The organism is Streptomyces sp. NBC_01571 (assembly GCF_026339875.1).
Classification (GTDB): Bacteria; Actinomycetota; Actinomycetes; order Streptomycetales; family Streptomycetaceae; genus Streptomyces.
Window position 1 is genome coordinate 1,080,111 of record NZ_JAPEPZ010000001.1, and the last position, 115,343, is coordinate 1,195,453.

General features: G+C 71.2%; 91 protein-coding genes and 6 pseudogenes (2 of these 97 cut by a window edge). 45 read left to right on the top strand and 52 right to left on the bottom strand.

Features of this window, described 5'->3' with window-relative positions; translation table 11 throughout:
* The 5 genes from OHB41_RS04995 to OHB41_RS05015 form a co-directional block, all read left to right on the top strand.
* On the top strand, positions 1-1,740 hold the 3' portion of the coding sequence (locus OHB41_RS04995) for an RNA ligase family protein (protein ID WP_266696728.1). Its footprint begins 168 nt before the window's first position; only the last 1,740 of its 1,908 coding nucleotides appear in the window; the start codon falls outside the window, past its left edge; it ends in the stop codon at positions 1,738-1,740.
* Positions 1,740-4,856 carry a poly(A) polymerase gene (locus OHB41_RS05000; protein WP_266696729.1) on the top strand — a complete coding sequence of 1,039 codons (3,117 nt, stop codon included), beginning with the start codon at positions 1,740-1,742 and terminating at the stop codon, positions 4,854-4,856. The genes OHB41_RS04995 and OHB41_RS05000 overlap by 1 nt, the downstream gene beginning before the upstream one ends.
* A gap of 116 nt (positions 4,857-4,972) precedes the next feature.
* Positions 4,973-5,146, top strand: a complete 174-nt coding sequence (locus OHB41_RS05005; RefSeq protein ID WP_153292281.1) for a CsbD family protein — start codon at positions 4,973-4,975, stop codon at positions 5,144-5,146.
* A gap of 75 nt (positions 5,147-5,221) precedes the next feature.
* On the top strand, positions 5,222-5,677 hold the full coding sequence (locus tag OHB41_RS05010) for an ATP-binding protein (protein WP_266696730.1): 456 nt from the start codon (positions 5,222-5,224) through the stop codon (positions 5,675-5,677).
* Between the two features lie 133 nt (positions 5,678-5,810).
* Positions 5,811-6,332, top strand: coding sequence for a DUF6328 family protein (locus tag OHB41_RS05015; protein ID WP_266696731.1), 522 nt, complete (start codon positions 5,811-5,813; stop codon positions 6,330-6,332).
* 16 nt (positions 6,333-6,348) lie between these two features.
* On the opposite strand, the gene OHB41_RS05020 is transcribed toward OHB41_RS05015, so the two are convergent.
* The 4 genes from OHB41_RS05020 to OHB41_RS05035 all read right to left on the bottom strand — a co-directional run bounded on the left by OHB41_RS05020 (position 6,349) and on the right by OHB41_RS05035 (position 8,236).
* Positions 6,349-6,684 carry a hypothetical protein gene (locus OHB41_RS05020; protein ID WP_266696732.1) on the bottom strand — a complete coding sequence of 112 codons (336 nt, stop codon included), beginning with the start codon at positions 6,682-6,684 and terminating at the stop codon, positions 6,349-6,351.
* Between the two features lie 189 nt (positions 6,685-6,873).
* Positions 6,874-7,272 carry a hypothetical protein gene (locus OHB41_RS05025; protein WP_266696733.1) on the bottom strand — a complete coding sequence of 133 codons (399 nt, stop codon included), beginning with the start codon at positions 7,270-7,272 and terminating at the stop codon, positions 6,874-6,876.
* A gap of 168 nt (positions 7,273-7,440) precedes the next feature.
* Positions 7,441-7,875, bottom strand: a complete 435-nt coding sequence (locus tag OHB41_RS05030) for an ATP-binding protein (RefSeq protein WP_266705672.1) — start codon at positions 7,873-7,875, stop codon at positions 7,441-7,443.
* A gap of 100 nt (positions 7,876-7,975) precedes the next feature.
* Entirely contained in the window at positions 7,976-8,236 is a 261-nt protein-coding gene (locus OHB41_RS05035; protein WP_266696734.1) for a WhiB family transcriptional regulator, read from the bottom strand.
* 243 nt (positions 8,237-8,479) lie between these two features.
* Between OHB41_RS05035 and OHB41_RS05040 the strand changes: the two genes are divergently transcribed.
* Positions 8,480-9,184, top strand: a complete 705-nt coding sequence (locus OHB41_RS05040; protein ID WP_266696735.1) for a GAF and ANTAR domain-containing protein — start codon at positions 8,480-8,482, stop codon at positions 9,182-9,184.
* A gap of 705 nt (positions 9,185-9,889) precedes the next feature.
* On the opposite strand, the gene sbnA is transcribed toward OHB41_RS05040, so the two are convergent.
* The 5 genes from sbnA to OHB41_RS05065 are packed head-to-tail and all read right to left on the bottom strand — an operon-like array spanning position 9,890 to position 19,035.
* Positions 9,890-10,951, bottom strand: coding sequence for a 2,3-diaminopropionate biosynthesis protein SbnA (gene sbnA / locus OHB41_RS05045; protein WP_266696736.1), 1,062 nt, complete (start codon positions 10,949-10,951; stop codon positions 9,890-9,892).
* 38 nt (positions 10,952-10,989) lie between these two features.
* Complete coding sequence (sbnB, locus tag OHB41_RS05050; RefSeq protein WP_266696737.1) at positions 10,990-12,081, bottom strand: 2,3-diaminopropionate biosynthesis protein SbnB; 1,092 nt, start codon at positions 12,079-12,081, stop codon at positions 10,990-10,992.
* Positions 12,078-13,082, bottom strand: coding sequence for a TauD/TfdA family dioxygenase (locus OHB41_RS05055; protein WP_266696738.1), 1,005 nt, complete (start codon positions 13,080-13,082; stop codon positions 12,078-12,080). Before OHB41_RS05055 ends, sbnB begins: the two co-directional genes overlap by 4 nt.
* Before the next feature lie 57 nt (positions 13,083-13,139).
* A complete protein-coding gene (locus OHB41_RS05060; protein WP_266696739.1) occupies positions 13,140-16,418 on the bottom strand; it encodes a non-ribosomal peptide synthetase in 3,279 nt (1,092 codons plus the stop codon).
* A 13-nt stretch (positions 16,419-16,431) separates the two neighbouring features.
* A complete protein-coding gene (locus tag OHB41_RS05065) occupies positions 16,432-19,035 on the bottom strand; it encodes a Pls/PosA family non-ribosomal peptide synthetase (protein ID WP_266696740.1) in 2,604 nt (867 codons plus the stop codon).
* A 399-nt stretch (positions 19,036-19,434) separates the two neighbouring features.
* On the opposite strand from OHB41_RS05065, the gene OHB41_RS05070 reads away from it, so the two are divergent.
* Together OHB41_RS05070 and OHB41_RS05075 are read left to right on the top strand one after the other, a co-directional pair.
* Positions 19,435-19,788, top strand: a complete 354-nt coding sequence (locus tag OHB41_RS05070; protein ID WP_266696741.1) for a VOC family protein — start codon at positions 19,435-19,437, stop codon at positions 19,786-19,788.
* Between the two features lie 188 nt (positions 19,789-19,976).
* Positions 19,977-21,083, top strand: a complete 1,107-nt coding sequence (locus OHB41_RS05075; protein ID WP_266696742.1) for a DNA alkylation repair protein — start codon at positions 19,977-19,979, stop codon at positions 21,081-21,083.
* Between the two features lie 42 nt (positions 21,084-21,125).
* Here the strand turns inward: OHB41_RS05075 and OHB41_RS05080 are convergent, their stop codons facing one another.
* Entirely contained in the window at positions 21,126-21,620 is a 495-nt protein-coding gene (locus OHB41_RS05080; RefSeq protein ID WP_266696743.1) for a winged helix-turn-helix transcriptional regulator, read from the bottom strand.
* Between the two features lie 157 nt (positions 21,621-21,777).
* On the opposite strand from OHB41_RS05080, the gene OHB41_RS05085 reads away from it, so the two are divergent.
* Together OHB41_RS05085 and OHB41_RS05090 are read left to right on the top strand one after the other, a co-directional pair.
* Positions 21,778-22,122 (top strand): nuclear transport factor 2 family protein, encoded by a 345-nt coding sequence (locus OHB41_RS05085; RefSeq protein ID WP_266696744.1) that lies wholly within the window; start codon positions 21,778-21,780, stop codon positions 22,120-22,122.
* 228 nt (positions 22,123-22,350) lie between these two features.
* Positions 22,351-23,082 carry an SDR family NAD(P)-dependent oxidoreductase gene (locus OHB41_RS05090; protein ID WP_266705674.1) on the top strand — a complete coding sequence of 244 codons (732 nt, stop codon included), beginning with the start codon at positions 22,351-22,353 and terminating at the stop codon, positions 23,080-23,082.
* A gap of 93 nt (positions 23,083-23,175) precedes the next feature.
* On the opposite strand, the gene OHB41_RS05095 is transcribed toward OHB41_RS05090, so the two are convergent.
* Complete coding sequence (locus OHB41_RS05095; protein WP_168526471.1) at positions 23,176-23,433, bottom strand: hypothetical protein; 258 nt, start codon at positions 23,431-23,433, stop codon at positions 23,176-23,178.
* 282 nt (positions 23,434-23,715) lie between these two features.
* Here OHB41_RS05095 and OHB41_RS05100 point away from each other — a divergent pair, with 282 nt between their 5' ends.
* On the top strand, positions 23,716-26,682 hold the full coding sequence (locus OHB41_RS05100) for a SpoIIE family protein phosphatase (protein ID WP_266696745.1): 2,967 nt from the start codon (positions 23,716-23,718) through the stop codon (positions 26,680-26,682).
* 167 nt (positions 26,683-26,849) lie between these two features.
* On the opposite strand, the gene OHB41_RS05105 is transcribed toward OHB41_RS05100, so the two are convergent.
* Entirely contained in the window at positions 26,850-27,878 is a 1,029-nt protein-coding gene (locus tag OHB41_RS05105; RefSeq protein WP_266696746.1) for a helix-turn-helix transcriptional regulator, read from the bottom strand.
* 101 nt (positions 27,879-27,979) lie between these two features.
* Between OHB41_RS05105 and OHB41_RS05110 the strand changes: the two genes are divergently transcribed.
* The 4 genes and pseudogenes from OHB41_RS05110 (at position 27,980) to OHB41_RS05125 (ending at position 31,964) form a co-directional block, all read left to right on the top strand.
* Positions 27,980-28,558, top strand: coding sequence for a DinB family protein (locus tag OHB41_RS05110; RefSeq protein ID WP_266705676.1), 579 nt, complete (start codon positions 27,980-27,982; stop codon positions 28,556-28,558).
* 271 nt (positions 28,559-28,829) lie between these two features.
* Positions 28,830-29,929 (top strand): annotated as a pseudogene (locus OHB41_RS05115) (DNA glycosylase AlkZ-like family protein).
* Positions 29,930-30,266: 337 nt separating this feature from the next.
* Positions 30,267-31,148, top strand: coding sequence for a glyoxalase III HchA (hchA, locus tag OHB41_RS05120; protein ID WP_266696747.1), 882 nt, complete (start codon positions 30,267-30,269; stop codon positions 31,146-31,148).
* A 130-nt stretch (positions 31,149-31,278) separates the two neighbouring features.
* Positions 31,279-31,964: pseudogene (locus OHB41_RS05125) on the top strand (SDR family oxidoreductase).
* 106 nt (positions 31,965-32,070) lie between these two features.
* On the opposite strand, the gene OHB41_RS05130 reads toward OHB41_RS05125, so the two are convergent.
* The 5 genes and pseudogenes from OHB41_RS05130 to lanKC all read right to left on the bottom strand — a co-directional run bounded on the left by OHB41_RS05130 (position 32,071) and on the right by lanKC (position 38,899).
* Complete coding sequence (locus OHB41_RS05130) at positions 32,071-32,271, bottom strand: hypothetical protein (RefSeq protein WP_266696748.1); 201 nt, start codon at positions 32,269-32,271, stop codon at positions 32,071-32,073.
* Between the two features lie 134 nt (positions 32,272-32,405).
* Positions 32,406-34,037 (bottom strand): annotated as a pseudogene (locus OHB41_RS51985) (ATP-binding cassette domain-containing protein); the annotation flags it as partial.
* 67 nt (positions 34,038-34,104) lie between these two features.
* Entirely contained in the window at positions 34,105-35,943 is a 1,839-nt protein-coding gene (locus OHB41_RS05145) for an ABC transporter transmembrane domain-containing protein (RefSeq protein ID WP_266696750.1), read from the bottom strand.
* 103 nt (positions 35,944-36,046) lie between these two features.
* Positions 36,047-36,172: a SapB/AmfS family lanthipeptide gene (locus tag OHB41_RS05150; RefSeq protein WP_148014162.1), complete on the bottom strand. Its 126-nt coding sequence runs from the start codon at positions 36,170-36,172 to the stop codon at positions 36,047-36,049.
* Positions 36,173-36,424: 252 nt separating this feature from the next.
* Entirely contained in the window at positions 36,425-38,899 is a 2,475-nt protein-coding gene (lanKC, locus tag OHB41_RS05155) for a class III lanthionine synthetase LanKC (protein ID WP_266696751.1), read from the bottom strand.
* A gap of 1,289 nt (positions 38,900-40,188) precedes the next feature.
* On the opposite strand from lanKC, the gene OHB41_RS05160 reads away from it, so the two are divergent.
* Entirely contained in the window at positions 40,189-42,657 is a 2,469-nt protein-coding gene (locus OHB41_RS05160) for a DUF8508 domain-containing protein (RefSeq protein ID WP_266696752.1), read from the top strand.
* 97 nt (positions 42,658-42,754) lie between these two features.
* On the opposite strand, the gene OHB41_RS05165 is transcribed toward OHB41_RS05160, so the two are convergent.
* Both OHB41_RS05165 and OHB41_RS05170 read right to left on the bottom strand, forming a co-directional pair.
* Positions 42,755-43,885, bottom strand: coding sequence for a metallophosphoesterase (locus OHB41_RS05165; protein WP_266705678.1), 1,131 nt, complete (start codon positions 43,883-43,885; stop codon positions 42,755-42,757).
* 306 nt (positions 43,886-44,191) lie between these two features.
* Positions 44,192-44,395, bottom strand: a pseudogene (locus OHB41_RS05170) (heme-binding protein); the annotation flags it as partial.
* A gap of 4 nt (positions 44,396-44,399) precedes the next feature.
* Here OHB41_RS05170 and OHB41_RS05175 point away from each other — a divergent pair.
* Positions 44,400-44,591, top strand: a pseudogene (locus tag OHB41_RS05175) (response regulator transcription factor); the annotation flags it as partial.
* 45 nt (positions 44,592-44,636) lie between these two features.
* Here OHB41_RS05175 and OHB41_RS05180 read toward each other — a convergent pair.
* The 3 genes from OHB41_RS05180 to OHB41_RS05190 all read right to left on the bottom strand — a co-directional run bounded on the left by OHB41_RS05180 (position 44,637) and on the right by OHB41_RS05190 (position 48,898).
* Entirely contained in the window at positions 44,637-45,374 is a 738-nt protein-coding gene (locus tag OHB41_RS05180) for a L,D-transpeptidase family protein (RefSeq protein ID WP_266696753.1), read from the bottom strand.
* A gap of 335 nt (positions 45,375-45,709) precedes the next feature.
* Positions 45,710-47,584: an FHA domain-containing protein gene (locus OHB41_RS05185; RefSeq protein ID WP_266696754.1), complete on the bottom strand. Its 1,875-nt coding sequence runs from the start codon at positions 47,582-47,584 to the stop codon at positions 45,710-45,712.
* Between the two features lie 501 nt (positions 47,585-48,085).
* Positions 48,086-48,898, bottom strand: a complete 813-nt coding sequence (locus OHB41_RS05190; RefSeq protein ID WP_266696755.1) for a TetR/AcrR family transcriptional regulator — start codon at positions 48,896-48,898, stop codon at positions 48,086-48,088.
* 275 nt (positions 48,899-49,173) lie between these two features.
* On the opposite strand from OHB41_RS05190, the gene OHB41_RS05195 reads away from it, so the two are divergent.
* The 10 genes from OHB41_RS05195 (at position 49,174) to OHB41_RS05240 (ending at position 61,526) form a co-directional block, all read left to right on the top strand.
* The gene (locus tag OHB41_RS05195; RefSeq protein ID WP_266696756.1) at positions 49,174-50,886 is read left to right on the top strand and encodes an MFS transporter; all 1,713 of its coding nucleotides are present in this window, start codon (positions 49,174-49,176) and stop codon (positions 50,884-50,886) included.
* Between the two features lie 428 nt (positions 50,887-51,314).
* A complete protein-coding gene (locus OHB41_RS05200; protein ID WP_266696757.1) occupies positions 51,315-52,427 on the top strand; it encodes an aminotransferase class V-fold PLP-dependent enzyme in 1,113 nt (370 codons plus the stop codon).
* A 280-nt stretch (positions 52,428-52,707) separates the two neighbouring features.
* Complete coding sequence (locus OHB41_RS05205) at positions 52,708-53,766, top strand: NAD(P)-dependent oxidoreductase (RefSeq protein ID WP_266696758.1); 1,059 nt, start codon at positions 52,708-52,710, stop codon at positions 53,764-53,766.
* A gap of 430 nt (positions 53,767-54,196) precedes the next feature.
* Positions 54,197-54,613, top strand: coding sequence for an SAV_915 family protein (locus OHB41_RS05210; protein ID WP_266696759.1), 417 nt, complete (start codon positions 54,197-54,199; stop codon positions 54,611-54,613).
* 9 nt (positions 54,614-54,622) lie between these two features.
* The gene (lysA, locus tag OHB41_RS05215; protein ID WP_266696760.1) at positions 54,623-56,026 is read left to right on the top strand and encodes a diaminopimelate decarboxylase; all 1,404 of its coding nucleotides are present in this window, start codon (positions 54,623-54,625) and stop codon (positions 56,024-56,026) included.
* Between the two features lie 181 nt (positions 56,027-56,207).
* Complete coding sequence (kdpF, locus tag OHB41_RS05220; protein WP_266696761.1) at positions 56,208-56,297, top strand: K(+)-transporting ATPase subunit F; 90 nt, start codon at positions 56,208-56,210, stop codon at positions 56,295-56,297.
* Positions 56,297-58,465 carry a potassium-transporting ATPase subunit KdpB gene (gene kdpB, locus OHB41_RS05225; protein WP_526025031.1) on the top strand — a complete coding sequence of 723 codons (2,169 nt, stop codon included), beginning with the start codon at positions 56,297-56,299 and terminating at the stop codon, positions 58,463-58,465. The genes kdpF and kdpB (OHB41_RS05225) overlap by 1 nt, the downstream gene beginning before the upstream one ends.
* Before the next feature lie 2 nt (positions 58,466-58,467).
* A complete protein-coding gene (locus OHB41_RS05230) occupies positions 58,468-59,328 on the top strand; it encodes a potassium-transporting ATPase subunit C (RefSeq protein ID WP_266696762.1) in 861 nt (286 codons plus the stop codon).
* Between the two features lie 2 nt (positions 59,329-59,330).
* Entirely contained in the window at positions 59,331-60,980 is a 1,650-nt protein-coding gene (gene kdpA / locus OHB41_RS05235) for a potassium-transporting ATPase subunit KdpA (RefSeq protein WP_266696763.1), read from the top strand.
* A gap of 267 nt (positions 60,981-61,247) precedes the next feature.
* Positions 61,248-61,526, top strand: a complete 279-nt coding sequence (locus OHB41_RS05240) for an Ig-like domain-containing protein (protein ID WP_266696764.1) — start codon at positions 61,248-61,250, stop codon at positions 61,524-61,526.
* Between the two features lie 20 nt (positions 61,527-61,546).
* Here OHB41_RS05240 and OHB41_RS05245 read toward each other — a convergent pair whose 3' ends face one another.
* Positions 61,547-61,891: a hypothetical protein gene (locus OHB41_RS05245; protein WP_266696765.1), complete on the bottom strand. Its 345-nt coding sequence runs from the start codon at positions 61,889-61,891 to the stop codon at positions 61,547-61,549.
* An 894-nt stretch (positions 61,892-62,785) separates the two neighbouring features.
* Between OHB41_RS05245 and kdpB (OHB41_RS05250) the strand changes: the two genes are divergently transcribed.
* The gene (gene kdpB / locus OHB41_RS05250; RefSeq protein WP_266696766.1) at positions 62,786-64,924 is read left to right on the top strand and encodes a potassium-transporting ATPase subunit KdpB; all 2,139 of its coding nucleotides are present in this window, start codon (positions 62,786-62,788) and stop codon (positions 64,922-64,924) included.
* 42 nt (positions 64,925-64,966) lie between these two features.
* Here the strand turns inward: kdpB (OHB41_RS05250) and OHB41_RS05255 are convergent, their stop codons facing one another.
* Positions 64,967-65,782 carry a DUF899 family protein gene (locus OHB41_RS05255; RefSeq protein ID WP_266696767.1) on the bottom strand — a complete coding sequence of 272 codons (816 nt, stop codon included), beginning with the start codon at positions 65,780-65,782 and terminating at the stop codon, positions 64,967-64,969.
* 355 nt (positions 65,783-66,137) lie between these two features.
* Here OHB41_RS05255 and OHB41_RS05260 point away from each other — a divergent pair, with 355 nt between their 5' ends.
* Positions 66,138-66,989 carry an oxidoreductase gene (locus tag OHB41_RS05260; RefSeq protein ID WP_266696768.1) on the top strand — a complete coding sequence of 284 codons (852 nt, stop codon included), beginning with the start codon at positions 66,138-66,140 and terminating at the stop codon, positions 66,987-66,989.
* A 49-nt stretch (positions 66,990-67,038) separates the two neighbouring features.
* Positions 67,039-68,490 (top strand): aldehyde dehydrogenase, encoded by a 1,452-nt coding sequence (locus tag OHB41_RS05265; RefSeq protein ID WP_266696769.1) that lies wholly within the window; start codon positions 67,039-67,041, stop codon positions 68,488-68,490.
* Positions 68,491-68,629: 139 nt separating this feature from the next.
* On the opposite strand, the gene OHB41_RS05270 is transcribed toward OHB41_RS05265, so the two are convergent.
* On the bottom strand, positions 68,630-71,008 hold the full coding sequence (locus tag OHB41_RS05270; protein WP_266696770.1) for an ATP-binding cassette domain-containing protein: 2,379 nt from the start codon (positions 71,006-71,008) through the stop codon (positions 68,630-68,632).
* Positions 71,009-71,162: 154 nt separating this feature from the next.
* Between OHB41_RS05270 and OHB41_RS05275 the strand changes: the two genes are divergently transcribed.
* Positions 71,163-71,939: a TioE family transcriptional regulator gene (locus tag OHB41_RS05275; protein ID WP_266696771.1), complete on the top strand. Its 777-nt coding sequence runs from the start codon at positions 71,163-71,165 to the stop codon at positions 71,937-71,939.
* A 215-nt stretch (positions 71,940-72,154) separates the two neighbouring features.
* Here OHB41_RS05275 and OHB41_RS05280 read toward each other — a convergent pair whose 3' ends face one another.
* The gene (locus tag OHB41_RS05280) at positions 72,155-72,973 is read right to left on the bottom strand and encodes a DUF2637 domain-containing protein (protein WP_266696772.1); all 819 of its coding nucleotides are present in this window, start codon (positions 72,971-72,973) and stop codon (positions 72,155-72,157) included.
* 457 nt (positions 72,974-73,430) lie between these two features.
* On the opposite strand from OHB41_RS05280, the gene OHB41_RS05285 reads away from it, so the two are divergent.
* Both OHB41_RS05285 and OHB41_RS05290 read left to right on the top strand, forming a co-directional pair.
* Positions 73,431-74,525, top strand: a complete 1,095-nt coding sequence (locus tag OHB41_RS05285; RefSeq protein ID WP_266696773.1) for an NADH:flavin oxidoreductase/NADH oxidase — start codon at positions 73,431-73,433, stop codon at positions 74,523-74,525.
* Positions 74,526-74,564: 39 nt separating this feature from the next.
* Positions 74,565-75,020, top strand: a pseudogene (locus OHB41_RS05290) (dihydroxyacetone kinase subunit DhaK); the annotation flags it as partial.
* Positions 75,021-75,139: 119 nt separating this feature from the next.
* On the opposite strand, the gene OHB41_RS05295 reads toward OHB41_RS05290, so the two are convergent.
* The 3 genes from OHB41_RS05295 to OHB41_RS05305 form a co-directional block, all read right to left on the bottom strand.
* Entirely contained in the window at positions 75,140-77,230 is a 2,091-nt protein-coding gene (locus OHB41_RS05295; protein ID WP_266696774.1) for a glycosyl hydrolase family 28-related protein, read from the bottom strand.
* A gap of 291 nt (positions 77,231-77,521) precedes the next feature.
* Positions 77,522-78,298, bottom strand: coding sequence for a DUF1963 domain-containing protein (locus OHB41_RS05300; protein WP_266696775.1), 777 nt, complete (start codon positions 78,296-78,298; stop codon positions 77,522-77,524).
* 113 nt (positions 78,299-78,411) lie between these two features.
* Complete coding sequence (locus OHB41_RS05305) at positions 78,412-78,687, bottom strand: hypothetical protein (protein WP_266696776.1); 276 nt, start codon at positions 78,685-78,687, stop codon at positions 78,412-78,414.
* Positions 78,688-78,921: 234 nt separating this feature from the next.
* On the opposite strand from OHB41_RS05305, the gene ppk2 reads away from it, so the two are divergent.
* Together ppk2 and OHB41_RS05315 are read left to right on the top strand one after the other, a co-directional pair.
* Positions 78,922-79,875 carry a polyphosphate kinase 2 gene (gene ppk2, locus OHB41_RS05310; protein WP_266696777.1) on the top strand — a complete coding sequence of 318 codons (954 nt, stop codon included), beginning with the start codon at positions 78,922-78,924 and terminating at the stop codon, positions 79,873-79,875.
* 103 nt (positions 79,876-79,978) lie between these two features.
* The gene (locus OHB41_RS05315; RefSeq protein ID WP_266696778.1) at positions 79,979-80,452 is read left to right on the top strand and encodes a BTAD domain-containing putative transcriptional regulator; all 474 of its coding nucleotides are present in this window, start codon (positions 79,979-79,981) and stop codon (positions 80,450-80,452) included.
* 379 nt (positions 80,453-80,831) lie between these two features.
* On the opposite strand, the gene OHB41_RS05325 is transcribed toward OHB41_RS05315, so the two are convergent.
* Entirely contained in the window at positions 80,832-81,041 is a 210-nt protein-coding gene (locus OHB41_RS05325) for a hypothetical protein (RefSeq protein WP_266696779.1), read from the bottom strand.
* Positions 81,042-81,106: 65 nt separating this feature from the next.
* Here OHB41_RS05325 and OHB41_RS05330 point away from each other — a divergent pair, with 65 nt between their 5' ends.
* The 3 genes from OHB41_RS05330 to OHB41_RS05340 all read left to right on the top strand — a co-directional run bounded on the left by OHB41_RS05330 (position 81,107) and on the right by OHB41_RS05340 (position 82,735).
* On the top strand, positions 81,107-81,259 hold the full coding sequence (locus tag OHB41_RS05330) for a hypothetical protein (protein ID WP_266696780.1): 153 nt from the start codon (positions 81,107-81,109) through the stop codon (positions 81,257-81,259).
* Positions 81,260-81,952: 693 nt separating this feature from the next.
* Positions 81,953-82,159, top strand: a complete 207-nt coding sequence (locus OHB41_RS05335) for a hypothetical protein (RefSeq protein WP_266696781.1) — start codon at positions 81,953-81,955, stop codon at positions 82,157-82,159.
* A gap of 138 nt (positions 82,160-82,297) precedes the next feature.
* A complete protein-coding gene (locus OHB41_RS05340) occupies positions 82,298-82,735 on the top strand; it encodes a VOC family protein (RefSeq protein ID WP_266696782.1) in 438 nt (145 codons plus the stop codon).
* A gap of 159 nt (positions 82,736-82,894) precedes the next feature.
* On the opposite strand, the gene OHB41_RS05345 is transcribed toward OHB41_RS05340, so the two are convergent.
* From OHB41_RS05345 to OHB41_RS05365, 5 genes are all read right to left on the bottom strand, one after another.
* Positions 82,895-83,788: an alpha/beta hydrolase gene (locus tag OHB41_RS05345; protein ID WP_266696783.1), complete on the bottom strand. Its 894-nt coding sequence runs from the start codon at positions 83,786-83,788 to the stop codon at positions 82,895-82,897.
* Positions 83,789-83,800: 12 nt separating this feature from the next.
* A complete protein-coding gene (locus OHB41_RS05350) occupies positions 83,801-84,613 on the bottom strand; it encodes an alpha/beta fold hydrolase (protein ID WP_266696784.1) in 813 nt (270 codons plus the stop codon).
* Between the two features lie 142 nt (positions 84,614-84,755).
* The gene (locus OHB41_RS05355; RefSeq protein WP_266696785.1) at positions 84,756-85,157 is read right to left on the bottom strand and encodes a tautomerase family protein; all 402 of its coding nucleotides are present in this window, start codon (positions 85,155-85,157) and stop codon (positions 84,756-84,758) included.
* A 175-nt stretch (positions 85,158-85,332) separates the two neighbouring features.
* Positions 85,333-86,043: a flavin reductase family protein gene (locus tag OHB41_RS05360; RefSeq protein ID WP_266696786.1), complete on the bottom strand. Its 711-nt coding sequence runs from the start codon at positions 86,041-86,043 to the stop codon at positions 85,333-85,335.
* A gap of 161 nt (positions 86,044-86,204) precedes the next feature.
* On the bottom strand, positions 86,205-86,630 hold the full coding sequence (locus OHB41_RS05365; protein ID WP_266696787.1) for a nuclear transport factor 2 family protein: 426 nt from the start codon (positions 86,628-86,630) through the stop codon (positions 86,205-86,207).
* A 288-nt stretch (positions 86,631-86,918) separates the two neighbouring features.
* Between OHB41_RS05365 and OHB41_RS05370 the strand changes: the two genes are divergently transcribed.
* From OHB41_RS05370 to OHB41_RS05380, 3 genes are read left to right on the top strand one after another with little or no spacing between them, the layout of a single operon-like run.
* Positions 86,919-87,386: a winged helix-turn-helix transcriptional regulator gene (locus tag OHB41_RS05370; protein ID WP_266696788.1), complete on the top strand. Its 468-nt coding sequence runs from the start codon at positions 86,919-86,921 to the stop codon at positions 87,384-87,386.
* A 52-nt stretch (positions 87,387-87,438) separates the two neighbouring features.
* Entirely contained in the window at positions 87,439-87,834 is a 396-nt protein-coding gene (locus OHB41_RS05375) for an MBL fold metallo-hydrolase (RefSeq protein ID WP_266696789.1), read from the top strand.
* Complete coding sequence (locus OHB41_RS05380; protein ID WP_266696790.1) at positions 87,774-88,295, top strand: MBL fold metallo-hydrolase; 522 nt, start codon at positions 87,774-87,776, stop codon at positions 88,293-88,295. The genes OHB41_RS05375 and OHB41_RS05380 overlap by 61 nt, the downstream gene beginning before the upstream one ends.
* A gap of 77 nt (positions 88,296-88,372) precedes the next feature.
* Here the strand turns inward: OHB41_RS05380 and OHB41_RS05385 are convergent, their stop codons facing one another.
* The gene (locus tag OHB41_RS05385; RefSeq protein WP_266696791.1) at positions 88,373-88,627 is read right to left on the bottom strand and encodes a hypothetical protein; all 255 of its coding nucleotides are present in this window, start codon (positions 88,625-88,627) and stop codon (positions 88,373-88,375) included.
* A gap of 300 nt (positions 88,628-88,927) precedes the next feature.
* On the opposite strand from OHB41_RS05385, the gene OHB41_RS05390 reads away from it, so the two are divergent.
* Entirely contained in the window at positions 88,928-89,599 is a 672-nt protein-coding gene (locus OHB41_RS05390) for a TMEM175 family protein (protein WP_266696792.1), read from the top strand.
* A 183-nt stretch (positions 89,600-89,782) separates the two neighbouring features.
* On the opposite strand, the gene OHB41_RS05395 is transcribed toward OHB41_RS05390, so the two are convergent.
* The 6 genes from OHB41_RS05395 to OHB41_RS05420 all read right to left on the bottom strand — a co-directional run bounded on the left by OHB41_RS05395 (position 89,783) and on the right by OHB41_RS05420 (position 98,553).
* Positions 89,783-91,309 (bottom strand): FGGY-family carbohydrate kinase, encoded by a 1,527-nt coding sequence (locus tag OHB41_RS05395; RefSeq protein ID WP_266696793.1) that lies wholly within the window; start codon positions 91,307-91,309, stop codon positions 89,783-89,785.
* Between the two features lie 300 nt (positions 91,310-91,609).
* A complete protein-coding gene (locus OHB41_RS05400; RefSeq protein WP_266696794.1) occupies positions 91,610-92,665 on the bottom strand; it encodes an NlpC/P60 family protein in 1,056 nt (351 codons plus the stop codon).
* Between the two features lie 37 nt (positions 92,666-92,702).
* Positions 92,703-93,185: a poly-gamma-glutamate biosynthesis protein PgsC/CapC gene (locus tag OHB41_RS05405; protein ID WP_266696795.1), complete on the bottom strand. Its 483-nt coding sequence runs from the start codon at positions 93,183-93,185 to the stop codon at positions 92,703-92,705.
* Positions 93,182-94,795: a poly-gamma-glutamate synthase PgsB gene (gene pgsB / locus OHB41_RS05410; RefSeq protein ID WP_266696796.1), complete on the bottom strand. Its 1,614-nt coding sequence runs from the start codon at positions 94,793-94,795 to the stop codon at positions 93,182-93,184. The genes OHB41_RS05405 and pgsB overlap by 4 nt, the downstream gene beginning before the upstream one ends.
* 6 nt (positions 94,796-94,801) lie before the next feature.
* Positions 94,802-97,060, bottom strand: coding sequence for a HAMP domain-containing protein (locus OHB41_RS05415; RefSeq protein ID WP_266696797.1), 2,259 nt, complete (start codon positions 97,058-97,060; stop codon positions 94,802-94,804).
* Positions 97,061-97,341: 281 nt separating this feature from the next.
* Positions 97,342-98,553 carry a CapA family protein gene (locus tag OHB41_RS05420; RefSeq protein ID WP_526025032.1) on the bottom strand — a complete coding sequence of 404 codons (1,212 nt, stop codon included), beginning with the start codon at positions 98,551-98,553 and terminating at the stop codon, positions 97,342-97,344.
* A gap of 26 nt (positions 98,554-98,579) precedes the next feature.
* Here OHB41_RS05420 and OHB41_RS05425 point away from each other — a divergent pair, with 26 nt between their 5' ends.
* Positions 98,580-99,557 carry a hypothetical protein gene (locus OHB41_RS05425; protein WP_266696799.1) on the top strand — a complete coding sequence of 326 codons (978 nt, stop codon included), beginning with the start codon at positions 98,580-98,582 and terminating at the stop codon, positions 99,555-99,557.
* 465 nt (positions 99,558-100,022) lie between these two features.
* On the opposite strand, the gene OHB41_RS05430 is transcribed toward OHB41_RS05425, so the two are convergent.
* The 3 genes from OHB41_RS05430 to OHB41_RS05440 all read right to left on the bottom strand — a co-directional run bounded on the left by OHB41_RS05430 (position 100,023) and on the right by OHB41_RS05440 (position 103,131).
* The gene (locus OHB41_RS05430) at positions 100,023-100,589 is read right to left on the bottom strand and encodes a GNAT family N-acetyltransferase (protein ID WP_266696800.1); all 567 of its coding nucleotides are present in this window, start codon (positions 100,587-100,589) and stop codon (positions 100,023-100,025) included.
* Positions 100,590-100,663: 74 nt separating this feature from the next.
* Entirely contained in the window at positions 100,664-101,602 is a 939-nt protein-coding gene (locus tag OHB41_RS05435; protein ID WP_266696801.1) for a MerR family transcriptional regulator, read from the bottom strand.
* Between the two features lie 980 nt (positions 101,603-102,582).
* Positions 102,583-103,131 carry a lamin tail domain-containing protein gene (locus OHB41_RS05440; protein ID WP_266696802.1) on the bottom strand — a complete coding sequence of 183 codons (549 nt, stop codon included), beginning with the start codon at positions 103,129-103,131 and terminating at the stop codon, positions 102,583-102,585.
* Positions 103,132-103,724: 593 nt separating this feature from the next.
* Here OHB41_RS05440 and OHB41_RS05445 point away from each other — a divergent pair.
* Positions 103,725-105,887, top strand: a complete 2,163-nt coding sequence (locus OHB41_RS05445; RefSeq protein WP_266696803.1) for an ATP-binding SpoIIE family protein phosphatase — start codon at positions 103,725-103,727, stop codon at positions 105,885-105,887.
* A gap of 285 nt (positions 105,888-106,172) precedes the next feature.
* Here OHB41_RS05445 and OHB41_RS05450 read toward each other — a convergent pair whose 3' ends face one another.
* The 7 genes from OHB41_RS05450 to OHB41_RS05480 all read right to left on the bottom strand — a co-directional run bounded on the left by OHB41_RS05450 (position 106,173) and on the right by OHB41_RS05480 (position 114,529).
* On the bottom strand, positions 106,173-106,715 hold the full coding sequence (locus tag OHB41_RS05450; RefSeq protein WP_266696804.1) for a GNAT family N-acetyltransferase: 543 nt from the start codon (positions 106,713-106,715) through the stop codon (positions 106,173-106,175).
* 450 nt (positions 106,716-107,165) lie between these two features.
* Positions 107,166-107,909 (bottom strand): SOS response-associated peptidase, encoded by a 744-nt coding sequence (locus OHB41_RS05455; RefSeq protein WP_266696805.1) that lies wholly within the window; start codon positions 107,907-107,909, stop codon positions 107,166-107,168.
* A gap of 425 nt (positions 107,910-108,334) precedes the next feature.
* Complete coding sequence (locus OHB41_RS05460) at positions 108,335-108,652, bottom strand: LysR substrate-binding domain-containing protein (RefSeq protein WP_526024891.1); 318 nt, start codon at positions 108,650-108,652, stop codon at positions 108,335-108,337.
* A gap of 206 nt (positions 108,653-108,858) precedes the next feature.
* Positions 108,859-109,137, bottom strand: a complete 279-nt coding sequence (locus OHB41_RS05465) for a hypothetical protein (protein WP_266696806.1) — start codon at positions 109,135-109,137, stop codon at positions 108,859-108,861.
* A gap of 559 nt (positions 109,138-109,696) precedes the next feature.
* On the bottom strand, positions 109,697-110,866 hold the full coding sequence (locus tag OHB41_RS05470) for a sensor histidine kinase (protein WP_266696807.1): 1,170 nt from the start codon (positions 110,864-110,866) through the stop codon (positions 109,697-109,699).
* Positions 110,867-111,777: 911 nt separating this feature from the next.
* Complete coding sequence (locus OHB41_RS05475) at positions 111,778-112,785, bottom strand: amidohydrolase family protein (RefSeq protein ID WP_266696808.1); 1,008 nt, start codon at positions 112,783-112,785, stop codon at positions 111,778-111,780.
* Between the two features lie 46 nt (positions 112,786-112,831).
* Entirely contained in the window at positions 112,832-114,529 is a 1,698-nt protein-coding gene (locus OHB41_RS05480; protein WP_266696809.1) for an FAD-dependent oxidoreductase, read from the bottom strand.
* 222 nt (positions 114,530-114,751) lie between these two features.
* Here OHB41_RS05480 and OHB41_RS05485 point away from each other — a divergent pair, with 222 nt between their 5' ends.
* Positions 114,752-115,343, top strand: partial view of a cytochrome P450 family protein gene (locus tag OHB41_RS05485; protein WP_266696810.1) — the start only. The gene runs 677 nt beyond the window's last position; the window shows 592 of its 1,269 coding nt (coding positions 1-592); the start codon lies at positions 114,752-114,754; the stop codon falls past the right edge of the window.

The following is a 115,343-nucleotide window of genomic DNA, read 5'->3' on the forward strand; positions in this document are numbered from 1 at the left end:
AACACCACCCTCTACGCCGACGGACTGCACGCCAGATCGCTCGACTCGGCGCACCATCCCTCGCGGGCGTGGGTGAAGGCTCTGCAGGGACGGATCGGCGCGGCCCTCCCGCCGGGGTGGCGGGTGTGCGGCGAGAACCTGTACGCGCGGCACTCGATCGCGTACACCGGACTCGACAGCTGGTTCTACGGGTTCTCCGTCTGGGACGGCGACCGGTGCCTGGACTGGGACCGGACGGTGCGGTTCCTGCGGCGGCTGGGCGTGCCGGTGCCGCGGGTGCTGTGGCGGGGGGTCCTCGACGAGCGGGCCGTACGGGCGCTGCGCGTCCTGCGGCTGGATCCCGCCCGGCAGGAGGGGTACGTCGTACGGACCGTCGAAGGGTTCGGACACGAGGAGTTCGGCCGCCGGGTGGCCAAGTGGGTGCGGCCAGGGCACGTGCGGACCGACACGCACTGGATGCACGCCGAAGTGGTGGCCAACGGGCGGGGCACGGCCGCCGCGCTGTGGGACGTGCGGTCGGGCGCGGCCCCCGACGCCCGGGCGCTCGCGGCGGCGACGGGAACGGGTTCCCATTCGGGGACGGCAACGGGCTCGGGCTCGGGAACGGCGACGGGTTCGGGTGCGGGGACGGGAGCGACGACGGGCTCGGCTTCGGGGACGGGAGCGGCAACGGCGGCCGCGGGCTCGGGAACGGCCGAGGAGGCACCCGTCGGTGAAGCCGTCGTCGCGGAGGTGTCCGCCAGGCTCGATGTGCTGGGGCGGACCGGGGACGCCCGGCTGACGGGGGTGCTCGCCGCCCTGCTGCACGGTCGGCGCCGTGCCCGGCTGGCTCCCCGGCTGGCCGGACCGCTCGGCATGCCGTCGGCACGGCGGGTCGCGGACCTGGTCGGACTCCAGTCCCTGCTGCACCGTCCGTACCCCGACGAGCAACGACGTGCCGGACTGGGACGCATGGCCGTCGCGGCCGACCTGGGTGTACTGCACGCGGTCGCCGCGGCCGTCGCCGTCACCGAGGGTGCCGCGGCGCGCGAACAGGTCGACTGGTCCGCGCTGCACGCGGAGGAGGCGGGCCTCCTCGGGGAGGAACCGTTCGAGCGTCTCCGCGCGAGCCTGCACGGTGCCCTCGACGGCCTCGGTGACGCCGATGTGGCCGACCGCTGCTGGGCGCAGGCGCGGGCGTCGTACGCCGCGGGCCACGTGGCCACCGCAGAGGCGGCCGTGGCGGCGACCTGGCGGCTGCGGAGCGGCGCGTTCCCCCGGCTGATCCATTTGGTGGGCCCGTCGGGCAGCGGCAAGAGCACGTTCGCCGCCGGCCTGCACGGGATCGACGGTCGGGTCTCCCTGGACGACCTGCGCTCGGCGCGCGGCTCACGCTCCGACCAGCGCGCCAACGCGGACGTCCTCCGCGAGGGCCTGCGACGGCTGGACTCCGCGCTCGCGGCCGGTCCCGCGACCGTGGTCTGGGACGCCACCTCGCTCGGCCGGCACCAGCGTTCCCTGGTGGACGCCGTGGCGCACCGTCGTGACGCGCTGATCACCCACGTGGTCGTGCTGGCCACGGACGACGAGCTGGCCGGGCGCAACGCCGAACGGGCGCACCCGGTGCCACCCGAGGTGCTCGAAGCACAGCTGCGCCGGTTCGACCCGCCCTACCCGGGCCAGGCGCACCGGACGTGGTACGTCGGCGCGGGCGGAACCGTGGACGACGTCGACGGCGCACTGGACGGGGGCGAGCGGTGATGCGTACCAGTGACGAGATCTACCACCGGGTCCGCTGGGACCCGCGCTTCGACCCGGCCCGTTTCGTGCTGGGCGTCAACCAGCGCGGGGCCGCCCCCAAGCGCGTCCCGCTGCCCGCCTTCGTGCCCGGGGGCGACATCCCCTGGCACCGGGTGCTGTTCGTCGAGGCGGACGGCGAGTTGGTGTGGGACCGGGCCACGGGCGTCGACCGTATCGACATGTCGTCCGCCGGCCGGGTGCGGGCCCCACGCCTTCTGCGGGCCCCGTTCTTCACGGCCGACACGCCGTACGGGTGGGACGACGCGGTGGCGCGGTGGCGAGCCCCCGAGGGACCGCCGGTCACGTCCGACGGTTCGCGGGTGTCGCCCCACCGTCTGCGGGTGCTGACCTGGAACACGCTGTGGGACCGCTACGACAGCGACCGCATCGACACCGACCGCCGCCGGCCCCTGCTGCTCGCGGCCCTGGAGGAAGCCGACGCCGACGTCATCGCGCTCCAGGAGGTCGAGGCCGGCCTGCTCGACCTGCTGCTGCGGGCTCCCTGGATCCGTGCCGCCTACACGGTGGGCTGCGACCCCCGCGGGAAACGGGTCGACGACACCGGGCTGCTGCTGCTCAGCCGGTTGCCCGTGCGGGAGGCCGGCCACCACGCGCTCGGGCCGCACAAGGCCGTCACCGCCCTCACGCTGGAGACGGCGTCCGGCCCGCTCGTCGTCGCCGCCACCCACCTCAGCAGCGACCACTCCGACAACGGCCCGGCCCGCCGCAAGGCCGAACTCGCGCGCGTCGCCGAGGGACTTGCCGACCTGGACGGTCCCCTGGTGCTGCTCGGCGACTTCAACGACGGCGGCGACGGCCCGGCCGGCCCCGCCGCCGCCCTCGGACTGCGGGACGCCTGGACCGAGGTGCGCGGGCCCGCCGACGGGAGCCCCACCTTCGACCCCGCCGTCAATCCGCTGGCCGCGATCTCCTCGCTGTCCGGCCGTTCCTCCCGGCTCGACCGGATCCTGCTGCGGGGCCGCGCGCTTCACCCGACGGACGCGGCCCTGCGGGGCGACTCCCCCGGCCCCGGCGGCCTGTACGTCTCCGACCACTTCGGCGTGGAGGCCGTGCTGAGCCTGGAGGGGGCGGGCGTCGTCGCGGCCCGCGACGGCGTCGGCTCCGCGGCGGATCCCGGCTCCGCGTACGACCCGGGGCCCGTCGGCGCCGACCACGCCGTCGACTCCATCGCCGCCCTCGACACCCTCGACCTCGCTCCGACCGCGCGGACGGCGGTGGCGTGGCTGCCGTCGGAGGATCTGTGGCCGGCGATCCAAGTACTCCGGCGGACGTACGACCCGCAGGCCCGGCGCTGGCCGCCGCACGTCAACCTGCTCTTCGGTTTCGTCCCTGAATCCGCGTTCGAGCGGGCCGTCCCGCTGCTGTCCCGGGCTGCGGCCACGACACCGCCGTTCGACATCCGGCTCGACGGCGTGCACACCTTCGGACACCGGGACGACGCCACGGTGTGGCTCGACCCGGCGGGAACCGACCCGGAGCCATGGGCGCGGCTGCGGGCCGCGCTGGAACGGCGGTTCCCGCGGTGCCGGGGCCGTGCCGAGGGATTCACCCCGCATCTGACCCTGGGTCGTGTCCAGGACCCGCGGCCGGTCGCCGCCGACTGCGTCGCGCGGCTCGGCTCCGCCGTGCCGGCCCGGGTCGGGCACCTCGTCCTGCTCTCCCGCCGGGGCGACGAACCGATGTGTCCGCGGGCGACGGTCGCGCTGGGCACCGGCGAGGTGCGGTGGCTGCCCGACCCGACCACCACGTCCACCACGTCCCCCATGGCCACGACGGCCGGCACGCTCGGCGCTGCTGCCGCGGCTGTGGCCGTGGACCCGGACGACCGTGGTGCCGAGCGCACCGCGCGGCGCCTCTCCGACGCCCTCGGCGAAGGCACCGTGCACGTCGTAGGGTCCCGGCGGATGGGCGGCGCGCTGCCCGGAGCGGATCTGGACCTGGTCGCGGCCCTGCCCGGCGTCGTCGGCATGACGGACGTCCTGGCTCGGGTGACCGGGGCTCTTCCGGACGCCGCCCGGGTACGGCAGGTGACCGGCGCCCGGGTGCCGGGGCTTCGGCTGAGCGTCGACGGACTCGGTGTCGACCTGAGCGTGGTCGCCACCGGTCCTCTCCCTCCCGCCGAAGCGGTGGACCACCGCGCCGAGCTGGGCGCGGCGGCCGCGACCGCGCTGAGCGCGGTCAGCGACGCGGACGCCGTACGGAGCGCCGTCGCCGGCCGGCACGCCGCGTTCGCCGGGCTGGCCGCGGAGGTCAAGGCCTGGGCGAAGGCACGCGGTCTCGACTCGGCGCCGTTCGGCGGGCTGCCGGGCCTCGCCTGGTCCGTCCTGGCGGCCCGTACGACCCGCGAGGCGGAGGTCCTGTCCCCGGCCGGACTGCTCCGGGACTTCTTCGGGACCTGGGCCGCATGGGACTGGCGCGAACCGGTCGGCCTCGATCCGGTCGGCCTGGAACCGACCGGGCCCGGTCCGACCGGCCTCGATCAGGCCGGCCACGAACCCTTCGGCCTCGTGGGTGCCGCGTTCGCACGGTCGCCCTCCGCGGTGTCGGTCATGACCCCGACCGACCCGGTCCGTCTCTGCACTTCACAGGTCGGTCCCGGCTTCCGCGACCTCCTGACGGACGAGCTGTACCGCGCCTGGGACATCCTGGAGACGGCCGCGCGGACCGGCGCGGATCCGCTGCCCGCACTGCTGTCTCCCCCGCCTCTGCACCGCCGGCACGCCGCGTGGCTGGTGGTGAGCGTACGTGCGGCCGGGACGGAGGAGTTCGAGCAGACCCGGGGTCGCGTGCGCGGGCGCGTAAGGGCGCTCCTCACTGCTCTGGAGGATGCCGGGACGCCCGACGCGCATGCCTGGCCCCACCCGTTCGGGGAGGGCACGGCGTCGGCGACGTACGCCATCGGCCTCGGCCGGAACCCGCTCGACGCGGCCCGGCTCGACGGGCTCACCCGGGGATGGGGCAGGGGGCTGCCCGGGGTCGTGACCGAGAGGGCGGAATGCGGTGACGTGCCCACCCTCCGCTGCCCCGCACACATTCTTCCTGCGCACCGGGAATGAGTCGGCTCTTCGAGGGAAACCCCCTTCATTTCTCGTCCGAGCGGGTTTGGGACGGTCCTCTCAGGTCAGCCGTAACAGTGGATCGCACAGTCAATGCGGTAAGGACGTGATCTGCAGTGACCAAGAACCAGAAGGCACAGGCGAAGACGGAGCAGGCCAAGGGCAAGGCCAAGGAAACCGTCGGCCGCACCGTGGGCAACGAGCGTATGACCGCCGAAGGCAGGGCGGAGAAGGCCAAGGGCGACACCCGCCAGGCCAAGGAGAAAATGAAGGACATTTTCCGGCACTGAGGGTCACGCGCTGCACCGGGCCCGCCGCACGCTCATGCGGCGGGCCCGCTTCTTTTCCAAGAAGGAGTGAAGGAAATGTGCGGAGAGTACCGGGCGCACGCCACCGACACGGCGGCCGACCCGCCCGCATCGCGCTCCCCCGGACCGCGCAGCCCGGCCGAGGTACGAGAGGCCGTACGGCAGGCGCTCGACAACGCGCGACGATCCCGCGGACCCGAGGCGACGGCCGATGCGACAGCCGTCGGCGACGTCCTGCTCGTCGCCTCCGAGCTCACCACCAACGCGATGCTGCACGGCGGCGGGGTCACGGCGTTCGAGGTGATACCGGGCGAGCGCGAGGTGCGCCTGTCGGTGAGCGACCGCAGCGAGGAAATGCCGACGCCCGCGCGGCGCGCCGGCGGTTCGGGGTCCTTGCAGATCGGCGGCCATGGCTGGCCGATCATCTGCCTGCTGGCCCGCGACATCATGATCTCGATTCTCCAGGCCGGAGGAAAGCGCATCACGGCCGTCGTGCCGCTCTCTCCCCGGTAAAGACATTCTCTGCGGCCCTGCTGCGCCAGATACGTACGAAGGACCGCACCATTCTTTTCCTTGAAGGTATTCCGAGGACATTGGATCCACCGAAACCATCGCCGGGTCGTCCGGGGTCAGCCGGGAGGAAAATTTGTCGGAGTCGGCACATGACGAAGCCCGCCGTGACGCGGAGCGCACACGGGGCGACACGGGGCGTGAGGAGACCGAGGAGGAGAGGGCCGACCGCAAATGGGGTGACCTGCTCCAGGAGATCCGGGTCGCGCAGACGGGCGTCCAGATTCTGTTCGGCTTTCTGCTGACGGTCGTCTTCACGCCCAGGTACACGCAATTGGAACAGATGGACAGAACGATCTACATCGTCACCGTCGTTCTCGGGGCCTCCGCCACCGGGGCACTGATCGGCCCCGTGTCCCTGCACCGGATCGTCGCCGGCAGGCGGGTGAAGGAGCGGGCCGTCGTGTGGGCGTCACGGCTGACGCTCGCGGGGCTCGTGCTGCTGCTCGCGACGATGACCGCGTCGCTCCTGCTGATCCTGCGGGTCGCCACCCACGACGCCTACGTGCCCTGGCTCGTCACGGGGATCGTGGCCTGGTACCTGTTCTGCTGGTTCGCCGTACCGATGTGGATCCGCAGCCGCCACACGACTCCGTGACCCTCACGGCAGGCCTTCACGCGGTGAGGGCCTGCCGTGGCACACCGGGCAGCGAGGACGTGCCCCGCGCGGCGGGGCGCACCGGATACGTGGTCTTCCCCGGGTCCACCACGGGGTCCCCCAGCACGATCCGGCCCGCCGCGTGCAGCGCGTCGCACTCGTCGGTGGGCAGGGCGACGTAGCACCCTCCACGCCCGGCGCCGGCGTCCATGGGCTGCCAGTAGCCGTACCGGCGTCGCCCACTGGCCTGCACGGTGAGGCAGACGGGAGCCCGCTGCACGGTGATGAGACGCAGCACTTCGGCACCCTCGGGGCCGAGAGGAGCGGAGGGGCGCGGGAGGGCTCGGAGCATCGTCAGCGGTCTCCGTTCAGGGCTCGCGGCACGGCGCGGCGATGGGAGGGTGGGCGTCATGTGCGGGTGGCCTCTCGACGGACAGGTCCGGTCACGTACCGCGGGAGGCGGAAACGATCTTCGTTGCTGCTCGGCATTGTTGCGGACGGCACTGACATCGCGGTCGCGGTCCTCACGGAGCTGGTTCGTTCAGCCGGTGCGTTCAGCCGGTGTGCCGGGCCGATTCGTGGAGCCGGTTCCCCGAGGGCGGGTCGCCGTCCCGGTCCGATGTGCGCGAGCGGCGAGTTCGCCCTGGACGAAGGGGTCGTGGTCGGGGTCGTACGTCCCCGCATGGTCGGCGAGCGCCTCGGTGATCCGCTCCCACTCCTCGACCTCCGCGCGCACGACCAGCGCCTCCTGACCGGTGAGCGCACCGCCCCGCGCCGCCTCCCGGACGTCCTCCAGCGCGGCCTTCGCCTCGTGGTGCCGCATTCCGGTGGCCGTACGGCACACGCGCGCCCAGGCGGCACGTTCCTCCTCGGAGGGCTCACGCACCTCGTCGTCCGTCGCGTCGACGCGTGCCGGCGTTCGGTCCTGCTCCAGGCTCACTGCTCCACCCCGTTCAGGTGCACGGAACTGATGTGTCCTACAGCAGTCCCGTCTGCCCCCGACCGGAGAAACGACACCTACCGAGAACGACGAGACGGTACGGGGAGCAGTGCGCGGTGCGCCCGAGGTGGGCGTTCGCACCCCCCGGGCGCCCGTGGGGCCGGAAGGTCACCAGGGCAGCAGGGCGTGCACGTCCTTGCCGTCGGGACGCACCACCACACTCACCCGATGACAGAGCGCGTGGATGAGGTGCCAGCCGATGCCGCCCGCGCCCCGGGACGGGTTCATGCGGCGGGGCGTGGGCGGCGTGGTGCTGCTGTCACGCAGTGTCACCTGGAGGCCGTCGCCGGTGGGTCGTACCCGCAGTTGGAAGGGGCCGGGAGCGTACTGGATCGTGTTGGCGGCCAGCTCCGTCACCACCAGCAGGACGTCGTCCCAGTACTCGGGCGACGAGGGCGGTGACGCCCGGGCGAAGACCCGCAGATAGCCCTCCGCCGAGAGGCGGGCGTCGGTCACGTCGCACAACTGGCCGGGGAAGACGACGTCGAGGCTCTCGAACTCCTCGTCCGACGGCCGCTTGTCCCCGCTCGGATCACTTTCCATCACGCCTGCCCCGGACTCGTCGGCGGGATCTCTCCTCTTACTCCACACCACGCGGACGCCACCTTTCGTGCGCTCCTGCCCGCCTGCCGGCCCCACTCGCCTAGGTTCCGGCATCCCTGGAGGCGCGGCCGACCGTGCGCCGCCTCAGCGCGCGCCGCTCGTTCTCGCTCGTCCCGCCCCAGACGCCGATGGTCTGGCCCGTGTCGAGCGCCCAGCGCAGGCACTCGTCACGGACGGGGCACCGCCGGCAGACGGCCTTCGCCTCCTCGACCTGCGGAAGTGCGGGGCCCGTGTTGCCGATGGGGAAGAAGAGATCGGGGTCGACGGTGCGGCATGCTGCCGATTCGCGCCAGTTGTCCATGGGAGCCTCCTGCGATCACGGTGATGTCGTTCGTCGGACTTCGGTCTCCCTTCGGGTCACCGTTGATCCACGGGTGAAACACAGGGCTTGCCGGGACGGCATTGCTTGAACGCGAAATGACGCCGTCGGCGGTGCGCGGGCACGCCCTCCGGATCGCCCGTGGGGCGCGACGAGGAAGCGCGGGTGGCAAGATGGGAGCCCTGGTGGGCGACGACGCGGCTTCAACAGCAGAGCAGGTGGCACATGTCACATGAGCCCGGCGAGATCTGGGAACAGTTCGCCGTCGCCCTGGCGGAAATGGCGCGCGATCTGCTGGCCCAGGACTCGGTCCAGGACACGCTGAACCGCATCGTGGAGCACGCGACGCTGCTGATCAACGGCTGCGACGACGCCGGCATCCTCACCGTGCGACGGGGTGAGGTGCATGCCCTGGCGGCCACGAGCGAGGTGGTGCGCCGCGCGGACCGGATCCAGCAGGACCTGCGGGAGGGCCCCTGCTTCGACGCCGTGACCGACCGCCAACAGGTCTATGTCATCGAGGACTTGAACCAGCCGCACGAACGCTGGTCCCGCTTCGCCCCCGAGCTGAGGAAGCTGGGCATGGGGAGCGTGATGGGATTCCTCCTCTTCACCGAGGACGACGAACTGGGCGCCCTCAACCTGTACTCCCACCGGCCCCGCGCCTTCGACGAGAACGCCCGGCGGGCCGGCTGGATCCTCGCCTCGCACGCCGCCGTGGCCTTCTCGGCGGCGCGGACACACCAGCAGCTCGGCGACGCCCTGGAGACCCGTCACGAGATCGGCGAGGCGATGGGCATCCTCATGGAGCGCTACGGGCTGCCCGAGAACGCGGCCTTCAAGGTGCTCAAGAAGGCATCACAGGACCGCAACATCAAACTGCGCGAGATCGCCCGCCAGGTCTGCGAGACCGGCGAGAAGCCCGGCTGACCGCCGCGGAAACGGTACGGGGTGCGCCGCCACGTGGCCGGACCGCCGCGCGGCGCGCCGGCACGGGCGACGGCCGCGCGGGCACCCGCCCCCCGACGGACGACCGGGCCTGGACGGAACGGACAGGGTGCCCGGGTTGCGCTCCGGGAGCCGCCAGCCGTCGGATGCGTCCGTACTCGGCGGCCATCTCGGGGGTCCCGAGCAAGTCACCGAGACCGGCCGAGGCCTCGTGGTCGACGTCCTCGACCGAGCGGATGGCCAGCTCGTGGAACTCTGCGCGGCGGTTCTGCTCCAGGTAGGTCTGCCAGTGCGCGAGCGCGCTGATGACGGCGAGGATTCCGGCGTCCGTGTCGTCGTCGGACCGGATGCCGTCGTGGATCGTCGCAAGCTCGCGGCCGAGGTCTTCGGGGCTGAGCGTCAGGAAGTTCTCGCGGGCGGTGGTGGGCGCCGCCCAGGCGTCGTCGGTGAGTTCGTCCTCGGCGGCGTACCGCAGCAGCTCCGGCCGCGTCAGGCCACGACCGTCTCCCGCCCGAGGGCACGGGCACTGTCTTCGTCGGCGGCGACGCTCAACTGCAGGGTGTCCGCCTCGAGTTCGCTGTATCTCACCAGCGCAGCCCTAAGCGCCGGCCCCTCCCGTCTGGCGGACGGTGCCCCCGGCCCGGCACCCGCGTCGGGTCACGCGGGCGTGGACCGGGGACGCGGTGCTCACCGGCTTCGGCGTCGGGGCGGCGGGCCCGGGGTGTCGGGAGGGTCCGGGAGGGCGGGAGGATCCGCGGTGGGCCGCGCCCTGCGCTGACCGACGGCCACCTGTTCGGGGTCGAGAAGGTCCTCGCCGTAGAGATCCTGCAGCCAGTTGGTCTGGTAGATGGTGTCGAGGTAGCGCTCGCCGAGGTCGGGGGCGATGGCCACCGCGGTGATGCCGGGCGCGTCCTGCCGGTTCAGCCAGTCCATGGCGCCGCTTACCACCGTCCCGGTGGAGCCGCCGAACAGGAAGCCGCGGCGGGCCAGCCGATGGCAGGTGCGGATGGTGTCCGCCTCCTCGACCCGGATCACCTCGTCCACGAACGACTCGTCGAGCAGCGGCGGACGCATGCTCATGCCCAGGCCAGGGATCATCCGGCGGCCCGGTTTGCCGCCGAAGGCCACCGAGCCGACGCTGTCGACGGCGACGATCCGCACCGGCCGGTGCCACTTCCGGAAATAACGCGCACAGCCCATCAGGGTCCCGGTGGTGCCCGCCCCGACGAACAGGACGTCCAGGCCCGGGAAGTGACTGGCGATCTCGGGCGCCGTCGTGCGGTAGTGCGCCTGCCAGTTGCCCGGATTGGTGTACTGGCTGAGCCACACGTAGCGGTCGTCGGACGCGCACAGCGCGCGGACGTAGTCGATCCGCGCGCCGAGGAAACCCGCGTTGGCGTCCAGTTCGGAGATGACGTGCACCTCACTGCCGAGCGCCTCCATCAGCAGTCGGGTCGAGAGGTTGCACCGGGAGTCGGTGACGCACAGGAACTGATAGCCCTTGCTCGCGGCGATCATGCTCAGCGCCACGCCCAGGTTCCCGGACGACGACTCCACCAGGATCGAGTCCGGCTTCAGGACCCCTTCGCGCTCGGCGCTCTCCACCATCTCGTTCGCGGCCTTCAGCTTGATGGAGCCGGCGAAGTTGAAGCCCTCGCACTTCAGATACAGCGAGCGCCCGAAGATCGACTGGAGGTCGACGTAGAGCTGGCTTTCGTTGAAGGCGTGAGGAGCGGAGATGACGGGCACGGTGGGCCTCCTGATGCCAGAGCTGAGGTGGTTCCGCTTCAGCCGTACCGACGCAGGTCGTGGAAGAAGTCGTCGACGAGACGGAGGTCCCCCCTCCTGGCCACTTCGTCATAGACGTACTTGCCGACGGCGAGGTCGAGAACACCGAGCCCGAAGGGCGAGAAGATCACGGTCCGGTCGGCCGGCGAGGTCACCCGTCCGGTCAGGACGTCGTCGAGGGTGCCGTCCAGGAAGTCCCGGCCGCCGGTGAGCTGTTCGGCCAGGTGGGGTGAGGTGTCGGCCTTCAGGCAGTGCTCGACGTCGTCGACGATGTTGGCGGCGGCGAGCAGGACCTCGGGGGCGAGGTCGCGCAGCGACACGTTCAGCACCAGGGGGTGGTGGGAGAACCAGTCCGGGTCCGTGACGTGGGGTTCGCCCGCGACGGTCGCGAAGACCACCAGGTCGCTGGCCCGGATGAGCTCCTCGGCGCTGTCGTGGACCGTGATCCGAGGGGCGTGCCCGCCGGTCCCGGCCCCGGCTCCGGCCTCCCGCAGGTATCCGGAGAACCCCGCGGCGCTGTCGGCCGACAGGTCGTGCACACCCACGGAGTCGAAGGCCCAGCCGGTGCCGGCCAGGAAGGTGTGGATGTAGCGGGCGATGAGACCGGTGCCGACGAATCCGACCCGGGTGGGGCGGGAGCGGCCGCGGCTGAGGCGGTCGGCCGCCAGCGCGGCGGACGCCGCGGTCCTGGTGGCGCTGATGACGGAGCTTTCCAGGCAGGCGAAGGGGTAGCCGGTGTCGTGGTCGTTGAGGACGAGGACCGCCGAGGCCCGGGGGATGCCCGCCTGGACGTTGCCCGGGAAGCTGGAGATCCACTTCATGCCGTCCACCCGGATCGGCCCGCCGATGGAGGCGGGCAGCGCGATGATCCGGTCCGCCGGGCGGTCGGGGAAGCGCAGGAAGTACGAGGGCGGGTTGACCGAGTCCCCCACGCCGTGCAGCCGGTAGGCGGCCTCGACCAGGTCCACGATCTGTCGCTCGCGTCCGCCGAGTGCTTGCTGTACCTGCGCGCCGGAGATCACCGCGAAGGTGGGCGCCGGGCCGGAACGGGGAGCGGCGGCCTCGGTGAGAGGAGAGGGCAGGACGGTCATCGCCGGCCCCCCTCGGGGGTGCGGCGGCGCTCGGCGGACCGCTGGGGCTCGGCCATGGCGACCAGCACCTCGCGTTCCCCGGTGAACGCCTCCCGGCTGTGCGCGGTGCGTACGTTGTCTACCAGCAGCAGGTCGCCGGCCTGCCAGGGCTCGCGCCGGGTGTGGTCCTCGTAGGTGGCGTTGATGAGCTGGACGACGTCCTCGCCGATCGGGGAGCCGTCTCCGAAGCGGGTGTTGAACGGCAGTCCGTCCTCGCCGTAGACGTCCACCAGGTACTCGCGCACCTCGGGCGCCAGCGTCCACTCGTTGAGGAAGGCGATCTGGTTGAACCAGCAGCGCCTGCCGGTGACCGGGTGCCGCACCACGGCGTCGCGGTGCTGCCGCGTGCGCAGGGACCCGTCGGGCTCCCAGGTGAAGTCGATGGCGTGGTCGCGGCAATAGCGTTCGATGGCGGCGTGGTCGTCGGTGCCGAACGACTCGGTCAGGGACGCCCCGATCTCGTCGTTGTAGCTACGGGTGAGCAGCCAGCCCTCGCGCTCGAACCGCTCGGTCAGCGCGGCGGGCAGTGCCTCGAGCACCCGCTCGGCGTCGGCCACCGCGGTCGCTCCGCCCTGGCCCGGCGCGCTCAGGCAGGCGAACAGCATCAGGCCGGGGAACTCCAGCCGGTAGCTCAGCTCGTGGTGCATGCACATCGGCTGGTTGGCGGGCCAGGTGGAAGAGGAGTACAGCCCGGGTCCGTGGACCTGCCGGGGGGCGAACGCCTCCCTGTCCTCCATCGGTTCGCCGCCCAGTCCCCTGAAGACGGCACCGACCTGCTCCGCCGCCCGCAACCCCAGGCCCCGGACGAGCAGTGCGCCGTGCTGCGCGACCTGCCCGCGCAGTGCCTCGCGGTTGTCGGCCGCCCAGGCGGGCGCGTCACCGGGGGCGTCGACATGCAGGATCGGTGGCTTGCCGGGGTGCAGTTCCACCTCGGGCAGGGCTGCCAGGAACGAGGACGACATCGGGAATCCTTTCGGTTGCCGCTCACGAGGGTGAGGCCGCTCAGGGGTGAGCTCCGCTCAGGTGGGTGAGGGGGAGGCCAGCAGTTCGGCGGCGTCCAGGACCGCCTGCGCGGCCGCGTCCGGCCGGGTGCGCGGGAAGTAGTGGCCGCCGTCGGCGAGTTCGCGCAGTTCCACCTGTTCGGCCAGGAGCTGCCAGTCGCGGTACCGGTCGGCGAACCCCGCCGTGTGGGGATCGTCGGCGGCGACAACCACGGTGACCGGCACGGAGAGCCTGGCCGCCGGGGAGCTCTCCATGGCGTCGGTGAGATAGCGGTGCGCGGCCACGCAGTCGTTCCGGTAGGCGGCACCGATCTGTTCGGCGTGGAGCGCGTTCAGCTCACCGAGCTCGGTGTATCCGCTGTCCGAACTCAGCGCGGCGGCGATCTCGGCGTTGCTTCGCCCCGCCAGTTCGGTGACGGCCGCACGCCGGGTGTCGGCGGTGCCCAGGAGTTGGGCGCCCAGGAACACCCGGGGCACGTCCACTCCGCGCTCCCGCAGCAGCCTCGCCGTCTCCAGGGCCGGAGCGGCACCCGAGGAATGGCCCCAGAGCACGACCCGGGTCAGGCCACGCCCGACGATCTCGGTGACGACCTGCCGCGCCACCTGTGCCAGCGGCGCGAACGGCTCCTCGTGGGCGGCCAGGTCGTGGCCGGGCAGGTCGACGGCGTAGACCGAGGGTCCGTGTCCCGTGGCCGCCAGGGCGTCGGCCATCGGCCGGAAGTTGACCGCGTTGCCGCCCGCGTAGGGGAAGCACACCAGGGCGCACTCCGAGGCGGCGTCCGGTTCCGCGAGCGGCTGCAGCAGTTCGTGGCGCCGGCGGGCGGCGCCGTCCAGGAGCGCGGCGAGGTCGGCGAGCACCGGGTGGGAGGTGATGTCCTTGAGGGACACCGCGCGGTCCAGGGCGACGGTGAGCTTCACGGCCGTCAGCGAGGTGCCGCCGGAGTCGAAGAAGTGGTCCCGCCGTCCGACGCTGTGCTCGGGCACGCCCAGCAACTCGGCCCACAAGCCCGCCAGTTTGCGCTCGGCAGGGGTGTGCGGCGCGCTCCGAGGCCCTCCGGCGAGGTCGTCGTCGGTACCCGTCGAGGTCTGTTCGGCCAGCGCCGTCAGGGCTTTGGTGTCGATCTTCCCGTTGGCCGTCAGGGGCAGGCTCTCCTGCCAGTGGAAGGCGGAGGGGATCATGTATGCGGGCAGTACGGCGCCCAGCGCCTCGCGCAGCGCCTCCGTGGGCAGGGGCCGGCCGCAGTAGTAGGCGATCAGGTGCGTGCCACCGGCCGACTCGGCGACCACCACCGCGCCGTCCCGGACGCCGGGCACCCGCAGCAGGGTGCTCTCGATCTCACCGATCTCGATGCGGAAACCCCGGATCTTGACCTGGTTGTCCCGGCGGCCGAGGAACTCCAGCGAGCCGCCCGGATGCCAGCGCCCGCGGTCGCCGCCCAGGTAGAGCCGCTCCCCCGACCGGTACGGATCCTTCCGGTACGCCTCGCGGGTCCGCTCGGGGTCGTTGACGTACCCCCGGCCCACGCAGACCCCGGAGAACGCGATCAGGCCCGGGGCACCGAGCGGCACCAGCGAGAGGTGTTCGTCGACGACGTAGACGTGCACGTTGTTGACCGCGCGCCCGAGCAGCACACGGTCCGGGACGCCGTCCATGATCTCGTGGTTGGTGTCGTCCGAGGTCTCGGTCAGCCCGTAGGCGTTGACGAGCCCGATCCCCGGCTGGACGGCGAACCAGCGCTGGACCAGCTCGCGCTTCAGTGCCTCTCCGGTCACCGACACCCGGGTCAGGTCGGGCAGTTCACGGGGGTGCTGCTCCAGGTACGACACCACCACCTCCAGGTAGGAGGGCACGACCTGCGCCACCCCCACCCGGCCCTGGACCAGCGTGTCGACGAACCGCTCCACGTCGACGATCACCTGCTGTCCGACGAGCAGCGTCCGGCCGCCCACCAGCAGCGCGGCCAGCAGTTGCCACAGCGAGATGTCGAAGCACTGGGGGGCCGTCTGCGCCACTACCCGGTCCTCGTCGATCCCCAGGTCGTCGATCTTGGCGTAGAGGTGGTTGAGCATGCCCGCGTGCTCGCACATCGCGCCCTTCGGCTCGCCGGTGGAGCCCGAGGTGAAGTAGATGTAGGCCAGTTGACCGGCCGACACCCTCACCCCGAGGTCACCGTCGTCGTGCTGTTCCGCGTACGCCGTCTCGACCAGCAGTCTCTCGACGCCCGACAGCGCGCCCAGCGCCCCGTCGAGCGTGTCGGTGCTGCCGGACTCGGTCAGCACGAGCCGGCATCCGGCGCGCGACAGGGTCGCCTCGATGCGTCCCGCGGGGAAGTGGGGCTCGATCGGCAGATAGACGCCGCCGGCCTTGAACACCGCCAGCACCGCGGCCAGCCAGTCGAGGTTGCGTTCGGTGACGACGGCGACCGCTTCCTCGCGGCCCAGTCCACGCGCCAGCAGGGCCCGCGCGAGCCGGTTCGCGCGCGCGTTGAGCTCCCCGTACGTCCACTCCCGCTCGCCGTGGACCGCCGCCACCGTCTCCGGGTGCATGCGAACCCGCTGCTCGAACAGTTCGTGCACCCGTCCTTCGGGCAGCGGCCGCCGGGGTCCGGCCAGTGCCTGGAGCTGGTACCGCACCTCCTCGGCCGGCAGCAGACTCTGCGGTGCGTGGTCGGCGTCCGCGTCGCCCGCCATCAGCGTGAGCGCGGCGAGGTGGTACCCGGCGATCCGGGCCGCGCACTCGGCGTCCAGCACCTCCGTGCGGTACCGCAGCCGCAGCACCGGGTCCGCGCCGCGATCGCACCAGCCCACATCGAGCACCACGTCCTCGGCCAGTGCGCCCGCGGTCCCGGCGGGGTCGAACGTGATCTCGTACGACGGGCCGGTCGTCCCCGACTCGCGGCGCAGCGCGTCGACGGAGAAGTCCCGGTGCGCCAGCAGATCGGCCTCGGCCCCACGGACACCCACCACGAGCCGGCGCCACGACTGCGGGGCGACGGTCAGCCGGCAGGGCAGCGGACCGGTGTCCGTCCCCGCGGCGGAGTATCCCGTCACCACGTCCCGCTCACCGGACAGCACGGCCAGTACCTTCGCGTGCGCGGCCAGCAGCACCGAACTGACCGGAGCTCCCACGTCGCGCGCCAGGCCGCGCACCGCCTCCAGCACGTCCCCCGGCACCGCGGCCTCGTACTCGGCCACACCGGCGACCGGCTCCCGCGACCACCGTGGGGCCGGGGTGAATCCCCCGGCTGCCAGTACACGGCCCCAGTACTCCCGGTCCGCCTCCACGTTCGCTCCCATCGAATGGCCTTCCTCAACTCGCCCGGGACGTGTTGCCGCCGGCCGAGTACGTTCCCGCCGCCGCTGCCGCGCCGACTCCTTCGGGGGGCGCCGGGGCGGTCGCGGTCTCCACGGCGGGGTTTCCTCCCCAGTGAGCGGACGAGGGGACCTCCTCGCCCTTCATGAGGAAGGAGTCGGGTGCCAGCACGGCGCCGTCACCCATCGTCACGCCGTAGTGCACGTGGGCGCCGACCCCGAGGGTGCAGCCGGCACCGAGAGTGGTGCGGTCGGACTTGAACGTCCCGTCCTCCTGCGAGTGGCACTGGATCTTGCTTCCGGCGCTGAGCGTGCAGTCGTCCCCGATCGCGGCGAGCGTCCGCTCCGTCAGATAGCAGCCGTCGTCGAAGACCCTGCGGCCGATCCGGACGCCCAGCAGCCGCCAGATCACGTTCTTGAAGGGGGTGCCGTTGAAGATGTTGAGGTAGTGGTCCGGCACCTTCCACAGGCGCTCGTGCCACCAGAAGTACGGGTCGTAGATGGAGCACAGCCGCGGGCTCAGCAGCCGGAACCAGGCGATGCAACGTTCCACCAGGACGAAGTACAGGGCGGTGAACGTCAGGGTGATCGCCACGTACGCGCCGATCACGATGTGCCCGAAGACTCCGTACAGGCTGACGGAGGCGAGAGCGAACGCCGTGAGCGCGAGGGTGTGCAGCCAGCGCAGGAACAGGAAGAGCGCCATCGTGCGGAGGTTGTAGCGGTTCTTCGCGGCGAGATTGCGGCGCAGTTCCCCACCGGTCCGGAGATGGTCGAACCGGGAGTCGCGCTCCACCGACCGGGGGATCTCGAAGCACGGTGAGCCGAGCAGCCCGACACCCGTGCGGACCTCGCCGTCCAGGGGAACCATCACCTTCGTCGCGAGCAGGCAGTTCTCCCCCGTCCGGCCGCCGGCGGGATAGGCGATGTTGTTGCCGAGGAAGTTGCGCGCCCCGATGGTCGCCCGGGACACCCGGAACGACGTGCTCGAGAAGTCCGCGTTGATGAGCGAGAGGCCGTCCGCGATCATCGTCCCGCTGCCGACGGTCGCCAGGAGCGGGGTCTCGTGCTGCACCTCCGAGCCGAAGTTCGAACCCGTCTGCTCGACCTCCGACAGGTCGTACCCGAGGCCGCGCAGGTAGGGGACGACGTACGAGCTGTCGCCGAAGAGCCAGGCGTAGAACCTGATGTTCGTCAGGGCCGTCGTCGCCCGGTGCAGCGCGTAGTGGAAGCCGTACAGCGGATAGACCCGGTCGGGTTCGATGACCAGGCTCAGCAGGCGCGGCACGGTGAACAGGGCCACGAGACCCAGGACCACGAAGCCGAAGAACAGCGCGAGGGACAGGACCACGGCGTCGACGAGGAAGTCCGACGACGTGATCGCGGGCGTGGCCGCGTCCAGCCGCCTGCCGAGCGCCGGGACCTGGGCGAACAGCATGTACACCCCGCCGACGGCCAGCGGGAGGTACAGGAAGAACAGCTGGAGCAGGCCGGCGATCCCGAACCAGGCCCGGCGCGGGGTGCCGCAGGCCGCCGGCGCGACCCGCACGTGGTCGATCCGCGTGGGTTCCGCCGGGGAGCCGTGCCGGCGCTCACCGTCCGGGACGACCTGGCCGCGGTACAGGGCGGACGAGTGGCCGAGCTGGGCTCCGTCGCCCATCGCCGTGTCGATGTCGAGGACAGTCTTCTCGCCGACGAACACATCCCGGCCGAGTGTGACCCGGCCGGTCTCGATCCGTCCCGAGTGCGCCCGGTAGCAGAGGAAGAACGAGTCCTTGCGGATCACCGTCCCGGAGCCGATCGTGAGCAGGTCGGTGCAGACGGGGACCGAGCGGGAGAGGATCGTTACTCCGCCGCCGATGCGCGCGCCGAGCGCGCGCAGATACAGCACGTACAGCGGATTACCGACAAAGAAGATCATCGGATTGGCGTGGAGCAGTACTTTAACGAGCCAGAAACGCAGATAGGTCAGACTCCAGACGGGGAAATCACGGGGTCTCCAGCGGCCGATGAGAATCCACTTGGCGGCGATCGGGAATCCGCACAGTGCGATGAATCCGAGGCCGCCGAACACGAACGACCGCACGTAGACCTCGGCCAGGCCCGATCCGGCGGCGATCCATTCGTAGCCGCGGGCGGCGACCAGGCCGGTGAAGAAGGAGTACCCGAGGAAAATCATCAACTGGGCGGTTCCGCACAGGACGTAGCGTGACGTGCTCGGCCGCGGCACGGGGGTCGGCGACGGTGCCGGTACGGACGGCGTCACGGGAAGCGACGCGTCGACCGGGGCGGCGACGACCTCCGCGAGAGCCGTCGCCAGGCTCCGGATCGTGGGGTACCGGTAGATGTCCTTCATCGACGCGGACGGCAGATCCGGCCGCTTCCTGACCCGTGCGCAGAACTGGGCCATGACCAGCGAGTTGGCGCCGAGGTCGTCGAAGAAGTGGCTGTCGACCGGAACGTGTTCCGCGGACACGACGCCTGCCAGTACTTCCGCGAGTTTCCTCTCGGTCTCCGCCGTCGTCGGGTCGGCACTGCTCGGCCTGGCGGCGGCTGCGTCGTCCGGTCCGACTATGAAGACCTCGGAGGACTGCTCCACCATTCGACCTCCTGAGAAGACATTTCGGCTCCCGATTGCCGCGGGCGGCCGGTCCGGTGTCCTCACGCTTCGGCGAATGGCCCGACCGAGCCGTTTCCGAGCCACGAGACCGCACTCTCTTACCGTGATCACGAAACCGTGAACCCCAGTCTTATTCGTCCACCCTCAAGGCTGCCACTCCGAATCAGTGGCGCGGAATCCACGGCACCGCGTGGCAGGCCTCTGCCAGTTGGCCCCTTACACAAGTGGAGTAACGCGCCGCTTCACTCGAATGGCTGCCGATTTGTGACAAGGCCCGAAAAGAGAAAAGACAGGCCGCTGACAACCGGCGCCGGCACCGTCGACCGCGGGCGATGGCGTGGTGCCGGTCCACCCGATCGGCGGCCCTGGCAGGATGGCGGCATGGAACGTGTGCTGGGAATCGGCGGGTACTTCATGCGGGCCGCGGACCCGGCGGCCCTGAGTGCCTGGTATCGCGACTGCCTGGGCCTGGACGCCGACGAGCACGGCCTGTGGCACCAGGGAGCCGGGCCGACGGTGTTCGCGGCGTTCGAGTCCGAGACCGACTACTTCGGGTCCCGCGCCCAGCGGACCATGCTCAACTTCCGGGTCCGCGACCTGGACGCGATGCTCGCGCAGTTGCGGGCGAAGGGAGCGGACGTGGCCGACGGGACGCAGGACATGGAGGGTGTCGGCCGATTCGGCTGGGTCACCGACCCCGAGGGCAATCGGGTCGAGCTGTGGCAGCCCGCCTGACCTGACCGCCGCTTCGCGCGGACGGTGACGTGCTGGTGGCCCACCGGACCGCCGAGGTGTGCGGTCCGGCCCGGCCCGTTTCTGCCGGTTACTGCTAATCTAGAAGTAACCGGCTCCGGGCCCCCCACCAGGAATTTCCCGCGAGCTGTTCCCCCGAGTTCCGCTTGCGCGGAGAGAAGGAGCGTCCCGTGCCGCTGGCCGAGGAACTGCTGGGATCGGCGGCGGTGGCCGGTCTCGCCGAGTGTCTCGACAGGGCCGGCCGACCGCGCGACGCGGAGGCCGTACGCGCGTGCGGGAAGAAGCTCGACGGACTGGCCCTGCGGGAACGAAGCGACCTGGTGCGGGATGTCCTGACGGCGCACCTCCCCGGGGGCTACTCCGCGACACAGGCCGTCGTCCGTACGGCGCTCGCAGATCCCGGATTCACCGGATGGATGATCTGGCCGGTGACGGAGGCCGTCGTCACGCGCGCCCTCGAGGACGACGATCCGGACTCCTTCGAGGCGGCACTGCACCTGCTGGCGGACCTGACTCCCCGGCTGACCGCGGAGTTCGCGATCCGGCGGATGCTCAGGGCCGATCTCGAGCGGAGTCTCCGCGTCGTCCAGCGGTGGACCGACCATCCGGACGAGCACGTGAGGCGCCTGGCGAGCGAGGGAACACGGCCCCGGCTGCCGTGGGCGATCCGGGTGCCCGGACTCCTGGACAGCCCCGAACTCACCCGCCCGGTCCTCGACGCGCTCTACCGCGATCCGTCCGAGTACGTGCGGCGTTCCGTGGCCAACCACGTGAACGACATCAGTCACGCCGTCCCGGACCTGGCCGTCGAGGTCGCGGCCGGGTGGAGCGCGGCGCCGGACGAACACACACCTCGAGTCGTACGGCACGCGCTGCGCACGGCCGTGAAGAAGGGGCACCCCGGGGCGCTGGCCCTGATGGGCTTCGAACCGGCGACGGAGGTCGCCGTCCTCGGCCCCCGGCTGGGCGAGGACCGGGTGGCGGTGGGCGACGAGATCACGTTCGCGTTCGACGTCGCCAACGAGGGAGCGGCACCGGCCAAGCTGGTGATCGACTACGTGATCCACTACCAGAAGGCCAACGGCAGCACCGCGCCCAAGGTCTTCAAGCTCACCACCAGAACACTGGAGGCGGGCGAACGCGTCTCCATCAGCCGCCGGCACTCGTTCAGGAAGATCACCACCCGGGTCTTCCATCCGGGTGCGCACGCCCTGGAACTCCAGGTCAACGGTGAAGTCCGGGGCCGTGCGGAGTTCACCCTGCTCGCAGCGTCCTGACCGGGGGTTCACCGGAGAGGTGACGGTGACCGACGGGGACGGTCAGGCGCCGTTCACCGTGTCCGCGTACCGGGTCCGCATGGCCTCGCTCGCGGCCGGGCCGGCCGTGAAGACGAACTCGTCCGTGTCGACGCGCCGGCCCGTCGTCCGGTCGACGACCACGGGATCGACCTCGGCGCCCGTCCGCGCGTCGACCAGGATCATGGCCCGCTCGTCCGCGTCGAGCCGGGAATTGCCCCAGGCGGCGAGAGCGACGATGACCGAGCGCAGCGAGCGGCCGTACTCCGTGAGGACGTACTCGTAGCGGTTCGGGTGCGTCTGGTACTGGCGACGCTCGAAGAGCCCTTCGGCCACCAGGGATTTGAGCCTGCTCGTCAGCATGCTGGACGAGATGCCGAGGTTCTCCTGGAACTGATCGAACCTGGTGAAGCCGTCGAACGCGTCGTGCAGGATCAGCAGCGTCCACCACTCGCCCACATGCTGGACGGTCTGGGACAGCGGGCACTCGCGGTCTTCCAGGCGTATACGGGCCGGCATGCGCGCCCCCTTCCGTTCCGTCACCTACAGGGTTCTACGTTAGCAGTAATGACTGCTACAGTCGAAGTGAGTCACTTTGGATTTAGCAGTGACTCCCTGCGCGCGATGCGCCCTGCCCACACGGCAGCCCTGCCCCCCGAGCTCCGAGGAACATCCCATGTCACCCGTCACCCTCGACGCACTCCCCCAGGCCGTCACCCGCTATCTGGCCGCCCACCGTCTGCACGACACCGCGGCACAGCTCGCGAACTTCACCCCGGACGCCACGGTGACCGACGACGGGGAGACCCACAACGGCATCGACGCCGTCGAGCGGTGGATGAACCGCACCGCCGGCGAGTACAGCTACACGATCGAGCCCACGGCGGTCCACAAGACCTCCGACCGGGAGTACACGGTCACCCAGCGGCTCGAAGGCGACTTCCCCGGCGGGGTCGTCGACCTGCACTTCCGGTTCACCCTGCGCGACGGACTCATCGAGCGGCTCGTCATCGAGGCCTGAGTTCCCCACGTCCGCCGCCCGAGACGGTGCGAGGACGCGCTCGCCGCGCAGTCCGAAGCGGCGCACGAAACAGCAGACGGAGCAGCAGGAACCAGTAGGAAGCAGAGGGAAGCAGACCATGAAGACCTGGTTCATCACCGGGGGAACCCCAGGCGGATTCGGCATGACCTACGGGACGCGGCCCTGGAAAGAGGCGACAACGTCGTCCTGACGGCACGCAGGCCGGAGCTGCTCGAGGAGTGGGCCCGACCCCACGCCGACCGGGTGCTGGTCCTGCCACTGGACGTCACCGACGCCCGGCAGATCGAGGACGCCGTCACAGCGGCGGAGGCACGCTTCGGTGGCATCGACGTCCTGGTCAACAATGCCGGACGGGGCTGGTACGGCTCCGTCGAGGGCATGGCCGACGACACCGTGCGGCGCACCTTCGAACTGAACTTCTTCGCCGTCGTGGCCGTCCTGCGCGCCGTTCTGCCGGGCATGCGCGCCCGGCGCAGCGGATGGATCGTCAACATGTCCTCCGTGGCGGGGCTGAGGGGGGTCACCGGCTTCGGCTACTACACCGCCTCCAAGTTCGCGCTCGAGGGGCTCACCCAGGTGCTGCGCGAGGAAGTGGCGCCGCTGGGCATCCGCGTCCTCGCCGTGGAGCCCGGCGCCTTCCGCACCCGGGCGTACGCCGGCTTCGCGGACGAGCCGGTGGCCGAGACCGTGGACGCCTACCGGCCGATGGTGGAGTCCGTACGGGACTTCATGATCACGCAGGACGGCAACCAGCCCGGTGATCCCGTCCGCGCCGTCCGCGCCGTCGTCGAGGCGCTCGACGAGGAGGAGCCGCCGCGCCACCTCGTCCTGGGCAGCGACGGATACGACGCCGTGGTCGAGCAACTCGACGCACTGCTCGCGGACATCCGCGCACGCGAGGCCGTCTCCCGCGGCGCGGACTTCCCGGCCTCCGGTTGAACCGGGGACCGTCCGGGTCGGAGCGGCGCGCAGCGCCCCGGGGCCGCCGCCGGATCACGTCCGGCGGCGGCCCCGGGGCGGGACCGCGGGTGGCTACTGTTCGCGCTGCTCGGTGCGATTGAGGCCCCGGGCGATCTCCTGGAGGATCTCCAGCTCCTGCTTCCCCGTCATCTCCGCCAGCTGCCGCAGAAGCAGAGCGCACAGCCCCGTCACACCGTCCGCGACCTGGTCGAGGTTCCCGTCCGACTCCGCGCGCTCCATCATGTACTTCGTCATGAGGTTGTCGCCGGAGACGTAGGCGGTCATGGCCTCGATACCGAGGCGTACGCGGTCGTAGTCGTTCGTCGTCATCGCGCCACCGTCGCATGCCGCGCGCGATCATGCCACCGTCCGCCAGGATCGGCGCTCCCTGCCCCCCCGTTCCCGCCTTCCGCGACCGGCCGCCGAAGCCCGCCGGGACGGAACGCGGGTCCGGTTGACGCCGCCCGCGTACGGCGTTCCGGAGCCGTCGGCAACCGGAACGAACTGGTTCCGTGCGGCGCCGTTGAGGCTCAGGTGGCGCGTACGGCGGCGCGGCGTGACAATCCTGCGAGGCACGGTTTCGGGCGAAACGGGGACGATAGGGTTTCCACCATGAACGCACGGCTGGCTCTGCTGCGTACAGTGGCCCCCGGAGTCACGGAGAGTGACATCTTCCGGTTGGCGCTCCAGCACGCGTTGGGAGAGCTGGGTGCCCTGGGCGGAACGATCCATCTGCGTGGCCCCATGTCCATGCTGCGCATGGTGTCGTCGGCCGGTCTCCCGCCCGCCCTCACCCAGGCCTGGGAGATCGTCGACCAGGAGGGCCCGCTCGCCCCGGCCCGTGCCCTGCAGCGGGGCAGCGGCGTGTGGGTGCCTCTGCCCACCACCACGCCACCCCCCGGTCCGGCCGGGCCCGGCAGCCCCGCGACGGAGCCCGCCGAGGCCGTCTGGCCCGGCACCGGCCTGGCCGCCCTGCCGCTGTTCGGCAGGGATCGCGGCATCGGTGCGCTGACCGTGCTGATGGGCGACGCCGGGGAGCCCAGCCCCGAGCAGTGGGACTTCCTCCGGGCCGTCGTCACCTGGGCCGAGGAGCGCATGATCCAGGCACCGCCGCCGTCCGGGCCCTCGCACACGGAGTTGAACAGGGACCATCTGCGGGAGGCGCTGAAGGAGGTCAGCGTCGGATCGTGGGACTGGGACATCCGGACCGGCGAGCTGATCTGGGACGCGGCGGCCCTGGAGCTCTACGGCACCCTGCCGGCGGACTTCACCGGCAGGATCGAGAACTGGATGCGGATCGTCCACCCCGACGACCTGGCACCGACCCTCGCGGCGGCGGAACGGGCGATCCGGGACCACGGTGTGTTCGAGGCCGAGTACCGGGTGCGCAAACGGGACGGCACCTGGGGCTGGACCCAGACCCGCGCCGGAGCCACGTACGACGAGAACGGCGAACCGGTCCGGATGGGCGGCCTCGGATGGAACAGCGACGAGTCCCGCTCCGCCCGTGACTCGCTCAGCCGGGCCCTGCGCCACATGAGCGACGGCTTCCTGGCCGTGGACGACGAGTGGCGGATCACCTTCGCCAACCTGGAAGCCGAACGCACGCTGGGTTTCTCCGAGGAGGAGCTGTTCGGGCGTGTCCTGTGGGACCTGCCCGCCGCACGGCAGGTTCCCGGACTGGAGAGCCAGTGCCGGAAGGCCGCCGCCGAGGAGAAACCCGCCAGCTTCGACGTGCGCATGCAGGACAGCGGGCGCCGCTACCAGGTGCGCCTCGTCCCGGGACCAGACGGCCGCACCCTCTACTTCACCGATGTCACCGAGAAACGGCGTATGGAGGAGGAACGCCTGGCGGCCGAGCTCGCCGCGTCCACACGATCGGCCCGGATCAGCGAGCTGACCACCGCGCTCGCCAAGGCGACGACCTCACGCGACGTGGTGGACGCCGTCGCCCACCGGGTGCTGCCCCCGTTCGCGGCGACCGGACTCCTGGTCCAGGCCGTCGAGGACGACCTGCTCCGCAACGTCGGGGCCGTCGGGTACCCGGCCGACTTCCTCGCCCTCCTCGACAACCGTCCCCGGGCGCCCGGGGACCCGTCCTGGGACGCGATCGCGTCCGGCCGGCCTCTCTTCCTGGCCTCGCTGCAGGAGCTGACCGAGCACGCGCCCTTGCTGGCCCACCGGGCCGACCGCACCGACAAGCAGGCGTGGGCGTTCCTGCCGCTGACGGCGTCCGGTCACACGTTCGGAGTGTGTGTCCTTTCCTTCGACCGGCCACGGCGCCTCACCCACGAGGAACGCACCCTCCTGGCGACCATCAGCGCGCTCGTCGCCCAGGCCCTGGAGCGGGCCCGGCTCTACGACGCCGAGCACATCCGCTCCCGTGAGCTCCAGCGCAGTCTCCTCCCCCAGGCCCTGCCCAGCCTGCCCGCGTGCACGGCCGCCGCCCGCTATCTCCCCGCCGGACAGGGCATGGACGTGGGCGGCGACTGGTACGACGTCATCCCGCTCTCCGGGGGCCAGGTCGCCCTCGTCGTCGGCGACGTCATGGGCCACGGCCTTCCCGAGGCGGCCACCATGGGGCGGCTGCGCACCGCCGTGCACACCCTGGCCGACCTCGAGCTGCCCCCCGACGAGATCATGAGCCGCCTCAACGACATCGTCGGCGGCATGGGCGAGGGGTCGTACGTCACCTGTCTGTACGCGCTGTACGACTCCACCACCCAGATCTGCTCCATCGCCCGTGCCGGGCACCCGCCGCCCGCGTTGGTCCACCCCGACGGCACCGTGCTCTTCCCGGAGCTCGCCACCGATCCGCCACTGGGCGCGGCGGAGCCGCCGTTCGAGACGGTCGAGCTGCCGGTGCCCGAGGGGAGCCTGCTCGTGCTCTACACCGACGGTCTGGTCGAGTCGGCGAAGCGCGACATCGACGAGGGCATGGCGGATCTCGCCGAACTGCTCCGCACGGTCCGCAGGAACGGCACCGACACGGACCTCGACCAGCTCTGCGACATCCTGACGGCCGGCCTGCTGCCCGCCGAGCACCAGGCGGCCGACGACGCGGCGGTGCTCGTGGCCCGCCTGCACGCCCTGACCAGCGACCGGATGGCCTCCTGGCCCCTCCCCGAGGACCCGCGGGCGGCCGGCCAGGCCCGTCGGCATGTCCGGGAGCAGCTCACCCGCTGGGGGCTGGACAGCCTGACACCCACCACGGAGCTCCTCGCCAGCGAGCTGGTGGGCAACGTCGTACGCCATGCCAAGGGTCCGCTCCGTCTGCGTCTGCTCCGCAGTGCCGGGCTGATCTGCGAGGTCTTCGACGGCAGCCTGACGATGCCACGCATCCGTCGCGCGACCGACACCGACGAAGGAGGGCGCGGCCTGCAACTGATCACCGCGCTCTCCCAGCGCTGGGGCACGCGCTACACGCCGACGGGTAAGTGCATCTGGACCGAACAGCCGCTGCTCGGCCCGGACGGTCAGAAGGACGTGCCGCCCGAGGCCCTGGACCGGATGTTCCCGAGCGCCGAGGGATTCGACGCGGACCTGGACACGCTCCTGCTGGAGGAGTCCGACGAGTAGCGGGAGCGGGCCTGGTCCGGCGCTCCGGCGCTCCGGCGCTTCGGCGCTCTGTCGTTCCTGTCGTGACGCGGGCCGGCGTCGCGCTGCCCCTTGTTCCCGTCGGTCGCTGTTCCCGTCGGTCCCTGTTCCCGTCGGTCGCTGTGCGCGTCGATCGCTGTGCGCGTCGGTCACCGGCTGGTCGTCGGCGGCGCGGCCCCGGCGGATCCGTTCGTCGCGGCGGCGGCACAGCGGCGGGCCAGGAGCGCGAAGGCGTCCCTGAGCTCGTCCGGCCCGACGACCTGGATGTCGGCGTCGAACCTGCCGAGGGTGGCGGCAAGTCCGGGCCATGACCACGCGCCCAGGACGAGCCGGCAGCGCTCGGGGCCGAGTTCCTCGACGACTCCGTCACGCGTGTAGGTGGACACGACGGACGCGGGCAGGCCGAGGATCACCTCGCCGGTGCAGGGCCGGCCGCCGGAGCCGTCGGAGCCCTGGAAGCGGCCGGCGACGAAGGCGCTCACCTCCCCTCCGGGCAGTTCCCGCGGGGTGAAGCGGGGCCCCGTGGGTGTGCGCGGGGTGATCCGGTCCACGCGGAAGGTACGCCAGTCGTCGCGGTCGAGGTCCCAGGCGACGAGGTACCAGCGTCCGCCCCAGGTGACGAGGTGGTGGGGTTCCGCCCGGCGCGGCCCGGCCGCAATGACATCGGCCCCGGCAGCTCCCGGTGCGGAAGCCCGGGTGTAGTCGAAGCGCAGCACCTCGCGGGCCTGGACGGCCGCGCCGAGCGTCCCGAGCACCCGGGCGTCGGCCCCCGTGTCCGGCCCGGTCCCCGCGCGCTCGACGGCGGTGACCCGGAGGGCGTCGACGCGATGCCTCAGCCGTGCGGGCATGACCTGCCGGACGGTGTTCAGCGCGCGCACCGCGGCCTCCTCGATTCCGGCACCGGTCGTGCCGACGGTCTGGAGCGCGACGGCGAGTGCGACGGCCTGGTCGTCGTCGAACAGCAGCGGCGGCAGCTCCGTACCGGCGTCGAGGCGGTAGCCCCCGTCGGGACCCTTCGTGGCCGCTACGGGGTAACCGAGCTCGCGCAGGCGGTCGACGTCGCGGCGCACGGTGCGCGGGCTGACCTCCAGCCGCTCGGCCAGCGACTGCCCCGGCCAGTCGCGGCGTGCCTGAAGCAGGGACAGCAGGGTCAGCAGTCGCGCTGAGGTCTTCGGCATGACGCTCATGTTGCCCCGAGTAGAGGACACGACCTGACCGCTTCCCCTGCGACTGTGGTCCTGTGCCAGACAACGAGTACGACCGGAAGGACCAGATCACCGTGACCGTCACGACCACCCCCTCCACAAACCTCGACGGCGAGCGGGCCGACCTGCTCGCCGAACTCGCGACCGTGCGCGCCGCCTTGACAAACACGACGCGCGGTCTCGACGACGAGCAAGCTGGCGAGCGGCCGACGGTCAGCGCGCTGTGCCTGGGCGGCCTGATCAAGCACGTCGCGTCCATCGAGGACGCGTGGATGCGGTTCGCGGTCGAGGGCCCCTCGGCGATGCGTCACGACCTGCCCGAGGGTGTCACCTGGGCCGACCTCGCGGCCGGAACCGCTCGTGAGTTCCCGCAGTGGGCGATCGACCACCAGAACAACTTCCTGATGCTGCCCGGCGAGACGCTGGCCGACATCGTCCGGGGCTACGAGCAGGTCGCCGCCCGGACCGAGCGGACCGTCGCCTCCGTGCCCGACCTGTCGGCGGCGCACCCGCTGCCGGAGGCGCCCTGGCACGAGCCGGGAGCGGTGCGGAGTGTGCGCCGCGTGCTGATGCACGTCATCGCGGAGACCGCCCAGCACGCCGGGCACGCGGACATCCTGCGCGAGACGCTCGACGGACAGAAGTCGACCTGACCGCCGCGGGATTCCTGCCGGACCGGGCCGTCGCCCTGACCGGCGCCGCGGATCGCACGACCCCGTGGCAGGGGCCGCGGCCGCGCCGGTGACAGCCGTCACCGGCGCGGTTCCGGTGGCCTCGTCGAGGCCGAGCCCCGCACGTAGGGTGTCCGGCCCGCCCACCGCCCGGACCACCCGCGTCCGGGCCGACCGGCGATGCCCCGGGCCGACCGGCCGGGTCCGGCACCCGCCGGCGCACGAAACCCCCACGGAACCGAAAGGAGCGGCGATGACCGTGCTCGACAGCCGGGCGCTCAACCGGGCAACGCTCGCCCGGCAGTTGCTGCTCGATCGCGCCGGCGTGCCGGTCCTCGACGCCGTCGCGCATCTCTGCGGTCTTCAGGCGCAGGAACCGCAGGAACCCTTCGTCGGGCTCTGGTCACGGCTGCGGGCGTTCGACCCGGCGGTGCTCTCGGACCTGTGGTCCGGCGGAGTGTGGTGCGGACCCACCTCATGCGCCGTACCGTCCACCTCGTCACCGCCGCCGACGTCCTGGCCTGGCGGGGCCGCCACGACGCCATGCTGCGGCAGCGGGTGCTCGGGAACTACCGGCGCGAGCTCGGCGGCACGGACCTCGACGAACTCGCCGCTGCGGGGCGGGCGGTGATGGCCGACGGCGAGCCCCGGTCGATGACCGAACTCGCGCGGACGCTCGCCGGACGCTGGCCGGAACCGGGGCCGCGGGCGCTGGGCGAAATGCTGGTCGCCGCGCTCGTCCCGATGGCGCAGCTGCCGCCGCGCGGGCTGTGGCGGACCAAGGCGGGGGTGCGCAACCTCCCGCTCTCCTCCTGGCTGGGCCGGGAGATCGACCCGCCCGCCGCCGACGGCGCCGATCCGGTCGGCCAGGCACTGGTACGCCGCTATCTGGCCGCCTTCGGCCCCGCGGCCTCGGCCGATCTGCGCGCCTGGTGCGCTCTGGCCGGGCTGCCCGCCGCGGTGGCCGCGATCCGCGAGGAACTGGTCGCCTTCCGCGACGAGCGCGGCCGGGAACTGCTGGACCTCCCCGGTGCGCCCCGCCCCGACCCCGGCACACCCGCCCCGGTGCGGTTCCTGCCGGCGTTCGACAACGCGATCCTCGGCTACCACGACCGCGGCCGGATCATCGACGACGCCCACCGCGGTCTGTCGGTCGCCGGTGAGCGTGTCGTGCTGGTCGACGGGCGAGTAGCCGCGACCTGGAACGTCGGCGCCGGCACCGTGGTCGTCACCCCGCTGCGCCGGCTCTCCCGCGCCGACCGTGCCGACGTCGCCGAGGAGGGACGCGAACTGGCCCTGTTCCTCTCCGAGAACGACAGCGCTCGCGTACGGGTCGCCGCGTCGCCGGACTGAGCGGCTGAGGGAGCGGCCGAGGGAGCGGCTCACGGAAATGGACAATCGGAATTAGGCATTCGGCATTCCACTTCGACTTCGACGTCTGCTTCGGCTTCGACTTTCGTTTCTGCTTCGGCTTCGACTTTTGCTTCGCCTGCGGGAAGCCCGCCGCCCTCACCCACGCCATTCGGCGGGAGTGCTCCCCTTGTGCGTTGTCGCCGTCCACGACCTGCCGGGACGACCCGGTCGCAGTAGCATGGGCTCAATCAACGCGAAGTCGCAGCCACGCCACTTTCTCCGGTCTTTCACCCCATTCGTAGCCACCGACGAGCCGGGCAGGAAAGAAGGTGCTCGCATGTCTCACGCCGCAGACGATCTGAGCAGGGATCCCACGCCGGATCCGGCGGAGGAAAACGCGTTCTTCCCTTCACCTTATTCACTGAGCAAGTACACCACGCCGACGACCGATTTCGATGGAGTGCAGCACAAGGGCGCCTACACCGGGGGAAAGTGGAAGGTGCTCATGATTGCGGCCGAGGAACGCTACGTGCTGGTGAAGAACGGGAAGATGTTCTCCACCGGAAACCACCCGGTCGAGATGCTGCTCCCGCTTCACCACATGATGGAAGCAGGCTTCGGCGTCGATGTCGCCACGGTGGAGGGCTACCCCGCCAAGCTCGAACTGTGGGCCATGCCGCGTCAGGACGAGGCGGTCATGGCCACGTACGAGGTTCTGAAACCGCAGCTCAAGCAGCCCAGGCGGCTCTCCGAGGTCATCGCCCACGGTCTCGGGGACGACTCGGACTACCTCGCGGTGTTCATCCCGGGCGGCCACGGGGCGGTGGTCGGCCTGCCGACGAGCGAGCCGGTGGGGCGCACGCTCGACTGGGCCCTGGAGAACGACAGATTCGTCATCACCTTGTGCCACGGCCCGGCAGCTCTGCTCGCCGCCTCACTGGGCAAGGACGAGTCGCCGTTCAAGGGGTATTCGGTCTGCGTCTTCCCCGACGCGCTCGACGAGGGGCCGAATCTTGAGATCGGCTATCTTCCCGGCCGCCTGCCGTGGCTCGTCGCCGATCTCCTGAGCGTGCAGGGCCTGAAGATCGTCAATGACGACATGACCGGCCGGACCCACCGGGACCGGAAGCTCCTCACGGGCGACAGTCCCCTCGCCTCCCACCGCCTCGGTCTTCTCGCGGCGGACGCCCTGGTCGAAGCCGCCCGGTCCGCCGGCTGAATCCTCGGCCGTGGATCGTCGGACCCGGGACGTCGAGTGGAGCGTTCACATAACGGACCACGGCCGGAACAGCGCTCGGCGTGGCATGAAATCGCTTCTTAAAAAGGGAACTCAGGGGAAACATGAGTTTATGAGCGTTCATTTCATCACCGGCGCCAATTCGGGTATCGGGGCGGCGGTGGCTCGACTGCTGGCCGCGCGCGGGGAGGTTCTGTGGCTGCTGGCCAGGGACCCGGATCGGGCGGCGGCCCTGCGTGCCGCCTTCCCCGGCAGCCGCACCCTGGTGGCCGATCTCGCCGTGCCGGGGGAACTGGCAACCGCGCTCGAACTCCAGGGAATGCCCGAGCAGTTGGACTCGCTGCTGCACGTGGCCGGTGTCCTGGAGCCCGGTACGGTGGGGCAGTTGGGAGCCGGACCGTGGCAGGAGATCTGCGCGGTGAACCTCTTGGCACCGCCGAGCTGACCCGGCTGTTGCTCCCGGCGCTCCGCGCCCGGCGGGGACACGTCGTGTTCCTCAACTCCGGTGCGGGCCTGCACGCGCCACCGGGACTGGCCGCGTACGCGGCGTCGAAGTTCGCCCTCAAGGCACTCGCCGAGTCCCTCCGCGCGGAGGAGTACCAGCACGGTGTCCGCGTGACGTCCGTCTACCCCGGCGAGGTCGACACACCGATGCGGGCCGAACTGCACGCCCGGCTCGGCATCGCCTACGACCCCGCCACCTGTCTCACCGTGGATTCCGTGGCCCGGGTGGTGGCGGGCGCGTTGGACCTGTCTCGGGACGGGACGGTGAGCGATCTGATGCTCCGTCCCGGCTGAGCGTGCGGAGGCGGGCGGCCCGGATTCCGGTCCGCCCGCGCAGCCGTGCCCGTCGTGCCCGTCTCGCCCGTCGTGCCTGCCGGGCGGCCGTCGGCGGGAGTGGTCGTCAGTCCGTGGAGTCGAGGCCCGCTCCGTGACCGCCGACCAGCGCCCGGTATCCGGGCGCGGCGGCCAGCAGCTCGCTGTGGGTCCCCACCAGGGCCCGGTCTCCGTCGAGGAACAGGACACGGTCGGCGCGCCGTGCCGGACCGGGCCGGTGGGTGATGGTGACGACCGTGCCGGGACGGGTGCGAAAGGCTTCTTCCACGCGCAGCTCCGCCTGGGCGTCCAGGTGGCGGGTGGCCTCGTCGAGGATGACCAGTCGGGCCCGCGAGAGGTGGGCGCGCGGACCAGGGCGATGATCTGCCGCTCCCCCGCGGACAGCGCGGCCGGATCGACCGTGGCCTCCAGACCGCCGAGGCGTTCCAGCAGAGGAGCCGCGCCGACGGCGCGTACGGCGGACAGGACGTCCCGCTCCCGCGCGCACGGACGAAGCCATCGCAGGTTCTCCTGAAGCTCGCCCGCGAACACATAGGCGTCCTGCGGCAACAGGACGCGGACGCGCGCCAGTTCCCGGGGGGTGAGCCGGCCCGCTGCCGTACCGCCGAGCACGACGTGCCCCCGATCCGGCGGGACGTCACCCGCCAGTACGTCGGCGAGGGTGGACTTGCCGACCCCGGAAGGGCCGACCACGGCAAGGTGCTCCCCGTCGTGCAGGGTGAGGTCCAGGGCGTCGAAGACGGGTTGCGCGGCGGCTCCGTAGGAGTAGGAGATGCCGCGGAGGAGGACGGATCCGTCCGCGGGACGGTGACCGTGCTCGCCGTCCGGCGCGGCAGCGGGGTCCGTCCGCCGCTTCGGGGGGAGCACGGCATCCGGGGGCAGTGGGCCTTCTTCGTGTGCGCCCTCGTGGGGCGCGCCGTTCGTCTCCCCGTGGTCCGCGCCGTCCGCCGGGCTCCGTGGAACAGCCGGGGCTACGGGGGCGGGTGGCGGCTGGGAGGCGGCGGCGAGGCGCTCGGCGGCGACGGCGAGGCGCAGCCAGGACGATCCCACGCCCTGGACGAGCAGCCGCAGGGCCGGTTCCAGCGTCCCGGTGAGGTAGGCCAGTACGCCCATGACCTCGCCAGGGGTCAGCCCTCGGCGGACCAGCGCAGGGGCCGCCAGGACGACGAGCAGGAGTGGCAGGTGTGCCCCCAGCGCGACGAGGAGCCGTCGCAGGGCTGCGGTGACCGCCAGTGCGCGGTTCGCGCGGACCGCGGCGTCGACGGCGGCGAGCAGGTCCTGTTCGGCTAGCCCGCGGGCTCCGCAGGTGACGATGTCGCGCAACGCGGTCAGGGTGTCGGCGCACAGGCGCGCCAGGTTCTCGTCGGCGGCGAACGCCTGTCGCTGGCGCCGCATGGTGACCGGCGTGGAGGCCGCGAACCCCGTCAGCGCGAGCAGCAGCGGTACGGCGATCAGGGGGGTGGCCGCCGGGGCGAGCATCGCGGTGCCCCCCAGCACCGCCGCCGCCGTGAGGGCGAAGTGGGAGACGACCAGCAGCTGTCCGGCGGTGGCGTCACGAACTGCCTCCACCTGGCGGGTCAGTTGGGCCACGGCCGCGGCGGCGGACGCGTCCGGGCGGCCTCGGGCCGCGACGCCCCGGTGCAGCAGGCCGGACACCAGTCGGCGTACCAGCCGGTCGCGCATCGGCTCGACGACGTGCGCGAGTTGAGGGTAGGTCTGCCGGGTCGCCCACGCACCGATCAGCGCGGCCGCCGCGAACACGGTGAGCCAGCACGCGGCCTGGCCCGGCCGGTGTTCGAGGAAGCCACGGTCGACGGCCAGGGCCATCGCCTTGCCGGACACCAGGGCCGGCAGGGCCGACAGCGGGGTCCACGCGAGCAGCCGGAGAACCGCCGCGCGGCTGTCGGTGAAGGCCGAGCGCAGCACCTCGGCGGCGGCGCGGGCGGGCCGCCGCGGCCGGGCTCCGGCAGCCGGGACAGCAGCGTCGTGGGCCACAGGCGCCGCGAGGGTGACGGGGGTGACAGGGGCGGGCATCGGTTCGGCCCCCGGTGACGGCGGGCGGACGGGAGGGACCGTGGCACGGACGGCCGGTGTCGTGTCGTCAGTCACCGGCGGAGGCCTTCAGGGGAGCCGGCCGGGGGCCGGGCGTTCCGCCGTCGAGCACGTCACGGTAGGCGGCGTGGGGCCAGAGGTCGTCGTGGGCGGCGACGGTGCGGACGCGGCCCTCGTGGAGCCAGGCGACCCTGTCGGCCGCGGCGGCCACGGTGGCGCGCCGGGTGATGTGCAGGACGGTGCGTCCGGCCGTCTCCCCGCGCAGGGCGTGCAGCGCCGCGGCTTCGGTGGCGCCGTCCAGGCCGCAGGTCGCGTCGTCCAGGACGATCAGGCGGCTGTCGCGGGCGAGCGCTCTGGCCAGGCCGAGGCGCTGGCGTTCTCCGCCGGACAGGACGAGGGAGGCCATCGGCGTGCGGTAGCCGTCCGGCGGACGAAGGCCTCGGCCTGCGCGGCCCGCGCGGCCGCGGAGTCGCGACGGCGGCGGCGCCGGGCCGAGGCCTAGGCCGAGTGCGTCCTGGACCGTGGCGCCGGTCAGCACCGGGTCGGCGAAGGCACAGGAGATCGCGGTGGGCAGTTCGTCGGGGTGGATCGCCGCCAGCGGGACGCCGTCGAGCGTGACGGTGCCCTCGTCGGGTTCGGCCAGGCCCACGGCGAGCGCGGCCACCAGCGAGGTCACCGAGTCGGGGGCGCCCACGAGGGCGGTCCAGGAGCCGTCGGGCACCGTCAGGTCCAGTCCGTCCAGGGCGACGGCACCCTGACGGTGTACGACGACGCCCCGCAGTTCCAGACGGCCCGGACCGGCGGGCAGCGGACGGGGGGTGATCCTGCGGACCGGCAGGGTGAGTACGTCGGTGAGCCGGGCCGCGCCCGCCCGGGCCTGGGCCACGTCGAGGAGGCTCTGTGCGGTACCGAGGCCGCTGAGGCCGATGCCGGTGTAGCCGAGGGCGGTCAGCAGATCACCGACCTCGAGCCGGCCCGCGGCGACCTGCGTTCCCGCGACGGCCAGGACCGTGAGCTGGGTGGCCGGGGCGAGCAGGCCGGTGCACCAGGCGGTGCGGCGCTGGGTGTCCCACAGTTCGTGTCCCAGTCTCGACAGGTGCGGCAGGGGACGCAGCACGCGCTGGATCTCCCGGGTGACGGTGGCCGAGGCGGCGATGCTGCGGCTGCCGCTCAGCGCGTCGAGCAGTCCGGACGCCAGTTGCGCCTGGGTCCGCTGGTATCCGTCGCCCGCGTGGGTGGTGCGGCGCAGTGGGCGGCGGATCACCGCGTAGCCGGTGGGCGCGGTGACCAGGAACGCCAGGGACAGCAGCGGGGAGAGCAGGGTCAGGGCGACGACGGCGACGGCGGCCATGAGCAGTTGCGCGGCCGAGTAGACCAGTGCGGGCGCGGCCAGTGCGGCCTGCGGGGCGCTGGCGGTCAGACGGGCGACGAGGTCACCGACCGGCATACGGGAGACGGCGGCGGGACCGGCGGCCAGCATGCGGCGGATCGCCGTGGTGCGGATGCGGGATGCCGCGTCGGCGCTGGAGCGCGGGGCGGCGTACTGGGCTGCGGCCTCGGCGGCTGTCAGCAGGGCGAGCAGCGCGATGAGTTGGCGGCCAGTGGCTGTACCGGCCCCGGCCAGCGCCTGGTTGACGGCGCGGGCCAGCAGGGCCGGCAGCAGCAGGGTCGCGGTGGTGCTGGCGGCCACGGCCAGGGCCAGGACGGCCGCCCAGCGTCCGCCCGCGGCCGGCAGCAACAGGTGTGGTGGCCGGGGCGTTTCGGGCCGGTCACTGTCATCTGGCCCGGTGTCGTCGGCGGTGGGGGGAACCGGTCGTGCGGGGGGCCGGTCCGGCGAGCCGGTCGGGGCGGGCTGCGGCGGAGCGGCGTCGGTTCGGTCGCTGTGCATGAAGCCCTCCGGGGGAAAGTGGCCGGTCCGGACGGCCGAAGCCGCCCGGACCGGTTCGTCGGGGGGTGCCGGCCGCGCCGGGGCGGCGCGGCCGGCGGCTGGATCAGAGGCAGAGCAGGGTGCTCACGGTGCTGTTGGTGCAGTTGACGGCGCTCAGGGAGCTGAGAACGGAGCGGTACTCGAGGATTTCCTCGGGGGTCTCCAGGGCCTGCAGGCTGAGGATGGACATGATGGTCCCCTTCCGGGTGGTGGTGGGTGCTTCCGGCGGTCTGCCGGAACTCTGTGGGCGGCCTGATTCCCGGGCCGCGGGCGGGATGCGCCGGCGCGCTGTCGGACAGTCGGTGCCGTGTCAGCCGGTGCCGCGTCAGTCGTCCGGTGCCGTGTCAGCCGGTGCCGCGTCAGTCGTCCGGTGCCGGCCGGTCGCAGTCGGTCGTCCGGTGCCGGCCGGTTGAGTCCGTTGATCGCTACCGGCCGGTCGGAGTCAGCCGGCCGGTGTCGGGAGGGCGCCGGACGGTGGCCGCTGCCGGGCGGAACCGGTCTTCGGAGCGGCGAGTTCGGCCGGCTCGGTGGGAACGGTCAGGAAGGGCAGCGTCGGGGTCCCCGCGTACACGGCGCCGAGGGCGGTCATCACACCCGCGTTCCCCGTGGCCAGGTCCATGGACAGACGCAGCAACTGCTCCCCGGGAAAGGCCGGATGGCCCTCGTACGGAACGACGTGCCACAGCAGTCGGCGTACGTGCCGCCGGATCACCTCGGTGCGCTCCGCGGCGTCGGGGTCCAGCAGCGCCTGCAGCCCGATCAGTCCGGCGCGACCGTTGAACAGCCCGGGCTGGACGATGAACTCCGGTACGGCGTCACGGGCGATGCGCTCCAGCTGATCCGCGAGCCCGACGTCGGGCCGGTGTTTCAGGTGCGCCTGCACCACCGCGGCGATGCCCGCGCTGCCGGACTCCAGGTAGGGCAGGACGCGGACGCCGTCGTCGACCTGGAGGGTGCCATCCTCGGCCACCACGCACCGCGCGAGGTCGTGCTCCAGGGCGCGGCCCGCCAGATCGAGCAGGTTGCTGTCGGCCGAGACCTGGTGCAGGTGCAGCAACAGCAGCGCGGTTCCACTGGCCCCGTGGACGAGGCCGGTCCTCGATCCGTCCGGCGGCGCGGCCCGGTCGAGGTGCAGTCCGGCGGCGGCCCGCTCGGCGGCCTCGACCGCGGCGTCGTACAGGGTCCGGTCCCCGGTGGTCCGGGCGAAGGAGAGCAGGCACAGCCCGATGCCGGCCAGGCCGCCCAGCAGATCCGGGCCGTATCCCTCGGAATCGTCCTTCAGCAGACGGTCAAGCAGGTCCATGGCCTGTTGCCGGTGTCCGAGCAGGTCGAGGACGTAGGCCACGCCATGTCCTCCAACCAGCAGGCCGGGCCGCAGTGGCTGGCGGTCGACCGCCTTGAGCAGCCAGCCCACATGTGCGGGATCCACCCGGGCACCGGTCGTATGGCAGGCCCACAGCACACCCGCCGCGCCGTACGCCAGTCCCAGGCCGTCGTGGGTGAACTGGCTCGGGTCGCCGGGGAAGAGTCTGTCGGTGCGGTGCGGGGTGGCGCTGGCCGCTGTCGCCGCGGCCAGTTCGTCGCGCAAGCGGGGCCACGCGGCCGCCTCGCCGCTGAACAGCTCGCCGAACTCCTCCGGCGGAACCCGGCGTTGGGGGTTCGCGGGACGGCCGGCGAGCTCCGGCGGCTCCGCCGTGGGCAGTGCGAACCTCTCCCGCGCGGCGGCCCGGAGCGTGTCGGCCTTGTGCGCACTCAGTACCGTCAGGGGCAGCAGCGGCATGAAGATCCACAGCCGCAGGGCGGCCGGGGCGTGGTCGTCGACGGCGAACCCGGTCAGCCCGGGCGGCGCGGCGAAACCCGCTGCGCCCAGTGCGGGCCGGACGAACGCGTCGGCGGGCGAGGAGAGTTCGAAGTCCACGAACACCACCCGGCCGTCCGGCCGCACGATCAGGTTCCGGGGGTGCAGATCGCCGAAGACGATGCCGCGGGCGTGGATCGAGCGCAGGCCGTCCTCGATGCTGTCGAGGATGCGCAGCGCCTTCGCGCGGTACCCGGCTGTGTCCTCGTCGGTCACCTCGGGGTGGACCAAGGGGTAGTTGCGGCCGAACCAGCGGTGCAACGGCTCGCCCTCGACGTACTCCTGCACCAGGAAGTGGTGTTCCCAGGCGGTGAGTCGGCCCAGCACCGCCGGCACGGCGTCCAGGCCGGCCAGCCGGCTGAGCATCTCGTGCTCGAGGTCCAGCCGGGTGACCGCGTCGTCGCCCCGCTGGTCGAGGCCGGCGTGCGGTCTCGCCTCCTTCAGGACCACCTGCCGAGCGTCCGTCGTCCGCCGGGCCAGGTAGATGCCGCCGCCGTTGGAGAAGTGCAGGGCGCTTTCGACCGTGTAGGGAAGGTCGTCGACGCTCGCCTGGGACGCGGCGGCGAGCGTCTCGGCGAGCACCGCCGGAACCGGCGCCCAGGGCGGGACTTCGAAGACGGCGGCGCGGACGTCCGGGCGCAGCTTCCCCGACGGCTCGCGGAAGGCGAGAACGAGCTCACCGGTCTCGGAACGGCAGAACCGTTCGACGAAACCGCCGTAGCGTAAGTACAGAGGTCCCTTGCGCCAGCGCAGGTCGCTCAGGATGTAGGGTCCGGGCGCGCCGTCGAGCGCGGCGTCCAGGGTGCTCAGACAGTGCTCGAGTGCCGCGTCGTCGCGTGGGTAGAGCGTGAGGAATTTCCCGCTCGAGGCGCGGGCCGCGTACTTGGCGTTCTGCGTCTGCACGAGTCCGGGACTGCGCAGGAACTTGAAGGCGACGCCGTTGTCGAAGCAGTACCGCCGGACCACTTCGAGGACCTGCGGGGCGTTGTCGAGGCGGGCCGCGACATGAATCTTCCAGCCCTGTTCGGGCAGTTCGGGCGTCACGGGCTGGAAGCCCACCCACACCTCCCGGGTGCTGCGCACCCAACCGGGGGCGCGGCCTCGGTGGCGGCAGGGAATTCCTCCCGCGCGGCCCACTGCACGGGTGAGTCGTAGAACAGCCGGTCGGCGTAGGAATACACCTCGTAACGCATGTCCATTCGAACCCTCCCATAATCACGGCGGAATACAGCAGCACCACGTGCCCCGGTGAAACCGGCACGCGACGACGGACGACCGCACAGGAAGGACGATCCCCCGACAGGCCACGATCCCCTCAACGACCCTTTGGGAATAAGGCCCTTGCGCTTGTCGGGGATGTCATGACCCCGACGCCATCAAGGTAGGGTCCGGCCGCCACCTCGCATCAGAGCGCGTTCACGGCGCATCCACGTACAGAACGCCGTGCGCTGCCGAACAGCGCACGCCCGGCCGGCCGACACGCGCCCTCCACCTGTTCAGCGAAAAGAAACACAACCGCACGTCATACTCACGCTCTTCACAGCACGCCCACGGCAGCTCATAATTCCAGCCGACTTTTCGATTCTTCGGTACGCGCATCGCGGAGTGTTCGACGACCGCGGACACGAATGGAGTAACCGATCGGCGGGCGACTCCCCTGGAATCGGACGTCGGCAAGCACACGTCCATTGCCGCCCTCGCGGGGCACGGGCGGCTCTGACCTCCATTGTCAGCGACTTCGAGGCCGCACGGGAATCCGGCCGCCGGCGGACTCGCCCCGGCGGGCGTCACGCCCTTCACGGCGCCGCACCGTCCCCGTTCGAACGCCGTCCCGCACCCGCGCCCTTCACATCCGCCGTCGGGCTTGACCCGGACCCGATCGCGCTGGCCGCCCTCACAGCTCAGCCATGGCGGTCAGGGGCGGAGAAGGAAAGTCCGCCCGTCCCGGACAGCGGCGCCCTCCCGCACACAACTGCGCCCCCATGCCGGGCCGGTCGGCGGCGAGGCACGACAACTCCCCTGCGGTACCGGGGCCCGGGCCGGATCCCAAGACGGCCACCACCCGACACCGCAGTCCGGGAACGGCACTTGGGGCCAGGCCCGCGACGATGAGCCCCTGGTCGCCCGTCCGTCGCCGTGAGTTCCCGTGCCGACGGCCCAACGGAACGGCCGCCCGGGTGTGACGCGAGACGGAAAGTCGGCCACTGGACCCACAGATTTAACGACACACCCCTTGATACGCCCATTTCTACGCGCGTAACCTCAGCCGATCGCAAGGTCCCAGCCTGTCCGACCCCACCTCATGCGCCGTTCGTCCGGCGGACGTTGAAGGAGTCACCCCCGTGCCGATGCACAGACCCAGCGCAGTGCGCGTAGCCGGCGCCGCGTTCGTGGCCGCGACCGCCACGGCGGCCGTCGTCATGGCGCCGCTGCCCGCCGCCTTTGCCACGCCGTCCACGAATGTCGTGATCTCGGAGGCGTACGGCGGCGGCGGCAACTCCGGTGCCACGCTCACGAACGACTTCGTCGAGCTGGCCAACCGCTCGACGGCCGCGTATCCGCTCGACGGGTACAGCGTCCAGTACCTCCCGGCCTCCCCGGCCGCCGGCTCCCTCTGGCAGGTCACCCCCCTCACCGGCGCGCTCGCCCCCGGCGGCGACTACCTGGTCACCGAGGGCGCGGGCAGCGGTGGCAGCACCGCGCTGCCGACCGCCGACGCCAGCGGCAACATCGCGATGGCCGCGGCCAGTGGCACGGTCGCCCTGGTCAAGTCGACCACGGCGCTGACGTGCAAGACGGCCGCCGACTGTGCCGGTGACCCGGCCATCGTGGACCTCCTCGGCTACGGCACCGCCGTCGTCCGCGAGGGCACCGCCGCGCCGGTCGCGAGCAACACCACCTCCGTGTCCCGCACGGCCTCGCTCGCGGACACCGACGACAACTCCGCCGACTTCACCGCCGGTACACCCACCGCCACCAACAGCGCGGGCGAGACCGCGAACGGGGGCGGCACCGGTGGCGGTCCCGGCGGACCCACCACCCCGGGCGCGTTCCGGATCCACGACATCCAGGGCACCACCCGTCTCTCGCCGCTCAAGGGCCAGAGCGTGGTGGGCGTCCCCGGCATCGTCACCGCCGTCCGCACCACGGGCTCCAAGGGCTACTGGATCCAGGACCCGACCCCGGACACCGACCCCGCCACCAGCGAGGGCCTGCTCGTCTACACCGGCTCCACCGCGCCCACCGTCTCCGTGGGCGACTCGGTCCTGGTCAGCGGCAAGGTCACGGAGTACTACCCGGGCACCGGCACCCAGTCGGTCACCGAACTCGGCAGCCCGGTCTCCACCACCGTCTCCACCGGCAACGCCCTCCCGGACGCGGTCGCCCTGGACGACACGACCGTCCCGGGCACGTACACCCCCACCGCGAACGGTGGCAGCATCGAGGGCCTCCCCCTCCAACCGAGCGTCTACTCCCAGGACTTCTACGAGTCCATCGAAGGAATGCGCGCCTCGGTCCGCGACGCCCGGGTGACCGGCGCGACCAACTCGTACGGCGAGATGTTCGTGACCGCCAAGCCCCACGAGCGGCCCACCAACCGCGGCGGCACCCTCTACGGCGCCTACGACCAGCAGAACACCGGCCGAATCGAGATCGTCGCGGCCGACGGTTCCACCCCGACCCTCAACGTCGGCGACGAGCTGTCCGGCACCACCACGGGCCTGGTCGACTACGCCTCCTTCGGCGGCTATCTGCTCGCCCCCTCCTCCGCCACCACCGGCAGGGCCGTGGACAACGGTCTCAAGCAGGAGGTGACGCGCAAGCAGAAGGGCAAGGAACTCGCCCTCGCCACCTACAACGTCGAGAACCTCGACCCGACGGACGGCGCCGACAAGTTCGCCCGCCTCGCCAAGGGCATCGTCACCAACCTCTCCTCCCCCGACATCGTCACTCTGGAGGAGATCCAGGACGACAACGGCGCCACCGACGACGGCACCGTCTCCGCCGAGGCCACGCTGACCAGGTTCACCGCCGCCATCACCGCGGCGGGTGGCCCGAAGTACTCCTGGCGCTACGTCAATCCGGTGAACGACCAGGACGGCGGCGAGCCCGGCGGCAACATCCGCCAGGTGTTCCTCTTCAACCCCGAGCGGGTCTCCTTCGTGGACCGCCCGTCCACCGGTGACACCTCCACCACCGCCGTCTCCGTGGTCAAGGACAGACGGAAGCACGAGGTCCGCCTCTCCGCCTCACCGGGCCGCATCGACCCCACGAGTGACGCGTGGGCCAACAGCCGCAAGCCCCTCGTCGGCGAGTTCAGGTTCCAGGGCGAGACGGTGTTCGTCATCGCGAACCACTTCAACTCCAAGGGTGGCGACGACCCGATGCACGGCCGCTTCCAGGAGCCGACCCGCTCCTCGGAGACCCAGCGGGGGCTCCAGGCCGCGGAGGAGAACGCCTTCGTCGACTCCGTCCTCGCCGCCGACCCCAAGGCGCGGATCGTGGCCCTCGGTGACCTCAACGACTACGAGTTCTCCGACGCGGTCAAGACCCTCACCGACAACGGCGACGTCCTCACCGACCTCATCAACACCCTTCCGGTGAGGGAGCGTTACAGCTACGTCTTCGACGGCAACAGCCAGACCCTCGACCACATCCTGACCAGCCCCTCCATCAACCACTACGACTACGACGTCGTCCACATCAACGCGGAGTTCGCCGACCAGGCGAGCGACCACGACCCCCAGGTCGTCCGGATCGACGTGAACAAGTGCGGCAGGAAGGCATACCAGCCCAAGCCGGGCCGGGGAAAGTAGCCCGAGCAGTTCCTCGGGCCCTCCGCCCGGCGCGATCGCGCCGGGCGGAGGGCCCGATCCGGAGCAGGACGGGTGCGAGCCGCGGCGGACCGTCAGGTCACACGGGCGACCGGAGCACGAGCAGACTGATCTCGCTCGGTGCGAAGATCCGGAACGGCGGACCCCAGTAGCCCGCACCACGGCTGGTGTAGAGCTGGGTCCGCTCACCGTGCCGGCTGAGGCCCTGCACCACGGGCTGGTCCAGTCGTACCAGATAGTGGAACGGCCAGATCTGGCCGCCGTGGGTGTGACCCGAGACCTGGAGGTCGACCCCGGCCGCCACCGCCTGGGCCACCTGCTTGGGCTGGTGGGCGACCAGGAGCACCGGCAGATCGGAAGTGACGTCCGCGAGGGCGAGGGGGAGGTCGGCGCGGTGCCCGGCCAAGCCGGACGAGGCGGCCGTACGGTCGTCCACCCCCGCGAGGACGAGGCGGTCGCCGCCACGCTCGACGACGACATGACGGTTGTGCAGCGACTCCCAGCCGAGCCGGGCCATCTCGTCGAGCCAGCCCTGGGCCTCCCCGAGGTACTCGTGGTTGCCCGTGACATAGACCCTGGCCAGGCGTGAGCGGACCCTCCCCAGGGGCGCGGCCTGCTCCCGGCGCTTGGCGATCGTGCCGTCGGCGATGTCGCCCGCGTGGCAGACGACGTCGGGTTCGAGGGCGTTGACCGCGTCCACGACCCGCGCCGACCAGCGGGCCCGGTCGATGGGCCCGTAGTGGGTGTCTGCCAGGACGACCACACGGGTCCCGTCCAGCCCGGGGCCCAGCCGCGGGAGGGTGACCTCGACCTGCCGGACCCGGGGCAGCCGCATGGCCTCGGTGTAGCCCCAGGCCAGCAGCAGCGCCGCGATGACCGCGACAGCCACCGCCACGCTTCTGGCCACGCCCTGCCCGCCGACACCGGCGGCGGCCAGGCCGAGCCGCAGCACGCCTCCGAGGGCCGACCACGCGAAGAGCACCCAGATCACACCGAGGATCGTGTCGCCCGTACGAGCCGCCGGGTCCGACTGCCGGCGGCCGTGGCCCAGGGCCATCATCACCGGGAACGCGACCAGCGCGACCCCGAACAGGACGCCGCCGCCCAGTGCGACCGGGAACGGCCACCCCGTGCCCGAGGCCAGCAGCACCCACCACGGCAGGAAGAACAGGGACACCAGCACGGCGAGGACGACGAGCCCACCGAACAGCCGGCGCCAGGTCGTGACGGAACGCCTCCCGGCGGATTCCCGCCCCGCGGATTCCGTTCCGGCGGATTCCTTCCCGGTGGATTCCACGGGTGGTGCCGAGGTGCCGAGGACCCCGCCCTCCTGTCCTGCCGCGGCCTCCGCCGACTGATCGTCCAGCACGGTCCCTACCCCCACATCCGCTGACGCCAAGGTGAACCGTTCCATCCTCGCACCGCGGCCGCCGGAGCCGCCGGGCCGGAGTGGGCCGGAGGCGCGGTTCCCCCTGCCGCGGAACCGCGCCTCGTCACACCCTGACCCTCTGCCCGGTCAGCGGCTCAGCGCCGCCACGCCCGCGGCGGCGAACCTCTCGTCGAGGTCACCGGTGGGAGCGCCCGCGACGCCGATCCCGGCGACCGGGGCTCCCTTGACGGCGACGGGCGCGCCACCCGCGAGGAACGGCGTGCCCGGAATGTCCTTCGGGTTCGGTACCTGAGCCGGTGGCCCGGCGAGCTCGGAGGTGGGCGCGTTCCAGGGCTCGCTCACCGACCGTGAGCGCGACATCCTCGCGCAGCTCGCCCAGGGCCTCGGCAACCGGGAGATCGCCAGGGCGCCGCACGTCAGCGAGGCGACGGTGAAGGCCCACCTCGGCCGGATCAACGACGAGCTCGGCGTCGCCACGCGAGCCGGCGCGGTGGCGCCGGCGAAGGAACAACGCCTGCTGCCGTGAGGCGGGCGCGGTGTCCGTCGCCTCCCGGCATGACACCCCTCGCCCTCAGCGCCGCAGGTACTCCCGGTCTCCCATCACCACGACGGGACGACGCAGGGGGTCGAGGGTGCGCAGCAGGGTCCTCATCCCGGACTCGGGGATGGTGACGCAGCCCGACGTGCCGTCCCCGTGGTCCAGGTGCAGCCAGATCCCCCCGCCCTTGTCCTCGCCCAGAGGCCGGCTCCAGTCGTACGGCGGGGTGCCCCTGAGCCTGTTGTAGTCGATGGCGATGACGTAGTCGAAGTCGTGCCGGTGGGATTCGTCCGCGTCCGCCGGGGACGCGAAGGCGTGGGCGTCCTGCCGGTAACGCAGCAGGCTCCCCGGGTCGTCGAGTGTCCCGCCCGCGTCGGAGAGGGTGAAGACGCCGACCGGGCTGCGCTCGTCGTCCATGCGGTGGTCGGTCGTCCAGCCCAGCCTGCCGTTGTGCGCGCGCCAGTCGGCGGTCCGTTCCCAGTTCGCCCTGCGCCGCTCGTAGAGCACGACGAGGCCGTCGGGCGAGTCCTCGTCATCGCCGTAGACGGCCACCACCTGACGGGTGGCGGCGGGAACCTGCTCCCACATCATGTCTCCGATGCCGGGGACGCGGGAGGCGGACGCCGGGCGGGGGGCGGGTGCCGGGCGGGGCCGCGCGGAGGCCGGCGTGCGGTCGGTCTGCGCCGCCCCGCCGGGGCTCGTCCCCGCGGTGATGGCACCGCACGCCGTCATGGCGCCCAAGAGGACACCGCAGGCGACGGTCGCGGCCATGGCCTGCCGTGGACCGCCGGGTTGGCGCGAACCGCGACGTGGCACGGCTCGGTGGGAGTGCCGGGAGTGCCGGGTCCCAGAGGATCTCCACATGATCAGGATTCTGTTGCGGTCCGGACGACGGCCGCATCCCGACCGGGCATCCGGCCTAGCAGGGCTTCGTCGGCCGCCGTGCCGTCCCGCCGTCCGGAGCTGATCCTGCGAGAACGCCCACTCCGAGAACGCCCGATCCGAGGACGCTCCGGAGGCTCCGGAGGGCGGGGCGAGGTGGGGGCGCGGACCGTCGGTCGCCGCAAGAGCGCGCGTACCGACGGTCCTTACGGCCCCGACGGTCCTCAGAGCTGGGCGACCGGCTCCAGGGCCTCGACGGCGGCGGCGGCCGCGGCGGAGTCCTGACCGTAGAAGATGTCGATGTCGACCTCCTCGCCGCCCATCGTGAGCGTGTCCCAGGCACCACTGAGCACCAGCATGCGCAGCGTGCTGCTCTGCAAGGTCCCCAGCCGCTCCAGGATCGCCTCGTCGTCCGGCATGCCGGACATGCGTACCGCCAGCCGGGAACGGATCCCCCGCATCCGCTCCAGCAGCGTCGCGGTGTCCGCCTCGCGGTCCGGCTCGTCGGCGATCCCGTCGATGCCGTGCGCGATGATGTCCTTGATCGCCCAGGTGGCTCCCTGGTCGTCGGTGGTCACCATCGCCTTCCACGCGCGGCTCTTGTGGCGGTACTGGAGCATCGACATCGCGGCCTCGTGGCGCAGGAAGTCCGCGTCCCGGAAGGGCTTGCCGTTCCAGGCTCCGTTGAGGGACCGTGCGAGCGAGATCGCGGACGCCAGGCCGCTGTTGAGTCCCCGTCCCGGCCAGAAGTGAATGGCGTTGGCGGCGTCGCCCAGCAGGAAGCCGTACGTGCCCGTGGAGTTGGCCGTGGGCGGCAGCAGCTCGGCGGTGAAACGCGGACGTTGCACCATGTCCAGGCGGAAGGAGGTGACCGCGCTCAGGTCGTCCGCCTCCACGCCGAACAGACGCAGCCCCTCGTGCACCCGCTTCCACAGCGCCGAACCCCTGATCAGGGCCGGCAGGAACAGGGTGCTGTGCGTGGAGCACTGGAAGTCACCGTGCTCGTCGCGCCCCATCAGGCACGGGCGGGAGGCGATGCACTCCTCGAAGACGCGGCGCACGGGGTCGATGCCGACCACCTCCGCCGTCTCCGCGTCCGTCAGGCGCATGTTGAGGAAGCCCTCGCCGCGCAGGGAGTTGAGCAGGAACCGGTTCTGCGCCACGGTCAGCAGCACCGCCATGGGGTCGGTCAGGCCCGACTTCACGCGCAGGCCGAGTACCACGTCCTGCAGATGACGGCCGTCCAGTGAGTAGATGGACTCGTCCGCCTTGCCGAACTTGGCGGCGAAGTGCTCACGGGTGCGCGACCGCCCGCCGTCGCAGATCGCGAGGACGTGCTGCGTGGCCAGAGTGTCCTGCTGTTCCTCGATGCTGAACCTGGCCGGAACGAGCTGGATCCGGCCCTTCTTCTCGTTGGCCACCTCCAGCAGGCGGTCCTCGATGTAGGCGATGCGCATGTTGCGCGGGTGGTGATCGCCGACCGAGTCGGGTCCTGAGGGCCACATCTCGGTGTAGTTGTCCGCGTCGAAGAGCCGGTCGCGCACTTCCTGGGGCAGGCCGAGGTACTGGCGGCTCTGCACGGTCACCACCTGCTGGCGCCGTACGTTGCCCTGGCTCGCGTCCTTCCAGACGATCTTGCGGCCCTGCTTGCGCCACCGGCCGTCGTACACGGTGATCTGCGCCTGGGCGCCGAGGAAGTGCTCCAGCAGCAGGGCGAGCGAAAGGCCGACGGGTCCGCCGCCCGCGACGGTGACCCGCAACACCGGTCCGTGCGCGAGCTCCTCACCGCCGAGCGTCAGGGACCTCGGCAGCGAGAGCGCCATGATCGTCTCCATGGCGTCCGGAACCTCGAACCGGAACTCCTGGTCGCCGATGGTGATGTCGTCCCCGGGTTTGAGCAGCCGGGAATCGATCTCCTCGCCGTTCACCAGCGTTCCGTTGCTGCTGCCGCAGTCACGCAGTACATAGCCCTGGGTCTCGTCGAGGACGATTTCCGCGTGGAAGCGTGAAACGCTCAGGCTGGAGATGACGACGGTGTTATCGGGGTTGCGTCCGAAGGTGACCCGGGTGCCGATGACCGGTATCCGTTCTCCGGCCAACAAGCCTTCGTGTCCAACAAGCACCGGCGCCACGGCACTTCCTTCCAGGGTTGACGACATGCCGCTGCCGCGGTGCCATCGGAACGCACCTCTGCGCGGATGTGACCGGACAGCGAGTGACGGGTAGGACGGAGCGACGTCCGCTCGACGTATTTGAACGGTAAATGATTCACTTTTGACGACAGCATAGCGTCGCCTGACCGGTACTGATGACCCATCATGCCCTCTTCCGGAGCCGCACGGGAGTCCCTCCGACGACGCCGGGACGGACCGCGCCGGCGACGTCACGGTCCCGCTGCGCCCGAGCCGTCACCCGCTGCCCCGACGTCACTGGAGTGACGGTCCGCGGGGACGGCCGAAGGCGAACTCCCCCTCGCATGCTCCGGGGAGACGACCGGCGCGTACCGCGACACCCGTCGCCGCCCGCCACCGCCCGCCGGCGTCGAGTGCGTCGCCACAGGAATGCGGGAGGTGCCGCGGATCGGCCGGAGGTGCCGTGGATCAGCCGGCGTCCGGGGTCCGGGAGTCGTCCGCGCCCGCACGGGCCGCCGCGTCCGGCAGGTAGCTCGCCAGGCCGCGCAGGATGATCTCCAGACCGATGTCGAAGCGCTCGTCGGAGGAGTCCGTCACCATCATCCCGGCCAGGGCGCGCAGATGGGGGAAGTCCGCCGCGGGCAGGGAGGCGAAGTAGTCCTGCATCTCGTCGGCCATCTCGCGCCAGTCGGGGCGGGCCGGCGACGAACCCTCACCGCTCTGCCGAGCGGCCCGGTCCCGCCACATGCCCTCCTCCAGGGCGAACCCGTCGATGTAGGTGGAGATGAGGTCACCGGCCTCCGCCGCGATGCGGTCGGGCAGTCCGGCGGTGCGGAAGACGGCGAGCAACGCCTCGACGTGCGGCAGCAGTTCTGCGGTGAAGGGCACGTGGGCCATGGAGATCCTGGCCATGTCCCGGTGGGACAGCAGGCGCCGCCGTCCGGAGCGGGCGTACTCCCGCACCTCCTCCTGCCACCGCTCCGGGTCGGGTGCGGGCGGCTCGAAGCCGTCGAAGAGCCGGGTGTACATGAGCTCCAGGAGGTCGTCCTTGGAGCTGACGTAGGCGTAGAGCGCGGAGACCGTGACCCCCAGCTCCGCCGCCACCTGGCGCATCGACAGACGGTCGAGCCCCTGGCGGTCCAGCACGGTGAAGGCGGCCTCCACGATGCGTTCGCGCGACAGCGGCGTACGTGCGGGCGCGACGCGGGCGCGGGCGGGGCGCTCGCGCTCCCAGGGGGACGGCGGAGGAGGTGCGGGGGTGCCGGGGGCCGCGTCGGTCATGACGTCAGTCTAGGCACGGGAGAGCAGCGTTCTCCTGCGGTGAGCGGCGTTCACCTCCATCAAACGCGATATATCTTGTCCGCTCCGCGAAGTTGCGCTATATCTTAATGAACGCCGTTCTCTCGGTGAGCGCTGTTCTGTTAGGGTGAACACCGTTCTCCGGTCCGGTCGTCCGTCTCTCCGGGCCCTTACCGGCAAGTCGGGCCGTCGCATCCATCCGCGCCACCGCGCCCGCGAGTCGTCACCGTGGCGCGACCCTTCCGTGAGGAGTTCCGATGTCCACCACCGGTGTCGCGTCCACCGAGACGCCCATCGACTCACCAGTGCCCTACCGGTGGCGCTGGGCCGCCCTCTTCGTGATCCTCGCGGCCGAGGTGATGGACCTCCTCGACGCCGTCGTCACGAACATCGCCGGCCCCTCCATGCGGGCCGACCTCGGCGGCGGCGCCTCCACGCTGCAGTGGCTCGCCGCCGCGTACACCCTCTCGATGGCCGTCGGGCTCGTCACCGGAGGGCGGCTCGGGGACATCCACGGGCGCCGCCGGATGTTCCTGGTGGGAGCCGCCGGCTTCACCCTGGGATCGTTGCTGTGCGCCGTGTCCGTGTCGCCCGAGATGCTGATAGGCGCGCGCGTCGTACAGGGCCTGTTCGGCGCGGTGATGCTGCCCCAGGGCCTCGGCATGATCAAGGAGATGTTCCCGCCGAAGGAGTCGCAGAAGGCCTTCGGCATGTTCGGCCCGGTCATGGGACTGTCCGCGGTGTGCGGGCCGATCCTGGCGGGCTGGCTCGTGGACGCCGACTACTTCGGCACCGGCTGGCGGATGATCTTCCTGATCAACCTGCCGCTGGGCGGCGCGGCCATCCTCGGCGCCGTGCGCTACCTGCCGAGGGGTCGGTCCGGCAGCAAGCCGCGCCTCGACGTCCCCGGCATGCTCCTGGTCTCGCTGGCCGCCCTGCTCATCATCTTCCCGCTCGTCCAGGGCCGCGAGTACGACTGGCCCGTATGGGCGTTCCTGATGATGGCCGCCTCGGTGGTCGTCTTCATCGCCTTCGGTACGTACGAGTCCAGCCGCGGCAAGGCCGGCCAGGACCCGTTGGTCGTCCCCAGCCTCTTCCGCAAGCGTGGGTTCAGCGGCGGCATGATCCTCGGGCTGGTCTTCTTCTCGACCATGCAGGGGTTCATGCTGGTCTTCAACCTCTACACCCAGATCGGCCTCGGCTATTCGCCGCTCAAGGCGGGACTGGTGATGGTGCCGTGGTCGGCCGGCATGATCGTCGGCTTCGGGCTCGCCCAGGGTGTCGCGCGGTTCGGGCGGACCGTGCTTCAGGCGGGCGCGCTGGTCATGGCGGTCGGCGTGTTCGGCGTGTGGCTGACCCTCGACCAGGTGGGGGCCGGCGTCGGCCCCTGGCAGCTCCTGCCGTCGCTGCTCGTCACCGGCATCGGGATGGGCCTGCTCATGGCACCGTTCTTCGACATCGTGCTCGCCAGCGTCGAGCAGCACGAGACGGGTTCGGCGTCCGGCACGATGACCGCGGTCCAGCAGCTCGGCGGCGCCTTCGGCGTGGCCATCCTCGGCACCGTCTTCTTCGGCCTGCTGGGCGGCGGGATCGCCACCGCCGTCGACCACCGTTCGGACGGTCTGCGGGGTCAGTTGGCCGCCGCGCACGTCGCACCCGCGGCTCAGGAGCGTGTCGTGGCCGACCTGCGTGAGTGCGCCTCGGACCGGGCCGTCGCCAAGGACCCCGCCGCGGCCCCGGCGTCCTGCGCCCGCCTGGAGAAGGACACCCGCTCCGCCCTGACCTCGCCCCAGGCCGGCGCCCGGATACCCGCCGTGCTGGAGGCGACCGCTTCGTCGGCCTTCCGGAGCGGTTTCGGCTCCGTCATGAAGACGTTGCTCTGGATCGTCGACGGCATGCTCGCCCTGACCTTCCTGCTCGCGTTCCTCCTGCCGCGCCACGCGCGCCCCGAGGAATCCGCCGGGCACTGACACCCGGCCGCACCGGCATTTGCGAACGGGACGGGCGGGCACCCTTGAGGAGGTCCCGCCCGTCCCGTCTCATTCTGCGGCGCAGCGCGGTCCGCCGCCGCGTCGCAGGCGGAGCGGGGCGGGGCCCGCACTGTTCGGGACACGGTCCGCTCGAACCGGCCGCGAGCCCAAGGGGGACACGGTGGCACCGGCCGTGGAAAGGGACCGGCACCCCGGACCGGTCCGCGGCGCGCGAAACACGTACCGTTCGGGCAGGTAGGGGTGGGCTCGCGACGGTGGACGGCGGGACACCGGTCCATCGGACGCACGGCGCTCCGCACGCGGCGCGCCACGCGGCACTCCCCACCCGACGCACCCCCACCGCACCACCCGCACCACCCGCACCACCCGCACCACCCGCACCACAGCCTCCGGGAAGGACGAGCCCCGTGCTCACGTCGTACGCAGCCCATTTCGACACGCCCGCCGGGTACCTCGACTTCGCACGGTTCGGTCCGCCGTCGCGGGACGCCGTGGCTGCCACCGCGCGAGCCATGGAGGAGTCCGCCCGCGCCGACCACACCACCGTGGACGGCCTGATGCGCGCGGAGGCCACCGCACGGGACACGGCCGCCCGCCTCGCCGGCACCGACAGCGGTCACACGGTGCTGCTGCCGAACGCGTCCACCGGCATGTTCCACGCCGCTCTCGGCATCCCGGAGGGCGTGGTCCTCGCTCCGCGCACCGACTTCCCCGCCAACCACTACCCGTGGCGCCGCTCCGCGGATCTGGGCCGGGCCGTACCGCGCTGGCTCACACCGGCGCCCGGGGCCGGGGTCACCCCCGGCCTCGTCCGCGCCGCGCTGACCGACGACGTCGTCGCCGTGTCCGTCAGCGCCGTGGACTTCCGCACCGGCTTCCGTACCGACCTGGCGGCGCTGCGCGAGGCGATCGGACCGGACCGGTTGCTGATCGTGGACGCCATCCAGGCGTTCGGGGTGGCCCGCATGGCCTGGGACGCCGCCGACGTGGTGGTCGCGGGCGGCCAGAAATGGCTGCGCGCGGGATGGGCCACCGGCTTCGCCGCACTCTCCGATCGCGCGCTGGAATCCCTGGAGCCGGTCCTCACCGGCTGGACGGGCGTCGAGGACGTCGGCCTCTTCGACGGGACGGAGCACCCGCCCGCCCCGGACGCGCAACGGTGGTCGATCACCAATCTCAGCCCGGTGACGGCCGCCGCGCTCGCGGCCGCACTCGACCTCGTCGAGCGGCACACCGTCGCGGCGATCGAAGCCGCGATCGCCGCGCGGATCGACGAACTCACCGAGGTCGTCAGGGAGCGTGGCGGCCACGTCCTCTCCCCCACCGACCCCGTGCGGCGCGCGGGCATCCTCTCCTTCACGATGCCGGACCACGACCCCTCCGTCGTCGCGAAGTCGTTGCACGCCGAGGGTGTCACTCCGACGGTGCGCGCCGACTCGCTCAGGCTGTCCCCGCACGCCTCGACCCCGCCGGAGGCATCCGCACGGGTAGCCGCCGCGCTGTCGTCGCTGCGCGGCTGAACCCGGCCGACGGCGGCAGCCCGCGGTCCGGCCTCCGGGTCCGGGTCAGTGCGGCACGTTGCGGCGCCAGCGAGAAAACAAACTAGTTCAGCCGCCCACAAGGGCGAACCCGAAGCCGCTCACGACGCACGCCGCAAGGCCCTGGCTCTCACCGTGCAGCGCGCCTTCGCGCCCTGAGAGGCATCCGCCGTAGGTGCGGAATCGCGTTGCCGAGGGGGCTCTCGGTGACCGGTCACCGGATCGCAGCAGGGTTCGTGCGTGCGGGGGAAGGGATGATCACGTGGAGCGAGCCCGAGTACTGCTGCTGGACGCGGCTCCTGGCGAGTTGCTCGGTCGGGAACTGGAGCGTCTGCTCGGCCACGGGCTGGCCGTCACCCTGAACCTCCGGCGGGTGGCCGATCACGCCGGGGCGCGGGCTGCCTGGGCCGGCCGGGTGGACTTCACCGACTTCGACGCCTTCGACGAGTCCGCGCTGCTCGCCGAGACCGTCCGGGACGGACTCGGCTACCACGCGGTCAAGTCCCGCGCAGGGGTGCCGTTGCGCGCCGCGTTCCTCGCGGCGGCGACCGACGCGGGCCTGGCCAACCGGCTCCGCGTGGTCGGCCGGGCCGGAGCGGGCACCGATCACGTCGAGTTGGCGGCCGCCGCGCGACACGGGGTGGCTGTGACCCATACCCCCGGCTCCAACGCGAACGCGGTCGCCGAGTTCGCCCTGGCTCAACTGCTCGCCCTGACCCGAGATCTCCGGGCGCACGACGAGGCCGCGCACGATGCCGGCTGGCGCACCCCGGCCGCGCCGGCGGTGGAGCTGACGGAGCTGACCCTGGGCATCGTCGGGCTGGGCCGGATCGGTCTGGCCCTGGCCGGACGGGCGACCGCGCTGGGCATGGAGGTCCAGGCCCTCTCACGACGTCCGGCCGACGCATCGGTGCCCCGGGCCCGTTCCCTCACCGCGCTGTTGACCACCAGTGACGTGGTCTCCCTGCATCTGCCGCTCACCCCGCAGACCCGAGGGTTGGTCGGACGGGAGCAACTGGCTCTGATGCGTCCAGGGTCGATCCTGCTGAACACCGCCCGGGGTGGAATCGTCGACGAACAGGCGCTGGCCGACGCGTTGCTCGACCCCGCGCATCCGCTCAGGGCAGCGGCTGTGGACACCTTCCAACACGAGCACGCCGTCTTCACCTCACCGCTCTTCGGTCTGCCGAACGCCCTGCTGACCCCGCATGTCGCCGGGATGACCAGGAGCGCCATGGCCACGGCGGCCGTCCGGTGCGCGGACCACATCGCGGCCCTGCTCGCCGACCGCCCGCACGGCGTGCCCGTGGCGACCGTGTGACAGGCGTCATCGACGCGACGAGGCCCACCGGCCCCACCGTGTCGGGCGGCCCACCGGGTGTCTAGGTGGCATGTCCGGCCGGCTCGATCCACTGCGCGCCGCGCGCCACCGCCTCGAGGCAACGCCGCGCAGTGCGGCCCCGCCCGGCAACTCCGGCCATGCTCCGGCCCGCCAACTCCGACCGCGGCGCCGCCCGGCAACTCCCACTTCGGCCCCGCCCGGCAACTCCGGCCATGCTCCCGCCCGGGAACTCCGTCCCACGTCGACCGCGCATCCCCGCGATCGTCAGTGACGCGTTATGGGTACGCCGCTTCCCGTCAAGCATCCGTCAGCGCCGGGCCCCGGCCCAGGTCGGCGGGGCATAGCTTCGTCGATGCGTCCGGCCGATCCGACCGGACGACGCACGTCGCCTTCTCCGAGGAGCAGCACCATGTCTCCAGTCGAGCATGCCGAGGACCCCGAACCCTCCGAACGCTTCCCGGCCGGACTTCTCTTCGTTCCTGTCCGGCCGGGGTACGCGGGCTCCACGGCCCGGTTCTTCCGCACCCCCCTGGGCGGCCGTACGGCCGTCGGTTTCACCTCGGCGGCGAAGCTCACCGCCACGCTGGGCGCCGACCACCCCCACCTCAAGCTCTCCGAACCCGCGCTGCGCGCGCTCGCCGCGCCCCTGGGCGTCACGGCCCTCGTCGTCGACCCGTCGTTCTCCGCCCCCGCGGTCGACCGCGCCGCGGCCACGGTCCGCGAGCGGGGAAACTCCTGGCGCCGCTGGCATCCCGAACACGTCGGCGCCCTGCGGGTGACCGGCGCGGCCGCCGTCGTCGCGTGCCTGAACCTGCTGATCGGCTGAGGAGACACCATGTCCATCCAGGACGCCCCCCTTCAGGACATGGCCTTTCAGGCATCGCCCCGCGTCCTCGGCACCGCCGGCACCTCCGACGACGCCGACGCCGACGCCAGGGATGCCGACGGCCTGTCCGTGTGGCCACGCTCCGCCCGCTCCGCCGCCGACGGCGACGTCCGTGTCGGCGGCGTTTCCCTCACCGAGACCGCCGACCGCTTCGGCACCCCCGTCTACGTCCTCGACGAGCAGGAGGTCCGCGAACGCTGCCGCACCTACCGCACGGCGTTCCCCGAGGCCGACGTCGTCTACGCGGCCAAGGCGTTCCTGTCGCGGGCCGTGGTGCGCTGGGTGCGGGAGGAGGGCCTCGGCCTCGACGTCTGCTCCGCCGGAGAACTCGAACTCGCCGTGAGCGCCGGCTTCCCGCCGGAGAAGATCGTGATGCACGGCAACGCAAAGAGCCCCGAGGACCTGCGCACGGCGCTCGGGCTCGGCGTCGGCCGCATCGTCGTGGACAGCGAATCCGAGATCGCCCGGTTGGCCGCGGTCACTCCCCCCGACAGCCGTCAGAAGGTCATGGTGCGGGTGGTGCCCGGTATCGCGGCGGGCGGGCACGCCAAGGTGCGCACCGGCACCGACGACCAGAAGTTCGGGCTCTCGATCACGGACGGGTCCGCGGAGCACGCCGTCGCCCGGATACTCGACCAGCCGCAACTCGAACTCGTCGGCCTGCACTGCCACATCGGCTCGCAGATCACCTCCGTCCAGCCGTACGTCACCGCGGTACACCGTGTGGTCGGGCTGATGGCCCGGATGCGCGACCAGCACGGCGTCGCTCTCCCCCAGTTGGACATCGGCGGCGGTCACGCCATCGCCTATCGACCCGGCGAGGAGAACCTGAACGTCGGGGTCCTGGCCGGCCGGGTCCGCGCCGAACTCGAGGACGGCTGCGCCCGCGCCGGGCTGCCCGTGCCCAGGCTCACCCTCGAACCCGGCCGGGCGATCATCGGGCCCGCGGGAGTCGCCGTCTACCGGGTCCTCTCGGTCAAGCGCACCGGGGAGCACACTTTCGTGGCCGTCGACGGTGGCATGAGCGACAACCCGAGGCCCGCGCTGTACGGGGTGCGGTACGCGCCCCGGCTCGTCGGCCGGCCCTCGGCGGTGCCGCCCCGTCTCGTCACCGTCGTGGGCCGGCACTGCGAGGCGGGTGACGTCCTCGCGGAGGACGTGGCACTCCCGGGCGACGTGCACCCCGGCGACCTCCTCGCCGTCCCCGCGGCCGGTGCGTACCACCTCTCCATGGCCTCCGGCTACAACCTGGTCGGCCGGCCCCCGGTGGTGGCGGTGTCCGACGGTGCCGCCCGTGTCCTGGTGCGCCGCGAGTCACTGGACGACATGAGCCGCCGGGACATCGGGGTGTAGTCCCGGGACCGCTCCGGTCCTGCGCCGGCGCTCCCGCCCGCCGCCGGCACTCGGTGGCAGCCACTCGTGCCCTGACAGGAAGCAGGTGGCCGCCACCGCGTGCCCGCACCTCATGAAGATCCCCCCTGTCACCCCCGCGTCACCCCCACAACACCCCCTTGCCCATGGGAACGAGGTCTCGATGACCGTGGAGAACACCGTCGGCCTGATCGTGGCCGTCGCCCTGCTCGCCTACCTGATCATCGCGCTGATCAAGCCGGAGAAGTTCTGATGTCCGCCCCCGCCCAGACCCTGCCCGCACCGGTGCCGGCCTCCCCTCCGCCCGGAATCGAGAAGCCGCCGCGCCGGGTCGGCGCCGGAATGCTCGATCCGACACAGCTGTGGCGCGCGCTCCCGCAGGCGTTCACCAAACTGAATCCGGTGACCCTGTTCCGTAACCCGGTCATGTTCGTGACCGAGGTCGGTGCCGCGCTGACCACGGGCATCGCGATGGTGCACCCCGGTCTCTTCGCCTGGCTGATCACCGGCTGGTTGTGGCTGACGGTGGTCTTCGCCAACCTCGCCGAGGCCGTGGCCGAGAGCCGCGGCAAGGCGCAGGCCGACTCGCTGCGCCGGACCCGGCAGCAGACCACCGCGTGGCGGCTCGCGGGCTGGGAGCCCGGGGCCGCCAAGGACGCCTACCTCGAAGAGGCCGTCGCCGCCTCGGAGTTGAGGCGGGGCGACATCGTGTCCGTACCGGCCGGGGAGTTCATCCCCGGAGACGGCGACGTCATCGAGGGCGCGGCGAGCGTCGACGAGTCGGCGATCACCGGTGAGTCGGCGCCCGTCATCCGTGAGTCGGGCGGCGACCGCAGCGCGGTCACCGGAGGCACCCGGGTGCTCTCCGACCACCTCGTCGTACGCGTCACCCAGGAACCCGGGGACAGCTTCCTGGACCGGATGATCAGCCTGGTCGAGGGGGCCAACCGGCAGAAGACGCCCAACGAGCTGGCCCTCAACCTGTTGCTGGTCATGCTGACCTTCGTCTTCCTGGTCGCGGTCGTGACCCTCCAGCCGATGGCGATCTTCTCCAAGGACGCGATGGCCGCCGCGCACGACACCGCGGCGCTGAACGCGAACGGTGTCACCGCCATCGTCCTCGTCTCGCTGCTCGTCTGTCTGATCCCGACCACGATCGGCGCGCTGCTCTCGGCGATCGGTATCGCGGGCATGGACCGGCTGGTGCAGCGGAACGTACTGGCCATGTCCGGAAGGGCCGTCGAGGCCGCCGGTGACGTCAACACCCTGCTGCTCGACAAGACGGGCACGATCACCTTCGGCAACCGGCGGGCGAGCGCGTTCCTCCCGGTCGGGGACGTCCCCATGGAGCGGCTGGCGCGGGCCGCGCTTCTCTCCAGCCTGGCCGACGAGACGCCTGAGGGCCGTTCCGTCGTCGAGTTCGCCTACGAGAAGCACGAGTTGACCCAGCAGGTCGCGAACGGCGCCGAGTGGGTGCCGTTCACCGCCGCCACCCGCATGTCCGGAGTCGACCTTCCCGACGGGCAGCGGCTGCGCAAGGGCGCCGCGGCTTCGGTCTCGGCCTGGGTGCGCGAGCGGGGCGGTGAGGTCCCGCTCGCGCTGGGGGCGGTCGTGGACCAGGTCTCCGCGTCGGGCGGTACGCCCCTGGCCGTGGCGCGGTCCACGAGTGACGGCCGGGCAGAGGTGCTCGGCGTCGTCCACCTCAAGGACGTCGTCAAGCCGGGTCTGCGGGAACGCTTCGACGAGCTGCGCCGGATGGGCATCCGTACGGTGATGATCACCGGCGACAACCCGGTGACCGCGAAGGCGATCGCCGAGGAGGCGGGCGTCGACGACTTCCTGGCCGAGGCCACGCCGGAGGACAAGCTGGAGCTCATCAAACGGGAGCAGGCCGGCGGTCACCTCATCGCGATGACGGGTGACGGTACGAACGACGCCCCGGCGCTCGCGCAGGCGGACGTCGGCGTGGCGATGAACACGGGTACGTCGGCCGCCAAGGAGGCCGGCAACATGGTCGACCTGGACTCGGACCCCACGAAGATCATCGAGATCGTCGAGATCGGCAAGCAACTCCTCATCACCCGGGGCGCGCTGACGACGTTCTCGATCGCCAACGACATCGCCAAGTACTTCGCGATCCTGCCCGCGATGTTCGCCGCCGTGTATCCGGGGCTCGACCGGCTCAACATCATGGATCTGCACTCGCCGCTGTCCGCGATCCTCTCCGCGGTCGTCTTCAACGCGGTGGTCATCGTGGCGCTGATCCCACTCGCCCTGCGCGGTGTGCGCTACCGGCCGTCGTCCGCCTCCGCGCTGCTCACCCGCAACCTGTGGATCTACGGGCTCGGCGGCGTCGTCGCGCCCTTCCTCGCCATCAAGTTCATCGACTTCGCCCTCGTCCAGTTCATCCCGGGGATCTGACCATGACACGCATCCCGCACTGGCTCGCCCAGCACCTCGCGGCGCTCCGGGTGGTCCTCGTACTGACCCTCCTGACCGGGCTGGCCTATCCGCTGGCCATGACGGCCTTCGCCCAGGTCCCCGGCCTGGACGGCAGGTCCGAGGTCACCGCCGCCGACGGCAGGGACGCCGGATCCTCCCTGATCGGCCAGTCGTTCACGGACGCCAAGGGCAACCCGCTGAAGCGGTACTTCCAGTCCCGGCCGTCCAACGCCGGTACGGGGTACGACGCCACCGCGTCCGGAGCCGGGAACCAGGGCCCCGAGTCCGTCGTCGACACGGCGGACAGGCCGAGCCTGCTCACCCTGGTGTGCGGGCGCAGCAAGGCGGTCGGCGAGCTCGAAGGCGTCGACGGCTCCCGCCCGTTCTGCACACCGGACGGTGTGGGAGCGGTCCTCGGCGTCTTCCACGACGGCGGTACGCGCGGCCGGGTCACCAAGGTCGTCAGTCTCGACCAGGCATGTCCGGCCAGGCCGTTCGTCAGCTCCTACAAGGGAGTTGACGTCGTCTGCGCCGAGCCCGGCACGGACTACAGCCGTGCCGTGACCGTCCCCGTACGTGGCGACGCGCCGGCCGACCCGGTCGTCCCCGCCGACGCGGTGACCGCGAGCGGCAGCGGGCTCGACCCGCACATCAGCCCCGCGTACGCGAAGCTCCAGGCGCCCCGCGTCGCCCGCGAGCGTGGCGCGGACGTGGCCGACGTACGCGAGTTGATCGAGAAGTACACCACCGGCCGCACGCTCGGCGTGCTCGGCGAGCCGGGCGTCGATGTCGTCGAGCTGAACGTCGCGCTCGACCGTACCTACCCCCAGCAGGGAGCCTGATCATGGCCGCCTGGATCCAGGCATCGCTCGTCCTCGCCGTGGTGGTGGGGCTGCACGTTCCGCTCGGCGACTACATGGCCCGAGTCCTGGACGGCGGCCGGCACTGGCGCGGGGAGAGAGCCCTCTATCGCGCGTGCGGCATCGACCCGGACAGGGAGCAGACCTGGCGGCACTACCTCACCGCACTGCTCGCCTTCTCGGTCATGAGCATCGCGGCGCTCTTCGCCCTCTTCACCCTCCAGGGCAAGCTGCCCTGGTCGACGGGTCACGCGGGCATGCCGTGGCGGCTCGCGCTGCACACCGCCGTCTCCTTCACGACCAACACCAGCTGGCAGAACTACGCCGGCGAGTCCACCACCGGGCACCTCGCCGTCATGGCGGGTCTGGGGGTCCAGGCGTTCGCGTCGGCGGCGGTCGGTATCTGCGTGGCGCTCGTCCTGGTGCGCGGGCTCGTCCGGCGCAGCACCGCCGACCTCGGCAACTTCTGGGTGGACCTCCTTCGGACGATCTTCCGCGTCCTGCTCCCGATGGCGGTCGTCGGTGGCCTGATCCTGTTGGCGGGCGGGGTGATCCAGGGGCTCGGCGCCGGCCACACCGTCACCACGGTCGCGGGCGGCAAGCAGACGATCCTCGACGGACCGGTCGGCTCCTGGGAGCCGATCAAGCTCTTCACCGGTGACGGCGGCGGCGTCTTCAACGCCAACAGCGCCCACCCCTTCGAGAACCCGAGCGCCTGGACCAACGCCTTCGAGATCGTGCTGATGCTGCTGATCCCGACGGCCTGCATCCGCATGTTCGGCCGGATGATCGGCAGCCTGAAGCAGAGCTGGACCCTGCTGACGGTCGTCGGCATCCTCTTCGGCCTGCTCCTCGTAGCCGGCACGCTGGCCCAGTCCGCGCACACCGGCACGGTCACCCAGGCGGTCGGCGGCCCGTACGAGGGCACCGAGACCCGCTTCGGCGTCCCCGGCTCGACGCTGTTCGGCGTGGGGGCCACGGGCTCGGCGGACGGCGCGGCCAACTCCTCGTACGACAGCTTCTCCAGTCTCGGCGGCGGGGTGCTGCTGTCCGCGATGATGCTCGGCGAGATCGCGCCCGGTGGCACGGGCAGCGGACTGTACGGCCTGATCATGGTGGTGCTGGTGGCCGTCTTCATCGGCGGTCTGATGGTCGGCCGCACGCCCGAATACCTGCGCAAGCGGATCGGGTTCGGGGAGATGCGCTGGGTCGTGGTGTACGCGCTGATCCCGCCCACCGTCATCCTGGCCTGCACGGGCGTCGCGCTCGCCTTCGGCGACGGCCAGACCTCGATGGGCAACCCGGGGGCGCACGGTCTCACCGAGCTGATCTACGCCTACACGAGCAACACCAACAGCAACGGCAGCGCGATGGCGGGCTTCAACGGCGCCACGGACTTCCACAACCTCCTGATGGTGGTCGCGATGCTGGCGGGGCGGTATCTCCCGATGGTGGCCGTGCTGGCCCTGGCCGGACGGCTCGCCAAGCAGCAGCCGGGCGTCGTCACCGTCGGCACGCTGCGCGCCCAGGGTGTCAACTTCGTCGTCCTCGCCACGGCCGCGGCGGTCATCCTGGCGTTGCTCAACTTCCTGCCGGCGCTGTCCCTCGGCACCATCGCCGACGGGCTCCTGTAACCCCGTACCGGCTGAGCTCCCGGCCCGTCACAGGCTCAGCCGGACGGCATCCCGCACACGACGGCCACGACGGCGTCGGTGTGTGACCCGGCGCGGCCGCCACCAGGCGGGCCGCGCCGTCGGGGTTTCCGGCCTGCGGAGCCGGAGGGACCGCGCGTTCCCCTGATCAAATGAGACCGCCATGGGCACTCCTTGAATCCGTACCGATCGCCGGAATGGGGAGCGCATAGAGCCGGAGTTTCCGGCGGCCTCAGCGGCGGACTCGGTATGACGTTCTTCGACGGTGGAGACAGCCTGGACACCGTGCCCGTCACCGCCACTGGGACAGCCGTCTACTCGGCCCACCTGTCCACCGTCGGAACACACACGATCACAGCCGCCTACAACGGCAGCGACAACTGCAGCGCCTCGAACGCGGAGGCCACGGTAGTGATCTCAGCCGCGCCGGTGCCCCCGCCTGCCAACGGGGCCTGCCTCCTCGCCTGCGGCGGCCTGATCGACTTCAACGTCGGCAACATCCACAACGAGATCAACATCCGTCACTAGAGCTCCGACGTGGGTGAACGTCACTCGGAGAGGAGTTCGGTGAGCTGCTCGGCGGCGGTGGCGTCGCCCCTGTCGGCGAGACGTCGCAGTTCGCCCAGGTCGTCCTGCTCGGTGGCGAGTTCGATCAGCTGGTCGGTCGCGGTGGGGTTCCCGGCGTCGGAAAGACGCCGCAACTCCGCCACATCACCCTGCTCGGCCGCGAGTTCTATCAACTGGTCCGTCGCGGTGGGGTTCCCGGCGTCGGAAAGACGCCGCAACTCCGCCACATCACCGCACTCGGCGGCGAGTTCGATCAGTTCGTCGAGGGCGTCCTCGTCGCCCTTCTCGGCCCGGTCTCTCAGGGCGGCCAGGTCGGAGTCGTTCATGATGGACAGCCTCCCGTGTCGCCCCGGGCCCGGCCGGCCCGGGGGCGTGTACGTACCTGCCGAGCGCCTTCGCCATGAGCCGCCCGGCCCGGACAGAGGGTCCCGGCCATTGAGGCCGTGACCACGCGCAGGAGACGCGGCCGCGCGGGCGGAGTGGCCCGGGGCGGCGACGCAGAGCGGCCCACGCGGCCACGGCCTCACGACGGAGGGGATGCCCGCGGGCGTCCGGTCCGCGGCCCCCTTCCTGGCCGCGGACCGGGCGAACCCCCCGGGCGGGGCGACCGGTCCGCGCTGTGGCTGGACCACAGTCCCGGCCCCCGCTCAGGACTGCGCGTGGTGACGGTCGTGGAAATCCCCCTGTTCGAGGCAAGCCGAGAACTCGGGGGAGGTCACGAACCCTCCAGCGTCACGCCACGGATGGTCGCCCGTGTCCCCCCGTGCCGCCCAGTCTGTGACCGCTTACGGCCTCCGACGTCCTCCGTTGATGTTCTCCTGACGCCTTCCCCACCTGCCATGACGGAGCCTTGACGTCTGCCTCCGACGCGCCGTAAGAGAAGCGCAAATTCCCTGGTGGAACGGACAGTTCGAGGGCACGGCCCGGCTATATTTTCCGTCGGCCGCCGGAAAGGCCATGGACGTCAGTGGCCTGACGGCGCTCCTCCTGGAGCGGTCTCGGATGCCTTTCTCGCCCGAAAGCATCCGCATGGCCTCCCGGCGGCCGAGCACGCGGCGGCGTTCTCGTCGTCATCCCGTCGCCGACGTCCGTGCACAGGTCCGCGGTGCCGGGGCCCCGGCACCGCGGAGCCCGGCGGCCACCCCTACCCGTGTCAGCTCGACCGGCCGTCGGCGTGCGCAGCGCACCGGGCCGGTTCCCACCGAGGCTCGAAGGTCCCGATGATTCCCGCCGCTCCCCCGCAAGCCCCGCCGTCCCGCGTCCACGGATCGGAGGAAGGGACGAAACGCCGGGCGCCGAGCGGGCTGTTCGAACCCGCCCAGCTCGTGCAGTCCCTCCCCGAGGCACTGCGCAAACTGCACCCGCGGGCCCTGGTGAAGAACCCGGTGCTGTTCGTCGTGTCCGTGGGAGCCGTCCTCACGACCCTGTCCGCGGTGCTCCACCCCACCGTCTTCACCTGGGTCATCAGCGGCTGGCTGTGGCTGACGGTGATCTTCGCGAACCTCGCGGAGGCCGTCGCCGAGGGCCGCGGCCGGGCACAGGCCGAGTCGCTCCGCAAAGCCCGTACGGACACGGTCGCCCTGCGCCTGCGGCACTGGAACTACGGCACCGACCCGCGCCACGCCGACACGGAGGCCGTGGCCGCCACCGCCCTCGGACCGCTCGACGTCGTCCTGGTCGAGGCCGGCGAGGTCATCCCCGCCGACGGCGACGTCATCGACGGCGTCGCGGCCGTCGACGAATCCGCCGTCACGGGGGAATCCGCGCCGGTCATCCGCGAGTCGGGCGGCGACCGCAGTGGGGTCACGGGCGGTACTACGGTCCTGTCGGACCGGATCGTCGTCCGCGTCAGTGCCCGCCCGGGACACTCCTTCCTGGACCGGATGATCGCCCTCGTCGAAGGCGCCTCCCGGCAGAAGACCCCGAACGAGATCGCGCTGAACATCCTGCTCGCCGCGCTCACGATCATCTTCGTCCTGGTGGTCGTCACCCTCCAGCCGATGGCCGAGTACGCCGACGCCGCCCAGTCCACCACCGTTCTTGTCGCGCTCCTGGTCACCCTCATCCCGACGACGATCGGCGCGCTCCTGTCCGCGATCGGCATCGCGGGCATGGACCGGCTCGTCCAGCGCAACGTGCTCGCCATGTCCGGCCGCGCGGTCGAGGCCGCGGGCGACGTGGGCACCCTCCTTCTCGACAAGACCGGCACCATCACTCTGGGCAGCCGCGAGGCAGCCGCCTTCGTCCCGCTGCCCGGCGTCGAGGAGGGCCGACTCGCCGCCGCCGCACAGCTGTCGTCCCTGGCCGACGAGACACCGGAGGGCCGCTCCGTCGTCGTACTGGCGAAGGAGCGGTACGGGCTGCGGGCGCCCGCCGAGGGGGAGCTGCATCATGCCCGGTGGGTGAGGTTCAGCGCGCAGACCCGGATGAGCGGCGTCGACCTGCGCTGGGACAACGGTGCGGTGTGCGCGATCCGCAAGGGCGCCGCCCAGCAGGTGATCGAGTGGGTGGAGATGTACGGCGCCCAAGTCCCGCTCGAGGCACGGGCCTTCGCGAATTCGGTGGCCGGTTCGGGCGGCACCCCGCTGCTCGTGGCGGTGTACGACTGGGAAGGCCCCCGCGTGTTGGGCCTGATCCATCTCAAGGACGTGGTCAAGGACGGCATCCGGGAGCGCTTCGCCGAGCTGCGCCGCATGGGCATCCGCACGGTGATGATCACTGGCGACAACCCGCTCACCGCCCGTGCCATCGCCGAAGAGGCGGGCGTGGACGACTACTTGGCCGAGGCGACCCCCGAGGACAAGCTCGCGCTGATCAGACGCGAGCAGGAGGGCGGCAAGCTCGTCGCGATGACCGGGGACGGCACGAACGACGCGCCGGCGCTGGCCCAGGCCGATGTGGGCGTGGCCATGAACACCGGCACCTCGGCCGCCAAGGAAGCCGGGAACATGGTCGACCTGGACTCCAACCCCACCAAGCTCATCGAGATCGTCCAGATCGGCAAGCAATTGCTCATCACACGGGGCGCGTTGACGACCTTCTCCATCACCAACGACGTGGCCAAGTACTTCGCGATCATCCCGGCGATGTTCGCGGGGGCCTATCCGGGCCTGAAGTCGCTCAACGTCATGGGCCTGCACAGCCCGACGTCCGCGATCACCTCGGCGATCATCTTCAACGCGCTGATCATCGTCGCGCTGATCCCGCTCGCGCTGCGGGGCGTGCGCTACACGCCGTCGTCGGCGCACGACCTCCTGCGGCGCAACCTCATGCTGTACGGCCTCGGCGGACTCGTCCTGCCCTTCGTCGGCATCAAGCTGATCGACCTGCTGATCTCCGGAGTGCCCGGGCTGGGATGAGGGGGCTCCTCGTCCGCAGCCCGGGACGCCGTCGAACGGTCATCAGTGGTGGTGGCCGTGCCGGCCGAGGGTCTCCACGGGGGTCGCGCCGGGGCGGCTCCACTGCGGCACGGGGCGGCTGGTCGGGCCCCAGGTGGCGACACCGTCCACGTCCGAGCGCCAGTACCAGCAGGCCTGGCGGCCCACGGCCGGGTGCCCCTCGCGGACGTCGCCGAGCACGGCGCGGCCCTCGGGGTTGTCCTCCCACGCCTCGCCGCGGCCGTAGGACGTCATGTCGAGCAGGGCGAGGGACCCGTTGACCGCCTCGTTGCCACGGCCCGTCGTGGAGTACGTCAGGAACACGCGGTCACCGTCGCGCAGGAAGCAGGCGATGTGCCCCATTCCGCCGCCGACCGGCGCCTCCACGTCGCGCACCGAGTACCAGGGCTGGGTGTAGCCCATGAACTCGACGTAGGAGGCCACCTCGCCCCAACGGCCCGTGGTCAGGATGGCCAACGAGACGCCGCGGGCGTTGAGATAGACGGCGTCCTTCAGGTGCCAGGCCGTGGTGGTGCAGCCCTCGCACTGCCCCTGGTGCGGCGCGCCGTCGTGCCACATGTGCTGGTAGACCACGAGCTCGTCGCGGCCCTCGAACAGGTCCAGGAACGGGACCGGGCCGTCGGGTCCGACGACCTCGACCGTTCCGTCGAGCTCGACCATCGGCAGCCTGCGACGGGCCGCGGCGAGGGCGTCGCCCTCGCGGGTGTGGGCCTTCTCACGGACCAGCAGTTCCTCGCGGGCCGCCTGCCAGGTGGCCAGGTCGACGACCGGCGGCTTGCCGGTGAGGTCGCTGCTCGCACGGCCGGGCGTGGTCGTCATGGTGTCCTCCGTGGTGTGTCGTGCGGGGCGGCGTCGCATGGCATCCCACGACGCTCACCAGAACAGACTCGGGTCCCGCCCGGAACTCATCGCGGCAGGGGAAGGCGTCGACGCGTGCGCTCTGCTCCCGGCGGCCGGTGCGCGCGCCCGGGTCCTTCCGCTCGGGCGCCGGGTGTCGACAGGCCACCCGCGACGGACGGAATGATCTCCCCTTCCCTCCACCAATAGTCATATGTGAGACGCACCACTCGACACTATCGCAACACTCATGTTGCATTTATCGTCGAAGGATCTACATTGGAGTCGCGGCCCGGCAGCGGGCAGCGAACGAATCCCACGAGACGAGGAGTACGCGATGTCACGGACCTGGCTGATCACCGGTGGTTCGCAGGGCTTGGGCAGGGCTCTGGTGCTCGCGGTTCTGGAGGCCGGCGACCAGGTCGTGGTCACCTCCCGCAGGCCGGAGGCGCTGGCCTCCCTGAGAGCGGACCACCGGGAACGACTGGAGACCGTCGCGCTGGACGTCACCTCCGCGTCCCAGTGCCGGGACGTGGTCGCCGCGGCGGTGGAGCGGTTCGGGACGGTCGACGTGGTCGTCAACAACGCCGGTTACGCCACCAGCGGTTCGATCGAGCACTTCCCCGAGGACGAGTTCCGCGCGCAGGTCGAGGGGAACCTGTACGGCGTGGTGAACGTGACCCGGGCGGTGCTGCCGGTGATGCGCCGCCGCCGGTCCGGGCACGTCGTGCAGATCTCCTCCATCGGCGGACGCGTGGGCGGCACGCCCGGTCTGAGCGCCTACCAGACGGCCAAGTTCGCCGTGGAGGGCTTTTCCGAGGTCCTCGCGGGCGAGGTGGCCCCGTTCGGCGTCAGGGTCACCATCGTCGAGCCGGGCGGCATCCGCACCGGCTGGGCCGCGGGCGCGGCGGAGCCGTCCGGGCCGGTGACCCCCGACTACGAGCAGACGGTGGGCACGTGGCTGGCCATGTTCGCGAAGTACGCCGGGAACGAGCCCGGCGACCCGGACCGTATGGCCCGCGCGATCATCGGCGCGGTGGACGCCGAGGAGCCCCCGCGCCGGCTTCTGCTCGGCAGCGACGCGCTGGGGATCGCCATCGGCGCGGAGGAAGCCCGTCTGACCGAGGCGAGGAAGTGGGCCGAGGTCAGCCGCTCCACGGACTACCCCCCGGACCCCTCCACCGCCTGACACATCACGTTTCGCCCGAAGGAACCGAGAAGACGGGAACCGAAAAGACATGACCGTGCGTGACAAGCTGTACATCGGCGGCTCCTGGGCCGACCCGAGTGACCCGGGCCTGCGGCTCGACATCCTCTCCCCGCACGACCAGTCCGTGCTGGGCACCGTGGCGCAGGCCGCGCCCGCCGACGTGGACGCGGCCGTCGCCGCGGCCCGCGAGTCCTTCGACCACGGTCCCTGGCCGCGCACCACGCCCGAGGAGCGCCAGGAGATCGTCCGCCGCTACGACGCCCTGCGCGCGGCGCTAGCCGACGAGGTCGCCGAGGCCATCTCGGTCGAGAACGGTTCGGCCGGCTGGTTCACCAGGGCCGGCCAGCCGTTCCTGACCCGACAGGTCGACGCGTACCTCAAGGCGGCCGAGGAGTTCGGGTGGGAGGAGGTCGTCGAGCCCTCGGACGCGTCGGTGGCCTTCGACACCATCGTGCGGCGGGAGCCGATCGGGGTGGTCGCCGCGGTCATCCCGTGGAACTCGCCGTTCTCCGCGGCCACCGCGAAGCTGATCCCGGCCCTGCTGGCCGGCAACACCGTCGTCCTCAAGGTCTCCCCCGAGAACTCCCTGAGCATGATGCTGCTGGCGGACCTCTGGCACCGGTCCGGGCTTCCCGAGGGCGTCCTCAGCGTCCTTCCGGCGGACCGTGAGACCAGTGAGTACCTCGTCTCCCACCCCGGCGTGGACAAGATCTCCTTCACCGGTTCGACGCGGGCCGGCCGGCGTATCGCCTCGATAGCCGGGGAGCACCTCAAGCGGGTCGGTCTGGAGCTGGGGGGCAAGTCCGCGGCGCTGATCATGGAGGACGCGGACCTGGATGCGGCCGTGCGGGGCCTGCGTTTCGGTTCGCTCGGCAACAACGGCGAGGCCTGCATTCTGCAGACCCGCATCCTCGCCCCCCGCAGCCGGTACGAGGAGGTCGTCGCCGCGCTGAAGGAGATGGTCGAGTCCCTGAAGGTCGGTGACCCGTCCGCCCCCGACACGTTCATCGGTCCGATGATCCGCCGCGACCAGCAACAGCGCGTGATCGACTACATCACCGTCGGAATGGAGGAGGGTGCTCGCCTGGTGACCGGCGGCCCGCAGGTGCCCGAGGGTCTGGAGAAGGGCAACTACGTCACCCCGACCCTCTTCGCCGACGTCGACAACTCCATGCGCATCGCCCAGGAGGAGATCTTCGGCCCGGTCCTGGCGGTCATCGCCTACGACGACGAGGACGACGCCGTACGGATCGCGAACGACTCCGAGTACGGCCTGTCCGGCGGCGTCTGGACCGCGGATCCGGAGCGGGCCCTGGCCGTCGCGCGCCGGCTGCGCACCGGCACGGTCACCGTGAACGGCTCGCCGATGAGCTTCGACGGCCCGTTCGGCGGTTACAAGGCGAGCGGTCTCGGCCGCGAGTACGGCAAGGTCGGCCTCACCGGCTACGTCGAGCACAAGACCATCACCCGCAACCGGTAGCCCCGGCCCGCGGACGGAACCGTGCGCCCATCGAGCCCCGCCCGCGCCGCGCCCGACGCGGTTCGGCACCCCGCGGCGCCGGACGCTCGCCCCTCCGCCGGCAGGGCGAAAGGCCGTTCAAGCGCGCGTGCGCGTCACCTCAGGCGCCGACATACCGCGCGAGGTGCTCGCCCGTGAGGGTGGAGCGGGCGGCGACCAGTTCGGCCGGAGTGCCCTCGAAGACGACCTCGCCGCCGTCATGGCCCGCGCCGGGGCCGAGGTCGACGATCCAGTCCGCGTGGGCCATGACCGCCTGGTGGTGCTCGACGACGATGACCGACCTGCCGGCGTCCACGAGCCGGTCGAGCAGGGCGAGCAGTTGCTCGACGTCGGCCAGGTGCAGGCCGCTGGTCGGCTCGTCGAGGATGTAGACGCTGCCCGTCCCGGCCATGTGGCCCGCCAGCTTGAGGCGTTGCCGCTCGCCGCCGGAGAGGGTGGTGAGCGGCTGGCCGAGGCCGAGGTAGCCCAGGCCGACGTCGGCGAGCCGGTCGAGGACGGCGGTCGCGGCCGGCGTACGCGCGGGACCACTGCGGAAGAACTCCGCCGCCTCGGTCACCGGCATCGCGAACACCTCGCTGATGTCCCGGCCGCCGAGCTTGTACCGGAGCACCGGCGTCTGGAACCGCTTCCCCTCGCACTCCTCGCAGAGGGTGGCGACACCGGCCATGATCGCCAGGTCGGTGTAGACGACGCCGGCGCCCTTGCAAGTGGGGCAGGCCCCCTCGGAGTTGGGGCTGAACAGCGCGGGCCTGACCCCGTTGGCCCTGGCGAACGCCTTGCGGATCGGTTCGAGCACGCCGGTGCAGGTGGCCGGGTTGCTGCGACGGGAGCCCTTGATGGGCGACTGGTCCACCGTGACCACGCCGTCCCGGCCGGCCACCGAGCCGTGGATCAGGGAGGTCTTGCCGGAACCCGCGACCCCGGTGACCACGGTGAGTACGCCGAGCGGGAGGTCCACGTCGACGTCGCGCAGGTTGTGCGCGTTCGCGCCGCGCACCTCCAGCACACCGGACCGTTTGCGCACCGACGGCTTCACCGAGGCCCGGTCGTCCAGGTGACGTCCGGTCAGGGTGCCGCCGGCCCGCAGACCCTCGACGGTCCCCTCGAAGACCACCTCGCCGCCGCGCGTGCCGGCGTGCGGTCCGAGGTCGACGACGTGGTCGGCGATCAGGATCGTCTGCGGCTTGTGCTCCACCACCAGCACGGTGTTGCCCTTGTCGCGCAATTGGAGGAGCAGCTCGTTCACGCGCTGGATGTCGTGCGGGTGCAGGCCGACGGTGGGCTCGTCGAAGACGTAGGTGACGTCGGTGAGCGCGGAACCGAGGTGGCGGACCATCTTGGTGCGCTGTGCCTCACCGCCCGACAGCGAGCTCGACGGCCGGTCGAGCGAGAGGTAGCCGAGGCCGATCCCGACGAACGAGTCGAGGTTCTCGGCGAGGACCGGGACCAGCGACGCGACCGACGGGTCGGTCAACCCGCGGACCCACGCGGCGAGGTCGCTGATCTGCATGGCGGAGGCGTCGGCGATGCTGACGCCGTCGATCTTCGCTGACCGAGCCGTCTCGCTGAGCCGGGTGCCATGGCACCCGGGGCAGACCGAGAACGTCACCGCCCGCTCCACGAAGGCGCGGATGTGCGGCTGGAGGGTCTCCTTGTCCTTGGTCAGGAAGGACCTCCGCACCCGCGCGAGGAGGCTTTCGTAGGTGGTGTTGATCCCCCTCACCTTGACCTTGACCGGGTCCCGGTGCAGGAAGTCGTACCGCTCCCGCTCGCTGTAGTCGCGGATCGGCTTGGCGGGGTCGAGGAAGCCGGACTCGGTGAACGACTGCACCACCCAGCCGTCGGCCTTCCAGCCGGGGACGGTGATCGCGCCGCCGGCCAGGGACTTGGAGTCGTCGAAGAGCTGGGCGGGGTCGATGTCCGAGACGCTGCCCAGGCCCTCGCAGCGCAGGCACATGCCGCCGACGACACTGAACCCCTTCTCGGTCTTCCTGCCGTTCACCACCAGCACGCCCGACCCGTCGGCGGAGGCGACATTGAAGGCGAACGCCCTCTGCGTGCCGATGTACGGCGTGGCGAGCCGGCTGAAGAGAATGCGCAGCAGCGCGCCGACGTCGGTGGCCGTGCCGACCGTTGAGCGGGCGTGGACGCCCATCGGCCGCTGGTCGACCAGGATCGCGGTGGTCAGTCCGTCGAGCACGTCGACGTCGGGCCGCGCCAGGGTGGGCATGAAGCCCTGGACGAAGGCGCTGTACGTCTCGTTGACCAGCCGCCGCGACTCCGCGGCGATGGTGTCGAACACCAGGGAACTCTTGCCCGATCCGGAGACTCCGGTGAACACCGTCAGCCGCCGCTTGGGGATCTCGACGTGGACGTTCTTGAGGTTGTTCTCCCGTGCCCCGCGGACCCGGATCAGATCGTGGCTGTCGGCGGCACGCGGCGCGGGCGGCCGAGTGTCCGTCCCCGTGCGGGCCGTCACGGTGTCCCTCCCGTGTGCCGGACGCGGCCTTCGTCGTACGACGTCGTGATGGATTCCTGAACTTCACGGTTCATGGGTCTCAAGCGTATACCTGCAAGATCAGTTGAGACTTTTGCGAAAGGATCCCAGTAGCGGTCGTCTAAAGTCTCAAACCATGAAGTACCTGCGCCCGTTCGACCTGGCCCGCGAGCACGGCATCTCGACCCAGGCGGTGCGCAACTACGAGCGGGACGGGTTCCTCCCGCTCGCCGAGCGCACCCCGTCCGGCTACCGGACCTACACCGAGACGCACGCGGCGGCCCTGCGCGCCTACTTGGCGCTCGTCCAGGCCCACGGACATGCCGAGGGCGGGCAGATCATGCGGTCGCTCAACGCGGGCGAACTCGACGCCGCGCTGACGGCCGTCGACCGCGGCCACGCCCAACTGCTGCGCGACCGGGGGACGCTGGACGCGGTCGGGCAGGCCGTCGAGCATCTGGTCTCCGGCACCGGTCCCGCCGAGCACGCTCCCTCCGGCTGTGAGCCGCTCGGTATCGGCGAACTCGCGCGCCGCCTGGGCGTCACCGCGGCGACCCTCCGCAACTGGGAGGCGGCGGGCATCCTCACACCCGTCCGGGAGCCGGCCACCGGACATCGCTCGTACGGCGCCCCCGACGTCCGCGACGCGGAACTGGCCCACCTCCTCAGGCGCGGCGGCTATCCGCTGGAGCACATCCGCACGGTGGTCCGGCAGATCCGCACGGCCGGCGGCACCGAGGCGCTGTCCGCCGCGCTCGACGACTGGCGGCGACGGCTCACCGCCCGCGGGGTGGCGATGCTCGACGCGGCGGCCCGGCTCGCCGGGTACGTGTCCCTCCGGGGCATCACCCCGGCGACGCCCGCGGCCACCGCGGAACCGGCTCCACCGCCGGCGGACCGGCCGGCACCCTGAGACGTCGTGGCGCGGGCGACCGGCGGCCGTACGCGGACGGGCCTGCGCGGAGGGCTCAGCGCGGACGACTCGACGCGGGGGCTCAGCGCGGACGATCGGAGCAGGCGCCCGCCGTACGGCATCTCGTACCGCCGCCGGCCTGACGCCCGTGCGGCTCCCCCTGCCCAGCTGGGGGAGCCGCACGGAGGAATTGGCCGGAGGACGGCGGGGGCGGATCAGGGGCGAGGCGGTTTCCGGGTGCTCGAACCGCTCTTGCCTTCAACGCGCCTAGGAGGCAGGGGGTCTTGGCGCTGCCGATGGCGGGACGTGTTCTGGCGGGGTGGCCGGGTCAGGGTGATCTGACGGACCAGTTGTTGGAAGCAGGTCAGGGACGCGAGGGCCGGTACGACTGCCGCGGCCACACCGGTGATCGTCTTGTGGGCGTCGGCCACGCAGAACATCATGGCGACGGAGGAGAACAGCAGAACGGCGTACCACGAGTGCACGGCACGGCGTTGGTGCAGGGCGGCTCGCAGGACGGACAGCGAGGCCACCATCCAGGGGCCGTACACGAGAAGGGGCCACCAGGGTCCCGAGCCGCTCTGGGTGGTGGACGCGATGTGCCGCAGCGGCGCGTAGGCCACCATCCCACCGAAGACACTCACCATCGACACGATGACGGCGGCGACCGCGGCGATCACGAAGCTCACGGTCTGCAGCCAGGTGAAGCGGGGTTTGCGGACCCGCACCTTCCGATGCCCGGTCGAGGAGCGTCGGATGGGCGGCAACTCGGCAGTGATCTGCGCCAGGTTGTCCATCGGTTCACTGATGAATTCGTCCCCGTACGACGGCTCGCCGCGGGGTGGCGGCACGGTGGCCTCCTGCTCCGCCGCCGCGGCGTCCTGCAGGAGGTAGGTGAGCTCCTCGACCGGGTCCCAGCCCTGTTCGTACAGGGCGTCGGCGGGACCGCCGTGCCGGCCGGTACCCGTCCCACCGGGGTACACGGGAGGTTGTTCGTATCGAGCGAAGGACAGATCCGGATAGTCGTCATTCACAGAAAATTCCGCCCTGTCGGATCAGGGCCGGGTGACAGCCGGAACGTCCCCATCGGGCGACGAGTACGCGGCAGCAGGCATGTAGGTGTATCGCCCGAACGTCACGGCTCGGACCGCGAACGGGCTCTCCGCCGCCGCTCCGGAGAGCGACGGGTCAATAAGACTTGCTTGGGTCATGTTCCATTAACGCTGGTCAGCTCCCGCAGATGTGCGGCAAACGAGTGAGCGCCAGCCCGCGGAAAAATTCACGAAAGCGTCTTTATTGATCCGGAGCCGACGGTTCTTCTGAGCGCTTCCGCCGGAATCCCGGAGGCCCCGTGGCCCGGCACCTGCTGGGCCACCAAGATGCGCCCCGGGCCCCGCGCGGTGACACTTTTCTGGTGGCCTCGCGCGCCGCACAGGGTCTCCGGGGCGTTGCGACCGGTCGCGTGGCCGTCCCGTCCTCCCTGGAGATTCCGTGAGCCAGCTCTTCCAGCCCCTGACACTGCGTGGTGTGACGATCCCCAACCGGGTCTGGATGTCGCCGATGATGCAGTACTCCGCCCCTGCCCAGGGCCCGGAGACCGGCACACCGACCGACTGGCATCTCCAGCATCTGGTCTCGCGCGCGGTGGGCGGAGCCGGCCTGGTCATGGTGGAGGCCACCTCCGTCAGCGCGGAAGGCCGCAGCAGCGCCTACGACCTCGGGCTGTGGAACGACGGGCAACCGCCGGCCTTCGCCCGCGTGGTCCGCGCGCTGAGCGATTCCGGCGCGGTACCGGCGATCCAGCTCAACCACCCCGGCCGCAAGGCGGGCATCGGACGCCCCTGGTCCGACGCCCACCCCCCGCGCCCCGGCCTGCGGCGGGTGGGCCCGAGTCCGATCGCGTTCGGAACGGTCCCCGCGCCCCACGAACTCACCACCCACGCCATCGCGACGGTCGTCGACGAGTTCGCGCAGGCCGCCCGGCGCGCGCACCTGGCCGGGTTCCGCGCCCTGGAGATCCACGGCGCGCACGGCTACCTCGTGCACTCCTTCCTCTCCCCCCGGACAAACCACCGCACCGACGCCTACGGCGGCGACCTGGAACGGCGCATGCGCTTCGCGCTGGAGGTGGTGGACGCCGTCCGCACCCAATGGCCGCAGGAACTCCCGCTGTTCTTCCGCACGTCGGCGACCGACTGGCTCGCGGGCCACGGCACCGAGACCCGGCCCGGCTGGACCGTCGACGACACCACGCACCTCGCCCGGGAACTCATGGCCCACGGAGTGGATCTGCTGGACGTCTCCACCGGCGGCATCGTCCCCGACGCCACCATTCCTGTCAGCCCCGGCTACCAGGTGACCTTCTCGGCACAGGTGCGCGCCCAGACGGGCATGCCCACCGCCGCCGTAGGACTCATCACCCGACCCGAACAGGCCGAGAAGATCATCGCCCTCGGTAAGGCCGACGCCGTCTTCCTCGGGCGCGAACTGCTGCGCGACCCGTACTGGCCCCGCAACGCCGCTCACTCCCTGGGCGCCCCCGTGCCCGCACCACCGCAGTACACCCGCGCGTTCCCCGGTCGCTGACGTCTGCCCCCGCAAGCGCCGTGAACCACCGGAGAGAAGGTCAACTCTGTCACCCTTTCCATGGGCATGGCGCTCACCGCCTGCACGCCGCCGGCGAAGGGCTCGCCGCTGTTCGAACTGCCCGAGGACACGGTCGAGATGGGCGTGGGCATCCACGGCGAGCCCGGCCGCAGGCGCGAGAAGCTCCGGTCCGCGGACGCGATGGTGGGCGACCTCGTCGACGCGGTGGTCGGCGACCTGTCGTACGTCTCCGGTGACCGCGTCGCCCTGATGGTCAACGGCCTCGGCGGCACACCGATCGGCGAGCTCTACCTGGCGTACGGGCGGGCCCACAGGCAACTGGCCGGGCAGGGCATTGAGATCGAGCGCAGCCACGTGGGCGAGTACTGCACCTCGCTCGACATGGCCGGAGTCTCCGTCACACCGGTCCGGCCGGACGACGAGATCTCCGATCTGCTCGCCGAGCCCGCTGAGATCCCGATGCGGGTGTTCTGAAGGCCGACGCCCCCGTGCTGCTGTTTCGACTCCCCGGTCCGCTGTTCGGCGCGGCGGTGCGCACAGTCGCCGGCCGTGGCGACTTGTGCGCACCGTGACAACTCAGGGCCGGACGCCGGTCACCAGGGTGCGGGGGCCGGTGGCGGGACCACCGGAGGCCGGTCGTCGCAGGTGATGGTGTTCGGCAGCTCCCAGGACGCCATCCAGGCGCCCGTCGTGCCGCCTCCGTCGTTGCCCCCCAGGTCCTGGGCCGTGAACTCGGAGCCCGTGGAGGGGAAGTTGAACGATCCGCAGTTGTTGATGCCGACCGCACCGACGTTGCGGGCGTCCACGTTCTCGAAGGTCGCCGATCCGGCGGAGCGGGCGCTGAGTACGGACGTGCCGGTTCCGTCCACCCGGATGTCCTTGAAGTGGACGCCCCGGATCGCGTACTTGTCCTTCACGGGGAAGTCGGAGACCAGCATGACCGCGTTGTAGGTGTTGTCGAGGAAGTGGTCGCCGGTGACCTCGATGTCGGCGTCGATGTCCCGTTCAAGGGCGTAGAACCAGATGGCGCCGAGCCCGATCTTCCAGTTGAGCTCGAACGGCCCGGAGCGGACGGTGGTGTTGTCCGTGATCCGCAGGTGTCCGGTGAACGGCTCGGCGCCGAAGCGGGAGCCGACCTGGATGGCGCTGCCCTCCCTGATGGGGTCGGCGACGAGGTTTCCGGTGACCGTGTTGTCGGTACCGCCGTAGAGAGCGATGCCGTTGGCGAGGACGGGCGTCTGCACGGTGTTGTGCGCGAAGACGTTGCGCGCGTTGCCGGTCTTCTCCGACCACATGGCCAGGCCGTCGTCACCGCTGTTGCGGACGAAGGTGTCCGAGACGGTGGAATCGGTGACCCCGGTATGGAAGTTGAGGCCGTCGGCGATCTGGTCGACGATCACGTTGCGCGTGATGCGCAGACGCTTCATCGGGCCGTCGAACCACATGCCGACCTTGGTGTGGTGCAGATAGAGGCCGTCGATCGTCGAGTCGCTGAGGGCGCCACCGACGGCGTTGACCTGGTCGGTGTCGATGCGTTCACGGACGTCGCCCTCGACGGCGAAGCCGGACAGGTGGACGTCGTGGCTGCCGCCGTCGGCCGCGTCCTTGCCGTAGAAGCCGACGCCGGTGTGCACCGAGCCGTCGGGGGCCGGGGTGTCCAGGGTGACCTGGTGGCCCTTGACGATCGTGTACCAGTTGCCCGCTCCGACGATCGTCACGTCGTCCACGACGATGTGCCGGTTCACCTGGTAGGTGCCCGGCGGAAGGTAGACGTCGAGGTGCCGCTTCCTGGCGTACGCGATGGCCCGGTCGAAGGCGCCGCCCGCATCGCGCCGGCCGGTGGGGTCGGCACCGAACGCGAGAACGTTCGCCGCCCGCACCTCGACGTGCGGCGCGGCTACGAGTTGCGTGTCGAGCACGTCGATCACGGTCCAGGCCGCGGCGCTGCCCTTGGGCGCCGTGAGGCGGACGGTGTCGCCGGCCCCGTACCGCTTGCCGAGCAGAAGCCGCTGCTCGTCGTAGAAGTGGCTGGGCCTGAACGGTTTGTCGATGGTGGGCGTCGGGGTGGTGGCGGCGGGAACGCATCCGCACTCGGTGATCCACCAGTCCGGGTGCAGCAGGTCGGCCCGGGGGTCGTTGGTGAACGGGTACTGGTTGTAGAGCCACGAGTACTGCGAGGTGAGCGTCATCGTGGAGCGGTGTCGGCCGTCGACGGCGACGTCGAGCGGTGCGGTGATGCCGCCGCCGTCGGGCGCGTCGGGGATGCTGTAGCGCACGGTGAGGGCGTTGGCGGCGCGCGGCAGCGTGAACTCGACGTACTGGCCCGGCTTCAGGCGTACCGCGGCTCGGCCGGACGCCTCGGAGGGCAGGGTGTAGGCGGTGCGGTCGGGGCCTATGACGGTGCCGTCGGTCGACGCGTTCTCCGCCTCCTGCTCGGCGAAGTCCACCGCGGCTCCGCGCCCCGCGACCAGGGCGGGATCGAGCGCGGCCCTGGTCACCGCCTGGGTGCCCACGCCGGTGCCGTGCCCACGGGCCGGCGGGGCCGCGAGGGCTGCCGGGGCCTGAGCGCCGAGCAGGAGAACGAGTCCGGTGGCCGCCGCCGTCACCACCGTGGCGATCCTGGCCGGTTTCCGCGCGCGGCCGCGGACCCGCTCCGCCGCCGCGCGCGTGCTGTACCGCGACATCAGATTCTCGTTTCTCTCGGAACGGACGAACGAGGACGGACGTGGGAGGAGCACGGTCGAACAGCGCCGGGCGAAGCCGGGCGAACAGCGCATGCGGAGACACTGGGGCCGCTCTGCGTGCGGAGTGTGGAGGGGCGGGCCGTGCCGGTGCGGTGACAGTAGGGGGTCGCCGGGCACCCTCACAAGACGTCGGACGCCTCTTTCCAGCTTTCAGTACGAATCCTGCGTTGATTCATCGATTTCTTGCAACGTGCACGGCGGCCGTCGGGGAGGGGTGGTCCGGCCGGCGGCTCAGCACTGCTGCACGTACCGGAGGTTCTCCCACCGCCCGGCGGCGATGTCCTCGCGGGTGCCCACCAGCAGATTCAGGGTGAACAGGTTGTGGTCGACGCCGTTTCCGGATATCTGGGCCATGAGCACCAGACCGTCCTGGTCGGGCGCCACCTGCCACTGGTCGGAGAACCCGCCGATCTGCGCGACGGCGTGGGGCGACGGCCCGCCGTGGACACTGTTGACGACCGCCTCCACGAAGCAGTCCAACACCTCGTCGTCCTCCTCTCTCCCGGCCTCGAAGGCCTCCGCCGCCGGAGAGCTGTACCAGTCGTGGTCGATGGTCAGACCGGGCAGGGCGTACACCGGGCGTCGCTCATGGGCCGCGGCCTCGTGGTCGTCCAGGCCTTCGGGCAGTGGACGCTCCGCGGTCGGGGCACCGGCGGGGACGTGGAGAACGGCCGAGTCGTCCGGCTCGTACTTGAAGGTGGTGAAGAACAACAGCTGCCCGTCCGCGGGGAGTTCGATGTCGAGGCAGTCGCGGGGCAGGGCCGCGCAGTCGACGCTCAGCACGAAGGGTCCGGCCCCGTCGGGCCATTCCACGCCTTCGGGCAGTGAGGGGAGCCCGCCCGTGCGCCCGGCCGGACGGAGGTCCGCCCGGCCGTGCTCCGGCAGGTCCTCGTACCCCACCAGGAGGACACAGGGCCGCAGCAGCTCCGCCAACTCCCTTGCCACGTCTCCCGGAACGCCGTGTTCCGAGGCCAGCTCGGTGAGGATGCGCTCGTTGATGAATGCCATGCCGGTGATCGTGCCAGGAGCCACCGACAACGGACCGGGTGGTCCTCGGGAGAGGACCACCCGGTCACCCGGAGCAGGGAGTTCGTGCTAGATGCCGCCCTCGCGGCGGGAGTTCAGGCGTGGACGTTGTGCGATGCGGCGTGGTGGGCGGGCCGGCCCGTCCTGGGCGGCTCAAGGCGTCGCAAGGACAGGGTGGCGGTGAGGAGCAGGCCGGTGAAGACGGTGAGGAGGAGGGCGGAGACCCACATCTGCCGGCTTCCCGGCGACTGCCAGGCCGTCCAGAGGGTGGCTGCGCTCCACAGCAGGATGCCCACCACGTAGAAGGCGCGGACACGGTGCAGTTGTCGCACGGCTCGCAGGAACATGACGCGTTCGGTCTTCGGTGCCATGGCGGGCCGTGTACCCCGATTCGGCCGTACCACCGGCCGGGGCGGACTTTCCGCACCCAGGTCCCGCGTGTCCCCAGGTGACGGGCCGGGAGGACCGATCGGCGGCTACGGACGCCTTCTCGGTCCTGGCCGCCCGTGGCGGCGCAGGGCACACGACTGGTCCGCGGGTTCCAGGGAACCGGGCAAGGTACGCGCTGCGTCGGGCACGCGGGACCGGGGCGAGAGGTTTGCGCGATGAACGAGGCTCAGAGGTCGTTGCTGGACGGTCTGACCGTGGACGAGACCAGTCCCGAACAGCCAGTTCTGCTGGACGGGGCCGGCGGGCCGATAGCGACATGGCGGGAGAACCATCCCTACGACCGCAAGGTGCGGCGCAGGGAATACGAACGGCAGAAGCGTGTCCTGCAGATCGAGATGCTCAAGCTGCAGCGCTGGGCCAGGGACACCGGCGCCCGCCTGATCGTCGTCTGCGAAGGACGGGATGCCGCGGGCAAGGGCGGCACCATCCACCGGTTCACCGAACGGCTCAATCCCCGCAGCGCCCGCATCGTCGCCCTGGACAAGCCCACCGAACGAGAAACGGGACAGTGGTACTTCCAGCGGTACACCGCGCACCTGCCCGCGCCGGGCGAGCTCGTCTTCTTCGACCGCTCCTGGTACAACCGGGCCGGTGTGGAGCGCGTCATGGACTACTGCACCGGACCCCAGTACGAGCTCTTCCTCAGGCAGTGCCCCCGCTTCGAGGAGATGCTCATCGAGGACGGCATGACGCTGGTGAAGTTCTGGTTCTCCGTCTCCCGCGGTGAGCAGCGCACCCGTTTCGCCATCCGCCAGGTCGACCCCGTGCGGCAGTGGAAGCTCTCCCCCACCGACCTCGACTCCCTGGACCGCTGGGACGACTACACCGTCGCCAAGATCGAGATGTTCCGTGCCACCGACACCGCACACGCCCCGTGGACCGTCGTGAAGAGCAACGACAAGCGCCGTGCCCGCCTCGAAGCCATGCGCAGCCTCCTCGCCCGCGTCGACTACGCCAGCAAGGACCCCGAAGCGGTCGGAACGCCGGACCCCCTCATCGTCGGCCCGGCCGACACACTCCTCGAGCCAGGCGAGGAGGAGTCCGCACTCTCCCCCACGCCTCTCGCCCGCCACACCGAGGGACCCGGAAAGCACCCCTCGGCCGACTGACCGAGGCGGACGGTCCGCTCGGAGCGTGCCGGGGACGCGGCGCTCAGGACGCGGGGACCTCGTAGGCGGCGGCGGGCGCGCTGAGCGCACCTGCCTGAACCGCGTGACGGCTTCGGCGCCATCGGCCGGGTGGGGACGACACGGACGGGACCCAGGACACTCCCCCCAAGTCCGCGGCGACCACGATCCGCACCTACGTCTGGCCGCTGCGCCGGCTGCTGGAGAGGGACCCGTCGGCCCCGGGCAGCCTGCTGTCGGCCGCGGACGGGTACCGCCTCGCCGTGGCAGGCGGTGCGGTGGACGCCTGGCAGGCCGAGTCACTGGCGCAGCAGACGGCCGGCTCAGGGCCGAGGGCCGTCCGAAGGAGGCCGAGGACACGGCCGGCCGGGCTCTCGCCCTGTGGCACGGCGAGTCACTGGCGGGCGTCCCCGGCCCCTTCGCGGCGCGCAGACGCGACAGGCTGGAAGAACTCGAGGTCTCCCTCCAGGTGGAGCGCCTCGATCTGGCATCCGGCTGGGCCGCTTCCAGTCGCCCAGCCGACGCCGGCCGAGCTCACCGCCGACCACCCCCTGCGTGAGCATCCGCACGCGCTGCGGCCGAGTCCCTTTAGGACGAGTTCAGGGCACCCCTCTACGCCCCGCCTCCACTGCTCCCGCGGGTGGTGCAGGCGGGGCTGCCGGGCCGCAGGACCAGCGGGGGTTCCACTCCTACGGGCAGGGCCGGACATCCTGGTGTGATCCGGGCCGAGGGGCCCGGATCACACCGCCGGTCCAGGGACAGCGCGGCTCGACGTGCGATCGCCCGGTACCTCAGAGCCTCGTCGACGATCGCCTCCGCCGACGCGCCCTGAAGGCGCCCGCTGTCCTGCCTCGACACAGCGTCTTGTCAGCCGTCCACCGGTCGGATTCCGCCTGGGTCATGAAGACGGGCGGCCGCCCACCACCCTGCGAACGGGTTCAGTAGGCGTAGATCGATGTCGCCTTGATCCGCCTGTACGCGCCCCATGTCGTGCACACGGTGGTGCTGGACTTGTTGTACTGGGTGCCGTGTGCGGCGATCCGCCAGCCCGGGTAGGCGATAAAGCCGCCGCCCTTCTTGTACAGACCGCCGTTGCCACCCATGGTGTAGCCCTCCAGCACGTAGTGGTACCCGGCTGCGGAACGCAAGTACACGCACCCGTCGGCATGTTGGTAGGTGCCGTAGAACGTCCCCGTCCGGGAGCTTCGTTCCCGTGCCGCGGTGCTGGATCTGCGGAGTGCTGGCGACCGTCGCCCGGGCGGCCTGGCACGGCGAAGAGGGCCTCACCCAGCGGGACTGGCTGTCCGTGACGGGCAGCGGGATGCGTCACCGCATGCACGACCACGGTCTCCCGCCGATCGCATGAGCCAGGCACCCGCTTCCGCGCCGGTCCAGCTCGCCCATCGGCTCGCAGCCTCATCCGCTCACCGCTTTCGCCGGCGCGTAGCGACTGGGCGTCGACGGCGCCCCGCGGCGTCACGTGATGATGAGGATGCTTCCACAGCCCCCAGGGCCCCCGCCGGTCCCGCCACCTGCGCCGCCTCCGCCCGGGCCTCCCGGACCGCCACCGCTGCCGTTGTCGGGTGAACCGTCCTGACCGCAGTCACCGCCTGAACCACCGCCACCGCCACCCCCTCCCCCGCCGCCGCCCCCGTCGTCACCGCCGCCGCCGTTGGAGATAGTCACCGCCTGGCCGACGTCGCCGCGCGCGGGGAGGCCGTCCGCGAACGCGCAGTTGATGCCGGCGACAGCGGCCGTGGTCGACAGTGCGGCTGCGGCTGCGAGCGCCGCGCAGCGTTGCGGGAAAGTCATCGCTTCTTCGCCTCTTCACTGCGTTGGCGGCCGGCCCGGGGCGGATCGGCCGCCACACGCGGCCGTCGGCTTCTCACCCTCGTGGGAACCCGCGGAGCGCGGCGCCATCGCACTCCCTTCCCGGAGTAACACGGAGGCGACGACCCGGCAACTCGAGCAGAGTCGGCTCCGCCGCATCGCGGCTCCGTCAGCGGTGCGGTCCCTTGACCGCGAAGCAGGCCGACTCCATGTCCCAGGGCTCGGTCTCGTGACAGAGCATGACCGGCTCGAACGCGGAACGGCGCCGGTGGTCCTCCAGGAGCGTGACGGCCAGGCGGTGGTGGCCGGTGGTGCCTCCGGCCGTGACGGCGACGGCCTCGACCTCGCCCTCGCCCTCACCCTCACCCTCACCCTCACCCTCACCCTCGCCCTCGCCCTCGCCCTCGAGGCGTCCCGCAACCGACCTTTGGCATGAGTGTGGTCGGGCGGGGCGGGGCCGGGGCCGGGGCCACGACCGCACGACACAGCGGCGGCCGGCAGGGGCCGTCCTCCTGGCAACATGCGTATCCAGAACGGGAGATGAGCAACAGCACCCCCCTGCTATGGTGCGCCGATGTCATCGATCAAGCAGGTCCAAATAACTTTCGACTGCGCAGAACCTGAGCGCGTCGCCCGCTTTTGGTGCGAGGTGCTGGGGTACGTCGGACCGCCGCTGCCGGAGGGGTTTGCCACTTGGGACGATTTCGACCGCTCCCTCCCTCCCGAGCATCAGGGCCCGGCGTCCGCATCATGCGCTGATCCCTCAGGTGTGGGCCCGCGACTGTACTTTCAGCGTGTTCCCGAAGGGAAGGTCGTCAAGAATCGGGTGCATCTTGACGTGCGGGCCGGCACCGGACTCGTGGGTGAGGAGCGCGTGGCCACGCTGGAGGCCGAATGCGCACGGCTTGTCGCGCTCGGCGCGGTACGCGTGCGGCTGCTGCTCGCCGATGAGGACAACGAGTCGTGCCTCCTGATGCAGGACGTCGAGGGCAACGAGTTCTGTCTCGACTGAGCATCGTCCGAGACGGCGGGGCGTGGAGCCGTCTCCCTTGGGCCTCCGTCGAACTGGTCCATATGGGACGGGAGTTGTCCCGGAGGGCCGGACGCCGGCAGCAGTCCCGGAAGGCCGCCGCGGGTGGGACACCCTCTCCCGGTGACGGTGTCGCCCCCCTCAGGCGAGGTGCTCGCGGAACCACTCGACGGCGGCGCTGCTCGCCTTGTCGAACTGGGTGGTGTACGGGTCGAAGTGGCCGCCCGGGATCGTCCGCAGTCGCTTGGGCTCCAGCGCGCGCTCGTAGGCAGCGAGGGCCAGGTCGGTCACGGTGACGGTGTCGTTGAGCGCGACCACCATGAGCAGCGGGGTGGGCGAGACCCTGTCGACCCAGGTTCCGGGCTCGTACATGCGCGCGGCCCGGGTGGAGCGGACCGTGACCTCGTTCTCCCACACACCGTCGGGTTTGGGCTGGAGGTAGAAGTCGATGGCCTCCTGCGCCCGGTAGGACACGGGCACCGCCGGGTCGCTGCCGACGACGGCCAGGGTGCGGGGGGCCTCGCCCCGCAACTGGGCGCGCTCGTCCTCGGAGAATCCCTCTTCCAGGGCGGCGACGGCCTCGGGCACGACACGGCGCCGGCCCTGCTCGAAGCCGCTGATGGTCGGCACCTGGGAGACCACGGCCCGCAGTCGGCGGTCGGTCGCCCCCAGGACGATCGCGTGGCCGCCGGCGTAGCTGGTGCCCCATAGGCCGATCCGCTCCGGATCCACCTCGGGGAGGCTCTCCAGGAAGGAGATGGCCCGGCGCCAGTCGGCGATCTGCCGCCACGGGTCGACGTCCTGGCGCGGCCGGCCGTCGCTCGCCCCGAAGCCGCGGTGGTCGTGGACCAGGACGACGAAGCCGTTCTCGGCGAAGACCTGTGCGAACGGTTCGAGTCCGTGCTCCTTGACCGCGGCGTAGCCGTGCGCCATGGTGATCGCCGGATGCGGGCCCGGGCCGTCCGGCAGGAAGAGCCATCCCCGCAGCTGTACTGCGCCGTCGGCCGTGAACTGGACTTCCTTGCGCTGAATCATGGAACAACCTTCTCAATGGGGAGGGGCGTCAGCCCCGCTGGAAGTGCCCTGGGCCTCGGCGAGGAGGCCGTCGAGGTGGGTGGCGACGCTGGCCGCCTGTTCGATGTGGGCCCAGTGGCCGGCCTCGGCCACCGCCACCGCGGTCACGGCGCCGAAGCGGGGCGCGATCGCGTCGTCGACCATGTCCTCGGTGACGAACCCGTCGCGCTCGCCGCGCAGGATGAGCACCGGGCCGGTGCAGCCGCTCGGCCGTTCGCCTCGGGGGTGGCCGGTGTTCCAGCAGTCGGCGAGGGCGCGGACGACCTCGGGACGCAGATGCAGGCCGGTCGCCACCAGCCGGTCGCGTTCGGCCTCCGGGAACGCGGTGGACAGCTGTTCGCGTACGCCCCGCTGCCCGTCCGCGTCGCCGCCCAGCGAGCGGAACTGTTCGATCATCTCGTCGGGCAGGTGTACGCCCGCGAGGGGGACCGGGGTCACCAGCACGAGTCCGCGGGCCCGCTCGGGTCGCTGCGCCGCGACCAGTTCGGCCACGGCGGCGCCCATGCTGTGACCGACGATCACAAAGGGCTTGCCGAGGGCGTCGACGACCCGGCCCGCCTCCTCGGCGAACCGGTCGTAGTCGTAGGGCCCGCCCACCGCGTCACGGTCGCCGCAGCCGGCCAGGTCGAGAGTGACGCACTCGATGCCGGGTGTGGTGAGTCGTGGGATCAGGCGGTCCCAGGCGTACTGGTCGTCGAGGAAGCCGTGGACGAACACCACAGCCAGGTCCCCGTCCCCGGTGCGCCGATAGCGTATGTCGGTGTCGGCGACGCGTTCCGTCTTCATGGATGTCCTCACTGTCCGGGAGCGGACGTAGCCCCGGAAGGGGACCGGTCCTGGCTTTCGATGGGGCAGTCGGTCGGACGCGGGTCCAGGCGCCGCGTCCGGTGGATCGCGTCGTCTCCGGCCGATTGCCAGGTCATGGGGTTCACCAGCGCGGAGTTCCTTCGGCCAGCTGCAGTTCACCCCTTCCGAACGAGAAGCTCTCGTTCGGGACCGGGACCAGGGCGATGAAGATGTCGTCGGGCGAGACTCCGAGCGCCTCGACGACCAGCCTGTTGATGGCCGCGGACACCGCCCGCTTGTCCTCCAGGGGCCGGTGGGCCCCGAGGAGAACCGTGATGATCATGGCGTCCGAGCTGCGCTGCATGCCCATGAACGTCGGGTCGAGGAACAGTTCGTCCTCGCCGTGTTCGCTGATCGTGATGAAGCGGTCGCCCTCGGGGATGCCGAGCCCCTGCACCAGCGACTGGTTGAGCGCGTCGGCGAGCGCACGCTTCTGCTGCGACGAGAAGCGGTTGGCGGGGATGTGGGCGTTGAAGACCGGCATGGGGGGCTCCTTCGGGGAGTGCGGTGTCGGGTTGTCCGACTGTTCGGAGGGCCTGACCAAGGCCCCGGTTGTGGCGCTGTCGCCCTGGGTATCCACGGCGCACGGCACGAGCCTGCGGGGCGCGGATACGGTCGGAGCGGGGGTGGGTGTGGGGGTGGCGTCGGTCACGTCAGGATCAGGCCTTGGTGGCTCCCGAGGGGGACCATTCGGCGGTGTCCACCGGCGACCATCCGTCCGGGCGCTCGTCGAGGCGATGGCTGCGCACGCCCAGCCGCTCGCTCAGGATGTCCGCCGGCAAGGGAGGGACGAACGCGTTGTCGGCCAGGGTGTACTCGGCGGCGAGGCGGCCGACCGCCGGAATCGCCGCGGTGTCGATCCGTCCGTTCCGGGCGTAGACGTCGTCCCGGATGTGGAAGCGCACGACCTTGCCCCAGACGACCTGGTCGTTGACGTCGCCGACCTGGATGATCCGGTCGAGCGTGCATTCCATGGCGATCGGGGAGTCCTTCACACGCGGCGCCTTGACCACTTCACAGGCTTCTTTGGCCAGGCCGACCTCATCGAACTCGTCCTGGGAGCCGTCGAACTCGATCGCGCTGCGATGCATCTCGTGGGCCTGGGGAAGCGTGACCAGATTGGTGACGAACTCACCGCTGTCCCGAATGTTGACGAACGTGTCCTTCAGCGTCCCGTCCGACCGCGGCTGCAGGGTCAGGGACACCATCGGAGGGATCCGGCTCACCACGGTGAAGAACGAGATCGGCGCCAGATTGGCGACACCGGATGACGACAAGGTGCTCACCCAGCCGATCGCACGCGGTGTGACCGCCCCGATGAGGAGCTTGTACGCGCTCCTCGCGTCCAGTTCGTCGCTGTTGATGATCACGTCGATAGCCTCTCTGGCGTGCACGGCGGCCTACCGTCGGTGAGCCGTCGCCTTCTCGGAGCCGCCCAGGGTCCGCACCGCGATCGGCGTCACAGTGTGGACGGGGGTTCCGTAGGGGGTGGGTGCGCCGCGCCGTCGCGGTCGCGGTCGCGGTCGCGGGATCAGTTGGCTGCGGACGCGAAGAACTCGAGGCCCTCCAGCACGTCACGCCCCTTGGCGGTGTCGGCGTACAGCCGCGCCTCCGTGATCCGTCCGTCGGTCACGGCGAACAGCAGGAGGTGCTCGTTCTCCATCGTGCGGCCGTTCTTCGCCTTCGCCCGGGCCCGGACGGGGACCACCACGTGCGACCCGGCGTCGAGCACCGTGTGCAGGTCGTAGTCGAAGTACTCGTAGTAGTGGTCGAAGAGATCCTTGTAGAAGGCCACGAAGCCCTCCCGCCCGTGGAAGGTCCCGCCGTAGGGCAGTGAGGTGGGGAAGTGGAAGGCCACGTCCGGCGACATCAGCGCCACCAGGTCGGACGCGTCGTTCTTCTCGAATCCGGTGTAGGCGCGGTGGCAGGCATCGACGATCGCCCGGTTGCTCGACATCTTTCCTCCATGCTCATGGCTGAGGGTGGTGCTGGGTGAACAGGTGTCCACGCACCTGGGTTCCGTCCGGTCGTACGCGGAGGGACCGGAGGCCAGGGGCGGGCCGGTCGGCTCGTGAGACGCGCGGCGGGCCTGAGGCCCGACGGGGCTCGGGCGGTCACCGGGCGGCTTCGCGGACCGAGGGAGCGGTAGTGCCTGCCGACGGCCCGATGTCAGCTAAGTTCCCATTCGGAACTCAGGAAGTCAAGGCTGGGTTCCAAAGGTGGACCCTGGCGCTATCCTGGCTCTATGGAGTGGCGTGAACTGGATCTGGGCAATTGCAGCGTCGCCGCGGCCCTGGGGCTGATCGGCGAGCGATGGACCCTGCTCATCCTGCGCGAGGTCTTCGCCGGGCTGCACCGCTTCGACGAGATCGCGGAGCACCTCGGGGTCTCCCGTCGCCTCCTGACCGAACGCCTGGGGCAACTCGTCGACGCCGGCCTGCTGGAGCGCCGGAGCTACCAGGAGGCCGGACAGCGAGCGCGCCACGAGTACCACCTCACGTCGGCCGCCCACGACCTGCAGTGGATCCTGGCCGCCCTCCTGCAGTACGGAGACACCCACCTCGGCGGCCCGGAGGGCCCGCCGACCCTGCTGAACCACGCGGGGTGCGGGGGCCAGGTGCACGTCGAGCTGCGCTGCTCCTGCGGGCAGGAGGTCTCCGGCTCCGAGGTGGTGCCGATCACCGGCCCCGGCGCCGTCAGCACGTCCCGCTGACGGCGACGGACGGTCGCGCGAGCCGCTTCCCCTCCCTGAAGGAGGCACCATCATGACCACATCCGCATCCACTCCCCTGGCGTACGAGGTTCTCGTCCAGGAGGGAACGCCCCGGGCCGGCGGCGAGCGGCTGCCCAACGGTGAAGAGCTCGTCTCCTCCCCCCTGACGTCGACGCTGGTCTTCGGGGACGAGGACGCCGTGCTGGTCGACCCGCCTCTCACCATCGAGCAGACACAGCGGGTGGGCGACTGGATCGAGCGCTCCGGCAAGCGCCTGGCCTACATCTACGCCACCCACGGACATGGCGACCACTGGTTCGGCACCGCAGATCTCGTGGAGCGGTTCCCCGGCGTCACCGTCTACGCGACCCCGGAACCATCGAGGTCATGCACCAGCAGGCCACCGAGGGCCGCGAGGAGCTGTGGGACAGACGCTTCCCCGGCCTGATCCCCGACACCCCGGTCCTGGCCCGGCCCGTTCCCCCCGAGGGCTTCCTGCTGGAGGGCGACCTCGTCGAGGCCGTCGAGGTCGGTCACACCGACACCGACAAGACCACGGTCCTGCACGTGCCGTCGATCGGTCTCGTGGTGGCCGGCGACGTCGTCTACAACGGCGTGCACCAGTACATCCTCGAAGGCGGAAGCGGCGGCCTGGAGGAATGGCTCGTGGCCCTCGACCGCGTCGCCGCGCTTCAGCCGCGCTCCGTCGTGGCCGGTCACAAGAACAAGGACCTGCCCGACGATCCGGTCACCATCGAGGAGACCCGCCAGTACCTGCTCGACGCCATCCGGCTCCTCGGCCGGAACCCCACCCCCCGCGAGTACTTCGGCCAGATGACGGCCCTCTACCCGGACCGGCTCAACCCGGGCCCGGTGTGGTACGGGGCGGTCGGCCTGCTCGGAGCCTGAAAGAGCGCTCGACGGTTGTCGACGGCTCGTGCGGGCGGGAGCGTGCGGGGAGGTGCCGCCCGGCCGTGGACCCCGGACTACCGGAATCCGTCCCCGGGCGCCTCGGCGGCGGCGTCGAGGTCCGCCCACGCGGCGTCGGTCAGGTCGGTGGCGGCCCACGCGGCGGCGGAGGTGACCTCGTCGGAGGAACGGAAGCCCGCGACCACCCCGGCCACGACGAGGTCGCGGAGCGGGAAGCGGACGGCGGCGTGCGGGAGTACGGTGCCGTGCCTGGCACAGACGTCTCGCGGCCGGTGGGCGAGGGCCTCGCCGAGTCGGCCTTCCTCGCCCACCGCCTGCGCCGTCCCACGAGCGACCGAGCCACGGGATTCCGCCCGGCTGCCGAGTGACCCACGCCGTCATCACCGCCCACGGCAGAACCGCCGCGGTCACCAGCGGCCCCTCGCCCGTAGCCACCGGACACGGCGGGCAGCGCCTGGCGCCGGGTGATGAACTGGCGCTCGTGGGCAAGGTGCCGGACCGGCGTCCGGTCCGGCTACCGCGGTCCAGCCGGGTACGAGGCCCACCCGGCGGCCCGACCAGCACGCTGCTGGTGCCCGTCGAAGCGGACCCGGCTCAGAGAGGAGACGCTCGTGGCACAGCGCCGGTACGAGGAGGTTCCGCGTTCGGACACGGGGCGCGCCGAGGCCTTCAGTGACGGCGTCCTGGCGATCGTCATCACGCTTCTGGTGCTCCGTCTGAAGCCTCCCCCGATCGATGCGGGGCGTCTGCTGGCCCAGCTGCTCAGCCAGTGGCCGACCTATCTGGCCTATGTGGCCTCGTACCTCTACATCGCTGTCGTCTGGCTCAACCACAAGGCGGCGTTTCAGCGCATCAAGGTCATGACCCGTGGCCTGCACTGGGCCAACCTCGGGGTGCTGTTCTCCACGGCGCTGCTGCCCTGGCCCACCGCGCTCGTCTCCGAAGCCGTCGCGGAGGCCAACCCTCCGGACGACCGGGTCGCCATCGGGCTCTACGCGATCATCGGCGCGATGCTGTGGGTGAGCTGGATGATCTTTTTCCATGTGCTCTTCCGCCACCCCGAGCTCCTCGAGGACAGCGTGGAGGAGACCTTCTTCCTCGGCGAACGCTTTCGCGCCTTCGTGGGGGCCCTGCTTTACGCGGCCGCCGGACTCGTCGGCGTCCTGACCATCCCGGCCCTCGCACTGGCGATCTTCGTACTCCTACCGCTCTTCTACGGCATCACGAGTCATGGCTACGCCCAGCTGCAGGTCTTCGGGCGGCGTCCTCCGCCCAGGCAATGAGCGGCGTCACGGATCCGGCGCCGGGCGGTCCGGATGGGTGCGTCCGACCGGGCGACCGTGCCGCGGTCCGGGGAACCCGGGCCGGTGCGCGCTGATCGGCGCGGCAACGCCGACAGACGCATTCCCGTCCTCGGCACAGGATGCCGGGCCGCCGGATACCCGGGTCACGGCGCCCCTGTTGCGCTACACCGCCGAGGTGGGCGAGTGGTACGCCACCGGGTGGGCCCGGTCGGCGAGGCGTTGCTGTTCGGCGAGGGCGTGCGCCTGTTCCCGCGTCGCGCGGTACAGGTCTCGGTAGACCGTGTAGAGGTCCTCGTACACGCCGCGGGTCTCGGCACGTGGTTCCACTTTGCGGCCGATGGTGGCCCATGTGGTCGTCCGGTCGGCCAGGTCGACCGCGCGGGCGGCGAGCAGGGCGTCGCCGTAGCTGGCGCCGATCCGCTGATCGGGCAGTTCCTGGGTGCGGCCGGTGACGTCGGAGACGATCTGCGTCCCCAGGTCCGCTGTGGTGCCGCCGCCGACCGCGATCAGCCTCGTGGGGCAGGCTCCGAGTTCGTCCATGACCTCCAGGTGGTGCCGCACCGCGTAGGCGGTTCCTTCCAGCGCCGCACGGTAGAGGTGGGCGCGGTTGTGCCGGAGCGTCAGCCCGAGGACGGCCCCGCGGGCGTCGGGGTCGAACAGGGGGGTCCGTTCGCCGGCGAAGTACGGGAGCATGACGAGGCCGTGCGACCCGGCGGCGACCTGTTCCGCCTCCGCGGTCAGGTCCTCGAAGCTGGCACCCGTCAGCTCGCGCAGCCAGTCGGTGACGGCGCCGGAGGTCGCCGTACCACCGGCCAGACTGCAGGTGCCCCGCTCGATCCCCCGCGTGGCCCACAGACGCTCGTCGGTAAGGGGCTGGTCCAGGATCTCGACGAGGAACATGGTCGTGCCGTACATGAGCATGCAGTCGCCGGCCTTCTCCACCCCGGCGCTGAGGGCTTCCGCCCAGGCGTCGACGGTGCCGGCGGTGACCGGTGTCCCGACGGGGACACCGGTGACCTTCGCGGCGTGCGCGTTGACGCGTCCGGCGATCTCGCCCGGCCACAGCAGGGACGGCAGGCGGATGCCGGGGGCGATGTCGGCGGCGATCCCGGGGATCCACGCGGCGGCGTGCAGGTCGTACAACGGGTCGCACTGACTGGCCGAGTGATGGTCGAGGACGTACTCGCCGGTGAGACGTTCCACCACGTAGGAGGACGCCATGAGAAATCGGTCCGTACGGGCGTAGACGTCGGGCTCGTGGCGCCGGAGCCACGCCAGCTTCGGACCGATGGCCTGGCTGGTGAGGATGGAGCCGCCGCGGCGAAGGAGTTCCTCCGCCCCGTAGCGTTCCGTCAGTTCGTCGATCTCGCGGGTGGCACGGGTGTCGATACCGTAGAGGATCGCGGGCCGAAGAGGGCGGCCGTCGGCGTCAACGGGCAGAAGGCACGGCCCGAGGCCGCTGACACTGACGGCCGCAACGGTACCGTCCGCGGCGGGCAGCAGTTGCCGGCACAGAGCCACGACGTCGGCCCACCACACTTGTTCGGCGTCGTGCTCGGCCCAGCCGGGCTGTGGCATCGACACGGCATGCGGCACCCGCGCCTGAGCGACGACGGTGCCGTCCGGTCGTGCGAGCACCGCCTTGGAGCTGGAGGTACCGATATCGATGCCGAGAAGCAAGGCGCTCATTGGATCCTCCTGCGGTGGGCGGACGTGCGGCCTGCGGTGTGCCGCGTCGTCCGCCGCCTCCGAAAAGCGGGCGGGCGGCGGAGTCGAGCGGCGCGGCGAGCAACAGGATGAGGCCGGGAGCGCACGACCTGCCGGATCGTGGGGAAGCCCACGACAGTGGGGGCTTGTCGACAATCGTGACGGCGAAGACGGCCGCAACCACTCCGGACACGCGTCCCGCGCCGCCCTACCGATCGATTCCGAATGAGCCGGGGAGTCCGATGGCCCTCCCCGTTGCCCTCCCCGTCCTCCCCGCCCGGTTCACAGCCGCTTGGCGCTGCGGAACAGTTGGGCGTAGAAACCGTTTCCGTCGATGCGGGACACACCGCCCGAGTCGCCGATCGTGGGGCCGTTCTGCTCCTTGCGGCTGGAGATGAAGACCTTGTGCCCCTCGGTGTCCAGCCCCAGGTAGAGGGCGACGTGGTCGATGTGGTCGGCGGTGCGGTGGTCCATCTTGAAGAACAGCAGGTCTCCCGGCTGCAGCATGTCGGTGTTCTTCGGCCGGGTGTACCAGGGGCCAGGTCCCTGGAGCTTGATGATGTCGACGCCGACCTTGGAGCGGGCCATGCCGTTGGCCGAGCGCGGCAGTCCGTCGCCGAGGGTGTCGCTGGCCCTCAGCGGGTAGCGGGACCGGTAGCCCCACACCATCCGCATGAACCCGGAGCAGTCCAGCGCGCGGTAGCGCTCCTGGCGCGGGCTCATCGTGGTCCCGTTGCGGAAGGTGTACGGGATGCCGAGGTAGTCGTAGAAGTCGTTCTGCTCCAGGCGATCCACGCCGTCCGCCTTGTACGGGCCGAACACCGCGTCGCCCGCGTACGGCACGCCCGCGGAGTCCTTCTTCACCGGCACACCCTGCACGTACTGGAAGGCGATCGCGAAGATGTCGTCCTCCTGGCTGCCGTAGTACTGCTTGAACCAGTCCTTGAACCACTGTTGGTTCTGGGCGTCCTTGGTCCAGGGCTCCGACATGAGACGGACCCAGTCGTCCGTGATCACCTTGGTGCTGGTGTTGGCCGGTTCGGCGAAGGTGCGGGACGGGCCCTTGAGGGTGGCGGTGCGGGCGCCGTCGGTGAAGGTGGCGATGATCGCGCCCTTGGCGTCGCGCAGCACGGATCGCGCCGGGTCGTTCAGCCGCTCCCAGGTCTGCTTGCCGGTCGCCTTGCCCGAGTTCTGCAGAGCGTTGTCGGTGACTGTCTGGGCGGCCGGGACCTTCGCCTGTTCGTCCTTGCGCAGTTCGTAGGTGAAGTACGCGCTGCCCGCGAGCAGCGCCAGCACGGTCGCCGTGTGGACGACGGGGTGGCCTTTGCGCTTCGGCATGGTGAGGGCTCCAGGATTGCGTCGGGAACAGACGGACTCAGGCGGAGGGCAGCGCGCCCAGCAGAATGCCGGCGGTCAGCACCACATAGGTGGCGAGGGTGACCGATCCGGTGGACAGCAGCGTCGCGCCCTTGGGCTGGCGTACCAGCTGGTAGCCGATCAGGCCGGGGACGATGAAGCCGAGCGTCTGGTTGGCGTACAGCAGGGGGAACTCCATCTGCAGCACGATGATCACGGTGGCCTGGATGAGCACGCCGCTGAGCACCACGGCCGCGAACAGCCGCTTGCCGTACAGGATCACGAAGCGCTGCATCAACAGCGTGGCGAGGTACGTCAGGACGGTCACGCCGACCACCAGCGCGGCTCGCTGCAGATCCTCGATGAGGGTGAGCGCGAGCCAGCCGGGTGTGATCATGCCGCCCGGCGACAGGTTGGTGGCCAGGTAGCACATCAACGAGAACATCAGACCGAGGCCGATACCGATCGCGGCGATCTCGGGGGTGAGGACGGAGGGGATCAACGCTGTTCTCCTGGGCTGTGCCACTGCTGGCTCTCGTCGGCGGAAGGCTGGGGGGGAATGCGGGGTTCGAACAGCCCCCGGTGCGGGACCTGTCCGGGTGAGGCGCCGCCTTCCGGGCGCGACTGCGGCGCGGCGGGGGCGGGATGGGCACCGTGGTACTGCTGCGTGCGGGCATCGTCCGGGTACGGTCGGCCGTCCCCTGTCCGGCTCGCCCGTTCCTGGTCCGGGTACGGGTTTCCGGCGTCGCGCTGCACGGGGAGCTGTCGGGCGTGCGGCTGCTGTCCGTAGCGCGACTCGTACGCCTCCGAGTAACCCTGGTAGGGGTCGATGCGGGGCACGTACAGCTGCATGGTCTCGACGTGCTCGACCACGGCGGGTGCCGCCCCCGCGCCGCCGGCCGGGGCGACGTCCACGAGCTCGTCGTCGCTGTCGTCCGGCGGGAGTTCGGCGAGGTGCTCCAGCAGGATCTCGCCCTGGCCGTGGATGTTGCCGATCGCGACCAGCGAGGAGTCCGGACCGAGCTGCTCGAGCAGCCGGGCCATGAACTCCTCCGGGTCGCGCCTGTCGCCGCCGAGGTCGACGGCGCGCGAGCGGAACTCGGCGGGGATGGCGTCGATGGCGGACTTGGCCGGGTGGCCGATGACGAAGACGCGCTCGGGGTCGAGGTCGGGGATGATCTCGCCCATCTGCCCGTTGCGTTCGACGCGGTCGGGCCGGCAGTTGATGACCACGTTGAGCGGGCGGTGGATGGCGCCGAGGTCGAGCAGCTGGCTGATGTTCATCAGCGTCGACTCGGGGTCGTTCGCCGCGAAGACGTTGGCGAAGCGCAGCTTCTTCCCCTCGGGCGTCACATAGCGCTCGACGGAGAGGACACCGGGGTCCGGCGGGGCCTCGTACATGCCCGTCAGGGCCGTCTCCCGGTCGACGCCGAGGAGTTCGGCGACGGTCAGCGCGATGGCGACGTTCTCCTTGAAGGTGAACCAGCTGAAGCCGCGCAGTTCCTCGTCGCTGACCATCTCCGGATCGGCGTAGATGAGCCGGCAGTTCCGGGCGTCGGCCTCCTCCTGGAGGATGTGGAAGCGGTCCTTCTCCGCGGTGACGCAGATGCCGTCCTCCGGCATCGATCGGCACAGCGAACGGGCCACGTCGTCCAGGGTGGGGCCCATCTCGGCGAGGTGGTCCTCGCGGACGTTGCACAGCACGCCGATCGTGGAGCGGATCAGCTTGGACTGGTTGATCTCCTGCAGGGCCGGCATGACGGCCATGCACTCGATGACGAGCGCGTCCGGCTGGTAGGCGGCGGCGCGCCGCACGATGCCGATCTGCTCGACCACGTTGGCGATGCCGAACTTGCGGTAGACCGGCTCCTCGGTGGCGTCCGGGTGGATGAACCTGGCCGCGGTGCCGGTCGTCTTGGCGACGGTGGTCAGACCACCGCCGCGCAGGGCGCCCGCGCAGAGCCGGGTGATGGACGACTTGCCGCGGATACCGTTGATCAGGACCCGGGTGGGTATGTGGTCCAGGTTGGTGAAGTGCCGCCGCTGCTCCACGATGCCCGCGACGAGCAGGATCGCGCAGCACACCAGCAGTACGGTGTAGAGGAAGAGCACGGGCGATCAGTTCCTTGTGTACTGCTGCGGCGCGGACGCCTGCGGCGGGGTGCGGCGGGGTTGCTGCCGGTTCTGGTCCTGCAGTTGCTGTCGGATGAGTTCCAGGGAGCGGGTGACCGCGCCGACCTCGTCGTGATGCTGTGGGAACAGCACGGTCTTGCGGTCGCCGCCGGCCAGCGACTCGGCCCGCTCGGCCAGCGAGCGCAGCGGCCGGGCCACCACGATGTGCAGCCAGCCCAGGCAGGCGGCGGCCGCGGCGGCGCCGAGCAGTCCGGCGAGCACGGTGCGGTTCTGGCTGTCGTACTCGGGGATGGCGAGCCGGCTGGCGGCCTGCCAGCTGACCACGCTCCAGCCGAGAGACTCGGCGGGGCCGCTGCCGGCGAACGGGGCGGCGGCGGCGATCTGTACGCCGTGTTCGCGGTAGAGCACCCCGTTGGCGCGGGCCTTTTTGCCGAGCCGCTGGGCGCTGGCCGCGGCCAGGTCCGCGAGGTGGTCGTCGGGCAGTTCCTGGAAGGCGAGGAAGCCGGTGTTGCCGGCGATCACCTTGCTGTGGTCGTCGACGAGGCGGACCACGCCCAGGCCCGGTCGGGTCAGCAGTGCGTTGAGGAACTCGACGCGGAATTCACCGACGAGCCGGGCACCGCTCCGTCCGGGGATCTCGGCGTCGGCGACGACGACGGGCTCCTTGCCGCCTTGTCCCAGCAGCCGGATCGGGGTGTCCGAGACCCGGTGGGAGCGGATCACCTTGGGGCTCTTGCCCTTGCGGGCCAGGATCTGGCCCGAGGAGTCGACGACGTAGAGGGAGCGGTAGCGCTGGTTCTCGTCGAGGGTGCGTTCCAGCACCTTCGCCATGGCGTCGGGTTCGGTGCGGTTGCCGATGAGGGAGGCGACCGATTCCAGGTCGGCGCTGCCCTCGTTGAGCGCGCGGCGCACCCGGTCGCTGAGGGTGTCGGTGCGTTCGCGCTGGTCGCTGACGAGCTGCTGCGGTACGACGGCCTTGCTGTCGGCGCGGTTGACCAGCAACATCAGCGGCGCCGACCAGGCCAGCAGCAGTACCGCGCAGGCGGCCAACAGGGCCCGGGTGCCCACCCGGCGCAGTCCGCGCGGGCGCGGCGCCGTGCCGGTCGCGTCGGCGCTCTCGCCGAGCAGCTGGCGGCGCAGCCGTTCCAGGGCGTGGCCGACGCGTCGCGTCTCGCCGTAGCCGGGGACGTTGACGGGCCGGGTCAGGTCGCCGCGGGTGAGCCGGCGGGACTCCAGGAACAGCCGGATCAGCGGGCGCTGCACCGTGCCCAGCAGTACGGCCACGGCGATGGCGCCGGCGACGAGGAGCGCGCCGCCCGCCAGCAGGCCGAACACCAGGGAATGGGTGCGGGTGGGGTCCTCGCCCACCTTGACCATGGCCACCACGGACAGGCCGAGCCCGGACGCGGTGGTGGTCGCCCCGGGGCCCGGCGCGGCCAGCGTGGCGTATCCGGCGACGGACCGGTTGCTGAGCACGTGGCCGCCGACCAGGCTGCCGCTGACGCCCTGGTACCCGCCCATGCCGGGTTCCTTGCTGCTGCGCGGGTCCTGCCGGGCCTTGCGGGCAGCGAGCTGGGCGAAGTCCTTCAGCTGCTTGCTGGACGCCTTGATCTCCTCGCGGTCGGTGCCGGTGCGCACCTGCTCGGGCTCACGGATGCCGTCGCTGCTGAGGATCGCGCCGCCTTGGTCGGCCACGGCGATGGATCGGAACTGGCCGAGGCTGATGCCGGGGAACGTCAGGTTGCTGGACGCCACCAACAGCAACTGCGGTGTGTCCGGCCAGGACAGCAGCGCGAAGGACAGCAGACGTGTCTCGCCGTTCTTCAGCCGGACCATGCGCGGCGCGAGTCCGCCCTCGTCGCCGAGGGCGGCGGTGTTCACCGAGGTCAGCGGGACGGTCTCGCCCCGGGCCGCGACCAGCTTGCCGGAGCGGATCTCGACGACCGCGGTACCCGTCCACTTCTGGTAGGTGCTGCCGAGTTTGTCGAGGGCGGCGTCGCCGGAGACCGGCTCGCCCGCGCTGAACAGCGCGGCGGACCGGGTGAGGTCGGTGACGGACTCGTCGATGGAGGCGCGCAGCGCGATGGCGCCGTCCTCCGCGAAGTGCTGCTGAGAGGTCAGCACCGCTTTCGGCACCACGGCGTTGTCGACACGGCCCAGGACGACCGCGGTGATACCGGCGAGGGACAGCAGGAGCACCGACAGAACCGCGATCGGCGGGCGGATGCCTCCGATCAGCGACATGTCGGCTCGGCGGCGGGCTCGGTGCTGCCGTGCCGGGGGCGGTGACGCCAAGGGAGGGTCCTCTCAGGGTGTACAGGTGGTGAGTCCGCGCAGGTAGCAGGGACGGTGTTTCGGTTGTGTGTGCGCTGCGGGCACATCTGTTGCGCGAGTGTGTCCGCAGCACTCAGACCGTCAAGAAACCCATGAAGTTGCACACGTACCGCTGTGATCTACACAACAACTGCGTTTAGGCGGTCAGATTCGGGCACTCGGGTGGGTTGCCCGTGTGGTGCCGGCCGTCGTCAGGGCATCTTATTCAGCGGCTTCAGGCCGTCCTCGGCCGCGCCGCGGTTGTACAGCGTGCCCTCGGTGCGCTCGAAGGCGAGCCGCAGCCGGGCCCGCTGCCGGTCGGTGAGGTCCTTGTCGTCCCGGAGCGCGGACGGCACGTCCAGCAGGCGGTAGTCCCGTGCGTCGTCCTCGGTGTAGGCGGTCTTGCCGCCGTCCGTGGCGTTCTCGGCGTCCGGCGGGATCTCCAGCAGCGTCGGCTCGAACCGCGGCTGGACGTCCCAGTGGCCCTTGCCGTGCTCGGTGAACGTGAACCAGGCGATCACGCCCTCCTCCGTGAGTCCGGTCGGCACCTCGTGCCGGGCGATCTGGTTGCCCATGCCGTAGGCGACCCAGGTGCCGTCGACCTTCTCCATCGGCTGCACGACGTGCGCGTGACAGCCGACGACCAGGTTGATACCGGTCTGCCGGGCGATCTGCCGGGCGAAGGAGAGCTGCTGGGCCGAGGGGTCCGGGTGGTGCTCCAGGCCCCAGTGGATGGAGAGGATCACCACTTCGGCCCCGGCCTTACGGGCCCGCTGCTCAGCCGCTTTGATCGCTTTCAGGCTCATCTTGTTGGCGAGCCACGGCTTGCCCTTGGGGAAGGTGTGCGGCTCGTTGAACCCGTAGGCGAACGATATCTGCGCGACCTTGACGCCCTTCACGTTCATGACCAGCGGGGTGAGCGCCTCCTTCTGTGTCCGGTAGGAGCCGGTGTGCTCCAGGCCGGCGTCGTCCAGCGCGTCCAGGGTGCGCCGGACGCCCTCGTACCCGTGGTCGAGCGAGTGGTTCGAGGCGGTGGAGCAGGTGTCGTAGCCGAGGTCCTTGATCGTCTTGGCGGTCTGCGGGGGCACCTGGAAGTCCGGGAAACCCTCGAAGGGGCCGTTCACGGCGCCCACCACCGGCTCGAAGTGGCAGATGCCCAGATCCGCCTTGCTGATCAGCGGCTTGATGCCGGCCATCATCGGCCCGAAGTCCAGCCCGGCAACGCCCTTGCCGGTGCGCTTGGCGTCCTTGCGGGCCTGGTCCACCAGCGCGGGGTGCATCAGGATGTCCCCGGCCGCCGCGACCGTGAAGGAACGACCGGCGTCCTGGCTGCCTCCGTCGTCCGAGACAAGGCCGCAACCGGCGACGGTGGCGACGAGGGAGAGCGGGGCCAGCAGGCTCAGCGGGATGCGGCTAAGACATATGTTCACCGGTATATCTTGATACGACCATGAGTGCCACTCGCTCGCGCATCATAACGATCACAACAATTCTCCTGGCCATCGCCGCTCTCGCGGGTGCTGTGACCGCCGTGCTCCACGCCACCCGCGGCGGCGGCACGGACACCGCCGACTCCCGTCCCGACCGGGACGCCCAGCGGGGCAACCTGGCCCAGGAGGTGGCGGACTACACCAGCCGCTTCGGTCCGGGCCACGGCTACCGGCAGCCCGGCCGGGGGGACCGCACGGCCATCGCCCAGGGGGTCGGCCTGCTCGTCGACGGCCACCGCGCACAAGCCGAACGGTTGCTCTCCGAACGAGACTTCACGGTGCGCACGGTCCTCGACCGGGTCTCCGGACACCGCTACGCGGAAGTGGCCGACCGCACCGACGACGCCGTGACGCCGCGAGGCTGGGGTCGGGTCTACATCGACCTGGACCACACGCCGCGCTTCTCGATCCAGGTCCCGCACCCGGTCTTCGACGAGGGCACCGAGCAGCTGGGCGTGCGGGTCCTGCGCGACTCCCCCGGCGGCATCCTGGTGATGGCGGGGGCACATCGCAAGGCCGGAGCCGGGAACTCCGCGGACGTGGCGCATCGCCGGGACACCGTCTTCTACGCCATCTGCGCCGAGCTGGTCCGCCGCGGGATGCCCGGGGTCCAGTTGCACGGCTTCGCCTCCTCCACGGCCCCCGGCTACGACGCGGTCGCCTCCACCGGCGCCGGATCGTCCGGCCGGCCGGACGCCCGCAGGCTGGCCGGCGCCCTGGGCACGCACGGCTTCCACGTGTGCTCGGCCTGGGTGCGGAGGTGCCCGGTGGAGGGCTCCACGAACATGGAGGGCCGGGCCGCCGACGCCGCGGACGTGCCGTTCCTGCACGTCGAGTTGGCCCCCGAGGTGCGCGTGAACGCCTCGACCGCCGAGCGCGCGGCCGCCGCCCTGAGCGAGATCACACGCCGCTGGGCGACCGCCCCTGTTGCAAGCTGAGGGCATCGGAACGCGGGCCCACCGCGTCGTAGACCTTCTCCATGCACCGCGGGTCCGTCGACAGCAGCTCGGCCCCCGACGCCGACACCTGCGGAGGCAGACCGGGTCGGTTGTCCGGCGAACCGGTCGTGTTCCAGCGGGCAAGGACCACGGCCGCTGACGTCCGCGTCCCGGTGCCGGAGCGAGGGGTGCTGGGGATACGCGAGAACCGGGACGCGGGAGCGACGCCGGTCCCCTCCGGTGTGCTCCGGTACATGTCCGGCTCGACCACGCTCGTCGGCGCGCTGCCCCCGTACGCGGCCCGGCTCACGAGCAACCCGGGCGGCCAAGAGCGCGGAGCTGCGTGGTCCCCTGCCGTGAGGGCCACGGTCTTGGACCAGCCTGCCGCAGTCCCCCAGGTACCGTGCGCGCCACGGCGCAGCAGGCGGACCTCATCCCACCAGCCATCGACTGAGATCGACGGACTCAGGCACTCGCGTGCCGCGTGTGCACGTGGCCATCGCGGGGGAAGGAGGGTGGCGCCGCGGGCAGGATGCCGTCCAGGTCGTACCGGCTCTTCTGCGCGACCCGGCACGATGCCGGATTGTCCACCTGGTGCACGAGTTCGAGACGCTCCAGCCCGTCGGCTGCGAAGGTGTCGAAGGCCCAGCTGGTGAGTGCCTCCAGAGCGCGGGGAGCCACTCCCCGCCCGCGAGCGTGCGCCGCGGTCCAGTAGCCCACCTCGGCCGCCGGTCTGCCGGAGGTGACTCCCTTCACGACCACGTTGCCCACCAACTGTGGCTGAACCGGGCCGGGTTGTGCCTCGAGGACGGCGAAGCCGAACCGGTCCCCCGCTGCCCAGCCCCGCTGCTGGGCCTGCACCCACCGTGCCCCGTCAGCGGCGTTGTCCACGGCAGAACTCGTCCACCGGCGCAATGCGGGGTCCCGGCTCACCTCGACCAGTGCGGCAACGTCCTCCACCCGCCAGGGGCGAAGAACGAGAGCGGGAAGGACCGGCGTCGCGGCAACCTGAAGTAAGAGGGGGGTGCTCATCAACCGATCATATGTGGCGGCGTTTTCACCCGGCACCGGCCGCGTCCGGCTCGTGCCGCCTTGCGATCGCCCCGTCATCGCTGTGTCCGGGCGCGCAGAGCCTGGACGGACCAGTCGAACACTGGAGCAAGACTCTCCGGGGCCGGCCAGCCGTTGACCACCGCGAGCAGCTGGAGGTACCGCTCCCTGCGGGGGTCGTTCACGCTCTCCAGCCGAGTGGCCAGCCGGCGGCGAAGCTCCACGTCGTCGGGGCGGCCGAGGAGGTGCGCGTAGTACGCCGTGAACGCCGTGACGACCGGATCGGCCTGGGGTGAGGCCGGGTCGATGCCGACGGTCAGGGCCGGGCCGGCCTGGTCACGGACGGCTGCGGCGATGTCGCGGCGCGGGCCCGTCGTGTCGCCTCGGACCTGCTCGGCGGCCTGGTCCTCGGCCATCCGCCGCACGACGGCGCGGAAATCCGGTTCCAGAGACATTTCCGCCAGCTCCACCCATGCCTGGACCTGCTCCGCCTCCGGGTCGTCGGGCAGCTCGGGGGTCATCGAGCGGATGACCCCCGCGAACGCGGGGTCGGTGTCAAGACCGCCGAAGACGGCGTCGAGGAAATCGCCGATCAGCCGTCGGCGTTCGTCCTCGGAGAGCTGGGCCAACCGGTGCATGAGTTCTGTCTCCTCGAATGTGGACCCGCGCTCGGCCACCGCCGTCAGCACCGCGCGCCGCAGGCGCAGGACGCGGATCTGCACGGCCAGTGCCTCGGCGTGCGCCGCGGCGACCTCGGGAAGCGAGAGCTCGCGGTCCACGACCTTGCAGATCACGGGAAGCCCCAGACCCAGCTCCCGCAGGGTCCGCACCAGCTCCAGGCGCGCGACGGCGTCGATGGTGTAGAGGCGGTAGCCGGCCGGGCTGCGGTCCGTCGGCGCCACGATTCCGCGATCGGAGTAGAACCGAATGGTCTTGACCGTGAGACCGGTCCGCCGAGCGAGCTCGCCGATCGAGTAGAGCGTGTCGCCGTCCATGCCCCCACCTTCGTGTCTCCCTCTACTGGAGACTCAACTCCCTTGGCCTGTCGGCAGGCAACCACTCCTCATCCACACGTCTCGACCCCCTCGCCGACTGGGTCGCCGAGACCGGTGACGGTGTCAGCGGGTTCGCCGTGGGAGACGAGCTGATCGGCTACGCCCCTCGGGCCGCGCAGGCGGACCATGTCGTGCTTCGTTCAACCGCGGCGGCACACACGCCCGCCGGGATCGCCTGGGAGCAAGCGGCACCGCTGTCCGCCGTCGGCGTCACGGCGTGGGCCGCGGTGAACGCGGTCGCACCTGCGGCGGGGTGAGACGGTCGTGGTGTCTGCGGCCGGGGGTGGCGTGGGGGTGCTTGCAGCCCAGCTCGCTGTGTTGCGGGGAGTCCGCGTGATCGGCACCGCGGGGCGACAGAACTCGGACTTCCTTCGCTCCATCGGCGTCGTCCCGGTACCGCACGGTGAGGGGTTGGCCGGCCGTATCCGCGAGAGGTCGAGGAGTTCAACTGCTACGTCGGGTACACGCCATGTACGGCCAGATGGGCGTGAACCTCTACTGGGCCTCGGCGGTCAACAAGCACTGAGTCGTTCCCCGGCGGTTGATGCCCGGCACGCCGTCGCTCAAAGGCCGTTGCACTCCGCGGCAGCTGAATTCCGAGGGCCGGGCCGGGCCCGGCGGGACCCTGTGGCACGTGCTTGTCAGAGCGACAAGTCACCCTCAGCCCCGTCCTGCCTCGCACCGATCGACACTCAACTCACAGTGAGAAATGCACGATCTTCGCTGCGGGAGACCACCTGAGGACGCGGACCGCAGTCAGCCGTCGGTCCGTCGCGGCCCGGGAGCACCGGCAGACAGGTCTTCGCTTTCACCGGGCGCAACCGCGTTGGCGGCGCGCGGTGGCCGACTGAGCCACTGCACGCCGCCAGGCGGTCATCAGGTTCGGGGGTGACCGGCTGCGCGGTCACCGGGGGACGGGGTCAGCGGCGGTGACCGTGGCGGCCGCCGTGGTCGCCCCGGTGGTCACCGTCGTGACCGCGGTGGTCACCGTCGTGACCGCGGTGGTGGCGGCCGCCCCAGGAGGCGTCGTCGATGAAGCGGCCGTGGTCGTTGCGGAGGGTGGCGGTGTCCGAGCGCCTGTCCCACACGGAGGTGCGGCGGTCCTGGTAGACGTCGCGGTAGGTGTCGCGGCCGATGCCGGTGTGGACGCGGACGGTGGAGCGGCCGTCGAGGCGGTAGTGGTGGAAGGTGTAGGTGTGGCCGTCCTCGTCGGACAGGGTCCATCCGTCGAGGTTCACGCTGCGGCGGAAGGTGTTGGTGACGTCGATCCACTCCCGGTTCAGGGAGCGGTTGCCGCGGTCGCCGAAGCCCGGAGAGTCGGCCTGCACATCGCTGATGACCACGCCCGAGCGGTACGCGGCGGCCTGGACCGGACTGGACTGGGCGGAGGCCGGCAGGGCGGCCGCGCCGAGGGCGGCGCCGGCGGCGATCGTGGCGGCGGCGATACGGCGGATCAAACGAGAAGACATGAGCTCTCCCCTGAGTACGAGCCCACGAGCCGACCAGTGCGGGACGGCTGGAGCGGGCGGTGTGCGGATCCCGGCTGGTGCCGAGAACCCACAGCCTGGCCGCCCGTCCGGCTCGATGGGAGTTGAGCCGTTTCATGTTGCCGTATGCGGACATTTCCGTGACGGTCAGCTGCAACGTTCAACTAATCTCACAGGCAGTAACACCCGGTTCGCGGGAGAGCGCACCCATCCGTCAACCATCGCGAGGGAAGCGGTTTCCAGACCCCGCACGCCCGGACCGCGCCACCCTCCCGCTACCCGCCGGAGCGCCCTTTGGCGCGTAACAGACGAAAGCAGGACACTTACGAACAAGGGCCTGGTAATTGACGATGCGTGCGATTCTCCAGGCCGCACCAAGAGTCCTGTCGCCGTTGCCGCTCGACCGACGACACCAGCCCGCCCCGCCGGCCCAGGCACCCACGCGCATCTCCGCTCGCGCGACTGGGGCGGCAAGGAGGTCGGCCGAGCCAAAATTAGAGGTCAATAGACATCTAAATGGAAACTAGAATAGACGGCAGATGGCGTCCTCTGAGGAGAGTGATTCCGTGGGCCGCGTGTCCAGGGCGCATGCAAAGGAGAACCTCCAGCGCGCCGTAGCCACTGTCTCCCGGACGTTCCGTGGGACAAAGGCCGCCGGGCTCCCCCACCGGCCGGTCAACAGCTTCGCCTTCCTGCTTCTCAGTGTCGTACTGCTCTCGGGTCTGCAACTGGCTCTCCATGCCGCTGACCTGCACATCATGGGCATAGCTGAGTACGCCGTCCTGATCCCCGTCGTGGCCAGTGCTCTCCTGTCGGTGCGGCAGACCTTGATCGTCGGGTTGTTCAACCTGGCCGCGGCCATAACGATCTACGGAGTTCTCCTCCAGGACATGGGCCGCGCCAACCAAATCACGGTGATCACGGCACTCGCCGTCGCGCTGGGAATCAGTCTGGCCGTCTGCCGTCTCCGCATCGCGGGAGAGAGACGATTCAGCCGGCTCATGATCGCTCGCGAGCGGCTCATGCTGCTCAGCGAGGCCAGCAGTCGCGTCGGAAGGACCCTCGACGCCACGAGAACCGCGGAGGAACTCACCGAGGTCGCGGTGATCGGTTTCGCGGACCACGCCACGGTGGACCTCTTCGAGAGTGTCCTGGAGGGCGAAGAACCCGTCCTGGAGCCAGGCATGGGCGACGTTGTCCTGCGTCGGAGCGCCGAATCGGGCTCATCCACGGCGCTGCGGGGTGCGGGTCCGGGCGAGGCCGTCGTCTACCAGGAGGGGGCGGAGACAACGCTCGGCCTGGGTACGGGCAAGCCCATGCTGCTGGAGATCACCGGGACCGCCCCCTCCGCTTCCGGGCCCGCCGATCCCGGCCACAGCGGCACGAACGCACCCCACTCCGCGCTGGCGGTCCCCCTCCGCGCGCGCGGCGTGACCCTCGGCACCGCGCTGTTCACCCGCTCCCCAGCCCGGGAGCCCTTCGACACCGACGACCTCCTCCTGGCTCAGGAGGTCGTGGCACGAGCCGCGGTGTGCGTGGACAACGCCCGCCAGTACACCCGCGAGCGCAACATCTCCCTGGCGCTTCAACGCAGCCTGCTCCCGCCGATGGCACCGGAACACCCGGCGCTGGAAGCGGCCACGCGTTACCTGCCCGCGGGCCCGTACTCGGGCGTGGGCGGCGACTGGTACGACATCATCCCGCTCTCGGGAGCCCGGGTCGCCCTGGTGGTCGGCGACGTCGTCGGCCACGGCGTCAATGCCTCGGCGACGATGGGGCGGCTGCGTGCCGCCGTACGTACGCTCGCCGACATCGACCTGCCGCCCGACGAGCTGCTCACCCACCTCGACGACGTCGTCACCCGCACCCGCGACCGCATCGACATGAGTGAGGTCCGGAAGGGGAGCCGTGATCCCGGACCGGACGCCGGCGAGACCGTGGCGACCTGCCTGTACATGAGCTACGACCCGGTCTCACGCCGCTGCTCGGCCGCCCGGGCCGGCCATCCGCCCCCCGCTGTCGTACGTCCGGGATCGAACGTCGAATACCTCGACATCCCCGCCGGTCCTCCGCTGGGTGTGGGCGGTCTCCCCTTCGAGACGGCCGAACTGGAACTGCCCGCGGGTACCCGGCTCGCCCTGTACACCGACGGTCTCATCGACGTTCCCGGACACGACCTGGACGAGGGCCTCGAGCACCTTCAGAAAGCCCTGTCCCAACCGATCCCCTCGCTGGAGGACATGTGTGACCACGTACTGAACACGGTGGTCGGTGACGGCTCCCGAGACGACGTCGCCCTCGTCATCGCCCGCACCCGGGAACTCGACGGCACGCACACCGCCGCGTGGAACCTGACCGACGATCTCGCCGACGTCGCCCGCGCCCGCGACCTCGTCTCGTCCCGGCTGGCCCGCTGGGATCTGGCGGATATGGCGTTCACCACGGAACTCGTCATCAGCGAGCTGGTCACCAATGCCATCCGCTACGGATCCGGCCCGGTACAGCTGCGGCTCATCCGTGAGGACACCTTGATCTGCGAGGTGTCCGACGGCAGCAACACCGCGCCCCACCTGCGCCGAGCCCGGATGTTCGACGAGGGAGGGCGCGGGCTCTTCATCGTCGCGCAGCTCGCCGAGCACTGGGGGACCAGGCAACGGTCCGACGGCAAGACCATCTGGGCCGAACTCGCCCTTCCTGACGTGCGCCCCACGAGGACCGAAGACCGCTGCGCCGGGTAGGACGCTCGCGACGGACTGCCTGGACGGCAGCTGCTCGGCCGTGGACCGGGCACCGGGCACCGGGCGGCCGAACGACGTCTCGTAGGCCGGCTCGCGAGTGCCCGCGCGCACGGAGGTGATCGTCACGGACAGCCCACCAGCGAAGATCACCTGCCGCCGAGCGTTTCCCGCAGTCGATCAGTCACCGCATGCGTTCTCAGTCGGGGCGGGTGGCGGGGAACGTGGACGCCCGTCCGGCGGCTCGTGCGGGTGTCCGTCAGCAGCCGTTCATCAAGGCACCCTCGCTCAAGGGCGGTTCAGACCCCACGTCTGCAGGGCGTAGGGGCGCCCCTTCTCCTCCCCCGTGACCAGCGGCACGTCGAGCAGTCCGAAGCCCGCCTTGGCAGCCACGGCAACACTGGCGGCGTTCTCGGCCTCCAGTTCCAGGATCACCTGCTCCGCGCGCAGCTCCTCGAAGGCGTAGGCGGCCATGACCCGCACCGCCCGCGACGCCAGACTCCGGCCGCGGTGCGCCGGGCCGACCGCGTAGCCGATCTCCGTGCCCTCGGGGGCAGGCCGCAGCATCACCTCGCCGAGAGGTGGGCCGCCGTCGACGGTGATGGCGAGCAGGATGGCCTTGCCCTCCGCCCGCAACTGCCGGTCCCGGTCCAGCCGTGTTCGGGCGGCCGCTTCGTCGAAGGGGGAGACGATCGGTGTCCAGTAGGCGATGTCGGGGTGGTCGAACAGGTCCGGCATCGCGGCCAGGTCCGCCTCCGTCCAGTCACGGAGGACGAGGCCCTCCCCCGAGAGTTCGATCCGCTCGGGAAAGGGCGACAAGGTACTGCTCATGGTGCGGACCTCCCTGGCCTGTTCAGGACAAGACAAGATAGCCGGGGAACCGGGCCGGACGAGAGGCGCCCTTTGGCGATGCGGCCCCGAGTATCCCCGGGGGCCGGGCGCCACCGAGCGCCTTCCTCGTCGGGAACCTGCGCCATCACCACGACAGCGACGAACTGGGGCCTCGGACGTCGCGACGCGGCGAGTGACGACGTCGCGCACGAACGGGTCGCAGTGTGGGAGGACTTAGCCGCCCGAGGCGCACGAGCGGCCACGGTGACCACTCGTCCGCCCGTCGGTCGGAGAAGGGACTTCCTCACCGGAACGAGGACGGAGCGACGACCTCGGTAACCGCGTCGGCCCGCGGAACAGCCCCGAGCATGCCCGCTGATCTCGCCGGCGCACCGGGAGGCTCCAGGATCCCCGGCACAGTCAAGCTCAGGCTCGTCCCCGGTTGCGTACCTACACCGTGATCTCGTCCAGGAGCTGTGGGCCGTTGTTGCGGACGCTGTTGACGGTGGTGGAGACCGGCCGGGTGTCGAGGTGACCGTCGGCGGGCCGGATGAGCAGCGCGCGCAGGTCCTCGGGGTCCTGGTGGTGGGGGTCGAGCCAGGCGTCGTAGTGGCCGGGTGTGAGGGCGAGGGGCATGCGGGGATGTACGCGGCCGGCCGCGTCGGTTGCTTCGGTGGTGAGGATGGTGCAGGTCGTCAGCCATGCGTCCGGGTCGTCGTCCTGCTTGATCTCGGGGTTGCGCCAGTACTCGTACAGGCCGGCCAGTGCCATTACCTGGTCGTCCTCGGGATGGATGAAGTACGGCTGCTTGAGGGCCTTGCCGGTGGTCTCGTCCCTGGCCTGCTCCCATTCGTAGAAGCCGTCGGCCGGCAGCAGGCAGCGGCGTCTGAGGAATGCCCGGCGGAAGGCGGGCTTCTCGTGCACGGTCTCCACCCGCGCGTTGATCATCCGTGCGCCGATCTTCACGTCCTTCGCCCAGGACGGGACCAGGCCCCAGCGCAGCGTGCGCAGCTCCCGCCGCGCCGATGTGGCGTCTTCCTGCTCGCGGGGCGCGCGTTCGAGGACGGCCCACACCTTGTCGGTCGGGGCGACGTTCCAGTTCGGTGCCAGCGTCTCCTCGGGACGCCGGTCGGCGACCTGGAAGAGCCGGACCAGGTCCGCCCGGCTGCGAGTGGAGACGTAGCGGCCGCACATGCAGCCACTGTGCCACCACCGCTTCCGGACCGCCGGTCATGCCGTCCACCGGCCGATGCGTGTCGGGAGGCTGGCCTCGTCGCGCGTCATGCGGTGACGATCCCAGGGCTACGGGGCGATACGACCCGCGATACGGCCTGCGTGGAGGAGCCCGTGAGCGCGCGGCCCGAAGGCACCCCCGCACCGCCCGGTCCGGGCCTCGACTGCGCGGCAACGGGAGTCGCACCGGACGGTCTACGGTCCCTCAGCCCTACTCCCCGCACCGCGGAAGGAGGTTCACGTCGTCGGCCCAGCCCGCGAGGTCGAGGTTGACGTCGCTCACCCAGACGTTCCGGTGCCCGGTGTCGAAGTCTTCGGCCGGTACCGGGTGGCGCTGACGAACGCCGAGAAGACCGACAGCGGGAGCAACGCGGGGCCGGCCGCCGTCACCAGGAGCGGGCCGCCATGAGGAGTTGCTCCCGGACGGCGGTGGCCGGCGCGCGGGAGGGCGCGCCTGCCCGCTCCACCAGGAACCCGGTGTTGATGGGCGGGTCGTCCGGCGTGAGCAGGGGCACCAGTGCGCCGGACGCCAGCTCGGTCTCGCACAGGTAGCGGGGCAGGACCGTGACCCCCGCTCCCGCGGTCACGGTGGCCGGCATTCCGCGCAGGTCCGGTACGACGAAGGCGGGCCGAGCGGTCAGGCGCGTCCGGAAGACATGGCGCCAGTAGCGGCGCGGGATCGGCAGGTCCTCGGCGTACGCCACCAGTGGGACGCCGCGAAGGGGGCCGGGTCGGCGCAGTCGATCGGTCCGATCCGCCGGGCCCACGCCGGAGACGTGACCAGGACGAATTCCTCGTCCATCGGCGGGCCCCGCCCTGGTCGAACACGCCGTCATGTCGAACACGCCGTCATCACGCACCGGGTCCTGTGTCATCGACATCCCTCGCATCGCCCAACTGACGTCGGGCCTCAGGCAAAGTCGCTGGTCCAGATGTCCGTGTACGCCTGACTGCCGATGAAGGGGTTGCTGACGGCCCAGAGCTCGCCCTTCTGGTTTTCCGGCACGTCGAAGTTGCACATCACCCAGCCGCCCTCCTCACCACGGTCGTTGAAGCACTCTCGGCCCCAGTGCGCAGGGAGCTTCCCCTTTATCGTGCCCGCGACGGACTCTCCGTTCGCCTTCGTGTCCTTGACCCAGACCCGGTCCCCATACGCGACGAAGCACGCCTTCGCGCCGGTCGTCGACACGCACGTGGCGCCCGACGGAGGCGCGCCACTCGGGGCGCCGTTCGCGGCCGATGCCACGGTTGCCGTCCCGGCGGTGATGAGTAGCGCCGCCGCAGGAATCACAGTCAGCGCGCACCTCAGTCTGTTCACGTGCTCTCCCCGTTTTGTCGAAGTCCTCGTGCTGCGTGGGCACAGGACATTCAACATCATGCGGTCGTGCTCGCCGCCACCCTCTCCTCCTCGGTGAAGAGCAGCGGGACCGGGACTCCGTTCCACCCTGCGACACCGCGCCGACCACCGTGTGTTCGCCGTCAGCATCGGACCCGGGACGCCGGACTGCTCGAAAGCCCCACCCATCGCCGTGCGATCCCGTGTCGGCACCGCTGAAGAAGACGGCATCCCGACTGCCGCGCTCCTCGGGCACCGCGGTCCGTCAACACAACTCCGCCCAGGCGGACACCCGGTGACCCTTCACGGCCGGGCTCCACGAGCGGGAGGGCTCAAAACAGCTGCCCGGTACGCGACGCCCGGGCGGAAGCCGGCCCCGTCCCCGAGTCACCAGCGAGCCGAACGCCGGTCGTCATGTCCGGCTCTCCGGCAGTGCCTCCGGTGTCGCACCGCCCTCCACCGTGGCAGAACGCAGGGGAAGTTCAGCGATCACGGTGAATCCGCCCTCGGGCCGCGGTTGCGCGGTGAGGTTCCCACCCACGCTGGCCGTCCGTTCCCGCATGCCGATCAGTCCATGCCCGGTTCCCTGCTGCGGCCCGTGCGGGATCGCGCAACCGTCGTCCTCGACCGTGACCGTCAGGCAATGCCGTCCGAAGCTCAGGCACAGCCGCGCCTTCTCCGCGCTGCCGTGCTTGCGCACATTGGTCAGAGCCTCCTGGACGATGCGGTAGGCGGCCAGATCGACCGCGGGAGCCAGCGGCTGGGCAGATCCACTCCGGGTGCACAGGACGTAGAGTCCGACGCGTTCGAACGAGGCCAGGAGAGCCGGGAGCTGCGCCAGGCCCGGAATCGGATCTCTCGGTGCGTCGGCATCGTCGCACTGGCGTAGCAGGCTCACGGTCGCGCGCAACTCGTCCAGCGCGGACCTGCTCGCTTTTTGGATGTCCATGAGCGCGGCGAGGATCTGCTCGGGCCGCTCCTTCCCTACATGGACCGCGACGCCGGCCTGAGCGTTGATCAGGGCGATGTTGTGGGCGACGATGTCGTGCAGCTCGCGGGCGATCCGGACGCGCTCCGCCGCCACCCGCTGCCGTGCCTCCTGTTCACGAGTCCGCTCCGCGTGTTCCGCGCGTTCCTCCACGGCCGCGATATAGGCACGGCGCGAGCGCACCCCGTCCCCGACCGCCGCCGGCAGCGCCGTCCACGCCAGCATCGCGGCGCTGCCCGGATGCAGCCACGAACCCGGCTCGTACACCACCTCCGCCCCGACCAGTACGGCGGCCGAAGCCGCCGCCACGCCCCAGGCGGTACGGCGGTCGGTCAACGCGGCCACCGAGTAGACCGACACGATGACCGGGCTCGTCACCAGTGGACTCTCGCGGAACCCGAGCACTTGGAACGCCGCCCCACAACTGACCGCCAAAGCCGCTACGGCAAAGGGGTACCGGCGGCGCCACGGCAGCGCGAGGCAGCCCACGGCTGCGAGCAGGACGGCAGGCCATCTCAGGTCGAAGCGGTGCTCGCGCGGAATGATGGAGGCGGCCACGACGGACAGCACGAACAGCCCCAATGCCACTGCCACGTCGGAGGGCCTGCTGCGGAGGCCACGCACTGGCCTGCTACTGATGCTCACCGCCATGGCACCACCGTAGGGACACCGCCCGCGGGACGCTCGGCGGCGAAAGCGGTCGGCAGCTTGAATTCCCAGCGCCCACGGCCCAGCGCAACCCCGGCGGGAGTTGACCTCTTCGAGTGATGAGCGGGTACGAGACTGCTTCGCCGCATCGATCGTCGGTTCGGTCGGGCCGGGCGGCGGGGCTCGTACGGCGGCGCGCGGATGCTGTTGCGCACTACTGTCCCGGCCGGCCCGGCCGGACGATTTCCAGGAGGTCGACGACGGAGAGCCCGGACGAGGTCGAGAGGGTCGAGGTCTTCGGCGCACGCGGCGAACACGGCGTACACGATGCGATCCGGAAGGCACCGGTGACGTCGCCCGGTATCGGACGCGGGTGCCGAATCAGGTCGGCCGTGCGCCGTGCAGCGGGTCGGTCGGGGTACTTCGTGGACGCTCCGGTGGCGTCCTCGGCCGACGCGCCCGGCTCGAACTGGTCCGGCCGGCCGGACCGGGCCAGGCGGAGGCGGCGGCCATCAGGCGGCCGGAGACACGAGCATGGGGGACGCGCTGACGACACCCGCCAGCGGCGGTGGGCGCGGGGATGTCCTCGGAGCACACCGCCGAGGTCACCTCGGCTCGGCGTGTTGGCTCACCGGTCGGCCGTGACCGAGCGCTTCACGCGGCGAGGCCGGCCATTCCGGTCGGGGCGCGTCGCGCAGCCATGACGGAACCCGCCGCCACGGATGATCGTCCCTGGCGGCGGGTTGGATGCGGAGCGGTCGTGCGGCGGATCGCGATCACCGCGGCGCCGTCGATGCACCCGATGGTGTGGGCGAGGGGATGGCACCGGATGTGCCGCGGAATCGGGTCTGACCGGGTCAGGCCCACGCAAGCGCCGGAATCAGGCGCAGCGCGTTGTCCCGGTTGATACCGCGGAGCTGGTGGCCGTCGATGGCCGGGTCGCTGTCCAGGGCCGGTGCCGCGATGTCGGTGACGATGTGGGCGGGGGTGGGCGGCCAGTCGGTGCCGTAGAGGATCCGGTCGGGGTCGACCGCGGCCATGAGGGTGGGGGTCGAGGACGGGGACATGGGGCCCGCCGTGTCGTAGTAGAAGCGGTGCAGGTAGTCGCGTATCCGGGACGGTTCGATCTCGGGGGTGAGGTGGTTGCTGAAGAGCTCCAGGCGCGTCGCCAGGTGGGGGAGGAAGCCGCCGCCGTGCGGGAGGACGAAGGTGAGGTCGGGGTAACGGTCCAGGGTGCCGTTGAGGATGAGGTTGATCGCCGCGCGAGTCGTGTCCATGAGGAAGTCGCACATGAACGGCGGCAGGCCCGGGACACCCACCCCGTCGGCGTTGCCACCGGGTACGTCCATCGGGTGCGTGCTGATGATCGCGGAGCGGTCGTTCAGCTCGGCGAGGAGACGGTCGTGGGAGGGGTCGCCGAGATAGACACCGCCCGCGCTGGTGCGGGTGCTCACCCCGACGGCGCCGAGGTCGTCGAGGCCGTACTTCAGCGACCAGCTCGACAGGTCGAGGTCGTCGAGGAAGACCGGTGCGAAGAAGGCGAAGCGGGTGGGGTGGTCCGCGGCGATCTTCGCCGCCGCCTGCAGCGCCACCCGCGCGCTCTCCTCACGCTTGCCGCGCTCCTGGATGCGGCCGAGCATGGCCACGGTCATGACCGTCGTGCGGATCCCCGTACGGTCCATGAGGGCGAGCGCGGAGTCGAGGTCCCAGCGGGTCCACCAGGGCAGCTTGTCGCGCCGGACCAGGCCCTGCGCCTCGGCCCAGTCGAGCCAGTCGGGTGCGGTGAAGTGGTGGTGGACGTCCACGCGGGAGGTCCTGGCGTCGTCGTCGGCCGGGGCGGGCGCCGAGGAGTGGGGCGATATCATGGTGGGCTCTTTCTCCGTTCGGAAGCTGCGTTCAGGTGGAGGTCCCTCAGACACGCCCGTCGGACACCGTCGCCAGCGGCTGCTCCGCCGCGGCTTCGGTCACGGCGTTCGGTGGCGTCTCGCGGCGAAGCACCGTCATCAGCGTGTCCGTGAGCGCCCGTTCCGGGTCCGGTACGAGCCTGGGCGACCGCCATGCCACGAAGCCGTCGGGGCGGACCAGGACGGCACCGGACTCCGCCGTGCCGTGCACCGCCGCCCAGTCGGCCCCGTCCTCGGGGACCAGGTCATGGTTCGCGCCGACGACGTAGGTCTCCACCGGGATGCCCAGGCGGGCGGTGACACCGCGGGCCGCGGTGCGCCAGGCCTCGCCCCCGGGTCCGGTGAGGACGACGAAGGACCCTTCGTAGACGTCCAGGGTGGAGATCCGCCGGCCGTCCCGGGTGGTCACCCACATGTGCGGGGCGCGGCTCCCTGGAGCGCCGCCCAACTGGAACCGGTCGGGCACGATCGCGGCGTCCGGGTCGGCGCCGACGACGGCGCCCGACGGGTAGCGGTAGCACAGCGCCACCGTCAACGCGTCGGCCGGACCGTCGTTGCGCTTCTTCTCCGGGGTGTAGCCCGGGTGCTGTTCCTCGTTCGCCTGGAACAAGGCGCGGGCGGTCGTCGCGAGCGCGACCGGCCGACGTTCGGTCTGGTAGGTGTCGAGCAGTCCCGGTCCGGCCCAGCCGCGCAGGGCGGCCGCGATCTTCCAGGCGAGATTGTGGGCGTCCTGGATACCGGTGTTGGAGCCGAAAGCCCCGGTGGGGGGCATCTCGTGCGCCGAGTCACCGGCCAGGAAGACCCGGCCCTGGCCATAGCTGTCGGCCACACGGTCCGCCGCGTGCCAGGGGGCCTTGCCGGTGACCTCGACATCGAGATCGGGGACGCCCGCCGCGGCGCGGATGTGGGCGACGAGGCGCGCGTCGGTGAAGTCGTCCAGCGTCTCGCCCTGGTCCGGGGCCCAGGGGGTGTGGAAGACCCACTGCTCGCGGTTGTCCACCGGCAGCAGGGCGCCCTCCCCCGCGGAATCGGTGATGTAGCAGACGACGAAGCGCCTGTCACCGACGACGTCCTGCAGCTTCTTGCTGCGGAAGGTGACGCTCACGTTGTGGAACAGCGCGCCCGGTCCCGACTGGGTGATACCCAGCCGCTCGCGCACCGGGCTGCGGGGCCCGTCGGCGGCCACGAGGTAGCGGGCGTGCACGATGCGCGTCTCGCCGCTGTCCCGGTCCCGTACCTCCGCGTGCACCCCTTCTGCATCCTGTGTGAAGGACACCAGTTCGGTGCCGAAGCGGATGTCGCCGCCGAGGGAGCGGGCGTAGCGCAGAAGGACCGGTTCGAGGTCGTTCTGACTGCACAGGCACCAGCCGGACGAGGTGATCTGCGACAGGGAAGGACCCGTGTCGATGGCCTTGACGATCCACCGGCCGTCACCGCCGGAGAGCGTGCTCACCTGGAGGACGCCGTCGTTTCCGGACAGGGCACCCGCCGCGGCGTGGATGTCCTTCTCGACGCCCGCGGTCCGGAACAGCTCCATGGTGCGCAGGTTGTTCCCGCGGCCGCGGGGGTGGGTGGACGTCGCAGCGCGACGCTCGACGAGAAGGTGCTCGACGCCGAGGCGACCGAGAAAGACCGACGTGGACAGGCCCACGAGGGAGCCGCCCACCACCAGAACCGGTACGGATTCCACGGCTCGTCTGCTCATCGACTGATCCCCTATCGTCTGTCGTCATCGTCTGTCGTCCGAGGCCGAACGCTCCAACCGTGGGAGAGGGCGACTCGGGGCCTTTCCATTCGGCATCAACTCTTCGCGCGCTTCCCGGGCTCCGCACCTCCTGTTGCTCCGATTGCGACGCCGCGTCCCGACGCCGCACCGGATGGGCTAAGGACGTTTGCTGACGGCTGCCTGCCGGGAACCGTCGAGGCCATGACGCGAACCCCCATGCAGACCGAACACGGATCCGCGGACCCCGTGGCCGCCGCCTCCCGATGCACACCCGACTTCCGCGCCAATCCGCACCCCGTGTACGCGGAGTTGAGGAAGACCGCCCCGGTGTGCCCGCTGCAGCCGCCGCACGGCGTGGAAACCTATCTGATCACCCGTTACGACGACGCGCGCGCCGCGCTGGCCGACCCCCGGCTGAGCAAGGACATGTACGGCGCCCTCGACGCGTACCACAGCATCTTCGGCGACTCCTCCATCGCGCTCGACGACAACATGCTGTTCTCCGACCCGCCCAAGCACACCCGGCTGCGGAGGATCGTGCAGGGTGCCTTCACCCCGCGTCGCGTGGAATTGCTGCGCCCGCGTATCCAGCAGGTCACCGAGGACCTGCTGGAGCGCTGCCCGACCGACGCGTCCATCGACCTGCTCCGGAACTTCGCGTTCCCGCTGCCGCTCCAGGTCATCTGCGAACTCCTCGGCGTGCCGGAGGACGAGCGCGAGCGCGCCCACCAGTGGGCGGGGACCGTGGCGAAGACCGGATTCGGCCCGGAGGCCAAGAAGGCGCTGGAGGAGG

Bases quoted from the DNA above. Each gene is read 5' to 3' on its own strand.
- OHB41_RS05355 (WP_266696785.1), bottom strand. From the start codon at position 85,157: ATGCCGGTCTTCAACGCCCACATCCCCGCCAACCGCTTCTCGTCGCAG.
- OHB41_RS05450 (WP_266696804.1), bottom strand. From the start codon at position 106,715: ATGAGCAGTACCTTGTCGCCCTTTCCCGAGCGGATCGAACTCTCGGGG.
- OHB41_RS05010 (WP_266696730.1), top strand. From the start codon at position 5,222: ATGTGCGGAGAGTACCGGGCGCACGCCACCGACACGGCGGCCGACCCG.
- OHB41_RS05395 (WP_266696793.1), bottom strand. From the start codon at position 91,309: ATGAGCGCCTTGCTTCTCGGCATCGATATCGGTACCTCCAGCTCCAAG.
- OHB41_RS05240 (WP_266696764.1), top strand. From the start codon at position 61,248: ATGACGTTCTTCGACGGTGGAGACAGCCTGGACACCGTGCCCGTCACC.
- OHB41_RS05105 (WP_266696746.1), bottom strand. From the start codon at position 27,878: ATGCCGAAGACCTCAGCGCGACTGCTGACCCTGCTGTCCCTGCTTCAG.
- lysA (WP_266696760.1), top strand. From the start codon at position 54,623: ATGTCCATCCAGGACGCCCCCCTTCAGGACATGGCCTTTCAGGCATCG.
- OHB41_RS05425 (WP_266696799.1), top strand. From the start codon at position 98,580: ATGAGTGCCACTCGCTCGCGCATCATAACGATCACAACAATTCTCCTG.
- OHB41_RS05245 (WP_266696765.1), bottom strand. From the start codon at position 61,891: ATGAACGACTCCGACCTGGCCGCCCTGAGAGACCGGGCCGAGAAGGGC.
- OHB41_RS05040 (WP_266696735.1), top strand. From the start codon at position 8,480: ATGTCACATGAGCCCGGCGAGATCTGGGAACAGTTCGCCGTCGCCCTG.
- OHB41_RS05255 (WP_266696767.1), bottom strand. From the start codon at position 65,782: ATGACGACCACGCCCGGCCGTGCGAGCAGCGACCTCACCGGCAAGCCG.
- OHB41_RS05400 (WP_266696794.1), bottom strand. From the start codon at position 92,665: ATGCCGAAGCGCAAAGGCCACCCCGTCGTCCACACGGCGACCGTGCTG.
- OHB41_RS05210 (WP_266696759.1), top strand. From the start codon at position 54,197: ATGTCTCCAGTCGAGCATGCCGAGGACCCCGAACCCTCCGAACGCTTC.
- OHB41_RS05100 (WP_266696745.1), top strand. From the start codon at position 23,716: ATGAACGCACGGCTGGCTCTGCTGCGTACAGTGGCCCCCGGAGTCACG.
- OHB41_RS05150 (WP_148014162.1), bottom strand. From the start codon at position 36,172: ATGTCCATCCTCAGCCTGCAGGCCCTGGAGACCCCCGAGGAAATCCTC.
- OHB41_RS05415 (WP_266696797.1), bottom strand. From the start codon at position 97,060: ATGTCGCTGATCGGAGGCATCCGCCCGCCGATCGCGGTTCTGTCGGTG.
- OHB41_RS05380 (WP_266696790.1), top strand. From the start codon at position 87,774: ATGCACCAGCAGGCCACCGAGGGCCGCGAGGAGCTGTGGGACAGACGC.
- OHB41_RS05440 (WP_266696802.1), bottom strand. From the start codon at position 103,131: ATGTCTTCTCGTTTGATCCGCCGTATCGCCGCCGCCACGATCGCCGCC.
- OHB41_RS05300 (WP_266696775.1), bottom strand. From the start codon at position 78,298: ATGGCATTCATCAACGAGCGCATCCTCACCGAGCTGGCCTCGGAACAC.
- OHB41_RS05305 (WP_266696776.1), bottom strand. From the start codon at position 78,687: ATGGCACCGAAGACCGAACGCGTCATGTTCCTGCGAGCCGTGCGACAA.
- OHB41_RS05230 (WP_266696762.1), top strand. From the start codon at position 58,468: ATGACACGCATCCCGCACTGGCTCGCCCAGCACCTCGCGGCGCTCCGG.
- OHB41_RS05475 (WP_266696808.1), bottom strand. From the start codon at position 112,785: ATGATATCGCCCCACTCCTCGGCGCCCGCCCCGGCCGACGACGACGCC.
- OHB41_RS05035 (WP_266696734.1), bottom strand. From the start codon at position 8,236: ATGGACAACTGGCGCGAATCGGCAGCATGCCGCACCGTCGACCCCGAT.
- OHB41_RS05180 (WP_266696753.1), bottom strand. From the start codon at position 45,374: ATGGCCGCGACCGTCGCCTGCGGTGTCCTCTTGGGCGCCATGACGGCG.
- OHB41_RS05435 (WP_266696801.1), bottom strand. From the start codon at position 101,602: ATGGACGGCGACACGCTCTACTCGATCGGCGAGCTCGCTCGGCGGACC.
- OHB41_RS05000 (WP_266696729.1), top strand. From the start codon at position 1,740: ATGCGTACCAGTGACGAGATCTACCACCGGGTCCGCTGGGACCCGCGC.
- hchA (WP_266696747.1), top strand. From the start codon at position 30,267: ATGTCTCACGCCGCAGACGATCTGAGCAGGGATCCCACGCCGGATCCG.
- OHB41_RS05295 (WP_266696774.1), bottom strand. From the start codon at position 77,230: ATGTCGCGGTACAGCACGCGCGCGGCGGCGGAGCGGGTCCGCGGCCGC.
- OHB41_RS05070 (WP_266696741.1), top strand. From the start codon at position 19,435: ATGGAACGTGTGCTGGGAATCGGCGGGTACTTCATGCGGGCCGCGGAC.
- OHB41_RS05370 (WP_266696788.1), top strand. From the start codon at position 86,919: ATGGAGTGGCGTGAACTGGATCTGGGCAATTGCAGCGTCGCCGCGGCC.
- OHB41_RS05260 (WP_266696768.1), top strand. From the start codon at position 66,138: ATGTCACGGACCTGGCTGATCACCGGTGGTTCGCAGGGCTTGGGCAGG.
- OHB41_RS05190 (WP_266696755.1), bottom strand. From the start codon at position 48,898: ATGACCGACGCGGCCCCCGGCACCCCCGCACCTCCTCCGCCGTCCCCC.
- OHB41_RS05160 (WP_266696752.1), top strand. From the start codon at position 40,189: ATGCACAGACCCAGCGCAGTGCGCGTAGCCGGCGCCGCGTTCGTGGCC.
- OHB41_RS05375 (WP_266696789.1), top strand. From the start codon at position 87,439: ATGACCACATCCGCATCCACTCCCCTGGCGTACGAGGTTCTCGTCCAG.
- OHB41_RS05340 (WP_266696782.1), top strand. From the start codon at position 82,298: ATGTCATCGATCAAGCAGGTCCAAATAACTTTCGACTGCGCAGAACCT.
- OHB41_RS05345 (WP_266696783.1), bottom strand. From the start codon at position 83,788: ATGATTCAGCGCAAGGAAGTCCAGTTCACGGCCGACGGCGCAGTACAG.
- OHB41_RS05020 (WP_266696732.1), bottom strand. From the start codon at position 6,684: ATGCTCCGAGCCCTCCCGCGCCCCTCCGCTCCTCTCGGCCCCGAGGGT.
- OHB41_RS05265 (WP_266696769.1), top strand. From the start codon at position 67,039: ATGACCGTGCGTGACAAGCTGTACATCGGCGGCTCCTGGGCCGACCCG.
- kdpF (WP_266696761.1), top strand. From the start codon at position 56,208: ATGACCGTGGAGAACACCGTCGGCCTGATCGTGGCCGTCGCCCTGCTC.
- OHB41_RS05055 (WP_266696738.1), bottom strand. From the start codon at position 13,082: ATGTCGTCCTCGTTCCTGGCAGCCCTGCCCGAGGTGGAACTGCACCCC.
- OHB41_RS05195 (WP_266696756.1), top strand. From the start codon at position 49,174: ATGTCCACCACCGGTGTCGCGTCCACCGAGACGCCCATCGACTCACCA.
- kdpB (WP_266696766.1), top strand. From the start codon at position 62,786: ATGATTCCCGCCGCTCCCCCGCAAGCCCCGCCGTCCCGCGTCCACGGA.
- OHB41_RS05085 (WP_266696744.1), top strand. From the start codon at position 21,778: ATGTCACCCGTCACCCTCGACGCACTCCCCCAGGCCGTCACCCGCTAT.
- OHB41_RS05060 (WP_266696739.1), bottom strand. From the start codon at position 16,418: ATGGGAGCGAACGTGGAGGCGGACCGGGAGTACTGGGGCCGTGTACTG.
- OHB41_RS05275 (WP_266696771.1), top strand. From the start codon at position 71,163: ATGAAGTACCTGCGCCCGTTCGACCTGGCCCGCGAGCACGGCATCTCG.
- OHB41_RS05030 (WP_266705672.1), bottom strand. From the start codon at position 7,875: ATGGAAAGTGATCCGAGCGGGGACAAGCGGCCGTCGGACGAGGAGTTC.
- OHB41_RS05350 (WP_266696784.1), bottom strand. From the start codon at position 84,613: ATGAAGACGGAACGCGTCGCCGACACCGACATACGCTATCGGCGCACC.
- OHB41_RS05455 (WP_266696805.1), bottom strand. From the start codon at position 107,909: ATGTGCGGCCGCTACGTCTCCACTCGCAGCCGGGCGGACCTGGTCCGG.
- OHB41_RS05065 (WP_266696740.1), bottom strand. From the start codon at position 19,035: ATGGTGGAGCAGTCCTCCGAGGTCTTCATAGTCGGACCGGACGACGCA.
- kdpA (WP_266696763.1), top strand. From the start codon at position 59,331: ATGGCCGCCTGGATCCAGGCATCGCTCGTCCTCGCCGTGGTGGTGGGG.
- kdpB (WP_526025031.1), top strand. From the start codon at position 56,297: ATGTCCGCCCCCGCCCAGACCCTGCCCGCACCGGTGCCGGCCTCCCCT.
- OHB41_RS05480 (WP_266696809.1), bottom strand. From the start codon at position 114,529: ATGAGCAGACGAGCCGTGGAATCCGTACCGGTTCTGGTGGTGGGCGGC.
- OHB41_RS05095 (WP_168526471.1), bottom strand. From the start codon at position 23,433: ATGACGACGAACGACTACGACCGCGTACGCCTCGGTATCGAGGCCATG.
- OHB41_RS05080 (WP_266696743.1), bottom strand. From the start codon at position 21,620: ATGCCGGCCCGTATACGCCTGGAAGACCGCGAGTGCCCGCTGTCCCAG.
- sbnB (WP_266696737.1), bottom strand. From the start codon at position 12,081: ATGACCGTCCTGCCCTCTCCTCTCACCGAGGCCGCCGCTCCCCGTTCC.
- ppk2 (WP_266696777.1), top strand. From the start codon at position 78,922: ATGAACGAGGCTCAGAGGTCGTTGCTGGACGGTCTGACCGTGGACGAG.
- OHB41_RS05430 (WP_266696800.1), bottom strand. From the start codon at position 100,589: ATGAGCACCCCCCTCTTACTTCAGGTTGCCGCGACGCCGGTCCTTCCC.
- OHB41_RS05365 (WP_266696787.1), bottom strand. From the start codon at position 86,630: ATGTCGAGCAACCGGGCGATCGTCGATGCCTGCCACCGCGCCTACACC.
- OHB41_RS05145 (WP_266696750.1), bottom strand. From the start codon at position 35,943: ATGCACAGCGACCGAACCGACGCCGCTCCGCCGCAGCCCGCCCCGACC.